Origin of the sequence: Novosphingobium sp., assembly GCF_030696665.1 — a bacterium.
GTDB lineage: Bacteria > Pseudomonadota > Alphaproteobacteria > Sphingomonadales > Sphingomonadaceae > Novosphingobium.
Map to the genome: position 1 here is coordinate 1 of NZ_JAUYRV010000040.1, position 110,488 is coordinate 110,488.

Below are 110,488 nucleotides of genomic sequence, written 5' to 3' on the forward strand. Positions count from 1 at the left end.
CCGATGGCGGCCAGCGAAGCCGCATATCCAGCGCCAACGCCCTTGACGGTAACGTTGCCGCCCGCCGTCAGCGTGTTCGCCTGGACAGCGCCCGCACTGGTGACCGTGATATCGCCTGTGGCATCAACCACCTTGGCCGCAACCGAGCCTGCCATGATCGCCGCGTTGCCATTGGCATCGACGAGGTTAGCCGTGAACAAGCCCCCCGCATCGGCCATGAAGTCTGCCGAAAACGCCTCATCAATCGCCGTGCCGTTGACTGACGTCAGCGAAATGTCAGACGACTGCGTGGTGCCACCGTTCAGCGTAGCATTGGCCAGCGAAATCGCATTGCCCGCATCCAGCGTCAGCAGTTCGCCACCGGCATTGTCGTCGTTCGAAGTGACGATGACCGCCGTAGTGCCTTCGATGATCGAACCGCTCGCGCTGTCGATGGTAACCGCGCCACCCGCCGTCTGCGTCTTGGCACCCACGCGGCCAATCGTGATGTTGCCTGTCGCCAGCGCACTGTAGTCCGTACCCGCATCAACCGAGCCGACGGCAATCGTGCCGCCCGTGGTTAGCGCGTCAAGCGTGGTGCTGGTGCCAGACGTTGCCGAGGCTACGTTGATCGCGCCTGCCTTCACGCTGATCGCGCTTCCGGCATTGATCGCAGATCCAGCGGTCCCACCAATCGCTGCAAGCGATGCAGCATAGCCAGCACCCACACCCTTGACGGTGACGTTGCCGCCCGCCGTCAACCTATTCGCCTGAACAGCGCCTGGGGTGGTGGCCGTGAAGTCTGCCGAAAAGGCCTCATCAATCGCCGTCCCGTTGACCGAAGTCAGCGAAATGTCCGAAGACTGCGTGGTGCCGCCGTTCAGTATAGCATTGGCCAGCGAGATTGCGTCGCCCGCATCCAGCGTCAGGAGTTCGGCACCAGCATTGTCATCATTCGACGTCAGCGTGACGCCCGTGGTGCCTTCAATGATCGAACCGGTCGTGCTGTCGATGGTAACTGCATCGCCCGCTGTCTGCGTCTTGGCGCCAGCGCGGCCAAGCGTGATGTCGCCATCGGCCAACGCGGAATAGCTCGTTCCGGCATCAACCTTGCCCACACTGATCGTGCCGCCAGCAACCGTCGCGTCCAGCAATGCGCTGGTGCCCGAGTTCACCGTGCCAACGTCAATGGCGAGAGCCTCAAGGCTCACGGCGCCCGCTGTTGCCTCGGCAGTGCCTGCGGTAAAGGCTGCCGCATGAGTGCCAGTCACACCCGAAACCGTCAGACTTGTACCAGCCTCAACGGCGCCATCTGCGCTTATTGCGCCATCGGACCGCAGCGAAATTGATGTTGCAGCAGTAGCCTTGTCCAGCGTCATCGCCCCGGCGAAGGCGCTGATGGAACCGGCAGTTGCCGTAAGGATTGGCTTGAGCGAACCCGAGCCAATCCTGCTCGCGGGGTTGCCCAAGGTCGAGATCACGATATTGCGTGACGCATTGATCGCCGCAGCATCAACCGCGCCGGTCGTGATCAGCCGAATGTCCTGATCGGTGCCATTGGTCTTCGCCGTGGCCAGCGCAATATTGGCCGCGTCAATCTGTATGGCGTTGCCAGCGCCGACGGTAGAGTTGTCGGCGGTGATCGTGCCCGTGGACGTAAAGGTTCCAGCCAGCGCCGACCCTGTAAACTTGGTCGCATTGGCCGTGCCCAGCGTCACATCACTGGTGGTTGAAGTAACCGTTACCGCAGCCGATGGGAGCGTACCACCATCAAGCCGCGCATTGCCCAGCGCAACCGCGTTGTTCGCCGTGACCGAAAGTGCATCCGTCCCGACACCGTCGGCATTTGAACGCAGCGTCAGCGACGTTGACCCAGTGCCCCGATTAACCGCGCCGAAGGTTGACGTCACGGTGATGCGCCCGTCGGAAACAATGCTGCTCGCGCCGCTCGCGCCCAGCGCAATATCACCCGCAGCATTGTCGAGATCGGTTTCGACGGTCAGGTTTCCGCCAAGCAGGCCTGATCCAAGCGCGATGTTGGTCTTGCCCTGAAGCGAACCGGTTGTGCCTGCCCGCAGAGCGCCGACATCAATAGCGTCGGCGGTTACAGTGACCGAACCGGTGTTGGCCTGCGCCGTGCCCGCCGTGAACGATGCAGCGTAGGCCGTGGTGATGCCATTAGCGAGAAGCGTGTTGCCCGCCTCCACCTTGCCGGTCACCGCAATTGCGCCATCCGAACGAAGCGTTACGTTCGTGCCTGCTGTTGCCGCTGCAATTGACATCACATCGGCGAAGGCAGTGATGTTGCCCGTGGTCGCGGTCAGATCGGTGTTGACCGTCAGGCTGGAAACCGGCGCACCGGAACTGCCGATTACGACGGTCCGCTCTGCCGAAAGCACATCAGCCAGTACTGCGCCGCCGGTCGTCAGGCGCAAATCCTGATCGGTGCCGATAGCCCGCGCAGTCGTCAGCGTAATGCCACCTGCCGCTGTGATCGAAACCGCGTTGCCAGCCGCAGCCGTACTGTTCCCGCCATTGACCGTGTCATTTGCCGTGAACGTCGTGGCAGCTGTGCCGGTGAATTTTGAAGCGCTGGCCCCACCAATCTCGACGGAGCCGGTATCCGAGTCCACCGTGACGGCTGCCGTGCGCGTTGCGCCGCCAGCAAGAGTCGCGTTGCCAAGGGCGATGGCGTTCGCCGCGTTGATCACCAGCGCGGCGGTGCCAGCATCCATCCGGTTGGAACGGATCGTCACGTCTGTCGCGGTAGAATTGATGGCTGCGCCGGTCGATTCCAGATCGATCGTGCCTCCTGCAAGAATCGTCTCGGTTCCGGCGATGCCCAGCGTCAGGTTACCGGTCGCTGCCACATCGATACCGCCATCGGTCTGTATCGTACCGACTGCAACAGTATCCGTTGCACCTGTGCCCGAGCGCACCAGCACATCACCCGTAGCGGTGATACGCGCTGCTGTGGCGCTGGCGTTGGACCGGACACTAACGCCGCCATTAAGGCCCGTGGCCGAAAGCAGCCCCTGACTGTCGATATTCGCAGCAGCCACCGGATCAAGGGCATTGATCGGATCGGAGGACGTGGTCAGCGTAACACCGCCGTTGTCGGCAGACGCAATCAGCCTGCCGCCGGTATCTACCTGCAACAGTGTGCTCAGCGTGTTCGTCGCGTTCGATGCCGCAACCACGATGTTGCGCCCGTTGACCTCGCCGGTGCCAAGCACCTGCACGCCGCCCATTTCGGTGCCAGCCAGAATGTTGAAGCTGATCGGGCTACCGGTCGTTGGCGTGAAGCTGACATCGCTTGCCGCGACAATCAGCACTTCGCCATTGGCGTCAACGTCCTTACCGATGTTGATTTGCTCACCCAGCAGGACGAGCGAGCCTTCGGTAGCAATCGTCCCCGCGCCGGGAACAAGCTTTATTTCCATTGCGGTCAACGGGTTGCCATCAACGTCATTTTTGAGGCCGAGTGCCTCACCCAGCCCCAAAGTCTTGCGCTGGAGCCTGACTGAAGTGCCGCTGAAAGCATCGCTGCCATCTTCGGCTCCGATGAAATCAAGCGAAGACACCACAAGGCTGCCGCCGCTGAACGCCCCGGTCGGACCGAAAGTAATTCCCGACGGGTTGATCAGCCACACAGAGATGTTGTTGTTGCCGCCGTTTGAGGCGTTGACCGCCCCATTGATATAGGACGGGAAGAAAGTCTGCGTGCCCGATACGTCCATGCCGATCACGCGGTTAACGACCGTAATCGGCGTAGCGTCGGTCACCGCCGCAGCCGTCGAGACGAAGTTCACCGTGTTCCCAGCATCAACCGAGAAGGTATTCCAGTTTATGACCCGGTTGGCTGCCAGCGCATCCACCGTCAGGGTGTTACCAACTGTGCTGACGTTCGCTCCGCCGGCATTTGCCAGTTCCGGCAGCGCTTGCCCGAATGCCGTATGCGCAAGGAAAACAGAGGAAATGCAGGTTGCGATGCCGGTGCCGAGGCGGAGGGCACGACGCTTGCCGTTGATGGCGTTGTTCATCGATTTAACTCCCCGGACTATCACAGGCTGAATGGAACGAACTGGAACGTCAGCGACACAAGCACCCGATCTTCGGGACGCTTTGCGAAGGCGCCGGTCAGCAGCGGTTTATCCAGCGCATGGGTATAAGTGACATCAAGGCGGATCGCCTGCGCCAACGACAGGCGCGCACCACCGCCAAGCGAGGCGATATAGCGCTCCTTCTCGGACGCGTTAGGTCCGATGTTCCACAGCTTTACGCCTTCATAAAAGCCGTAGACCTGCCCCTTCACCTTCTCGTCGAGCTTGAAGTTCAGGCGCGGCTCGATCACGAAACCGACAGCACGATCCCCGGTATTCGCACCCGGATCATAGCCTCGACCGATGGTAAAGTTGCCAATGGCGTAAGTGTCGTAGTTCAGCAGTGCGCGGTTGGCCCACTGGCCATTGACCTTGCCCGACAGCTCGAACACCGGCCCGGCCTTGTAGAATCCTTCGATGCTGCCGCGCACAACAGTAGCCAGCGCGCTGCCATCGGTACGGGAAATCCCGAAGCCGCCTACAGGGACGTTGTCGCGGGATGCCCCGAACACGTCAATGCCGCGGCGCAGTTCGAGCGAACTTGAAACGCCGGCGATCTGCTCGCCTGCCACGCTCAATTTGGCCCTCGAACCATCAACGCGCAGAAAAAGTGTGGAAATACGGTCACGCGAAAGCGGGCTGGAAGGCAGGCCCGGCTGGAAAAAGCGCGAACGTTGCTGCGAATATTCAAACCCGCCGGTCAGCTTCACGCGGTCAGTCACGGTGCGCACCAATGGGTGCGAAAACGCCAGTCCGCCAACGAGCGAAACGGTGCGCTGGTCAAGCGAAAGCAAGTCTGGCCGTGCTTCGGCGATGGTCGCGCGCAGGTCCATCGTGGTCCCCGCGCTGTTCAGAATCATGGAATGGCGCAGCGCCGCGATGCGCTGCTCCTTGAAATCAAACGTGCTCTGGCCGGTCAACGTCGTGATGTCGCCCTGCCCGGTCAGGCCGTAGAATTCGGCATGGACCAGCCCAGTTTCGCGACCGAGGAAATCGGCATTGTAGTTCTGCAGATTGGCCAGCAAAGAGAATGACCGGAACGAGACCGAAAGTTCACCGATGAGATCGCCGGGACGGCCACTCGCCGGGCTTAGCGCCAATTCGACTGACAAACCCGGAATGTCGTTGGCCAGCAAAAGAATGCGCTCGGCTTCCGCTTCGTTCAGCGGGTCAAGGTCCTTAAGCCGCTCGATCCGCCGCTGCAGGAGCGCTTCATACGGCCCGACATCGCCGCGCACGCGCATCTCCACGATTCGCCCGGACACGACCTCAAGCTTGAGCACGCCCGAATCGATCCGCTGCTGCGGCACCTGCACGCTGGCAACATAGCGCGCGGCGCGCAGGCGGGCCTGAACTTCGTCACGCAGATCGCAGACCTGCCGAATCGGCTGTTCGCCGCCTGCCGGGCTGATGCCGCCCAACAGTTGCATGATCTCGCCAGAAAGCGGGACGCCACCGGGCGCGGTAATCTCTACGCTGGTGATCGTTGTGCGAATATCGCTGGTGGCTAGCGGGCATGGCCCCGGCTCTACGCCCTCGGATCGCACTGTCGCAGTGGCTTGGGGCGTCTCGGGCTTGCTGACTGGCAGATCAAGCTGATCTCTGGTCTGCACAGCCTGCTGCGCTTGGGCAGCAGTTGCAGAGATACCAATAGCAGCGACGCCAGCAACCGTGGCGAACAAAGGCTTCTTCAATTCCGTGCCCCCTGGAATACGCTTTCCCGGCGGCAAATGCATACCGCCTTCGAAACTTCCTTGTGCGACCCGAAATTGTTTTTGTTATGGTTGTTACCTGCCTCAGCGCCAATTTGGAGTCAACGTGTGTTAACCTTTTTGGCACCGAGCTGAAGCGTACGCTTTGACGCATCGCTTCGGCTAATCCCTTAGCATCCGCAAACGCCCGATAATGTGACACAGCACACCCGCCTTCTCGCACGGCTTCCGCTGTGACTACAGTAAACGCAGCAACGGCCGGACTTCCGCCCGACCGTTGCAATCTGATCCAGTTTGGTTTTAGCTTCGCATGGTCACGCTGGCAGCAGCTTGCGCTCCACCGCAATCCGCTGAATCGCCTTCTGCAACTTTTCAAACGCCCGCACTTCGATCTGGCGCACGCGTTCACGGCTGACACTGTAAACCTGCGAAAGTTCTTCCAGCGTCTTGGGATCGTCAACGAGACGGCGGTCGGTCAGAATGTGCCGCTCGCGCTCGTTCAGGCTGTCCATCGCCTCGACCAGCAGTTGATGGCGATAACTCGCTTCCTCAGCATCGGCCACGGTCTCGTCCTGCAAAGGACGATCATCGGTCAGCCAGTCCTGCCAAGAACCCTCGCCATCTTCGCGCATGGAGACGTTGAGCGAAGCATCGCCGCCCATCATCATGCGCCGGTTCATGTTGATCACTTCCTGTTCGGGCACGCCCAAGTCAGTCGCGATCTTTTTCACGTCATCGGGATGAAGGTCCGAATCCTCGAACGCCTCAAGGTTCTTCTTCATGCGGCGCAGGTTGAAGAACAGCTTCTTTTGCGCTGCGGTCGTGCCCATTTTCACAAGCGACCAGCTGCGAAGGATAAACTCCTGCATCGAAGCCTTGATCCACCACATGGCGTAAGTGGCCAGACGGAAACCGCGATCCGGCTCAAACTTCTTTACGCCCTGCATCAGGCCGATATTGCCTTCGGAAATCAGCTCACTCACCGGCAGGCCATACCCGCGATAGCCCATCGCGATCTTGGCCACGAGCCGCAGATGGCTCGTCACCAGTTGCGCGGCAGCTTCGGGATCCTGATGTTCCTGAAAGCGCTTGGCGAGCATGTATTCCTGCTCAGCCGTCAGCACGGGGAACTTGCGGATTTCCGATAAATAGCGGTTAAGGCTGGGTTCCCCGCCCAAGGCAGGTACGCTAACCTTCTTGCTTCCCTCACTCACCTGAACACGTCCTTTCCTTGCGTCGGCTCCCAATGATCGGCCCCCTGATGGGCGACCGACGGCGGGACCACACTGTGCGGAGTCGCTTAGAGATATTAGGGCCGACTCCAGAACCTGTCTTCAAACATCCGCTATTACAGCAGAGCCTTAATCTTTGCATCCTGACCTTCAGCGCACAGTTCGACGATGAGTTCCCGCATATCGACGGGCGTCGTGCTGGTGAAGTGGTGCGCCTTGCCGCTGACGGGGTGAATAAACCCCAATTCCGCCGCGTGCAGCGCCTGCCGCTGAAATCCCAGCCGCCCCAGCAGCGGCCGTAGCTTTGAAGGTGTCCGTCCATAAACTGGATCACCCAGTAGTGGATGGCCAATTGACGCAAGGTGAACACGGACCTGGTGGGTTCTCCCCGTCTCAAGCCGACACTCCACCAACGCCGCACCCTCAAGCGCTGCCAACGTCCGGTAATGCGTCACCGCATGCTTGCCGCGCCCATCTTCAACCAGTGCCATCTTCTTGCGATCATGGCTGGACCGCGCAATCGCCCCGCGCACCGTGCCTGCCACTGGCACCGGCAACCCGGCCGTCACGCACTTGTAAGCGCGCACGATCGAATGATCGGCAAACTGCTTGGCCAGCCCCTCATGCGCCACATCGGTCTTGGCCACGATCAGCAGCCCGGACGTGTCCTTGTCGATCCGATGCACGATCCCCGGCCGCGCCACCCCGCCAATGCCCGATAGCTGCCCCCGGCAATGGTGCAGCAGCGCGTTGACCAAAGTCCCGTCCGCATTGCCCGCCGCCGGATGCACCACCATTCCCGCAGGCTTGTCCACCACGATCAACGCCTCATCCTCATAGACGACCACCAGCGGAATATCCTGCGCCACTGCATAAGACGGCGCGGCCTCAGGAATGGAAATTGTAAACGCCACACCCGCAGGCGGTTTGGCCGAAGCATTGGCAGCCCGCACACCGCCAATGGCAACACGCCCCTCACCCAGCAACGCCTTCACCCGCTCACGAGAAAGCCCGCTCGCCTCGGCCACCGCCTTGTCAAGCCGCAACCCGCCGGGCGGGATCACTCCGGAAATTATGTTGTCAGATGCCCCCATTATGCACGGGATATGGGGCGTTCGTGTGTGACAGACAAGACCGGGGAACCACCGGCATCAAAGATGTGGCCGTTTCGCCGTCTCTCGGTAGCGGCCAAAAAAAGTAGTTCGAACCGCTATCTAATCGCATTGGACTTTGCTTGATATCGTCAACGGTCGGCATACCCATCAGCGACAATTGGATTCTACCGTCAACGCACGACAGTCGATAAATCAACGCGCGGTCAGCCAACTCCAGCGTGCTAGCCTTGAATTTCATTGTACGTGTCCGGGATGTATAAGTCTTTACGGCATAACGTAGACCGTCTGCACCAAGGACATCCCAACCGCGCTGATTAATTGCTGTTGCGCGCTCCCCGCCTAAAAATAAGGTCGCGCTATACTCCCCGATAATACTGGTGTTGGCGCGCAGTTCTTGTAGAGATTCTCAATACGCAATGGACTTTTCAAGCAACTTTATATGGAGCGCGAGAAGTTCCCGCATCTCGTCGTTACTCATTCGCAAGTCCTCTGATTTACAAGGAGATCATACCCACTTTGTGAATCTGTCCCAAAAAACCAAACACACCCTTACATGCGCTGCGCCGACTTTCTCAACAAAGCCTCCAAATCGCGCGCTGCATGTAGGACACGGGCAATGCCGATGGGGCGCATCGTCGGCGTATAAACAATCAAGTACGAAAACACCGGCCAGAACCGCACATCTTCGTCGGTCAGGTCATCACGACGATGTCCTGAACCCGGTGTGGACGCCAGAAAACGCAGCGCCTTTGAGAGTTTTCCCATCACATGGCGCGCCATCTGCACCCCGGCTTCTTCCAGGCAATAGTCGCGGATTTGCACGATGTCCCGCTCCGCCTCAGGCGAAAGCACATAGCTGTCGGCAACTATCGGTCGCGGTGCTCGATTGCGGCCAGATCAGCGTCAATCTTTGCCATAAACGCCTCACCGTCACTGCCCTGCCCGGCGCGCAACGATTCCATCCCGGCGGCAATCTTTTCACGCATGGACGCCTTGTGCAGTTCCTGCACCTGATCGCGCTCTTCCATCAACCGCAGCGCCTCGCGCACAACTTCACTGGCCGATGTGTAGCGTCCGTTGCTGACCTTCCGATGGATCAGTGATTCCAGTTCGGGTGTCAGGCTCACATTCATGGCAAAACTCCTGTAGAGCAAAACTCCCTACCAGAAATAACGAAAAATAGTAAAGTTCGCTATTGAAGCGTGCCGAAGCCCACCCCTCAACCTCACTTGATCTTCGCACGCATCCGCTTCGCCCGCTGGGCAGGATCGGGATGCGTTTTGAGCAGTCCAATCCCGCCACCGCCACCCAGTGCCGCCAGTTTGTCCATCGCGGTCGCGCAGGCTGGTTGCGGGTAGCTCTTGGCGGCCATGAAGGTCAGCGCGTAATCATCGGCTGCTGTTTCGGCCGCCTGAGAATGTTGAGCCGTCAGCACATTCCCGATCAGCCCGCCCAGTTCCGAACTGGCAAGTTTGCGCACGCCGCCGCTGGCTGTGCCGGCCACGCTCAACGCCGCGTCCTTTTGCAGCGCCATCTTCATCCGCTTCTTGCCGTGTTCGAGCTTCACATGCCCAATTTCATGGCCGATCACGCAACGCACTTCATCGTCGGTCATCTTGTCCATCAGCCCGGAATAGACCCGTACCGTGCCATCACCCATCGCAAAGGCATTCACATCATTGGCAAGGTAGGCCTTGATATTGAGGTTCAGCCCATCATAGCTCGCCAACCCGGTGGTCAGTTTGGCAAGGCGAACCGCATAGGGGTTCTTGGCCGGGGGAATCGTGTTCTGCCGGTCCATCTCGACCGACATCTGCGAGAAATAGGACACGATCTGCGCGTCCGAGACCGTTGCAGCCTGCGCAACTTTCTTGGCTGAACCGAGCACGTCGCCGAAGCTCTGTGAATGGGCCGGAGCCACCAGAACAAACGCTGCAACCCCAACCATGCCGGTAGCTGCGAGCATCGACGAAAGGCCGGTCAAAAGTCCCAATTTAGTGCGCATAGTCATCCCCTCTCGGCTCACGATGCCCGCACCTCGGCCTCCGGGCAAGCAGGGAAGTTACCATATTGGATTGCAATGGAGAGACGGCGATGCCTTGCCAGCGCCACGCCAAGCAGCCAAACCGGCAGCATGGCCCTGACCATCAGCCAACCCGCCCACGCCATCATGCTCGCTGCGGCACACCGCGCCGCACCGCACGAAGCCTGCGGCCTTCTCCTCGGCTCCGCCTCGCGCATCGAAGTGGCCGTCCCGACGACAAACGTCGCTCCGGATCCCGCGCGCCACTTCGAGATCGACCCTGCAGCCCTCATCGCCGCGCACCGCGCGGCACGCGATGGCTCGGGCGCGCAAGTCATCGGCTATTTCCACTCGCACCCCAACGGCCTTGCCCGGCCCTCTGCCACCGACGAGGCGAGCGCCGCGCGTGATGGGCGGGTTTGGGTGATCGTGGCTGCCACAAACGACGGCGCTGACGCGATTACCTGTTGGCGCGATGGGGCAGATGGGTTTGAACCGCTTTCCTACTGCGTCGTGCAAGGCTAAGGCATAGGTTGACTGATGAGCACCAAGCCGCCCTTCCCCTGCACCAAGGCCGCCCCGGCGGTCACTTTGCATGGGCACAAACGGGGGTCGGCGAAGTTTCTCTGGCCAGATTACTTTCTCCGGACAGTGTAAACTGTGTAAACCCCCTTCAGGAAAAAGGCGCGAAACCTGAACATGCCCGCATCTGCCCTCGATCTTGCCAGCCTGCTCTGCTCGCGCCTCTGCCACGATCTGCTCAGCCCCGTGGGCGCGCTTTCCAACGGTCTGGAACTTCTCGCTGACGAGAAAGACCCAGAAATGCGCAAGCGTTGCATGGAACTGCTCGAACAGAGCGCCAAGGCTTCTGCCGATAAACTCAAGTTCTTTCGCCTCGCCTTCGGTGCGGCAGGCGGCTTTGGCGAAGCTGTGCCGGTGGCCGAAGCACGGGCGCTGGTCGATGCCTTGGCGGGCAACAACGGACGCGTTGCCGTGAATTGGATGTTCGGTGTCGACAGCCTGTCCAAGCCTGCGGTCAAGACTTTGCTCAACCTCGCGCTGATCGGCCTTGATTCGCTGGTGCGTGGCGGCACGCTGGATATCGGTGCCGAAGTGCGTGATGGCGTAGCCGAAATCGTGGTGCGCGCCGCAGGGCAGCGCGTCGCGTTCGACCCAACAATCGGGCAAGCGTTGGAAGGCACGCTGGCGTCTGCCGACCTCTCCAGCCGCACGGCCCCTGCCGCGATGGTCCAACAGCTTGCCGCATCAGTGAACGGCGCAGTGCAAGTTCACGTGACAGCAGAAAGCCTTGTCCTCGGCGCGGTCCTCCCGGTCGCCTGACCGATGCGGCGCTGGCTCGTCCATCGCGAGGTGCCATCGCCCAACTGGAACGAGCGCAAGTGTCCCGTGTCGATGGTGGTGCTGCACTACACCGGCATGGAAAGCGCGCAGGCGGCACTAGAACGGCTGTGCGATCCGGCGGCGGAAGTCTCGGCGCACTATCTCATCGACGAGGACGGGACGGTCACCGGCCTTGTCGATGAAGACAAGCGGGCGTGGCACGCGGGCCGGGGATCATGGCGCGGAATCACCGATGTGAACTCCGCCAGCGTCGGCATCGAACTGGTCAATCCGGGGCACGAATTCGGCTACAGGCCCTTCCCCGATGCCCAGATCGAAGCCCTGCTGCCGCTGCTGGCAGACATCGTGAAGCGCCACAACGTGCCACGCGCCAATGTCGTCGGCCATTCCGACATTGCGCCTGCCCGCAAGGAAGACCCCGGCGAACTGTTCCCGTGGGAACTCATCGCCCGCCACCGCCTATGCCTGCCCACGCCCAAGCTGTCGATCCGGCTGCTGTTTGATAACGAGGCCGCGTTTTACCTTGCGCTCGAACGCTTTGGCTATGACATCTCCGACCAGAAAGCCGCGGTGCGCGCGTTTCAGCGACGCTGGCGGCCGCAGCGGATCGATGGCGAGGTAGACGGACAGATCGGGGCATTGCTTTTCGAACTCCTGTTGGAACGCGATCTGGGTCATGCTAGGTGACCGCTCGCCAGGGGGCCGGGCAGCCGCGTGATCGCAAGATCCCGAGGAAAGTCCGGGCTCCACGAAACAAGGGTGGCGGGTAACGCCCGCCGGGCCTGACGCGCAAGCTGAAGGTCAAGGGAAAGTGCCACAGAGAGCAAACCGCTAATCCCGCAAGGGACAGCAAGGGTGAAAGGGTGCGGTAAGAGCGCACCGCGCGACCGGCAACGGAAGCGGCAAGGCAAACCCCACCTGGAGCAAGATCGAATAGGGACTGCGCGCCTTTCGGGGCAGGCCTGTTTCGGGCCAGCAGTCCGGGTTGATTGCTTGAGCGTTCCGGCAACGGTCCGCCTAGAGGAATGGCTGCCAGTGCCGATACGGTCCACTCGTGGGATACCGTCGGCGCTACAGAACCCGGCTTACAGGCCCCCTGGCGCAACACTTGTTTCCTACATGCCCGCGAGGCGTTAGGAAGGCCGCATGTCTGCCGACCATCACAACCATTCGCACAGTCACGCGCACGGCCACAGCCACGCCCCCGCCAGCTTCGGGCGTGCATTTGCCATCGGGATCGGCCTGAACCTCGCTTTCGTGGTGGTAGAGGCGGTCTATGGCGTAATCTCCGGCTCAATGGCGCTGGTGGCTGACGCGGGACATAATCTTTCGGACGTGCTGGGCCTCGTCATCGCGTGGATCGCCAGCGTGCTGACCAAGCGTCCGCCCTCCGCGCGATTCACCTACGGCTTCAAGTCCAGTTCGATCCTTGCCGCACTGGGCAATGCCGCGTTCCTGCTGGTCGCGCTGGGCGCGATTCTGGTGGAGACGATCCGGCGGCTGTTTGAACCCGAACCGGTGGTCGGCGGAACGGTGATGATCGTCGCCGCCGTGGGCATCGTCATCAACACCGCCACCGCGCTGATGTTCATGCGCGGGCGGGACCACGATATCAACATTCGTGGCGCTTACCTGCACATGGCAGCAGATGCCGGGGTTTCAGCGGGCGTGGTCGTGGCGGGGCTACTGATTATGCTGACCGGCCAGACATGGATCGATCCGGTCACCAGCCTGCTGATCGTTGGCGTGATCGCGTGGGGTACATGGGGTCTGCTCAAGGACTCACTGCGGATGAGCCTGCTTGGCGTCCCTACTGGCATCGACGAGAGCAGCGTGCGGAATTTCCTTGTCGGCCTGAACGGCGTTGAGGCGGTCCACGATCTGCACATCTGGCCGATGAGCACCACAGAGACGGCGCTGACAGCCCACCTCGTCATGCCCGGCGGCCACCCCGGCGACAGTTTTCTGCACCAGCTTGCGCACGAGCTTGAACACGATTTCGGCATCGGCCACGCCACTGTGCAAGTGGAGACCATCGACGGCCACGAATGCGTGTTGTTGCATGATCATTCGGTCTGATGTTCTGACCTGACCTTGCGGGCATAGCCCCAAGGGCCATGTCGCCATCGCCGGCGCACAGGTTCAGTTGTCTCCCCGGAGACGTTCCAACCGGGGTTGAATTACCCCTCTACCCTGGTTCCTCCCTCTGATTTCCGGCTATCTCGTTCCCTTCAGCCGGAGTCGCATTGTGCTAGGCGCGCTGCATTCGTGCAGCGCGCCTTCTTTTTGTTTCCGCTTTGCAATCAACAGCATGCACCAATGGTCATGTGGTTCAGTGGAACATCGACCCCACCTTGTCGTTTGGACGGGCAGACCGGCAGCCCTCTACCTCGCGCCGGACAAACTCATGTTTTCAGCAAGGAGTTACCCATGACCCGCAAGTTCCTGATCGCCGCCCTCGTCGCCACCGCAGCCACTGCCGCACCTGTGTTCGTCTCGCCCGCAATGGCCAACCATCATGAAGGCGTGAAGGTTGGCGGCGCAGAAATGCTCCCAACGCGCACCATCGTTGAAAACGCCGTGAACTCTGCTGATCATACCACTCTGGTCGCCGCCGTGAAGGCCGCCGGGCTGGTTGACACGCTGAACAGCGCCGGTCCGTTCACCGTGTTCGCGCCGACCAACGCCGCCTTTGCCAAGCTGCCCGCCGGCACGGTGGACACGCTGCTGAAGCCTGAAAACAAGGCCACCTTGGCCAAAGTGCTGACCTATCACGTAGTCGCAGGCAAGGTTGCAGCGGCCGACCTCGTCGCCAAGATCAAGGCCGATGGCGGCACCACCAAACTGACCACGGTTGCCGGTGGCACACTCACCGCCTCGCTCATGGGCAGCACGGTGATGCTGACCGACGAAAAGGGCGGCATGGCGCACGTGACGCAGGCCGATGTGATGCAGAAGAACGGCGTGATCCACGTGACGGACGCAGTTTCGCTGCCAAACTAAGAGCCGGACTGAGGGTAGCAAACCCACCCCCAACCCCTCCCGCTTGCGGGAGGGGAGAAGGTAAAAAGAAAAAGGGCGGGTGCCATGCGGCCCCGCCCTTTTTGCTATCCGGCTTCAGCCAACCCTCAGGCCGCTTCTTCCTTGCCCTTGTGGACGCGGACGGGGTCCTTGCGCCCTTCGACGACGTCCTTGTCGACGACAACTTCGGCGATGTCAGTTTCGGTCGGCACGTCGAACATGGTGTCGAGCAGCAGGCCTTCAACAATCGAACGCAGCCCGCGCGCGCCGGTTTTGCGCGCGATGGCCTTCTTGGCGATAGCTTCGAGCGCGTCTTCGGTGAAGGTCAGGGTCACGTCTTCAAGTTCGAAGAGCTTGGCGTACTGCTTTACCAGCGCGTTCTTCGGCTCGCTCAGGATCTTGACCAGCGCTTCGATATCAAGGTCTTCAAGCGTTGCGATCACCGGGAGACGACCGACAAATTCGGGAATGAGGCCGAACTTGAGGAGATCTTCCGGTTCTGCCTTCTGCAGCAGTTCGCCAACCTTGCGCTTGTCGGGATCGGCCACGTGCGCGCCGAAACCGATGGAACGCTTCTGGAGGCGATCCGAAATGATCTTGTCGAGGCCCGCAAACGCGCCACCACAGATGAACAGGATGTTCGTGGTGTCCACCTGCAGGAATTCCTGCTGCGGATGCTTGCGTCCGCCCTGCGGCGGAACCGATGCGGTGGTGCCTTCCATCAGCTTGAGCAGGGCCTGCTGCACGCCTTCGCCCGAAACATCGCGCGTGATCGAAGGATTCTCGGCCTTGCGGCTGATCTTGTCGATCTCGTCGATGTAGACGATGCCGTGCTGCGCCTTTTCGACATTGTAGTCGCTGGCCTGCAGCAGCTTGAGGATGATGTTTTCCACGTCCTCACCCACATAACCGGCTTCGGTCAATGTAGTGGCATCCGCCATCGTGAAAGGCACGTCGAAGGTTTTGGCGAGCGTCTGCGCGAGCAGGGTCTTGCCGCAACCGGTCGGTCCGACAAGCAGGATGTTCGATTTCGAGAGTTCGACTTCGCCACCCTTGCCGCTGTGCTTCAGCCGCTTGTAGTGGTTATGGACCGCCACCGAGAGCACGCGCTTGGCGCGGTCCTGGCCGATCACATAGTCGTTCAAGGTCTCGAAGATGTCACGCGGAGTGGGTACGCCGCCGTCCTTCTTCCCGGCGATACCGGCCTTGGTCTCTTCGCGGATGATGTCGTTGCACAGTTCAACGCATTCATCGCAGATGAACACAGTTGGCCCGGCAATGAGCTTGCGCACTTCGTGCTGCGACTTCCCGCAGAAGCTGCAGTACAGGGTGCTCTTGGTATCCGATCCAGAAAGCTTGGTCATTCGTCCATCCCAGGCGCCCCTCCACGAGAGGCGGGTCCGGCTATCCTACTACCGCAAGGGCATTAATCAACCGGACTCGATAATGTGTATCACGTCCTTACCGGCCAAAGCCTTTCGCAGGGCTTAAGACTTTGGCCGCCGAAGGAATTCGATCAGGTCGGTGCGCCGCCCGAACCTGTTTCTTCACCAGTCGCATCGGTGGCCGGACGCGATTCGAAGACCTTGTCGACGAGCCCGAACTTCAAGGCCTCTTCGGCTTCGAGGAACGTGTCGCGGTCCATTGCCTTCTCGATTTCATCCAGAGTGCGGCCGGTGAACTTGACGTACAGATCATTCATGCGCTTGCGGATGCGCAGGATTTCACGAGCCTGAATCTCGATGTCCGAAGCCATACCCCGCGCCCCGCCCGAAGGCTGATGCACCATGATGCGTGCATTCGGCAGCGCAATGCGCATGCCCGGCTCACCAGCGGCGAGCAGGAACGAACCCATCGACGCAGCCTGCCCGATGCACACCGTGGACACGCGCGGGCGGATGTACTGCATGGTGTCGTAGATCGCGAGACCCGCCGTCACCACGCCACCGGGCGAGTTGATGTACATTGAAATGTCCTTCGACGGGTTTTCCGATTCGAGGAACAGCAACTGGGCGATGATCACCGAAGCCATGTGGTCTTCGACTTCGCCCGTCACAAAGATGATGCGTTCGCGCAGCAGGCGCGAATAAATGTCAAAGCTGCGTTCGCCACGGCTAGATTGCTCGACCACGACCGGGATCAGCGCGCCGGTCACTGGATCGTGGCTAAACTTGCCCTGGGAACCATAAACACTGGCGCCGGAAGCGCCGAACAGGTCGAGCATGGGAATCCTCATCTGGTTAGACCTCGCTATGTCGCGTGCCACGACCAGATGTTCAAGGGCGTTAACCGCGAATCCGGGGATTTGCGTGGAACCGTAGTCACAGAAAGGTGTTGAGGGGCGCTAGAAGCGTTGTCCGAAGAGGGTTTTCGGCCGCCTGTCGCACCTATGTCGATGCGGCTTCGTCTGCGCGGGCGGATTCCCGCAAAGCTTCCAACGCCTCGAACTGCGACTGCAGCGCGCGTTGGTGGGCAGCAGCGTGGATTAACGCAGCGCGCGCCGAACCTGCGCTTCGCCGATTGCCGCGCCAGCGCCCTAGCCGGTTGGCAACATGGCGCAACCAATCACCAATCGCATCGATCAAGCCGCTGCCTCGCACCGGTGCGGGGGCACGGGAACGAGGCAGCGGGATGTTCCCTGCGTCCGGGGAGGCACCGCAGGGGACAGGGGATAAGGGGGGCTGGCTTGGACCAGCCTCAGGCTGAACCGCCAGTGCGCGGTCGAGCAGGTCGATCGTGGTCATGGGTGCGAGCGCGTCCTTTGCGGCGGTTGCCGGGGGTGGGGCTGATCGGACCTGCTTTGCAGCAGCCGTCCGCGGCTTTTTCCGGGAGCCGCCCTTTGGCGCAGTCTTCCGGGTGTTTGCGACCTTTCGGGGCTTTTTCGGTGCAGATGCGGCCTTCGGCTTGGGCGTTTCAGGCCAAGGCACGGTAGAGATCACCGCACCGCGCGGTGGCGGCACGATGAGGTGTGCCGGAAATGCCGGCGGATGGGGCGCGCGCAGCAAGAATGCAGAATCCTTGCCGCGCGATTGCGGGGTCTTTGGCGTCTTTGCCTTGGCGCCTGCGTGCTTGCTTGGTGGACGTGGGCGCGAGGCCACTCTGTTGCGTACCGTATGCATGGCAGTCACCCTCAAGGAGGTTCCTTGCGGCAGGATGATCCCACAATGCGACTCGGGCGCGAATCGGGAAAATGATCGGAAGCCGAGGGATCGGCCGGAACACCAGCAAAATACGCATTCAAACGGCGCGCAGCTACGTAGTTTTGGCCCGAAAACGCCAACGGCCCGGCGTGTCGAAACACGCCGGGCCGTCCGATATCCAGCCCCGTCAGGCCGGATCAATCCGATATGGAGATCAGTCTTCGGCCTTCTTCTTGGCCGGTGCCTTCTTCTTGGGAGCAGGCGCAGCTTCTTCAGCGGCGGCTTCAGCAGCCGGTGCGTCGTCAGTCGCAGCCTTCTTCTTGGCCGGAGCCTTCTTCTTCGGAGCTTCCTCAGCCGCTTCAGCAGCAGGACCAGCGTCTTCAGCCGGAGCTTCGTCCGTAGCGGCAGCAGCAGCTTTCTTCTTCGGCGCGGCCTTCTTTGCGGCGGGCTTGGCTTCGGCGGCAGCGCCTTCCTCAGCTTCGATCGCGGCCTGCAGCTCTTCCTTGGTCACTTCACGCTCGGTGACTTCGGCCTTGTCGAACAGGAAATCGACAACCTTGTCTTCATAAAGCGGCGCGCGCAGCTGGGCGGCGGCGAGTGGTTCCGAACGCACGTATTCGACGAAGCGCTGGCGATCCTGTTCACGGTACTGCTGCGCCGCCTGGCGGATCAGCATTTCCATTTCCTGTGCCGAAACCTGCACGCCGTTGGCTTGGCCGATTTCCGACAGGAGCAGGCCGAGGCGCACGCGGCGCTCGGCGATCTTGCGGTAATCGTCCTTCTCGGCTTCGATTTCCTTCAGCGCGTCTTCCGGATTCTCTTCGTTCTGGGCTTCCTGCTGAAGCTGGGTCCAGATCTGTTCGAATTCGGCTTCGACCATCGAAGGCGGCACGGCAAAGTCATGCCCGGCGGCCAGCTGATCGAGCAGCGCGCGCTTCATCTGGGTGCGGGTCAGACCGGCAGTTTCCTGCTCAAGCTGGCCGCGCAGCAGGCCCTGCAGCTGCTCAAGGCTTTCAAGGCCGAGCATCTTGGCAAATTCGTCATTGGCTTCGAATTCACCAGCAACCTTCACCGCCTTGACGGTGATGTCGAAGGTAGCATCCTTGCCCTTGAGGTTTTCAGCCGGATAATCTGCCGGGAACGTTACGGTGATGACGGTTTCGTCACCGGCCTTCACGCCGACCAGCTGCTCTTCGAAGCCGGGGATGAAGCGGCCCGCGCCGAGTTCCAGCGGGGTGTCTTCAGCAGCGCCGCCTTCAAAGGCAACGCCATCAACCTTGCCGAGGAAGTCGATGATGATCTGGTCGCCGTCCTTGGCCTTCGCGCCCTTCTTGGCGTCGGTGAAGGACTTCTGGCCCTGCCCGATGCGCTCAACCGCTTCGGCCACTTCGGCGTCGGTCACGGGAACGGTAAGCTTTTCCAGCTTCAGCCCATCGAGCGAAGGCGCTTCGATCTGCGGCAGAACTTCAAGCTCAACCGTCAGCTGCGCGTCCTTGCCTTCGTCATAGCCTTCGCCCATCGAAACGGCGGGCTGCATGGCGGGGCGCAGCTTGTTGTCAGCCACCAGCTTGTCCATCGCTTCGCGGATGGAGGTCTGCAGCGCTTCCTGATGAAGCTGCGGGCCGTGCATCTTGCGCACGAGGTTGGCGGGCACCTTGCCGGGGCGGAAACCGGGCATCTTGATCTGCGGCGCGATCTTCTTGACCTCACCTTCAACCCGGGCGGCAATGTCCGCAGCGGGGATGGTGACGGTGTAGGCGCGCTTCAGGCCCTCGTTGGTGGTTTCGACGATCTGCATCCTGATCCAACTTCCATGTCTGTCTCGCGCCCTTTAGCGCGGAAAAAGCTGACTCGGACGCCGGCGCGCGGACTGGTGCGGGCGAAGGGACTCGAACCCCCACATCTTGCGATGGCAGGACCTAAACCTGCTGCGTCTACCAGTTCCGCCACGCCCGCATCCGGCGAAAAGCGAGCGGTGCCCCTATCGTAGTGGCTGGAAAAGGGCAAGCGCCTTGGATTTGGCCCATGAAAGGAACGGTGGAACTGGCTGCGATAGCGGCGAGTTGTGGAAGAAGCACCGCTTTTGAGGAGCCGAACGATGGCCACGACCCCCGATTTTCCGCAGCCCGACCGAATCGAACCACAATCCCCACCCGAAAGCCCACCCGTGACCGAACCGGACGGCGTGCCCCCGGTCATCCAGCCAGACGAGATGCCGGTGCTGGAGCCGGACCGGGTGCAGCCCGGCGCGCCAGATGAGGTGCCAACCGCGCCGGATTGATTCGGATGGACGGGCGAGTTCCTCTCGCACCTGCACTCCGCAAACCTACCCGTCACCCCGGGCTTGACCCGGGGACCTGCTCCCTTTTCCACGCCTCAGAAAAAGCGGGACCCCGGGTCAAGCCCGGGGTGACGGCGGAGTTATGGTGTAGCAGGAGGGGATTGGCACACGCTGAGTTGCGGCATATTCTGAACCCCCACCCCAAGGGAGTTCACCATGTACGATGCGTTCGATACCGTGTTCACCCAACTCCGCGCGATCCTGGTGGAGCAAGCGACCGGCATGGTGGTCACGCAGGACGCCCCCGGCCATCTGGTGATGAAAACGCCGTGGAACGAGCCGGGCAAAAAGGAGCGTGCGTGGTTCGGCATGGTGCAGGTCAAGAAAGCCTATGCCTCATTCCACCTGATGCCGCTCTACGCTCTGCCCTCCCTGCTGGACGGCACATCGCCCGATTTGCGCAAACGAATGCAGGGCAAGAGTTGCTTCAATTTCAAGAAGGCGGACGCTGACCTCTTCGCCGAACTCACCACCCTCACCCGCCGTTGCGCCGAGGCCTATGCCGAGCCGGTGGGGGCGACGGGGTGTTGAGCGTTGGGCCCTGAAGATGGAAAGCGGAAAGGGCCCGTTGCTAGCCCCAACGCACCAATTAGAGATTGAGTAAATTGCTACCGTGAACCGAAGCAGCGCTAGCTGTTAGAAACACACCGAACCGAAAAATCATCACGCAATATATCGTATGATCCAAATGCAACTATTCTTAGATCAGGGTTTTCAACAAATGGGTTATTTGTGACTGCATAAACACCGCGTGGAATTTCGTCAAATATCGCAAATTGTACACGGTTCGTGTTTACAACATATCCACGCTCTTCCGCGATAGCGTCATACCAATAATATCTTGCAAATTTTGCTTTATCTATACCGCAAGCTTTGAGTTCAAGTCTATTATCGGCAATTTTGGCCTCGCTTCCGCGCAGTATAAATGGAGCCACCCCCAACTGCGAAATCGACATTAGCATAAAGGCCGTGGTTTTTAGCATTCATGGCCTCCATGTGCGATATTCAATGCCGTATCGTCTGTAGAGTGCGGGATTGGGTTAGCTGGTAGTTTAATAACTGCACCAAACATCTCCCGGATTCTCATATCTCCGGCCTCAAGAACCCTAACCGACAAATAGGGCAAGAAGCCGAAGCAAGCCCCCACCCTGCCCACCGCGCGCTGGAACCACAGTCCGCTCCTCACCCGCGCATTCCAAGCAGTAAGCCTTGATCCCGCCGTCGGTGGTAAGCCGCGCCAGATCCGCCTCCAGCCTCACCAGCAGACCTTGCTGTCGAGCCGCAAGCGCGCCTGCCAGATCGTGCGAACCCGCCGAGGGGGCCTCGCCGCTTTCCATCTGGCGGAAGAACTGGGCGAAGGGGCTGGGTTCGTCGACCACATAGGCCGCGTGCCATTCCTTGGCCTTGGCCTGTTTGGCCACCCACGCCACGGCCTGATCCAGACCGCCGAATTCATCGACGAGGCCAAGCTGGCGGGCGGTGCCGCCGTCCCAGACGCGGCCTTGGGCGATCTTGTCGATCTCTGCCGATGATTTGCCGCGCGATTTGCTCACCAGACCAAGGAAGCGCGCATAGATGCGCTCCACCTGCCCTTGCAGCACAGCGGAGACTTGCGGGCTGAGGCCGCCAAGGATGTCAGGCTGGCCCGAAAGCGGGGTGGTGCCGATCGAATCGGTGGTGACGCCGATCTGCGGCAGCGCGTTTTCGAAGCTGGGCAGCACGGCGAAGACGCCGATCGAACCGGTGATCGTGCTTGGCTCTGCAAAGATGCGCTGGGCGGGGGTGGAAACCCAGTAGCCCCCGCTGGCCGCAAGGCTGCCCATCGACACGGCAACCGGCAGGCCCTTGGCCTTCACCCGCTCCACCGCGTTGCGGATGCGTTCGGACGCGAGGACCGAGCCGCCGGGCGAATCGACGCGCAGGACGAGCCCTGCGTAATCATCGCTCTGCGTTACGCCATCGATCAGGTTGGCAATGCGGTCCCCTCCGGCACTGCCGGGGCCAGCATCGCCATCGACGATTTCGCCCGCGACAGTGACCACGGCAATGGCCTTGCCCGCCGAGGATGCCGTCTTGTCGGCCAGATAGACGGGGAGTTCGGTGGACTTGAACCCGCCAAGGCCCGCGTCCTCATCCGCGCCGACCAGTTCGGCCACGCGCTTGCCGAAGGACACGCTATCCCCCACGCGGTCAACCAAACCGGATTTCTGCGCGGCCTGTGCAGCATCGCCGCCGCTATCGGCCACCCACTTTTCAGGGTCGGTGAGCATGGGGGCAAGGTCTGCCTTGGGCCGCGCCTTCTTCACCTCGTCCTGCCAGTTCTGCCAGATCGCGCCATAGACGCCCTGCATCGCCTCACGCGCTTCGGGTGACATATCGGCGCGCATGTAGGGTTCGACCGCGCTCTTGTAGGTGCCGACCTTGAACACGTGGACCGTGGCTTTCAACTTGTCGATCAGGCCCTTGTAATAGAGCCGCGACCCGCCGGGGCCGGTGACGACCACGCCGCCCATCGGATCGACCCACACTTCGCTGGCATGGGCGGCAAGCTGCATCGCATCGTCGGTGTAGATCAGCGAGCGGACCAGCACGGGCTTTTTGGCCGCGCGCACTTTGTCCATCGCCGCGCCGACCTGGCTGAGGTGGACCGACGCGCCGCCGCCGAAAGCTTCAAGATCGAGCACGACCGCCTTGATGCGCTTGTCCGTCGCCGCTTCGGTGATGGCGCGGGACAGATCGCGGGCGGTATATTCCGCCACGGGCGTCTGGCCAGACAGGAACGCGGTGGGCGAAATGTCGCTCGCCTCTTCAACCACCACGCCCGACAGCGGCAGATACAGCGCGCCGTCCGTCACTTGTCCGGGAGCCGGGCGGATCGACAGCACAGCATATAGCGCAGCGAAGAACAGCAGGAGAAACAACAGGACGAGACCGTCCTTGATGGCGACGAGGATCTTCCAGACCGATTTTGCAAAGCTCATACGTGCAACTCTATTGTGGACGACCCGGCAAAGCCAGCGGGAAACCGCTTGAGCGCAACGCACCTGCACTCTAGGGAACTGGTTTCAATGCAAAGCTCAACCACACCCCAAGCAGGCCGCTATCCAGCGGGCGGCCTCGCCTTTCCGCACCGTGACCTGACCGGCATCGGCCAGCTTGCGCGCCACGAGATCCTCTATCTGCTCGACGAGGCGGAGCAGTGGGTAGAACTGAACCGGCAGAGCAAGAAGAAGGTCGAACTGCTGGGCGGGCTGACGATCATCAACGCCTTCTTCGAAAACTCCACGCGCACGCTGCTGAGCTTCGAGATTGCGGGCAAGCGGCTGGGCGCGGATGTGGTCAACATGCATGCCGCCACCAGCAGCGTGAAGAAGGGCGAAACGCTGATCGACACGGCGATGACATTGAACGCCATGCGCGCCGATGCCATCGTGATCCGCCATGCCAGCTCGGGCGCGGTGCGGCTGATTGCCGAGAAGGTGGATTGTCCGGTGCTGAACGCGGGCGACGGGCAGCACGAGCATCCGACCCAGGCCTTGCTGGATGCGCTGACGATGCGGCACGCTTTGGAATTGCCGGTGGGGTCGGACCTGAACGGGCTGAAAGTGACGATCTGCGGGGACATCCTGCACAGCCGCGTGGCGCGATCAAACATCCTGAGCCTGACGGCGCTGGGTGCTGATGTGCGGGTCTGTGCGCCGCCTGCGCTGATGCCGGCAGAGGTCGAGGCGATGGGTGTGACGCCATTTTATGATTTCGACGCGGCGCTGAAGGGCGCAAACGTGGTGATGATGCTGCGCCTTCAGCAAGAGCGCATGTCCGGGCAGTTCATCCCCTCCCCGCGCGAATACCGGCACTTGTATGGCCTTACGCCAGAGCGGCTGGCCAAGGCCGAGCCGGATGCCTTCGTGATGCATCCGGGGCCGATGAACCGGGGTATCGAGATTGATTCGACCGTGGCCGACCATCCCACGCGCAGCCTGATTACGCGGCAGGTGGAGATGGGCGTGGCGATCCGCATGGCCTGCCTTGAAGTGCTGACGCGCAGGACGCGCGGCGTTGCGGGCTGGGAAGCAGAAGGAGCGGCAGCATGATCGCGCGGCCTCTCACGATTACTGGCGGCAAGCTGGTGCTGGGTTCGGGCGAGCCTGTCAGCGGCGCACTGCGCTGCGAGGAAGGGCGGATCGTCGCGCTGGGCGATGTCACCCCGCAGGACGGCGACGAGGTGTTCGACGCTGGCGGAAAGCTGGTGGCACCGGGACTGGTCGATCTGGGCGTCTTCGCCATCGACAAGCCCGCGTTCCACTTTGGCGGGATCACCCGCGCCGCGCTGATGCCCGATCAGGGGCCAGTGCTGGACCATCCGGCGCGAGTCCGCTTTGCCGCACAGTCGGGCAAGCCCGACATGTGGGTTCACCCGCTCGCCGCCGCCACGCGCGGGTTGGAGGGTTCAGAACTCGCCGAACTGGCGCTGATGCGCGATGCAGGGGCGAAGGCTGTGGCCACCGGGCGCGGGTGGATCGGCGATTCGGGCGTGATGCTGCGGCTGCTGCGCTATTGCGCGATGCTGGGGCTGGTTGTGGTCACGCACGCCGAGGATGCCGGGATTACTGGCGGCGCGGTTGCGACAGCAGGCGATGTGGCAACACGGCTTGGCCTTCCGAGCGCTCCAGCAGAGGCCGAAGCGCTTGCCGTGGCTCGCGACATTGCGCTGGCCGAGCTATCGGGCGCGCATGTGCATTTCCGGCAGGTGACGACAGCGCGCGCACTTGATCTGGTGCGCGCAGCCAAGGCACGGGGTGTGCGGGTGACGGCGGGGGTAACGCCTGCGCACTTCATCCTGTCGGACCTTGAACTGGTGGGCTTTCGCACGTTCTGCCGCATGTCCCCGCCGCTGCGTCAGGATGCAGACCGCAAAGCGGTGATCGCGGCGATTGCCGATGGCACGATCGACGTTATCGCCTCTGGCCACGATCCGCGCGGACCGGAAGACAAGCGCCTGCCCTTCGCCGATGCCGAACCCGGCATGGCAGGCGCGGAAACGCTCCTGCCCTTGACGCTGACGCTGGTGCGCGATGGCGTGATCGGCATGGGCCGCGCCTTCGAACTGCTGGCGACCAATCCGGCAAAGCTGCTGGGTGTCGAGGCCGGGCGTCTTGAAGTGGGCGCTGAGGCGGACATCGCGGTGGTCGATCCGGTGCGCCCGTGGATCGTCAATTCAGACAAGATGGCAGCGGCAGCGGGCAACACCCCGTTTGACCGGCGGCCAGTGGAAGGCCGGGTGACCGCACTGTTCAAGGGCGGAAACCGGGTCTCTTAACAGGCACGCTCCAATAAAGGCACAGGGCGCGGAACCGGATGGTCCCGCGCCCTGCTTCGCTCTCAACGAAGTTGGTGTATTCAGCGCTTGGCCATGCGCGTTTCAACGGCGCGCTGCTGGCCGGGGGCATTACCGCGCAGCACAAGGCAAGTGCCGCCGCGTGCCTTGACCGAGCCGCACATCGAACTGGCCGATGCCTGACCGCCAAAGCCCGCCGCCTGCACACGCCAGTATTGCTTGCCATTCACGGTGACCTGCGTGGTCACGTTGGAAAAGCCCTTCAGGCCGGGATTGCGCGAGCTGTAGTGACGCCATGCACGGCGCGCGCCTTCAGCTGTGGCGAATGAGCCGAGCTGGACGAGATGGGTGCCACCCTTGGCCGCGACCAACGGTTTTGCCGCAGGAGCAGGTGCAGGTGCAGCCACGCGGCGTGGCGCAGCTTTACGCGGGACGGACTGAACGAACGGCCGCGCTTCAAACTGGGCCGTGTTTGCCGGCGAAGGCTGCGAAGGTGGAAGATCGATCAGCGCAAGTTGCACCGGCTTTGATTGCGACGACGAATCGGCCAGTGCAGGCGCATGTGAACCGTGTTCACTGATCGCCGGAAGTTCATACACGGCAGCTTCGGCAAGCGCTGGGGCTGCGGCAATGGCGGCAGGCTCGGCACGGGTCGCAGCTTCTGCTGCCAGCTGCTGCGTGGCGGGGAAATTCGCCAGTGCAAGCGCGGTGGGCTGGCCCTTGTCGGCACGCACCGGCACATCCAGCAAGCTGGCAACGCGGCCACGGCTGTTGTCCGAATAGCCCATCAGCGCCCACTGCTCCATGCGATCACCAAGCTGGTCAGCCGGCACATCCTGCGCAGCCATCGCGCGGGCTTCACGCCACCGACCGCTCAGCGCATAGGCCAGCGCGAGGTTCTGGCGCACCTTCGGGGTATTGTCGCCACCGCGCAGCGTCTCGCTCAGCACGGCAACCCCCTGTGCGGGCTGCCCTGCCAGTGCCAGCGCCAGACCATAGTCCGATGCAGCAACCGTATCGCGGTAAGAGTTGAGCGTATCAATCGCTTCTGAATTGAGACCAAGCGCGAGATCAGCGAGCGCGAGGCTCAGCGCCGTGCGGCTGCTGTCTTCACCCAGTTCCATCGCATCGTCATAGGCCTGCCGCGCCGATTCAAAGCGTCCAGCCTTGAGGTAGGAATTGCCGAGCAGCACGCGGTAAGCCGGGTTGCGGGGATCGGCCAGAACAGCCTTTTCAGCATTGCCGATGGCTGCTTCGGAATCACCCTTCACCATCGCTGAATGCGCTGATGACGCAAGCTTATCGGGCTTTCCACCAGCCGATCCGCAGCCGGTGAGCAAGCCTGCGGCAAGCGCAGTGGACACTATCAGCCGCGTAGTACGGTCTGGGGCGAAAGCGAAAAGGCGGATGCTCATTCTCAAAGGTTCCTTCGAAAGGCTCAGTTCTGGCCAACCGCGCGGCGGGCGAGAGCTTCGACTTCGGGCAATTCTGCGAGGTAGCGATCAAGTGCCTCGGTCACGACTGCCTGCGCGCTGCGGTCGGCAAGCGTGGAGGCAAGACGCAGGCGCAAGTGACGGTAGGTGTCGAGACGCAGGGTAAAGGCGGCCTTTCGACCTTCCTGCAATGCAGAGCGCACTTCCTTGCCGCCTTTTATGCGGCGGCGGGGCGCTGGTTCCAGTTCGTAAGGCGCCACGGCTTGGGCCAAAGCTTCTTGCTGCTGAACAACAACCGGCTTTTCAGCCTGAGGCGCTTCGGATTCGCCCAGATCGTTCCAGCCCAGATCGTTGAGATCGGCTTCGGCGCGCGTCAGCGCCGGAATGGCCTGACCGTTGCCGACGACAAGCTGCGGCTGATCGTCGTTGTCCAGCACGAACTGCGGGCGCATAGCGGGCTTGGCCGCGCCTTTGCGGGCAAGCAGGCTGGACGAAAGCGATGCTAGTGGTTTGACTGCGCTCATAACCGGCGCCTCCTTCTCACGAGCCGACCCCCTCACGAGCCGACGACGCGGCGACCGAAGCCGCCCATCGGACGCTGCGCGCCCGCCATCGGCATCACGGCGGCCTGCTGCGGCACGGCAAAGACGGTGCGACGGAAGTTCTTTTCGAGTCGTTCCGAAATGTAGGTCCACAGCGATGTCACTTCGGCAGCGGATTTCCCCTTCGGATCGACTTCCATCACCGTACGGCCATCAATCATCGATGCGGCAAAATCTGTGCGGTGGTGCAGCGTGACCGGCGCGACGGTGCCGTGCTGCGAAAGCGCAACGGCAGCCTCAGCCGTGATCCGCGCCTTGGGCGTGGCGGCATTGACCACAAAGATCAGCGGTTTTCCGGCGCGATCACACAGATCGACCGTGGCCCCGACAGCGCGCAGATCGTGCGGGCTGGGCCGGGTAGGCACGACAATCAGTTCGGCGACCGAGATAACCGACTGAATCGCCATCGTAATTGCAGGCGGCGTGTCGATCACCGCAAGCTTGAAGCCCTGCTGCCGCAGAATCGCAAGATCGCTGGCCAGCCGCGCAACGGTGGTCTGGGCAAAGGCCGGAAACTCGGCCTCACGCTCGTTCCACCAGTCCGACAGCGAGCCTTGCGGATCAATGTCGATCAGAACCACCGGACCTGCCCCTGCCCGCTGGGCCTGAACGGCGAGGTGCCCGGACAAGGTGGTCTTGCCTGAACCGCCCTTCTGCGATGCCAATGCCAGTACGCGCAAAGCCAAATCCCCTGAAAATCAAAAACTCTTGGCCAGAGGATTCGCAGATCGGGTTGAAATTTTGGTTAACACGGCGGATTATCGATGATCGCCCTGCACCGCATGACCGCAAGGAAAGATGAAGACGATACCGTGAAGTCACGCTAAGACTTCGCTAACGCCTTGTTGACTATACTTGCCGGAAAGCGATCCGGTGTAGATTGGGCAACAATATCAGGCACAATCTGTCGCGCTTCACGGTTCGACGATGACCGGTGCGGGTTGCAACGTGAACAATACTGTTTTCTTCAGCACGGGCATTTTGAAGATGAGTGATTTGAGGCAATCGGCCGCAACGGTCGCAACAATGGGTCTGGTGCTCGGCGCAATGCTTGCGGCACCCGCAGCACGCGCCGACGTCAAGACCGGCGTGGATGCGTGGTCACGCGGGGAACATGAGACTGCGGTCAAGGAATGGCTCGGCCCTGCGGCCAAGGGCGATGCCGATGCGCAGTTCAACATGGGCCAGGCCTACAAGTTGGGCAAAGGCGTGCCGCAGGATATCAAGCGTGCCGAAGCATGGTATCGCAAGGCCGCGCAGTCGGGCCATATCAAGGCTTCAGACACGCTGGGCCTGCTGCTGTTTCAGGACAACCGCAAGGCCGACGCGCTCCCGTTCCTTCAAGCCTCGGCCGAGCGGGGGGAGCCGCGCGCCATGTATATCCTTGGCATTGCACACTTCAACGGCGATGTTGTGGGCAAGGATTGGGTCCGCGCCTATGCATTGATGAGCCGCGCGGCGTCGAATGGGCTGGAACAAGCCACGCGCGGCCTTGCCACGATGGACGGGATGATCCCGCTTGAACAGCGGCAGATGGGCGTATCGCTGGCCTCGGAACTGGAACAGAAGTCTCAGGCAAAGCGCAACGAGCAGTTTGCCGCCGCCGATCTTGGCGTGAAGTCGATCCCGACAGCGCCGATCCGCGCCAGCGTGCCGGGTGGCGCACTAGAGCGAGCCGATATGCCGCCTTCGGTGGTCACGGCGGGCGCTGCCTATGCCAACCCGGTCACGATGCCGCAGGCCAAACGCTTGCCTGCCCCTGTTGCCGCCAAGCCCCAGGTTGCGGTTCCAAAACCCGTTGCGCCAAAGCCCCAGATCGCGATTGCACCGATCACCCCGACACCAGCCCCGCCCGCAGCCAGAGGAAACTGGCGGGTCCAGTTGGGCGCGTTTGGCGTCAAGACCAACGCCGATGGCCTATGGAACAAGGTCAAGGGGCGTCCGGAAATGGCAAGGCACAGCCGCATCGACCTGCCCTCCGGCAGCGTCACGCGTCTGTTGGCGGGCGGCTTTTCCGGTCAGGCAGAGGCCGAAAAAGCTTGCGCCGCGCTCAAGTCTGGCGGGTTTACCTGTCTGGTGGTAAAGCCCTGATGGCTTGGCCCAACACCCACCCCCGAACCGCCCCATAGCCCGAATAGAAGCGCTGGATTTCCTGCGCGGCGTCGCCGTGCTGGGCATTCTGGCGATCAATGTGACAGGGTTCTGGGGACCATCGCTGGCCACCTTCTCCCCTACGATTCCTCATTCTTCGCCCGGTTCTGAATGGTGGTTTGCGCTGTCCTTCGTCCTGTTCGAAGGCAAGATGCGCGCGCTGTTCACGCTGCTGTTCGGGGCAAGCATGGTGCTGTTTGCCCAGGCCGCAGAGCGGCAGGATGCTGACCCTGACATGGCGCAGGTGCGCCGCCTGCTCTGGCTCATGCTGTTCGGCTACCTGCACTTCGCGCTGCTATGGTGGGGAGACATCCTGTTTGCCTACGCGCTCTGCGGGCTGGGCGCACTGGTGTTCAGGCAGCTTTCACCGTTGCAATTGCTGGGCATCGCGCTCCCGTTCTATGCGCTCTCGCAAGGGGTTGAAGCGCTGCTCGATTTGCCGGGGATACTGACTGAACAAGCGGTGCTGGCAGGCACCGCGCCAGCCGCCGAAGTGGCGCAACAGGCCGCGATGATGGGCCGAATCGCGGATTCCCTGACGCAGGACACCGCCATACTGAACGCTGGGTTCGTCGAGGCAATCAGGCTGAAACTCGGCCAATCGGCACTCCAGCCGCTAACCACCACGCTTTCGACTTTCACCGAAACGCTGCCATTGATGATGACCGGCATGGCGCTGCTGCGGCTGGGCATGTTTTCCGGTTGGAGCCAAAAGCGGCTGGCTCTGATTGCAGCGTTCGGCATTGGTCTTGGTTTGCTACCAACACTGCTGGCGGTGCAATGGCTGATGGCGCACCAATGGCCACCGCGCGCGATGTTCGCCGCAATCGAGCACGGCATGGCGCTGCCGCACCTGCTCATGTCCATCGGCTATGCCGCAGGGCTGGTGATGCTGTTTCCACGGTTGCGGACGACAGCTTTCGGCCTGTGCCTCACTGCGGCGGGGCGCTGCGCCTTCACAAACTACATCGGCACCACGGTGCTGATGGGCGCAATCTTCAGCGGCTGGGGACTTGGGCTGGGACCGGAACTGCCGCGCCAGTGGCTGCCCGCCTTCGTCATGCTGGGCTGGATTGCGATGCTTGTCTGGCCACGCTGGTGGCTCGCCCGCTTTGGCCAAGGCCCGCTGGAAGCGTTATGGCGCAGGCTGGCCCTGCCCCGCCCTAAATCGCCTCACCCTAACCGGCGTTAACCCTGTTCGGTAACCTGCCTGCCCCCCGCCGTCCCGGCGCGGGACGTGGCCGGATCGGGACTCGCAAGGCCCTGCATTAACGCCTATTCCTTAAGGCGAAAGGAGCAGGCAGGATGACGAAGCAAGCAAATCTCTGGAGCAAGAGCTGGGTGCGGATGCCATTGGGCCTGCTCGCCACCGGTGCCGCTTCGCTGCTCGCATTCAACGTCGGGCAGGACATTGCCGGCACGCTGTTTGGCAACAGCACCGCAGAAGCCGCCCCGATGGTCACCGCCGCCGCCGATCCTGCTGTAATGACGCCCGCCGTCGCAGCGCCCAAGCCGGTCGACAGCCCCTTCGTCGTCAAATCGATCCTGCCGATCAACGAGCCGATCAAGTTCGGCAAGTTTTACTGGGACGAAACCCGCGCCCCGGCCACCGGCCCGCTGGTAGTGACAGTAGACCTGACCGCCCGCGTGATCTCGGTCTTCCGCGACGGGCACGAAATTGGTGCCGCTGCCATCCTGAAAGGCTACGGCGAAAAGCCCACGCCGACCGGCGTCTTCCCGATCACCCAGAAAGACGCTGATCACGTCTCGAACATCTATGACGCGCCGATGCCGCACATGCTGCGCCTGACCAACGATGGCGTTTCGATCCACGGCAGCAAAGTGGAAAAAGGCTATGCCACCAACGGCTGCGTCGGCGTGCCGGACGATTTCGCCGCCAAGCTCTTTGCGCAGGCCAAGCTGGGCGACAAGGTCATCATCACCGATGGCCGCAAGATGACCGTTGGCGACCCGATCCTGACCGGCGAACACGCGAGCTGATCAAAACCCTCGTCATTTCCGCGAAGGCGGAAATCCAGTCCTAAACGAGAGCCGTCGCAAACCGACGACATTCCATCTTGCTGGATTCCCGCCTGCGCGGGAATGACGAAATGAGGGCTCAGGCCAGCCCCTTGGCTGTGCTCGTCCGCGATGCATCGCCGACTGAACTGCCGCCATCGACATCCAGAATTGCCCCGGTGACATAACTGGCTGCAGGCGTAGACAGAAACACTGCTGCCTCGCCGATCTCAAACGATGTGCCCCAGCGTTTCATCGGAATGCGCGCATAGTGCGCCTGCCGCGTTGTCTCGTCAGGCGCAAGGCGGGCCATCCCTTCGGTGTCCGCAATCGGCCCGGGAGATATGCCGTTGACGCGCACGTCCGGTCCCCATTCGATGGCCAGCGTGCGAACAAGCTGGTTGATCCCAGCCTTGGCCGCGCAGGCATGCGCCTGCATCGCCATCGCATGTTCCGCCTGTCCCGCCGTGATCGCGATGAGCGATGCGCCGGGGTTCAGCAGTTCATGGCAACCCCGAAAAACGTTGAAGGTGCCGAGCAGGTCAATGTCTACGACGGTCTTGAAGGCATTGGCCGACATGCCCAGCACCGGCGCAAGGAAGTTCCCCGCCGCGCCAGAAATCACAATGTCCAGCGCTCCAATCTCGTCCCGAACCGACTTCATCGCCTCGCACAACGCGCCATAATCACGCACGTCGGCTGCGCGCCAGATAGCGCCGCGGCCTATCTCGTCCGCAGCGGCAGCGGCCTTTTCAGGATTGCGGCCCAGCACCGCCACGCGTGCGCCCAGTTCGGCAAAGCGCTTGGCGATGCCAAGGTTGATGCCGCTGGTACCACCCGCGATAAACGCGGTCTTTCCGGCCAGAACATCATCACGAAAGGGAGATTGGGTCATGGCATGCTCCTCACATCGCTTCTTCCAAAGCCAGTTTAATCAAGCGATTAATCCGGTCAGAAAGCGATAGCAAGAGCGTCAGAGAATATCGTACCCCTCACCCAATCTGGCGCGCAGCTTATCGAGCGCCTGCGCCTTAAGCTGATGAACGCGCGGGATGCTCACGCCCAGCACTTCGGCGATTTCGGCAAGGTTCAGTTCTTCAACGAAGTAGAGCTGAATGATCATCTGCAACCGTTCGGGCAGGTCGGTGATCGCGGCCACCACCGATTCCCGCATCTCGGCATCGGCCAGCAGCGCAAAGCTGTCTGGCCGGTCATCGGCAAAGGCGGCGTTGCTGTCCGAATAGGCATCGTCGATGGCCTCGAAGCGAAGCGGCTCGTCCGCCGCCTTCTGGTCGGCCAGCTCGCGCTCGGTCAGGCCCACCGCAGCGGCAAGTTCGGCATCGCTGGGCGGGCGGCCCAGTTCGTTGGTCAGCACGGATGTCTTCTCCCGCAGCACCCTTCGCCGCTCGGTGGCAGAGCGGGACAGCGGCGTGGACCGGCGAACCAGATCGACCATCGCCCCGCGCACGCGCAGCTTGGCATAGGCGGCAAAGCCGTCCTCGGTCGGCCCGTCATGCCGTTGCGAACATTCAGTCAGCGCGACAAGGCCTGCCTGGATCAGGTCTTCCAGCTCGATCCCGGCGCGGCCCGATCCGTGGACGTGCCACGCCAGCCGCTTCACCATCGGCAGGAAGCGCCGGATGCGGTCTGCCGTTTCGTCTTTTTTATATGCACGTGCGGCTGCAAAACCGCGGTGGTCGTGTTTCATGCGGCAATTCCCTCAAGGGTCGGCTGCTCTTCATGGATGGGTTGCGGGGCCTCGCCGCCGATCACGGTAATCACCTCGATCGGTTGCGAAGGCGGCAGTTCGGCAATGGACAACACCAGGCAATTGGGCGCGCGCAGGCGCAGCAGGCTGGCAAGCGGGCGGCGGGCGCGCGGTTGCACGATCAGCGCAATAGGTGGCGCGCCGGGGCCGCGTTCGGCGATCAGGTCGGACACCCGCTCACCAATCCCGCGCGCCAGATCCGGCTCGATCACGGGCTGCCCGGTGGCCGGATCGTGCATGCCCGAAACGATCATCTGTTCGAGGCCCGCTTCCAGCGTAACCACCGGCAGGCGGTCGTTCGGCCCGCAGGCGCGGCCTACGATCATGTTGCCAAGATCAGCGCGCATGAGATCGATCAGCCGTTCGTGATCGGTGGTCTGCTGCAAGGCCTGGCTGAGCGCGGAGAGGATCGGCAGCGGATGCGCGATGGAGATGCCGTCATCCAGCAGCGCGTGGAACAGGCGGGTGAGCGCACCCAGCGACATCGGCTGCGGATGGATCGTCTCGATCAGCCCCGCCGAACGGTCCTTCACCCCTTCGAGGATCGACTTGACCTCATCGGGTCCGAGCAGTGCCGAGGGCCGATCGCCCAGGACCTGATTGAGGTGCGTGGCAATGACCGTGCTGGCATCGACCGTCAGGAACCCTTCGGCAATCGCCAGATCGCGCTGCGCCGGTTCGATCCAGATGGCGGGGCAGCCAAAGCTGGGATCGCGGGTCGCTTCACCGCGCAGCCCATGATCGGGATTGGCCTCGCCCGCATCGATGGCGAGCACCTTTTCGGGTCGCATATCGCCCACCGCAATCGGCACGCCGCCCAGCAGCACGCGATAGGTATTGGGCGCCACCTCCAGCGAATCGCGCACGCGGAACTGCGGCACGATGAAACCGAAGCCTTGGGAGAGTTGCTTGCGCACCCCGGTGATCCGCGCCACCAGCGGCGATCCGCGCCGCTCGTCCACCAGATGGACAAGGCCATAGCCCATTTCCACCGTGACCAGCGTATGATCGCTGACATCGTCGAGCGTGATGCGGCCCGGATCGATGACGGCCACAGGTTCGATCACCACCGGCACCGGCCGGTCGGCGCGCTTCTTCAGCCCCCACCACAGCCATCCGGCAAGGCCCGCTGCGGGCAGGAAGATCGTCTGCGGCATGGCCGGGATCACCCCGATCGCGCCCATGATGATCGCCACCGGCAGCCAGATTGCCGGGTTGGCAAACTGCCCGCTGATCTGGTCGGTCAGGTTGCGGCTGTCGGATACGCGGGTGACGATGGTGGCCGCTGCAATCGAGAGCAGCAGTGATGGCACCTGCGCCACCAGCGCATCGCCGATGGCCAACGTAATGTAGAATTCAGCCGCCTGCGTGGCGGTCAACCCGTGGGTAATCATGCCAAGGCAAAAGCCGGCGATGATGTTCACGCCCAGGATCAGCAACGCGGCAACCGCATCGCCCTTCACGAACTTGGACGAACCATCCATCGAACCGTAGAAGTCGGCCTCGGTCGCCACTTCGCGGCGGCGCGCCTTGGCTTCGTCGCCCGACAGCAGCCCTGCGGCAAGATCGGCGTCAATCGCCATCTGCTTGCCCGGCAAGGCATCGAGGGTGAAACGCGCGGACACTTCCGAAACGCGGCCAGCGCCCTTGGTGACCACCACCATGTTGATGATCATCAGGATCATGAACACGAACAGGCCGACCACGAAATTGCCGCCGATCAGGAACGCACCAAACGCCTCGATCACATGGCCCGCCGCCGCGCCGCCTTCATGCCCGTTGACCAGCACGATGCGCGTCGATGCCACGTTGAGCGCAAGGCGCAGCAGCGTGGCGAACAGCAGGACCGAAGGGAACGACGAGAAATCGAGCGGCTTTTCCGCATTCATCGCCGCCATCAGGATCGCCACCGACAGCGCGATGTTGAGCACGAAAAACACGTCGAGCAGGATCGACGGGATCGGCACGACCATCAGCACGATCAGCGTGAGAATTCCGCCGGGCAAGGCAAATGCAGCAGGAGAAGCAATGCGCTTGAACATCGCTTAAAGCCCCAGTGCCGAAAGGCGGCCATAGGCCTGTTTGACGTGTGCCGGTGCAGAGCCGCCCTCGTTCAGTGCGAAAGTCCGGCGGAGCGTGTCGGCCATTGAACCACTGCCGGATGGCAAAGGATTGCCGCTCGCTGCCGCCGCACCCTGAAACTCACGTGCGATTGGCCCGCCAGCGAACTGTTGCTGTGCTGCGGCAGAAGTAGGCGTCACGCCCATGCTCGCAGCCCACTGCAAAGCATCCTCGCCGCCTACACTGTCGCTGGCCCGTGCCATGCGGGCGCGGATCACGCCCATCACTTCGCCCACCGAACGTGCGCCATTGGCCCCGTAGAAGGTGGAGCGGTTCGAAGCTGCCGCTGCAGGCAGGATACCCGCAGCGCTCTGCGATGGGTCGCTGGCCAGCGCCGAGAGAAACTTCCCCGCTCCTTCGGCGCCAAAGAAGTGCGCCACATAAAGCTCGGCATGATCGGGTGCACGGCCCAGCACGCCGCTCAGGTATTCGCCGTTCTCGCCCGCCAGCTCGCCCGCCATGACCGATGCGATCTGCGGATCGAAGCGCAGCGCCAGCAATTGCGCGCGCTGGGCGGGATCACGCACCGTGCCGCCCTCGATCATGTCTGCCGCCCAGCCAAGGCCATGCTGTGCGCCATGCTTGTCAAGCGTGCGCAGCCAGGTGCCGCTGGTGAACTGGTACAGCCCGCTGGCGCTGGACGTGCGCGCCTTGGCCGAAGGGTCGAGGCTCGATTCCAGCTTCGCCTGCGCCATCAGATAGGCAAAGTCGGTCCCGGTGGCCTGCGCCGCCCCGGCAATCGCCGAACGCACATTCGCCCCGGCACCGCTGGTTGCGGCCGGGGCGAATGGTGTTCCGGAAATCTCGGCTGAACTCACTTGTCTGTCCTTCCGGTCGCTGGTCTGCGACGCTTCGGAAGGACTTCAGCAAGCCCCGTGCCAAATCGAGAAACGCTACTGCCTACTCTTCCAAGTTCGTCACCCTGAACTTGTTTCAGGGTCCATCTCTCGACAGAATCGGCAGTTTGATCGGCAAAATGGATCCTGAAACAAGTTCAGGATGACGGTCTAAAATTGAAGTAACCGGGCGATGTGATCGCTGTGGCAGCGCCAGATCAGGCGGTCCGCAGGCGATGAACTTGCGCACTGGCCTTATAGAGCTGCGAGTTGCCGGTCAGCGCATCCAGCCGCGACGACACGTTCGCCGCAATCAGGTTGCGCACCTTGCGGTTGGCCTCGTTCAGACGGCGCGCTGAATCCAGCAATCCACGACATTCCTCGTCCACCAGCGCGGTATCGACATCGGCCAGCGTTCCGCACAGGTCTGCCTTGTTCGATGCGCAGCCCATGATCATGTCGAGATCCAGCCCGGCAAGCGCGTGCCGTTCCTGTTGCAGCACGGCAAGCATCTGCCGCAGCGTGTCACGGATCTCAACAGGGCGGGCAGCAGCATGTTTGGTCATTACTGGGCAGTCCTCAGCAGCATCTGGGCAGCAATCATGGCGTCGGCAATCTTGGTCGGGATCACGGGGTAGTTGCCCGCTTCGATCGCCTGCCGGATGACCTTGACGCGCTCGCCATCGACCGGGGCCGATTGTCCTGCATCAAGGGCGCTCGACCGCTCGATCTGGGCGGCAGCACCACTGTCCGCAACGGCGGCAGGAGTGCCATCTACCGTTGCGACCGTTTTTGCATTCCGTGCAGTGTTAACCTGCACCGGCCCAACCGGGCGCATTGCACCGATTTCAATAGGTGACATGGGGTCCGCTCCTAGCGTTTCATGAACAGGAGAACGGACGCGATGAAGGTCTTTTAAGGGATCATGCGGAAAAATTTTGCCGGTTCGTTAAAATGCCCCCGGCAAATCCTTTCAGTCTATCGGCACAACCACAAGTCCGGGGCGCTCAATCCGCGCACGGATCGGCACGGCCTTGGCGCTGGTGCGCACGCGGATCCATCCACCCAAGGGTCCAGCCTCCATCGCCTCGCCGGATTGTGAGACGGCAAAGCCTTCACCCGCAACAGAGATTGTCACCGCTTCGCCGCGCGCAACGGCAGGCGGTGCGGCAGCTTCCTGCCGTCCATTGCCGGATGTGGCAATGAACAGCCGCCAGCCGCCGGGATCGGGGCAGCGCACCATCACATTGTCCTGACGCATTCCATGCCACGATGCGACCAATGGCGAATAGCACGGCGCAAGTCGCAACCGCCGGTCCACCGGCATCACGGCACCACCGGGCTGGCCTGCGCCTGTCCCGGTAAAGGCTGCCACGGCAGCGTCGATGGTGGTCAGATCATGGAAGCCCGGCGGCTGCGCCAGCGCGGGCGTTGCGGCCAGCGCGCAAAGGACAAATGTAGGAGCAGGAATGCGCATCTGGGTTCATCCGGATCGTTGTGTTGCCCTGAACACAGCAATCATCGTGCCAAGGACGCTGGTCCCTGCGCCGCAAGCTCGCTGGCGTAGTAAAGCGAAACGCTCGCCCCCGCCCGCTCGCCCGGTTCGACAAGGATGCGCGCCTGCCCTGCGCGGGCACCGCCAGCCTCGGCCATCTGCAACGCTTGCGCCACGGCGGCATCGCGCCCTCCGTTGGCATAACGGACCACGACGCGCACTTCGAGCCGGGGGTCGCTGCCGACTTGGCCAAGCCAATTGGCCAAGGGCGGTGCACCTGCCCCCGCACTCCACACGGCCACCGGCTCGCTTTCCAGCGCAGCGGCAATGGGAGGCAACGGCGGTGGGGGCGGTGCCGGCTTGTCGGCCTTGCCTGCCATTGCCAGTGCGGAGGCCGTCGCCAGAAACAGGATCAGCGAAAGATCGGCCAGCGCATATTGCCAGCCGGTCCCGGCCCGGATCATCATGCGGGCTGCCTTTCGCGCACGGCCTCGACATGGCGTAATCCGCGCCCCGCGCCGTTCTGCACGGCTTGCGGCATCGCGGGTTCCAACTGGCGCGTCAGCCAGTCGATCACATCCTGCCGCGCCTGTTCTTCGGCCTGCGCCTGCCGCTCGACCATGCGCGCCAGCGGGGCCAGCACAAGATTGGCCAGCAACAACCCGTAAAGCGTAGTCACCACCGCCATCGAAATCGCCCCATTGAGCGCGGCAGGATCAAGCCCATCGCTCGGCAGGCTGCTGAGCGAAACCAGCGTACCCACCATCCCGAACACCGGTCCCAGTTCCGCCGCCTGCGCCAGCGTGCGCACGGCAGTGTTCGATTGGGCCAAGCGGCTGCGGCGATGCGCATGGTGCCGCTCGACCACTGGATCGAGTGAGCGGGTGCGGATCATCGCATCGTTCGCCTCGTCAAATTCACGGTCGCCAATGGCGCGGGGATTGACGCGCAGCACACCGTCACGACGGATAGCCGTAACCTGCCCGGCCAGATCCGCCTTGGCTCGCTCTGCCGAAAAGCGCCGGGCAAACAGGCCCAGCAGCGCCCGCGCCGTCAGTGCCAGCTCCTGCGGGCCAGACCGCAAGACGGTGGCCAGCCCCGTTCCGCCCAGCACAATGGTGGCGGACAGGCCGTCGATCAATGCGTGAAATGCCATGCGCAGCGAAGCTCCTCAAACCCACAGGACGGCAGCGCGCGGCAAAAATTCACCCCTTCGCCTGCAATTTGCCGCCCTCCGGCAAGCCTTTGCCGCTTCCCCGTCCAGCCTCCGCCCAAAGCCCCGCATTCCGGCATTTGGCACGAGCCTTGCTGAAACACCGGCAGCAATCCGTCAGCCAATGAAGGCACCACGTATGAGCGAGACCCTGTTCGGCATCCACGGCACTGCGCTGGAACTGCGTTCGCAGCGCATGGGCCTGCTCACGTCCAACATCGCGAACGCCGCTACGCCCGGATACAAGGCCAAGGACATAGACTTCGCTGCCGCGCTCAAGGCCCGCACTTCGGGTGCGAGTGTTGACAAGGCGATGGAGGGCGCAACCCGCTACCGCGTGCCGGTGATGCCCAGCCTCGATGGCAATACGGTTGAGATGGCGACCGAGCAGACCGCCTTTGCCGAAAACGCCGTCGGCTATTCCGCCACGCTCAGCTTCCTCAAGGGCCGGGTCGAAACGATCACCCGCGCCATCACGGGAGAATAAGCCATGCCCGCCAACAGCCCCCTCACCCTGTTCCAGGTCACCGGTCGCGCCATGTCGGCCCAGCTGGTGCGGATGAACGCCGCAGCCTCGAACCTTGCCAACGCAGGTACGGTCACCAGCACCGAAGCCGAAGCGTACCGCCCCTTGCGCGCGGTCTTTTCCGAACAGCTCGATCAGGCCAACGGCCTGTCCACCGTGCGCGTCAACGGCGTGATCCGATCAGACGCCACGCCGATCCGCCAGCACGATCCCGGCCACCCGCTGGCCGACGAGAACGGCGATGTCTGGACCGCCCCGGTCGATGAAAACGCCGAGATGGTCGAGATGCTCGAAAGCAGCCGCCAGTACCAGAACGTGGTCGAGGCCATGCAGACCGCCAAGCAGCTGATGCTTGAAACGATGAGGATGAAATAATGTCGATCGCTTCTGTCACCTCCACCACTGGCGTCAACGGCGCCACCACATCCTCCAAGGCCGGCCAAGGCTGGGGCGGGATGGGGGCCGAGGATTTCGTCAAACTGCTCACCACGCAGCTGCAGAATCAGGATCCGACCGACCCGGTCGACAACTCCCAGATGCTCGCGCAGCTGGCGCAGTTCTCCTCGCTGTCGAACCTCAACGACATCAAGGATTCGGTCAGCGGCAATGCCGAGCAGTCCGAAACGCTTTCGACCATCGCGACCAAGCTCGACACGCTCAACAGCACCGTCGCGCAGCTGCTCGCGCAGCAGTCTTCTTCCACCACAACCACCGCCTGATCATCCCAGCAGGAGACCCCAATGTCCTTCTACACCTCCCTGAACGGCCTCAAGAACGCCCAGACCGACCTTGGCGTGATCAGCCACAACATCGCCAATGCCGAAACCAACGGCTTCAAGAAGAGCCGCACCGATTTTGCCGACATCGTGGTCGGCAGCGCCTTCTCCAATCCCAAGCTGACCGTCGGCATCGGCGCAGCGGTCGAAAGCGTCTCGCAGAATTTCGCGCTTGGCCCTGTGGAGCAGACCGGTTCCGCACTGGATCTGGCCATCAACGGCGATGGCTTTTTCACCACCAAGAATGTCATCACGCAAGAAACGCTCTACACCCGCAACGGCAGCATGACAGTGGATGGTTCGGGCTTCGTCAGCGATGGATCAAACAACCGCTTGCAGGTGTTCCCGACCGACGCCGCCGGTGCAATCACCTCCACCACCCCCACCGACGCGCTGATCCCGGCCACCAATGGCGTTGATGGTGCAGGCAATCCGATCGAGTTCGCCGGGATCAGTGTCGGCGATGATGGCGCGGTAACCGCTTCTTATGCCGATGGCTCGAACCTCGTCATCGGCAAGATTGCGCTGGCCAGCTTCATCGCACCGCAGGGTTTGAAGCAGATCGGCTCGTCCAACTGGGTCGCCACAGGCATCTCAGGCGCTGCAAATTACGGCCAGCCCAGCACCGGCCAGTATGGATCGCTGCTGTCGGGCGCGCTTGAACGTTCGAACGTGGACATTGCCGAGGAACTTGTCGGCCTGATCACCGCCCAGCGCAATTTCCAGGCGAACGCCAAGGCCATCGATACCGCCACCCAGATTTCGCAAACCGTGATCCAGCTGCGCAGCTGATCCTTGACGTGACCGGAGCCTGACGCATGGACCGCCTGATCTACACCGCCTATTCCGGCATGGTCGGATCGACCGTGCGTCAGCGCGTGATCGCCAGCAACATGGCCAACGCGCAAACCATCGGCTTTCGCGCCGAACTGCTCAACGCCACCCCCATGACGCTCAAAGGCCCCAGCCTCGAAGCGCGTTCGATGACCGAGGGCGAAGTGCGCGGCGCTTCGATGAAGCAGGGCACGCTGATCTCCACCGGCAAGCCGCTCGACGTGGCGCTGACGGGAGACACCATGCTCAGCGTGCAGGCCGAAGACGGCACCGAAGTCTACACCCGGCGCGGCGACCTGACGGTCAGCGCGGGCGGCGTGCTGGAAAACGGCGATGGTCGTCCGGTGATTGGGGAGAACGGCCCGATCACCGTGCCGCTCGGCTCGAAGGTCACGCTTTCGCCGGATGGCGGGGTCAGCGTCGCCAATCCCGAAACGCCCGAAGCTCCGCCCCAGCAGGTCGGCCGCATCAAGATTGCCTCCACCGTCGGCACGAAGATCGACAAGGGCCTCGACGGCCTGTTCCGCGTGGCCGGGCAGGAAGGCGGCGTCCTCCCGCAGGACGAGGAAGCCAAGCTCATGGTCGGCAGCCTCGAACAGTCCAACGTCGATCCCACCCGCATCCTTGTCGAAATGGTCGAGGCGCAGCGCCTGTTCGACATGCGCACCAAAGTCGTCAGCCAGGCGCGAGAGATCGATGAATCCAGCGCCTCGCTGATGCGCATTACCTGATATCCGAAAGGTTTGAACCCCGATGCCCAGTTCCGCTCTCCACGTCGCCCGCACCGGTCTCGAAGCGCAGGACACGCGCATGCGCGTGATCGCCAACAACCTTGCCAACGTCGGCACCACCGGCTTCAAGCGCGATCGCGCCAACTTTGCCACGCTCGCCTATCAGGACGCGCGCGTGGCCGGGCAGCAATCCTCGAACGAAACCGCCTTTGCCACCGGGCTGAACCTCGGCACCGGCGTGGCCGTGCAGGCCACCACCCGCATCGACAGTCAGGGCACACTGCAGGTCACCAGCAATGCGCTCGACCTCGCCCTTGATGGCGATGGCTATTTTCAGGTGACCATGCCCGGCGGACAGCTCGGCTATACCCGCGCGGGCAATTTCTCGCGCTCTGCCGAAGGCGTGCTGGTGACGGCACAGGGCTATCCGCTCAACCCCGCCATCACCATTCCAGAAGGTGCCAGCGCCATCACCATTTCGCAGGACGGCACCGTCTCTGCCACGATCGACGGACAGGCCGAACCTGCGGGCCTTGGCCAGATCACCATTGCCAGCTTCGCCAATCCCGGCGGCCTGCGCTCGATGGGTGACAACTTCCTGCAGGAAACCGCCGCATCCGGCGCAGCGCAGGTCGGCGTGGCCGGAGAGCTTGGCCGCGGCAACATCCGTCAGGGTTACCTCGAAGGCTCCAACGTCAACGTCGTCGAGGAACTGGTCGACATGATCGAGACCCAGCGCGCCTACGAGATCAATTCCAAGATGATCTCGGCTGTCGACGAAATGCTCCAGAACGCCAACCAGACCCTTTGATCCAGATGGAAACCCCGATGGAAACCCCGTTTGACCGCCACTTCACGCTTAACCGCAAGGACGCACCCCGCCGCCGCGCAGGGCCGCCGCGCGGGCTTGTGGTCGGCGCGATTGTCGCCGCAGCGCTGGCATGGTTCGTCGATCCCGCCTCTGCCGCCAAGCCCAAGAAGGGCTTCGAACCCGTCCTTGCCCCACCGGTCGCGGTTCAGCCCGCGCCACCCACCGCCGGGTCGATCTTCAACGCCAGCACCGGCTACATCGGCTTTGTCGAAGGCCGCCGCGCTCATGCTCTGGGCGATACCTTGCGCGTGATGCTGGTCGAATCCATGACCACCGCCAAGACCGCCGGAGCCAAAACGCAGAAGCAGGGCCAGTTCTCGGTCACCCCACCCACGGCCGGGCCGCTGTCATTCCTCAACCCCAACGCCCTTAATGCTTCGGGCGGATCGTCGTTCAATGGACAGGGCAACGCCTCGCAAACCAGTTCGCTGGCCGGCGAGGTCGTGGTGACCATCGCCGAAGTGCGGGCCAACGGTACGGCATTTGTCCGGGGGGAAAAGCGTATGCTGCTGAGCCAGGGTCAGGAATGGGTGCAGTTTTCCGGCATCGTGCGCCTTGGCGACATCGATCAGGAAAACCGCGTGCTTTCCACCCAGATCGCGGATGCGCGCATCGAATACGCCGGAAACGGGTCGGTCGGCCGCGCCAGCCGCGAAGGTTGGTTGAGCAAGTTCTTCAACGCAATTTCGCCCTTTTAAAGAGTGCTGACGATCATGGTCCGGTTCCTAGTCCCCCTGCTGCTCAGCCTCGCGGCCCTCGTGCCTTCCCCGGCATTGGCAGAGCGCGTGCGCGATCTCGGCGAGTTTCAGGGCGTGCGCGCCAACCAGCTCACGGGCTACGGCATCGTTGTCGGCCTTGCGGGCACGGGTGACGACAACCTTGAATACCTGACTCAGGCGATGCGCGGCACCGCAGGCCGCCTTGGCGTGCAACTGCCCGCAGGCATCTCACCCGGGCTGAAGAACGCCGCCGCCGTGCTCGTCACCGCCGAACTCCCCGCCTTTGCCAAGCCCGGCCAACGTATCGACATTACCGTCTCGACCATCGGCAAGGCCAAGTCCTTGCGCGGTGGCGCGCTGGTCATGATGCCGCTCTATGGCGCGGACGGACAGATCTATGCGATGGCACAAGGCAACCTCGCCGTCGGTGGCCTTGGCATCACCGCGCGAGATGGGTCGCAGCTGACCGTCAATGTCCCCACCGTCGGCCGCATTGCCGAAGGGGCGAGCGTCGAACGCGCGGTTGCCACCGGGTTTGACAGCGGCGAAGTGCTGCGCTGGAACCTGTTCGAAGCAGACTTTCTCACCGCCCAACGCGTGCGCGATGCGATCAATGGCCAGTTCCCGCAGTCCGCCACCATCGAGGACGGCGTCACGCTCGCGCTGCGCCTGCCCGCAGGAGCCGATGCCCGCGCAACAACGATGGCCGCGATCGAAATGCTCGACATCACGCCTGCTGAGACCCCGGCCCGCGTGATCATCAACAGCCGCACCGGCACGGTCGTGATCAACAGCGCGGTGCGCCTCTCGCCCGCCGCGATCAGCCACGGCCGCCTTGTCGTGAAGATCGATGAAAAGCCGCAAGTCTCGCAGCCAAACGCCTTCAGCCGGGGCCAGACCGCAATCACGCCCAGCAGCGACATCAACGTCGAGGAAAAGGAAGCCAAGGTCGCCATGTTCAAACCCGGCGCTTCGCTGTCCTCGCTGGTCGATGCGCTGAACAAGCTCGGTACCAGCCCGTCAGACCTCGTGGCCATCCTCGAAGCACTGAAGCAGGCGGGCGCGCTCAAGGCCGAGATGGTGGTGATATGACCGCGATTTCCACCACATCTGCGCCTTCGCTCTCGCTCACGCCCGTCACGGCGACCGACCGCGAGAAGCTAGCGGGCGCTGCCAAGCAGTTCGAGGCAATCTTCCTGCGCCAGATGCTCACCGCTGCCCGCTCTGTCGATTTCGGCGGTGATGACGTGTTCGGCAAGATGGACGAGACGTTCGTGCAGATGCGCGATGAACGCTTTGCGGAAATCGCCTCGCAATCGGGCGCGCTTGGCCTTGCCGCGCAGATCGAACGCCACCTTGCCGCGCTGCTTCCCGCAGATCCCACGGCAGCCACCACGCCAAAGGAGGCGAAGTAAGTCATGGCGTCAGACCTCCTTTCCATCGCGCGCAGTGGCGTTCAGGCGGCCAAGATCGGCCTTGATCTGACCGCGCAGAACATCGCCAACGCCTCGTCTACTGGCTACGTCCGCCGCTCTGCCAACTTCCGCGAAGTGGCGCAGACCGGCGGCGCAAACCGTATTGGTGACTTGTCGCTCTCGGGCGTCCGGCTTGATGGCATCGTGCGCAATGCCGATGCCTTTCGCCAGGCCGAAGTGCGCCGCACCGGATCAGACGTCGCCCGCGCCAGCGCCGAGGTAACGGCGCTCCAGAACATTGAATCCGCCATCGAACAATCGGGCGTGTTCGAAGCGATCATCGATTTTGAATCCTCGCTGCAACAGCTGACACAAGACCCCGTCGATACCTCTCTGCGCGCATCGGTGATCGAAAAGGCTCGCACGATGGTCGGCACCTTCCAGATCGCCGGACAGGAAATGGACGCAGCGGGCGAAGGCATGCGCTTCCTTGCGGGCGATGGCGTGACGCAGGTCAACCGCATCGCGCAGGAACTGGCACGGACCAACACCCGCCTTGCCCGCGCATCCGATGCCAGCAGCGATCAGACCGCCCTGCTCGATCAGCGCGATACGCTGCTCGAACAGCTCAGCACTTATAGCAACATCGCCACCACTTTCGGCACTGACGGGCAAGTCGCGGTCAAGATCGGCGGAGCCAGCGGCAGCGATCTGGTCGTTGGCAACAGTGCCGCCAGTGTCAGCATGGCCACAGCTGCCGATGGCACGATCAGCTTCGATGTCGGTGGCACCCCGCTCACCCTTGCCGGTGGGTCGATGGCCGGACAGCAGCTTGCGCTCACCAAGAACGCCCAGCTCAAGGCCGATCTCGACACGCTGGTCGATAACATGGTGACCGATGTCAACGCCGCGCAAACCGGTGGCGACGATCTGGATGGCAACTCCGGCACAGCGATATTTTCGGGCAACAGCATGGCCACGCTCACGCTGGTGGCAACCGACGGTCGCAAGATCGCCACCGCGCCTGCGGGCAGCGCCCCGCGCAGCCGCGATGCATCGAACCTCACTGCCATCCGCACCGCGCTGGCCGGAGTTGATCCCGCTGGCACGATGGACGCTATCCTGTTCGACGTTTCAGGCACGCTTGCCGGCCGCAATGTCACATTGGGTGCGCTTGAGACCATCGCCGATACCGCCAAGGTCGCTCTTTCGGCGCAATCGGGCGTCGACCTCGATCAGGAAGCGGTCAACCTAGTAAGATTCCAGCAGGCCTTTCAGGCGTCTGGAAAGGTCATGCAGGTAGCATCCGATATCTTTGACACTCTTCTCGCCATCAGATGAACGGCAGGTAATCAGCCATGAGCACGATCTTCGGCACTTCAACCGCTGCGTTCTATGAACGCTCGCTGATGAATCTCAACGCCCTGCGCAGCCAGGCCGAAGAGACGCAGGCCGAAATGTCGAGCGGGCAGCGCCTCCAACGCTCTTCCGACGATCCCGTCGCCGCCTCGCGCCTGCGCCAGCTCGCCCGGGCCGATGTGTTCGACGCAATCGACACCACCGCCACCAATCGCGCCACGACTGACCTTACGCTGACTGACAATGCCATGTCGCAGATGACCAGCTTCGTCACACGGCTTCAGGAACTTGCCACGCAAGCCGCGTCAGCCACGCTCAGTGACAGCCAGCGCGCCGGAATCGGTGAGGAAGTGGCGCAGATCCGCGAAAATCTCGTTTCATTGGCCAACACCCGCGATGGCGCGGGCAATGCCCTGTTCGGGGGCGAAAGTGCAGGCGATGCCTATACGCTCGATGCCGCCGGGAACGCTTCTTACATCGGCACCGGACAGGCGGGCACCATCTCGCTCGGCGGCGGTCAGGCTGTTTCGCGCGGGCTGACCGGCCCGGAATTCCTGCAATTCCAGTCTGGCGGGGCCAGCGTCGATCTGCTCACCATCACCAAGACTCTTGCCGACGCGCTGACCAGCGGCACTGGCGGTGCAGCAGCCGCCAATGGCGCGCTCGCCGCGCTGGGCGATGGCCTCAACGCCATCACCACCGCGCAAACCGTGGTCGGCTCGCGGCTCAACTGGATCGATCTCAACACTGATCGCCGCACCGCGCTGTCCGAACAGCGCACTACGGAAAAGACCGAGGTGGGCGGCGCAGATCTCACAGAATCCATCGCGCGGCTGCAAAACACCATGCTCGTGCTCGAAGCCAGCCAGGCCAGCTTTTCCAAGCTTGCCAACCTTTCACTGTTCAGCGTGCTGCGTTGATCGCAGTTCTGCCAGACCGGGATAGCATTTCATGTTCGTAGCCATCGGTATCGTCATTCTGCTCGCAATGGTGTTTGGCGGCTTTGCCATCACCGGGGGCGATCTTGGTCCCGTGCTGCACGCATTGCCGCACGAAATGCTGATCATCGGCGGCGCGGCTGTGGGTGCAATCGTCACCGGCAACTCGATGCACGAATTGAAGGGCCTCGGCGGCGGCTTTGGCAAGGCGTTCAAAGGGCCAAAGCACAACAAGCAGGATCACGTAGACGCCATCGTGCTGTGCACCAAGCTCATGAAGATCCTGCGCAGCGATGGTCCGGTCGCGCTGGAAAGCCATGTCACAGACCCCAAGAACTCGCCGATCTTCGCCGAATATCCGCGTCTTGTCGCCAACCACGCGCTCACCTCGCTGATCTGTGACACGCTGACGCTGATCGTCGTGTCCTCCGGCACGCTTGAGGTTCACGCGGTGGAAGACGTGATGGACCACGCAATGAAAACGCACTTCCACGAAGAGCACGAAGCGCAACACGCCATTCAGGGCCTTGCCGACGCGCTTCCCGCGTTGGGCATCGTCGCCGCCGTGCTTGGCGTGGTCAAGACGATGGGTTCCATCGACAAGCCACCATCGATCCTGGGCGGCATGATCGGCTCGGCACTGGTCGGCACGTTCCTTGGCATTCTGCTCGCCTATGGCATCGTCGGCCCTATCGCAGGCCGCCTCAAGCAGGTGCTTGAACAGGACGAGATGATCTATCAGGCGGTCAAGCAGGTGATCATCGCATCCTTGCACGGTTGGCCGCAGCCACTGGTCGTTGAAAGCGCCCGCTCTGGCCTCGGCCACGCCTATCGCCCCGGTCTGTCAGAACTCCTTGATGCCCTGCGCGGGCGCTAGGATACCTGAATCATGGCCAAAGCACCCGCAAAAGGCAAAATCGAGCCGCCCAAACCGATCATCGTCAAGAAGATCACCATTGTTGCAGGTGGCCATCACGGCGGCGCGTGGAAGGTTGCATATGCCGACTTTGTGACCGCAATGATGGCGTTCTTCCTGCTGATGTGGCTGCTGGGTGCTACCACCGAAAAGCAGCGCAAGGGCATTGCCGATTACTTCACACCCACCCTTGTGAAAGTACGGCAGGGCAGCGCGGGCGGCTCTGGCGTGCTGGGCGGCTCCTCGCTCACCGATGTGGACGATTACCCACACCGCGCCGGGCAGACCGGCAACAAAACCCTCACCGTCCCGCGCGATGCCACCGGCGGCCCCAAGGAAGGCGGCGGCAAGACCAAGCGCACGCAAGCGATGAAGGAAAAGATCGCGCAAAAGCTCGCCCAATCGGAAAAGCTGCGCAAGCTGGCGCGGCAGGTTCGCATCTCCGAAACCGCCGACGGCGTGCGCCTCGATCTGGTCGATGATGCCGATTTCTCGATGTTCCTGATCGGCACCACGGTGCTGACGCCCGACGCTGCCGAACTGCTGCGCGCCATCGGCCAGGCTATTGCAACGGAACCCATGCAGATCACCGTGCGCGGCCACACGGATTCGCTGCCTTGGAAAAACGGTGTGGCCAACAACTGGTCGCTTTCGGCCGGCCGCGCTGAATCCACCCGTCAGGCGCTGACTCGCCAGGGCATCGCCGAACCTCGCTTCCGCCGCATCGAAGGCGTGGCCGACCGCGAACCGCTGATCCAGAACGATCCGGCAGACCCCCGCAACCGCCGCATGTCGATCCTGCTGACAGGGTGAACGTCCGAAAAAGCCTATTTCTCAAACGCTTCGTCGCACCCTTACGAAATCGTTAACTTCCACGCGCGCATCTGGTTTTGCAAAGCCGGATCGGAGTCGTCGCGTGTACCTGCTTGATAATCTGCTCGAAGCCCGGGATGAAGGCCTCGCCGATCTGGTCGAGGCAGGCAGTGTGCTGTTCGATTGCCCGATGGCGATTGTTTCGGCGCTCGATACAGATTGCCAGCGGTTCCTTGTGCGGCGCGGCATTGCGGCAGAGCAGACCCCGATAGAGCAGTCCTTCTGCCGCATCGCCGTGGCGCAAGACAGCCTGCTGGTCGTGCCCGATACGCACCTCGACGCCCGGTTCCGCGAAAATCCGCTGGTCACCGGCGATCCCAACATCCGCTTCTATGCCGGCGCGCCGCTGCGCCTGCGTCCGCACCCCGATGCCCCGGCCACCGGGATAGGCGCGTTCTGCGTCATTGATTCCAAGCCCCGCGCCTTCACCGCCGCCGACAGCGCGCGGCTCATTTCCTTCGCACGCGGCGTCGAAGCCATGCTGCAATCGCGCCTCTCCAGCATCGCCCTGTCTGAAGACGCCGTGCTGCTCAAGGCCATGTTGGCTGAAAAGGAACGCGCCCAGCGCCAGTTCCGGCAGGCAGAGCGGCTGACCTCCATCGGTTGCTGGCGGCTCGATCTGGGCACTGGCCGGGCGATCTGGTCAGAAGGCATCTACGACATTCACCGTGTTCCGGTTACCGAAACCGAAGCGCTCGACGATGCGCTGTCATACTATCCACCCACCGATCGCCAACGGCTTAAGGCTGCGCTCGATGCGGCGGCCCAGTCGGGCACATGCTTTGATCTTGAGCTGGATTTTGTCGCGGCCAACGGCACGGCAAAGCGCGTGCGCACGATTGGCGAGCCTGAACTGGAGGAAGGCCGCGTCGTGGCCCTGATCGGCGTGTTGCAAGACGTGACCGAACGGCACCGGTCGATCACAGAGCTTTCCAAACGTGCCAATACCGATGAGGTCACGCTGATCGCCAGCAGGCACAAGTTCGTGTCCTACATCGATTCCTGCGTCGACAAGGCAAAGATCTCGCGCGAACGTCTTGCCCTGATGCTGATTGATCTCGACCATTTCAAGCAGGTCAACGATACGCTGGGCCACGCCGCTGGCGATGATCTCCTTCGCGCCGTGGCATTGGTGCTGCGCTCGCCCTGGCTCAACGATTCACTGGCGGCGCGCCTTGGCGGTGATGAATTTGCGCTGGTCCTGACCGATCCGGGCCTTATCGCCCGGCTCCCCGAAATCGCCGCGCAACTGGCAGAGCAATTGCGATTCCCAAGAAAGTCCACAGCCGGAGACTTCACCGTTTCCGCCACAATCGGCTGTTCCGAACTTATTGGCCCAACCGACAACCGCCACGATCTGCTGCAACGCGCAGACCGCGCACTTTACCGCGCCAAAGCACAAGAGCGCGGCTCCTTCTGCATAGATAAACCTTTGGCCGCCTGAACGCAGAAAAACCCGGCGGCCTTGGGAAAGGGCCGCCGGGCAATTTGACCAGCGCCCGGTGGAGACGGGCGCCAATCGTTTCTGTAAGCGTCTGTTCTGTGGCTTAACGCAGCAGCGACAGCACGTTCTGCTGGCTCTGGTTGGCCTGTGCGATCATCGCGGTCGATGCCTGCGAAAGGATCTGTGCCTTTGCCATCTGCGTCGTTTCTGCCGAATAGTCGGTGTCTTCGATGCGGCTGCGGGCGTCCGACAGGTTGGTGATGTTGTCGTTCAGGTTGTTCACCGCCGATTCCAGGCGGTTCTGGCCTGCACCCAGCGTTGCACGGGTCGCGTTCACGTTTGCCAGCGCATCATCGACGTTGTCGATCGTGGTCGAGGCATCGGTAACCGACGAAACGTCAAGCGCCTGTGTGGTCGAAGCCGGGTCGTAGGTCGTGTCCGTGCCGCCAAAGATCTTGGTGCCGTCAAACGCCTTGCTGACGATGGTAACCGTATCGGCGGTGTTCGCACCGGTCTGGATTTCAAACGTGGCATCGTCCGAACCGTCGGCTGCAGGTGCAGCAGGAGTCACGGCGAACACGGCGTTGCCGTTGAACTTGGTGTTGTTCAGCACGTCCGAGATCTGGGCATTGAGGTTGCCGACTTCCGACTGCATCGCATCGCGGTCAGACTGCTGGTACGTGGCAGACTTCGACTGCACAGCCAGTTCACGAACGCGCTGCAGCATGTTGCTGACTTCGTTCAGAGCGCCTTCTGCGGTCTGGGCAAGGCTGATGCCGTCGTTGGCGTTGCGCACGCCCTGGCTCATGCCCTTGATCTGTGCGGTCATGGTGGTGGCGATGGCAAGGCCAGCTGCGTCGTCCTTGGCGCTGTTGATGCGCTTGCCGGTCGAAAGGCGCTCCATTGCGGTGCCGAGCATCTTGTTGGCGCTGTTCGAGGAATTGGTTGCCTTGATGGCGCTGATGTTGGTGTTGATAACGGCCATTGTTCAGTCTCCGGTTGGGTAATGTGTTCCCGAAAGGACTGCCGGGCCAGAAGGATCGACGCGGCTGTCGAGACAAAGACCGGCAAAGTGCAGCCGGTTTTAAGCCACCCCCCGGCAAAAGACTGCCGCCCCTAGGTATTGGCCCTAGGGGTTTCCCGCCCCCTTAAAGTTTCAACCTGTTTGCCGGTTACGCGCGAAAGATGCGTCACGGACTTGATGGTTAACAGGGGTTTCAAAATGATTCGCGATTGCGGAATTCTGCAGTTCACCGAAGCGGCTTCAAAAGCCCACGCAGCGCTGGTGCAGCGCGCGGCATCGGTGCTTTCGAGCTATGGCGCGGAAGGTGAAGCCCTGTTGGCCGATGCTTTCGAAGGCGCAACCATGCCCCCGCGCAAGCAGATCGTGCTGCTGGAACGCGCAACTGTGCCCCAGATCGAACGGCAAAGCGGCAGCCGCATCGCCACCGTGCGCTATGCCGATGGTGCGGGCGAGGCTGCCCTTGCCGCGCTGCTGGCCTGTGCCGCCCGCCCCGGCGCACCGATTGCCGCAGATCCTGAAAGCCTGTCCGTCCTCGCCTTGGCTGAGCGTATCGCCGCCAGCGACATCCCCGTCCTGATCAACGGCCCCACCGGCACCGGCAAGGAAGTGCTCAGCCGCTTCATCCACGAACGCTCGGCCCGCAAGGACAAGCCGTTCATCGCCATCAATTGCGCCGCCATGCCCGAAGCCATGCTCGAAGCTTTGCTGTTCGGCCACCAGAAGGGTTCCTTCACCGGCGCGAACGCCGCCAGCGAAGGTTTCTTCCGCGCGGCCAACGGCGGCACCCTGCTGCTCGATGAAATCGCCGAAATGCCGCTGTCGCTGCAGGCAAAGCTGCTGCGCGCGCTTCAGGAAGGTGAAGTGGTGCCCTTGGGCGCAACCCAGCCGATCAAGGTGGACGTGCGCGTCATCGCCTGCGCCAACCGCGATCTGCCGCTGGAAGTAGAGGAAGGCCGCTTCCGTGCTGACTTGTTCTACCGCCTCAACGTCTTCCCCCTCGCCCTGCGCCCGCTGTGTGTACGGCCCGACGATATTGCCCCGCTCGCTTTCGCAATGGCGCTGCGCCACGCCGCCACCGCACCGTGGATTTCGGACGCGGCACTGTCCATGCTTGCCGCACACAGCTGGCCGGGCAACGTGCGCGAACTGGAAAACGTGGTCCGCCGCGCGCTGGTCCTCGCTGGCAACGCCCCGATGATCGGGCCGGAACACATCGCGTTTGACCGCACGACCCGCCTTGTCAGCGCACCCGTAGCCGCGCCAGAAACGTCAGACGCAAAGCTTTCGAACATCGTGCAGATGTCAGAAGCCCGCGCCATCATCTCCACGCTTGAGGCCTGCAACGGCAGCCGCGTCGCCGCCGCACGCCAGCTCGGCATCTCAGAACGCACCCTGCGCTATCGCCTCGCCAGCTTCCGTGAAGCCGGTATTGCCGTGGGTGGCCGGCGATGAGCGGCATCTCAGGCATCGGAGGACGCGCCTCCGGCATTCAGGACATCATGGCCCTGCGTCAGCAGATCATGGAGCGCTCGCAACTGCTCCAGCAGGTCAAAGCGCCCGACGCCACGCAAGGCGCGCAGGCCACATCCGGCCCCGCAGGCTCCTTCACCGACAGTCTGAAAGGCGCGCTCGATACCGTCAACGCCACCCAGCAGAACGCCAGCGCGATGAGCGCGGCCTATGAAAAGGGCGAAGTGGTCGATGTCGCCAAGGTCATGCTGGCGCGGCAGGAATCGAGCGTCGCGTTCGAAGCCACGCTGCAGGTCCGCAACAAATTGCTGAACGCCTATCAAGACATCATGCGGATGGGAGTGTGATCTAAATGGCCGACCTAGCCGATCCCGCATCCCCTTCGATGCTCAGCACGTTAAGCGATCCCGCTGGCGGCAGCCCCGCCACGCGGGCGAAAGCATTCCTGTCACTCCCACCCGTGCGGCGCATGCTGCCGTGGTTCGCAGGCGTTTCGGCTGCGGGCCTTTCCGCCGTGGTGTGGATGGCCATGTCGCCTGCCCCGCAGCGCATGCTCTACAGCCAGCTGTCCGATGGCGAACGCGCCGAAGTGATCGCCAGTCTGGAAAAGGCTGCCATCCCCTATCAGATCGACAGCGGCACTGGCGCAGTCACCGTTGGCGAGGATGACCTCTATAAAGCGCGCATGGCCGCTGCCTCTGATGGCGCCATCGCTACGCCCGAAACCGGCATGCAGATGCTCGACAAGCTGCCGATGGGCGCCAGCCGTGGCCTTGAAGGCCAGCGCCTGAAAGCCGCGCGCGAGCGGGAACTGGAACTGACGATCATGGAGATCGACGGCGTGGAATCGGTCCGCGTCCATCTGGCCGAGCCGGAGAAGTCGGTCTTCGTGCGTGATAACATCGCCCCCACTGCCTCGGTGATGACCAAGCTGAAAAACGGGCGGCAACTGTCCGACAGCCAGGTCCGCGCCATCGTCAACCTCGTCGCCGGATCGGTGCCGGGGCTTTCGATCGATGCCGTGCGCGTGGTCGATCAGCATGGCCGCCTGCTGTCAGAAGCCGGTGGCGTCGATGGTGACCGGCTCGAACTGCAGCAGCGCATGGAAGAAAAACTGCGCCAGCAGATCGCGCAACTGCTCACCCCGATGCTGGGCGATGGCAATTTCTCGTCCGAAATCCAGGTCGATCTCGACATGGATCAGGTCACCTCGGCGCGCGAGTCTTACGACAAGGAAGGCGTGGTCCGGCAGGAAACGCAAACCGCCTCGCAGCAGGCCAATGCCGCCACGGCGCAAGGCGTGCCCGGAGTCACGGCCAACACGCCGCCGCCCGCCACTGTCGCTCAACCGGGCGCACCGGCAGGCACACCGCCCACCGCCGCCGCCCCAACGCCGCAGAACACAGAGTCCAGCTCGGCAAAGACCTATGAATTGGGCCGCGAAGTTGCCGTATCGAACAAGACACCGGGCAAAGTCCGCCGCCTCTCCGTCGCCGTGGCGCTCAGTGCGGAGATGATGGCCAAGGCCAAGCCTGCCGAAATCGAACAGATCAAGCAACTGATCAGCGCTGCCGTCGGCGCAGACACCGCGCGCGGCGATCAGGTGGCTGTGGCGGTGCGCGCGTTCAAGCCTGTGGTGGTGGAACCTGCGCCCTTCTGGGAAACCCCGTGGTTCGCCACGATCCTGCGCAATGGCGTGGCGCTGCTGTCCGTTCTGCTCGTCCTGCTGCTCGGCGTGCGTCCGCTGATCAAGGCATTCAAGCGCGAACCGGCCAAGGCCGATGATGACGCCAAGGCCAAGAAAAAGAAGCGCAAGAAGGGCGAGGCTGCCGAGGACGACGATGCTGATGAGGATGACGAAGCCTCTGAAGACGCGAACGAAACCCCGCCAGTCACCGCGCAGGAAGTCGCCGCTGCCATCCAGCCTGCGCAAGACCCGGAGACCGGCGTGGTCGATGCCGAAGCGCTCGCCCGGCAAGTCAGCCTGGCCCAGCGCCTCGTGGTTGAAAAGCCCGACAACGCGCTGGTTGCGCTGAAACAGATGCTCAAAGAGCCTGAAGAGGAAGGTGCCGCATGAGCGAGATGAGCGAAATCATCGCCGATGGACCGCAGATCTCCGATCCCGAACGCGCCGCTGTCATGGTGATGCTGCTGGAAGACGATCAGGCGGCCCACATCCTGTCGCAACTGGAACCCGCCGAACTGCGCCTGCTGGGCGAAAAGATGTGCGCGCTGGGCGAAATCGGCCCGGTCGCCATCGCGCAAGCCATCGCGGGTTTTGTTGAAAAGACCGAACGGCTCGGCCTGATCGCGCATGATCGCGTGGGGCAAGTGCGCTCGCTGATGACGCGCGCGGTGGGCGAAGTGAAGGCAGACAGCCTGATGCAGCGCATCGCGCCCGATGATCCTTCGCAAACCCCCACCATCGAACTCGCCCGCTGGCTCACGCCGCAAGTGATCGTGCCGCTGATCCGCGATGAACACCCGCAAGCGATTGCCGTCCTGCTGGTCCAACTCGATCCCGAAGTGGCCGCCGCCGTGCTGCACGGGCTGGCCGACGAGATTCAGGGCCAGGTCGTCCACCGCATCGCCTCGCTCGGCCCGGTCGCGCCCGAAGCCATTGCGATGCTTGAGGAAATCCTCGACCGACGCATCGCCGAATGCCACGGATCGGCTGCGCTCAAGATGGGTGGCCCGCGCGAAGCGGCAGACATCATCAACGCCTCGGCCCGCACGGTCGAAAAGCGCGTCATGCCCGAAATCGCCAAGCAGGACCGCCAGCTGGCCAAGGCCATCGAGAACGAGATGTTCAAGTTCGAACACCTTTATGTGCTCGACGACAAATCGATGGGCGCACTGCTGCGCGAGGTGGACAGCGATGCGCTGATCGCCGCGCTCAAGGGCATTGCCGAGGAACTGCGCGAACCGTTCTTCCGCTCGATGTCCGCACGTGCCGCCGATGGCATCCGCGATGAAATCAACGCGCGTGGCCGCATGAAGATGGCCGAAGTGATCGAAGCCCAAAAAGCCATGATCACCGCCGCCCGCCGCCTCGCCGCCGAGGGCGTGATCGTGTTCGGCGCGGGCGATGATGACTATGTCTGACAGGCTTAGAGCGGTGTCCTTGGCGGACCTCGGACACATGTCCGCAGGCTTTGCCCGGGACCGCCGTTTCTTCCGCGATCTGGTGATTCCTGAAGTGCACCTAGATGCACCTAGCGCGCACCAAGACGCACCAGACGACACCGAAGTGCCTGATCCCGTGGCTGAAGCATGGGCCGAAGGATACGCGCGCGGCATGGGTGAAGCGCAGGAAGCAGCAGCGCAAATCATCGCCGAACAGGAAGCCGCGCGGAGCAAGATCGAGCTGTCATTATCGCGCCTCGACGCCGCGATGCAGTCCGATCTGAAAGACCGCTTGCGCGAAACTGTCATCGCCTTGTGCGAGTCCGCCATCGCCCCCGCCGCGCTTGACCCCGAAGGCCTCACCCGCCGCGTCGAAGTCGCCGCCGCGATGCTCGCACGTGCCGAAGATGCACGCGTAATTCGCCTTCATCCTGAAGACCTTGCGCTGATCGCTGCGCGCCTGCCCGAGGACTGGCACTTCGAACCCGACGCATCGCTGGAACGCGGCGCGGTGCGGGTCGAAGGCGCGATTGGCGGGGTTGAGAACGGGCCGGAGCAGTGGCGCTTGTCCATCGTGGAAGCGCTGCGGCAATGCTGAACTTTATCGAACCGCTGCTGGATGGCATGGCGCTGTGCGAGCCGGATTTCACCCCGCCGCGCTATGGCCTGTTGGCCGCCTGCGATGGCGGAATGCTTGAAGTTTCAGGGCTTTCCGTGCCCATCGGCACGCAATGCCGCATCGCGCACGGGTCTGGCTCGCTCACCGCCGAGACCATCGGGTTCCGCAATGGACGCACCTTGATGATGCTGCTTGGCGATCCCGTGCTGCTGCGCCCCGGCGCAAAGGTCCGTCCCGAAGGCCGCCCCGGCATGGTCCCGGTAGGCGAGGCGTTCTTGGGCCGCGCGGTGGATGGCGAGGGCAAACCCATCGACGGGCGCGGCCCCATCAACAGTCGCCGCGAATGGCCTGCGGGCGGGGTGCGCTCCGCCGCGCTGGATCGCTCACCCGTGCGCGTCAGTTTCGATACCGGTGTGCGCGCGCTCAATGCGCTGACCACCTTCGGCGTAGGCCAGCGCATCGGCATCATGGCGGGGTCCGGCGTGGGCAAATCGGTGCTGCTCGACATGATCGCGCATGGGGCCGAGGCCGAGATCGTGATTGTGGGCCTGATTGGCGAACGCGCGCGCGAAGTGTCTGATTTTGTTGAACGGCACATGCAGGGAGCCAAGCGCGAACGTTCGGTCATCGTCGCCGTGCCTGCCGACCACGCGCCGAACCTGCGCATCCGTGGCGCAATGATGGCCACCGCCTTGGCCGAGTATTTCCGCGCGCAGGGCAAGAACGTGCTGCTCATCATGGACAGCCTGACGCGCGTGGCCCACGCAGGCCGCGAAATCGCGCTGTTGCTGGGCGAACCCGGCGCGGCGCGCGGCTATCCGCCCTCGGCGCTGGCCACGATCACCAAGCTGGTGGAGCGCGCTGGCAATTCGGCGCAGAGCGGGGGTTCGGTGACGGGCCTTTACACCGTGCTGGCCGATGGCGACAACCAGGACGATCCGGTGGTCGATACCGCCCGCTCGATCCTTGATGGGCATATCGTGCTGTCGCGCGATCTGGCACAGCGGGGGCAATATCCCGCCATCGACATCGCCGCATCGCTAAGCCGCGTGATGAACGACATTACCGCGCCCGAACACCAGAAAGCCGCCCGGACTTTCCGTGCGCTGGTGGCGAGTTACGAGGCGAACCGCGATCTGGTGCTGATGGGCGCTTACCGATCCGGCGCGGACCCGCAGCTTGACCGTGCGATTACCATGCATGAAGCGCTGACCGGCTTCATCAGCCAGCCGCAGCGTGAGATCGTGCCGATGGCACCCAGCGTTGCCGCGCTGACGCAATTGATCGGGCCGTGAAGGCCGAACGCGCGCGGCTCGCCCGGCTCAAGCGGCTGGAGCGCATCCGCGACATCGCCCGCCAGACCGCGCTGGCCGAGGCAGGCAAGGCCGAAGGCACACTGGCGCAGTTGCAGGGACTGGTAGAGCGTACCAGCCGCCTGTCCGCCGACTATTCCGCCCGCACCGATGCACGCGATGCCCACGGGCTGCAGCAATTGCGGCACTTCATCGCCGGGCTGGACCGCATCACCACCGGCACCCGCGCCGATGCCGAAACGGCCAAGCGCATTGCCGATGCCAAGGCGCAGGAAGCCGCCGCCGCCGAACGCCGCCGCGCCGCGGTGGAAGAGCGGGCCGAGGCGCAGGAGCGCCTGATCGCACGGAAAATTGCCGCAGGCACAATTCCTGTCACCGGCAAGAAGCCATCTGGCACGGGTCTTGAATAGACAGGGTTAACGCAACCGCCGGAGACCCTTGCAATGCCCGAAATCTCTGCCTTTTCCCTGCAGACAGCCCTGACCCCGGGGCTCGCCGCACCGCTGGAAAACGCAGGCGTTCCGGCAGAACCGGGCAGCGGCGCGCCCTCCCCCAGTTTTGATGCACTGCTAGCGCTACAGGCAGCAACGACACAAACGGCAACCGCTCTTTTGCCGGAAAGCGGCAAGACTTTGCCGGATGCGGCAAACATGGTTGCCGCCCAATCGCAAACGCCCTTGCCCCAAGCGATGCTGATGAAAGCCGCAGCGGCGAGTCCGGTGCCTACCCGCAGTGGTGAGGCCGATGCGCCGGCAGACGCGCTGCCCGAAGTTCCCGACGAAACAGCGACTTCCGCAGCCGAAGTTGCACCCCAGCCCGACATTGCCCTGTTCGCCGCAATCTTTGGCGCGCCTGACAGGCTGGCCCCGGTTGTGCCCGAACCACCAACCGCCGCCCCGGCTGCCACGCCCAGCACCGCACTTGCCACCGCACCGGGCAGCGCCTCACCCCCCTCTGCCCCCACTGCTATCGCCGCTGCCATTGCCAACAGCGCGCAAATCGAGCTGATCCCGGCGACGCCGAAAAACGCGTCGCCGCGCGTCGCTTCCTCGGCTGTGAAAGCATCGACCCCGATAGTAGCGCAAGCATCGGAAGGCGAGGCACCGCCCACAGCACCGCTAACGTCAGCGTCAACGGTGCCGTCTGCAACGCAGACTGAGCGCTCTGTGCCTGCCGCAGCGGAGGCAGACACGCAGACCGCCACGCCCGGCGATTCAGCCCCGCGCAAGGTCGCACCAGCTGCCACCGAAACCATCAAGCCACAGCTTGCAGAAGCCGCCCTTCCGAGCGCCGTCATCACCGATGCGCCGCTCGCCGTCGATGCTCAGCCGGTTGCCACAACCACCCGCAGCGAAGCCAAGGCCGAGCGCATCGACTTTGCCACGCTGGTCGACACGCTCAACCGCGCACGCGAAGACGCATCGCCGCGATCAATCAACGTGGCGGTGACCAACACCGATTTCGGGCGCGTCTCCATGCGCTTTGACAGCACCGATGCTGGCCTGTCCGTGGCGATGAGCGCCGCCGATCCCGGCTTTGCCCGCGCGGTCAACGCCAGCAGCGAAGCCGCTGCGACATCGGCGGACACGCGCGGCCAGAACCCATCGCAAAGCCAGCAATCACAGGCTGATGCGCGCGCGCAGGCGAGCGACGCCAACGCCCAACGTCAGCAGCAGGGCCAGCAGCAGAACGCGCGCACCGATGCCCGCATGGCCGCCAGCGCGCAAACATCCACTCGCCGCGAAGATCCAGCCGACAAGACCGGCGACAGCGGCATCTATGCCTGATTTTGGGCCTGATCCTGACTTCCCCATTCTGAGAGACAGACCATGAGCGACAAAGGCGACAAGGAAGAAAAGCCCAAGAAGAAAAAGGGCGGCGGCATGATGATCAAGGTCGTCGGTGCGATTGCGCTGTTGGGCGCAGGCGCGGGCGGCGTGTTCGGGCTGGTGGCCGCTGGCGTGATCGGCGGCGGCGGTCCGCATGAGGTCATCAAGGTGGACAACAACCCCAAGCTGATCCGCAAGGGCGAGGAAGATCCCTTTGCCCCTGCCGCCAAGGAAGGTGAAGGTGAAGCGGGCGGTGCCGATACCGATGGCGACGGCGGCAGCGAATTCCGCACCATCTACTACAACTTCCCCGACGATTTCACATCGAACCTGCGCGATTCCGACGCGCTGCTGCAGGTCAATATCTCGGCCTCTACCCGCCGCGATTACCGCGTGGTGCTGTGGATGAAGAAGCATGAACTGGCGATCCGTTCTGCCCTGCTGATCGCCATTGCCGACACGCCGGAAGAAGAAGTGGTCAGCCCCGAAGGCAAAGCGCGTTTTCAAAAGCGGATGACCAACACGATCAACAAAGTCCTGACCGAGAACGAGGGCTTTGGCGGGGTCGAGAACGTCTACTTCAAGTCCTTCATCGTCCAGTAAAAACCCCGATTGCCACCTGAGGCCAACCGTACCCATGAAACCAGAACGCGCCTTTGTTGCCGAACGTGCCCTTGCCCAGCACGATCCGGCCTTGCTGCGCCCCGGCCCGGACACGTCTGAACTTGTCCCAGCGCTGGCGCGGATGAGCGAGCGTCTGGCCAAGGCTGTGCGCGGCGCATTGTCGCCACTGCTGGGCGGGGCGGAGCCGCAGATCAATCCGGCCAAGCCAATGAAGACCGATTTCGAGGATTTCTGTTCGGAAATCCCGCGCCTTGCCGCCAACAGCCTGATGCAGATTGGCAGCGGCCCGTTCATGGTCAGCATCGAGGGCGAAAGCGTGCTGCGGCTGGTGGATCGTGCCTTTGGCGGCCCCGGCGATACGCCCGGATCACTGCCCAAGGAGTTCCCGCTTTCGGCCGAACTGATGATCGGGCGGATCGAACAGCTTATCGCCACCTGCCTTGCCGTGGCGCTGGGCGGCAGTTGCGGTGCCATCCGCGCGGTGCGCCGCGATGCCAGCCTGGCGCAGCTTCAGGCGATGCCGGGCAGCACGCCAGTGGCTGCGCTGACGCTCAACGTGCTGGAACAGGGCCGCATGCCCTGGGTCATTTCCATCGCGTTCCCGATGGACACGCTGGGCCAGATGTTTGCGCATGGCGAAGGCAAACGCCCGGCCAAGGCGCCGCGCGGCCCGGCCAAGGCCACCGATGCCCCCTTTGCCGATATGCCGATCGATATGACCGCGGTGCTGGTGGATATGCGCCTGCCGCTGGCCACGATCTCGCGGTTGCAGGTGGGGCAGGTGCTGCCCGTGCCCATCGCGCGCAGCGTGCCGCTGGTGGTGGGCGACAAGACTTATGCCCACGGCTCGATTGGCGCACTCGAAGACCGTGTCGCCATCCAGATTTCCCACCTTTCCTGAATAAAGAGGCAAAGACCCCATGACCTTCCAGCCCCGCGGTTTTGATTTCCTCAAGGATGTCGATGTCCGCCTGACAGTTGAACTCGGCCGCACAGCCATGAAGCTGAAGGACGTGCTTGGCCTGTCCGAAGAATCCGTCGTGATGCTCGACAGGATGACCGACGAACTGCTCGATGTGATGGTCAACGGCAAGCTGATCGCGCGTGGCGAAGTGGTGGCGCAGGGTGACCGCTTTGGCCTGCGCATCGTGGAACTGGCGGGGTCCGATAGCGAGGAACCTGCTGCCGCATCGCCCGAGAAGAAAGCCCCCAGAGCCACCAAGGGGGATGACGCCTGATGTTCTGGTATGTGCTGAAGCTGCTGGTCCTGCTGCCGCTGATCGGCGGACTGATCTGGGCCAGCCTGAAATTCGCCAAGCGCATGGAAGGCCGCTTCATGGGCGGCAATGCGCCGAAATCGGTGCGGATCATCGAAACGCAGATGCTTTCCCCCACGCTGCGGCTGGCGGTGCTGGAATTCCACGGGCGCGAAATTCTCGTCTCGGCGGGGAAGAATGGACTTGTGCGGCTGGCCGAAGCGCCCGCGCGTGAAAAGACTGACGTGCCAAAGGTTGAATCGGAGGAAGTGCAGTGAAGCGCCTTTTTGCCACACTGACGACCGCGTTGGTCCTGCTGCCGCATCACGCGATGGCGGCGGTAGGTCCGGCTCCCACACAGGAACCTGCGGCCCTTTCGGGCGCGCTTGACCGCGCGTTCGGCCAGATGGCAGGCGCACAGAGCGGCGGTTCGCTGTCGCTTTCGTTGCAGCTCCTGCTCATCATGGGGCTGCTGACGATCCTGCCCTCGCTGGTGCTGATGATGACCAGCTTTACCCGTGTGCTGATCGTGCTGTCCATCCTCCGTCAGGCGATGGGCCTGCAGCAATCACCGCCCAATCAGGTGCTGATCGGTCTTTCGCTGTTCCTTTCGCTGTTCATCATGGGGCCGACGCTCGACAAGGTGAACGCCAATGCGATCCAGCCTTATGCCAGCGGCCAGATCGGCGCGGAGCAGGCGCTGGCGGCAGGCGGGCGTGAATTTCACGGCTTCATGATCCGCCAGACGCGCGAGACGGACCTGCGCATGTTTGCCGATATGGCCAAGGCCCCGCGCTTTGCCAGCACGGCGGACGTGCCCTATTCGATCCTGCTGCCGGCCTTCGTTACGAGTGAACTGAAGACCGCTTTCCAGATCGGCTTCATGCTGTTCCTGCCATTTCTGGTGATCGATCTCGTCGTCTCATCCGTGCTGATGAGCCTTGGCATGATGATGATGAGCCCGACGATTGTTTCTTTGCCGTTCAAGCTGTTGCTGTTCGTGCTGGTCGATGGCTGGGCGCTGCTGATGGGCAGCCTTGCGGCGAGTTTCGGATGATGGACGACACCGCCTCCCTCCTCTCGCTGGCAGACCGGATGCTGTGGATCACCGCGCTGGTGGCGGCGCCCGTACTGCTCGCATCGCTTGCGGTCGGCTTGGTCGTCGGCGTCATTCAGGCCGCCACATCGGTGAACGAGCAGACGCTGACGTTCGTGCCCAAGCTGGCGATTACTGCGCTGGTGCTCGTGCTGTTTGGGTCGGCCATGCTTGGCCTGATCGGGGATTTCACCAAGGAAATCTTCGAGCAGATAGCGATGACAGGCAAATAGCGCAGTGCTGCAACTCAACTTCGGTTTTGGCGCGCTTGAGGCCGATTTCTGGCGCTGGATGTTCGTGATGACGCGGATTGGCGCGGCGATGTTTGCTGCGCCCCTGTTTGGTGCAGCAACAGTGCCGCCGCAGGTGCGCGTGATCGTGACCGGAGCGATTGCGCTGCTGATCTGCGCGTGGACGCCAATGGCCGCGCCGCCTGCCTTGCTGTCGGTGAACGGCTTGCTGGCGACTGCCAACGAAGTGGTGATCGGCCTGGCCATCGGGTTTGCGTTGCAGCTCTCGTTCGCCGCGCCGACGCTGGCTGCGGAAATCATCGGCGGCGGCATGGGTATGTCCATCGCCACCACCGCCGATCCCGTCAGCGGCGCAAGTTCGCCCGCAATGGGGCAGTATTTCGCGGTGGTGCTGACGGTGATCTTTCTGGGCACCGGGGCGCATCTCAACTGGATTGCGCTGCTGGTCGATAGCTACGCCACGTTCCCGCCGGGCACGCCGTGGCTCGCACCGGGCCGGATGGAGCTGATCACGCAGTTTGCCGGGCAGATGTTCGTCACCGCGCTGCTGATCGCGCTGCCGGTCACGCTGATCCTGCTGCTGGTGCAGGTGACGACGGGCATCATCAGCCGCTCTGCCCCCAGCCTCAACCTGTTCTCGCTGGGCTTGCCTGCGGGCGTGCTGGCAGGCCTTGCCGCGATGATCGCCGCCGCGCCGATGCTGACCGACGTGATGGTGGAAATCTCCGCCACCGCTGTCGGCCAGGCCGCCGCGTTGATCGCGCAATAGGGGGCGCGCTGCGATGGCCGAGCAGGAGGGCGAGAAGTCCTTTGCCCCTACAGAGAAGCGCAAAAAGGACGCCGCCAAGAACGGCGACGTCTTGCGCTCGAAGGAACTGGCGACGGCGGTGGGCGTGGCTGTGGGTGCGGTGTGGCTGAAGTTTGCCGGGCCGTGGCTGTTCGATGCATTGCAGGACACGCTGCGTGCCTCGTTCACGCTGGATCGCGCGGCGATTGAGGATTTCACGCCGAACAAGCTGCTGATCGGCGCGTTGGTGGCAGTATTGCCGCCGGTGTTCGTGCTGGGCGCTGTCGTGCTGGCTTCATCGGTGTTTGCGCAAATCGGCCTGTCCGATGGCCGCTGGAACATGGGCAACCTTGCGCCGAAGGCATCGCGCATCAACCCGATGTCGGGGCTGAAGCGCATGTTCGGCACGCAAGGGTGGATCGAGCTGGGCAAGGGTCTGGCCAAGCTGGCGCTGATGGGCACGATTGCCTGGTGGTGGGGTTCGGGCGAGGTTTCGAAGCTGATCGGCCTTGGCCACGGCGACATTCACGGACAGCTGGTGCAGGCGTGGGACGCGATCACCTCGCTGGCCTTTGCGCTGGCGGCGGGGCTGGTCATCATCGCGCTGCTGGACTTTCCGATCCTGTGGATCCGCCGCTTCTTCCGCCTGCGCATGACGCTGCAGGAGATCAAGGACGAGCACAAGGAATCCGAAGGCTCGCCCGAAAACAAGGCCGCCGTGCGCAACAAGCAGCGCCAGCTGGCGATGGGCGCGATGCAGGGCGCGATGGCCAAGGCGCAGTTCGTCATCACCAACCCGACGCACTTCTCGGTGGCGCTGACCTATGACCCCGACCTTGCCCCTGCCCCGGTGGTGCTGGCAAAGGGGCGTGGCGAGAAAGCGTTGGCGATGCGCCAGTTGGCCGCGGAACTGGGCGTGCCGACCATCGAGATCCCGCCACTCGCCCGCTCGGTCTATTTCACCACGCGCGAAAACCAGATGATCCGCGAGGATTTGTATGCCGCCATCGCCTCGGTGCTGGCCTTCGTCATGTCCTTGAAGCGGGGCGACAATCCGCAACTGCCGTCGATCGATTTGCCCATCCACATGCAGTTCGATGCCGAAGGCCGTCCTGAAGCGATTGTGCAGCTTAACCGCACCGCCGCCCCGCCGTTCTAGTCCTTATGGAAAGCGCATCAGCCACAGCATCGACATCGGCAACCGCCCAGATCGTCCAGACTCTGGGCGCAGGCAGCGGCATCAACACGGCGCAGCTGGCAGAGCAGCTTGCCGCCGCGCAGTTCGCCACCCGCATTGATCAGCTTGCGGCGAGAAACGAGAAGCTGACCGCACAGATCTCCAGCGCGTCGAACCTCAAGTCGCTGATGAGCACGCTGTCCTCATCCATCGGCTCGCTGATCCGCACCGGCGATCTGGCGGTGAAGCCGTCCATTTCAAACGCCAATGTGGCCACCGTCAGCAAAGGCACCGCCACCGGTAGCGGCAGCTACAGCCTTGAAGTGTCCAGCTTGGCCAATTCGCAGAAGCTGCTGACACCCGCCTACACTTCGGCCACGTCCACGGTCGGATCGGGCACACTGACGCTGCGCTTCGGCACGGTATCAGGCACGTCCTTCAACGCTGACACCACGCAGGACGCGGTCGACATTGCCATCCCCAGTGGTGCGACGCTGACCGATGTGGCTGCCGCCATCAACGCTGCGGGCACCGGGGTTTCGGCCTATGTCGCCAATGGCACGTCCGGTGCGCAAATCGTGCTGCGCGGCAAGGAAGGCGCGACCAGCGGCTTTCAGATCGAGGCGACCGAGACCGTCGGCGAGGAAGGCCTTGCCAATCTGGCCTGGACGCCCGCCACGGTTGGCACCCGCCTGAAATCCACCGCAACCGATGCAGCATTCACGCTCGACGGGGTGGACTACACGTCAAAAAGCAACACCGCCAACGACGTTGCGCCCGGCCTCAACCTGAAGCTGACCGCGACCAACATCGGCAACCCCGCAACGATCAACTTCAGCGATCCCTCCAGCGGTATCACCACCGCCATGACCGATCTGGTCGCTGCGCTGAACGAGGTGGCATCGCAGTTGAACGCCGCGATGAACAAGGACAGCGGCGATCTGAACAATGATCCCGGCGCGCGCGCGCTGCGCACATCGCTGATTACGCTGGCCGGTTCGACGATCATGCCCAATGCCGCCACCGGTGCGCCTGCGACGTTCTCGGACCTTGGTCTGAAGACCGAGCGCGACGGCACGTTCAGCCTCGATACTGCGCGCCTTGCCAAGACGCTGCAGGATTCACCTGATGAGGCGGGCGCGATGTGGACGACCGGACTTTACGGCGTTTATGCCTCCATCGACAAGATCGCGCGCTCCGCCTCGGCGGTCAGCGGCACCTCTCTCGGCAGTTCGATCACGCGCTATACCGCGCTGCAAAAGACGCTGACCGAGAAGACCGAAACGCTGTCCACGAAGCAGGAGGACTTCCGCCAGCGGCTGGTCCAGCGCTTCGCCTCGATGGACACGCGGGTCAGCAATTCGCAATCGACGCTGTCCTTCCTGAAGGCCCAGATCGACGCGTGGAACGGGAGTGACAACTGATGCTGCATCACCGCAATGATCCATCGGAAGCCTACCGCCGCGTCGATTTCGATGCGCGGGTTTCAGGCGCGAATTCGGGCCAGTTGGTCGATCTGTGTCTTGAACAGGTTATCGGATCGATCGGCCGCGCGCTGCACGCGCAGGAACGCAGTGACAATTCGGCCAAGAGCGCCGCGCTCACCCGCGCCATTTCCGCGCTTACCGCACTGCAAATGGGTATCGATATGTCGAACCCTACAGCCAAGGCGCTGGTGCAGCTTTATCAGTCCGCACGCGGGGCGATCCTTGATTGCGTGACACGGTTCAACCCCACCACGCTCAAAGTGATCCGGCAGGACTTCATCGAAATCCGCGAGGCTATGCTGCGCAGCATTGCTGCGTAAGGGCCTTCAAGACGGCAACAATTTGCAGCTACCAAATCGTCATGCTGAACTTGTTTCAGCATCCATCTATCAACAATAGCTACAGTGTGGGTGGATAAATGGACCCTGAAACAAGTTCAGGGTGACGAAGTGACCCGTTCAACGTCACCCGCCTTACACAGAAAAAGCCCGGAGCCGGCATGAGGCTCCGGGCTTCCTTTCTACCCGCGCGAATGGGGACGGTTCGCGCGGGAAGCTGGATGCGGGAAGAATGTCAGCCCGTATGGCAGCAGGCGATCAGGGCCTCGCCAAGATCGCCAAGCCCCAGTTCCTTGTCAGCCGCTTCCATGTCCATTGCAGCGTTTGGCGCTTCGGCCACCATTGCGGTCTTGCGATCCTGCACGAAGGTTTTGCACCCGGCATCGCGCATCAGGCGCAGGCCCTTGGCACCATCGCGGCCCATGCCGGTCAGCACAGCGCCAGCCGCCGGGATCGCACCGCGCGCGATTGATCCGAACAGCAGGTTGGCCGCAGGGCGCACGCCGTCCACCGGATCGCGGTCGATCAGGCGCAGCTTGGCAGGTGTGCCCGGTTCAATCACCGCGTGACGCTCAGGGTCATAGGCGATGTGGATTGTGCCCGGCACAAGCGGCGTGGCATCCTTGGCGGCCTTTACCGCGCATTTCAGCTCGCCATCCATGCGTTTGATGAATGTTTCAACCACCGCCGGCTCGGCATTGAGCGTGATGATTGTGGGCGGGCACTTTTCGGGAAAATCGCCGAGGATCTGCGTCAGCGCATCGATCCCGCCCATCGATGCGGTGATCGCAAGGATGTGGCCGTTCCATTCGAAGTTCGTTTCTGCCACCTTGGCAACCCTGGTGGTGTCACGCGGGGCGCGCCGGTCCTTGACGTTGCTGTTGGCCGCCGCCAGCACGATCTTGCCCAACTGGCCCACGGTCTTGGCAAACTGTTCGGGCGTGGCCTTCAAAGGTTTGGGGAAGCATTCCACCGCGCCCAGCTCATAGGCCTTGAGCGAAGTTTCAGTGCCCGCCTGCGTAAGGCTGGAGAGCATGACCACCGGAATCGGGTTCGATCCCATCAGCTCTTCCAGGAATTCGATCCCGCTCATCCCCGGCATTTCCACGTCGAGCGTGACCACGTTGGGGCGCAGTTCCTTGATCTGCTCTCGGGCGTCGTTGGCACTGGACGCCGCACCGACAACCGTCACGTTCTTTGCCTGATCGAGAATATCGGCAAACAGCGCCCGCATAGCGGCGGAATCATCGACAACGAGTACGCGAGCATCATGCATTTGAAGGAACCTCTTGAACTGGCGTGATTATGCCGTCCACATTCCTTTACGCGCGCAGAGCCGACCAATTCCTGTGCCGCCCCTTACGTATCTCACCCTAAGGTACGCGAAAGGCGGCCTTTGCCCTCATGCCCTATCTCTTCGAACCATGATGCCGTGTCCGATTCCCCCGGACCGGCCAAGTAGAGCCGCCTTAGTCGAGTCGGAGGAAGAGCATCTTCATGTCGTCGGTCACGCCATCGATCACTTTGCCCGCGCGCTGCGATCGCGCCGCAGCCGAAGCGCTGCTGCCTGAAATGATTGCAGCACTCGGCTCCGGCCCGCTGCGGATCGATGCGCGCGAGTGCCAGCACATCGGCCAGGCCATGCTCCAGTTGCTCGTCAGCGCCCGCCAAACCGGTGAAGGCGCGGTGATCGAGCCTTCGCAGACATTGCGCGACGTGGCCCAGCTCACCGGGCTTGGCGAGGAACTCTTTTCAGGGATTCACGCATGACCGCCGAAGAAATCCAGGCCATCTTCTTTGCCGAGTGCGAGGAGTCGCTCGAAGCCGCAGAGCAAGGCCTTGCGGCCTGCCGCGATGGCACGCAGGACAGCGATACCGTCAACGCGGTGTTTCGGGCAGTCCATTCGATCAAGGGCGGCGCGGGCGCGTTCGGCTATATCGCGCTGCAGGGCTTCACCCATACTTTCGAAACACTGCTTTCGGATGTGCGCGATGGCACCGTGCCGATTACCGAACCGCTGATCGACCTGATGCTCGGCGGGCTTGATACACTGAGCGACCACGTTACCGCTGCGCGCGATAGTGGTGAGCCGCCAGAGGATGCCGCGCTGCAGGCGGAAATGACCGCTGCGATGGCGGCCAATGCGGGTGCAGCACCAGCAGCGCCAGTTGCTGCCGCTCCCCCCCCTCCTGCGCCCGCCCCTGAACCTGAAAAGGCCGAAGTGGCTGACAGTTCGGGCGACGATTTCGACTTCGACTTTGATCTCGACGCCCTGCTGGATGACATTTCGGATGACATGGCCCCGGCTGCTGTTGCCCCCGAAGCCCGCTGGCAAGTTCGCGTGCGGCCCCATGCTGCGGCGATGCGCAATGGCAGTGAACCGCTGCTGATGCTGCGCGAAATGAGCGAACTGGGCGGCGTTTGCGAACTGTGTGACATATCCTCGATCCCGCCCCTCGACGGCTTTGATGTCGGTACGGGGTATCTTGGCTGGGCATTCAGCTTCCCCGCCAGCGTGGGCGAAGATGCGGTTCGCGACATCTTCGATTTCGTCGGTGACGACTGCTCTTTGGCCTTTGGTGCCCAAGCAGACATGCCGCAGGTGCAATATCCTGAACCGCCGGTACCAATTGCACCAGTGGCAACCGCACCCATTGCAGTTCCTGTTGCCGCGCCCGTGGCGGCGATGGTGCAGTCTCCTGCCTCCGCCGTTCCGGCGCCCGTCGAAGCGCCGCTTGCCCCGGACCCCGAATTGGCGCGCACGGGTTCGGCACCGCCAGCACCGCCTGCACCCGGCCAGTCAATCCGCATTGAACTGGGCAAGCTCGACAAGCTGATCGACGCTGTGGGCGAACTCGTTATCGCGCAGGCCATGATGGCACAGCGGCTGGCCGATCAGGGCCTCGCTGTGGCCGAAGACATGACAATGATCGAAGGGCTGACCCGCGACATCCAGGAATCGGCCATGGCGATCCGCGCCCAGCCGATCGGCTCGGTGTTCAGCCGCGTGCCACGCATCCTGCGTGAACTTGCATCTTCCACCGGCAAGCACGTGAAGCTCGAAGTGTCGGGCGAGACGACCGAACTGGACAAGACTGTCATCGAGCGTCTGGGCGAGCCGTTGACTCACCTGATCCGCAATGCGGTAGATCACGGCATCGAACAGGCGGACGAACGCATCGCTGCCGGAAAGCCCGCCGAGGGCACGCTGACGCTTTCGGCAGAGCACCGGTCTGGCCGCATCCTCATCCGCATTGGCGATGACGGCAAGGGCATCGACCGCGAACGCGTGTTTGCCAAGGCGGTCGAAAAAGGCCTGATCTCGCCCGATACGGTGATGAGCAAGGAGGAGATCGACCTGCTGATCTTCGCACCGGGCTTTTCTACCGCGCAGACCGTGACGAATGTGTCCGGTCGCGGCGTGGGCATGGATGTAGTCCGCCAGAACGTGAAGGATCTGGGCGGGCGCATCACCATCGATTCCGAACCCGGCAAGGGCACCACATTCACGCTTACCCTGCCGCTGACGCTGGCCATTTCCGATGGTATGGTCGTCAACGTGGGTGACCAGACACTGGTCGTGCCGCTTGCCAATGTGGTGGAAAGCCTGCGCCCCGAACCCAACGAAGTTCAGGGCCTTGGTGCCAGCCGCTGCATGATAAACGTGCGCGGACGGTTCATTCCGGTGATCCCGCTCAGCCAGTCCGTAGGAGCAGCCGGTGCCTGCACCGACCCGCGCGATGGCGTGCTGATCGTGGTCGAAACCGAGGGCGCAGGCCGCGCCGCACTGCTGGTCGATGCGATCTGCGATCAACGCCAGGTCGTCATCAAAAGCCTCGACACGCATTACCGCTCGGTCGAGGGCGTGGCGGGTGCTACCATCCTTGGTGATGGCCGTGTCGCGCTGATTGTCGATGTCGACAGCCTCGTCTCGCGCAGCCTCGCGTCTGCGGGCGGCAATTCTCCGCTGGCAGAAGCCGCATGAGCCTGATGGACGCCCTTGATGCGTCGATGCCCGGGGTCAGCCCCGGCGTGTTCGACGAGGCAGACTTCCGCGCGATTTCGGAAATCACGCACAAGGAAGCCGGCATCGTCCTGTCCAGCGGAAAGGCCATGCTGGTCTATTCACGCCTCGCCCCACTGGTGCGCAACGCCAATTGCGCGACATTCGGTGCCTATGTCATCCGCATTCGTGAAGACGCGACTGAGCGCACCAAGGCGATCTGCGCACTGACGACTAACCACACCTTCTTCTACCGCGAAGCCCACCACTTTGAACACTTCGCCCGCGAAGTGCGCCCAGGCTATGTCCAGCGGCTGCAAAGCGGCGGCAAAGTGCGTCTGTGGTCGGCAGGCTGCTCCAGCGGTGAGGAAACGTGGTCCTTGCTGATGACGTTTCTGGGCGAAGACGCTTCCGCTGGCGCAAACATCGCCAAGCGCGATCTGCGTCTGCTGGCCAGCGACATTGCCACGCACGCCATCGCCAAGGCCCGCGCAGGCACCTACCGCACCGAGGATCTGAAGCCCGTACCCGATGGCTTGCGCCGCCACTGGACGCGCAGCACCGGCGAGGAATCGACCATCGCGCCCGAAGTGCAGCAACTTGCCCGCTTCCGGTCGCTCAACCTGCTGGGTGATTGGCCGATGCAGGGGCAGTTTGACACGATCTTCTGCCGCAACGTGATGATCTATTTCGATAATCCCACCAAGGAACGGCTCGTGCATCGTTTTGCCGAGAAGCTCGCCCCCGGCGGCTGGCTTTACATCGGTCATTCCGAACGCGTGACCGGTCCGGCGCTCGATCTGCTGTCGACCCAGGGTCCAACCATCTACCGCAAGAGGGCCGCATGACCATCCGCGTCGTTATCGTTGAAGATTCTCCCACCATGCGCGCCATCCTGATGAACCGGCTGGGCAAGGAGCCGGACATCGAAGTTGTGGCCGCCGCCGCCAACGCCGCTGAAGGCCGCGAAGTGATCCGCGAGCTGGACCCGGACGTCGTCACGCTCGACATCGAAATGCCCGGCATGAACGGCCTCGATTTCCTCGCCAAGATCATGCAACTGCGCCCGACCCCGGTGATCATCGTCTCCGGCTCCACGCAGAAAGGCAACGACATGAGCGCCCGTGCGCTCGCTCTCGGTGCGGTTGATTGCTACGCCAAGTCAGGCGGCGGCATGGGTCTCGACGATGCCGGAATGCTGGCACAGATGATCCGCGAGGCCGCCAAGGTCCGCTTCTCACCCCGCGCACCCGCCGCAGCACCCTCAACCATCACCCGCATAGCCGCCGAAGTGCGCGGCACGCTGGCCGATCGCCCCGCGCTGATCGCCATTGGCTCGTCCACCGGCGGCGTGGAGGCACTGCAGACGGTGCTTTCCGGCTTTCCTGCCGATTGCCCGCCCACCCTGATCGTGCAGCACATCAACGCCCGCTTCGCGCCTGCCGTCGCACGCACGCTCGACCAGTCGTGCCCGCCCAGGATCATGATTGCCGAACCCGACATGCCGCTTCGGGATGGCCACGTCTATCTCGCGCCCGGCGATGATCGGCACCTCTCCATTGGCGGCAGCAGCACCTTCCACTGCAAGCTGCGCAGCGGCGAACCGGTCTCCGGCCACATGCCCAGCGTCGATGTGCTGTTCGCTTCGGTCGCCGAGATCATCGGTCCCCGTGCAGTCGGCATCCTGCTGACCGGGATGGGCGCTGATGGCGCACAAGGCCTGCTCTCGATGGCCCAGAAAGGCGCGCGTACCATTGCGCAGGACGAGGCGACCTGCACCGTCTTCGGCATGCCCCGCGCTGCAATCAACCTTGGTGCCGCGCGCATCGTCGCGCCTTTGGGTTCCATCGCCCGCCACGCCTTCAGCAAGGCGGCGTAAGATGAGCTTCGAATCCCCCATCCCCCCAAATCCATCGGGCGCACCGCCGCTTGAACGGGTCACCGTCATGCAAGGGCAGGCCCTTGCCAGCGCCAACGCATCAATCGAATACTCCACCGTGCTCGGATCGTGCGTGGCCACGTGCCTGTTCGATCCGCAAAGCAAGGTCGGCGGCATGAACCATTTCCTGCTGTCAGAACCCCCCGCCAATCTGCCCGGCACACAAGTGGACGAACACTACGGCGTCTATCTGATGGAGCTTCTGGTCAACCAGATGCTCAGCCGTGGTGCCCGCAAAAGCAACCTCAAGGCCCACCTTTATGGCGGGGCGAACGTCAATCGCAACATGATGAAGATTGGCACGATGAACGCCGAATTCGCCCGCGAATTCCTCCGCCGCGAAGGCATTGCCCTGATGCGCGAGGATTTGGGTGGCACCAGCGCGCGCCGTGTCGATTTCCGCCCCGCGTCGGGCCAGGTCCGCCTGCGCACGGTAGAAGACCGTTTTGCACCACCCGTCCAACCCACCCTGCGCCCGGCCTTGTCCACTGGCGACGTCGAACTGTTCTGATCGGAAAAGCGAGCCTCTCCCATGACTACAACCACAACCCGGATCCTTACCGTAGACGACAGCCCATCCATGCGGGCGCTGCTCAATCACGCCCTGTCGGGCCACGGCTTCGATGTGTCGCAGGCCGAAGACGGCATGGCTGCGCTCGATTGGCTGGCGATGAACGAGGTCGATGTCGTCATCACCGATATCAACATGCCGCGCCTCGATGGCTTCGGCCTGATCGAACGCCTGCGCGAAGGCAGCCGCCATCGTGACCGCCCGATCCTCGTGCTGACAACCGAAAGCTCGGACGAGAAGAAGGCCCGCGCCCGCGCCGCCGGTGCCACCGGCTGGATCGTCAAACCGTTCGACCCCGAAAAGCTCGTCGCCGCGGTCCGCCGGGTTGCCCACTAAAAACTCCGCCCACTAAGCCAACCAAGGAGCACAGAACCATGCTGCGCGAACTGATCACCTTCGAAGTCGAAGGCCAGGTTTTCGGCCTCGATATCATGGCCATCCGCGAAATCCGCGCATGGTCCCCCACCACGCGCCTGCCGCGCGTGCCCTCCTATGTCGCAGGCGTCGTCAACTTGCGCGGCACCGTGCTGCCGGTGATCGATCTGGGCGCACGCCTCGGCTGGCGCGAGACCGAGGCCACCCCGCGCCACGCCATCATCGTGACGCAGCAGGGCCAGCAGATCTCCGGCTGGATCGTCGATGCGGTGAGCGACATCGTCACGCTCGACAGCGAAACCCTGCAGCCCCCGCCGCCCACTTCGGCAGGCGATACGGTGGTGCCGTTCCTCGAAGGCCTTGCCGCGATTGACGACAAGATGGTCATGGTCCTGAACCTTGCCGCGCTGTCAGACGCCGTCGTGGTGCCCGAAGCCGCCTGAGGCTGAAAAGTCCCGGCGTTGATCCCGTCCCTTCAAAAGCTCGTCATGCTGGACTTGTTTCAGCATCCATCCCTCCCCACGAACCGCAATGCGAGTGGCCAGATGGACCCTGAAACGAGTTCAGGGTGACGAAAACACAAGAGCAAAAGGTCCACCAGATGGCACAAGCAACACACCGCCAGATCGCCGTCGTGCTGGAAGAGCTCGCCGAAGAAGTCGAAGCCCTGGGCGCCGCCCTGTGCATGGACATGGACATCGCCATCAAGCACATGGACAAACTTCAGGCGATAGACCTCATCGCCCAGAAACAGCGCTCATTGGGCAACCTGCTGGTGGCAGAACGCCCGGCTGAGGAAATCGAGCGGATCGCGATTGACGTACTGCGGGATCGGATGCGTTTGTCGGGGCGATAGTCGAAACCCTCAGCGGTGTGTGATCCGCAATTTGCGGAAGTGCGCCACCGTCCCGGTTTCAACCCACAACCCGATACCACCACGCTGATCCGGTCCCAGCTTCAGGTCGCTGACGATCAACACCGGCACCGGTCGCTTGTCCAGAAACAGCACTGCCCTGCTTCCAGACACTTCAATCCGCATCGTCGTCCACCGCCCCGGTGCGATATCTGCCGCAGTTTCGTACCGTTCCGGGCTTTCGCGCCGCAGCCGATCAAAGCGCCATTCCGGCCACGCCACATATTGCACCGAATGGTTTCTGCGTACCTGATCTTCGGCGATGCCGTTGGTGGGACGCAGATAGATGCTTTCGAACCGGCCCTTCCCCACGCGGAACGCCAGCCCCACAAAGGCCCGCGCAAATTCCGGCGCGCCTTCGGCCAGTTCACCTTTCACCTCGACTTCGATCACACCATCGTGAAAATCGATGGGCAGCAATGCCATGAAGTCACGGTCAGCCAACGCTTCGCGTGCGGGATCCTGCCAATACCGTCGCGGCAGTTCGATCCGCCAGCCTTGTGCATCCGTCGTCAGTTCCACGCCTTTGGCAGCAAAATCGCTAATGTTTGGACTACGCCACGGCACAGTCCCTGCGGACAGGCCGACAGCGGACAAAACCAGAAGACACATGCGCCGCCACGTCACCCTCATCTGTCCGATCCCGAAGTCACCGCCGCCTGAACCGCCAGAATTTCTGGCCATACGGCGAAAGCATCGGTCTGCCGGTTGATGAAAACCAGCCCGAAACGCCCGGTTGGCAGATCGACCCACGGATAAGTGCCGAACGCACCGATGCTGGAGCTCCGGGTGCAGCGCCCTTGGACGTCCCACGTTTCGCACCAGTTGCCGAGACCGTAGTGTGCGCTTTCCAGCAAGGCCGCATTCGTTGGCAGCATCTTTGCCGCAGGCGTCTGGTCGCGCATCATTTCGGTCACGGCCTGCTCGGACAGCACGCGGCGGCCCTTGTAGATGCCCTTGGCAGCCAGCATTTCAAGGAAGCGCACATAATCGTCGGCAGTGCTTATAGCCCCACCCTGTAGCACGGGATTGCGGGTTTCGTCAGCTGGCGGGATTGCTTCACCGAACTTCAGATGTGCCCAAACCGTCCCGGTCATGCCAAGCGGGCGTGCGATGCGGGACTGGAACACCTCTTCCCATGCCTGCCCCGTCACCGCTTCGACCACGGCACCGGCTACCTGAAACCCCGGCCCACCATAGTTGAACACCGCGCCGGGCGTCGTGGACAATGGTCGTGCAAGCACCTCGTCAGCAGACTGGCGCAGCGTCATGCGATGGTCCTGTTTCAGGTCATACATCTCGCCAAGGCCGCCCGCGACGCCCGATGTCTGCGCCAAAAGCTGGCGGAGCGTCAGCTTGCGCGCCCTGCCCCGTGCCCCGCGCAACCATGTGGAAACCGGCTTGTCGAGCGAAAGCCTGCCTTCGTCCACCAGCGCCATCACTGTAGCTGCCGCCAGCCACTTTGAAGCGGACGCAATGGGATAGCGCGTGTCGGCTGAGATCTGTCCAACATCGGCCCGCACCGTTTCTTGCCCCGTCCCGCCAAACACCACAGTCACGCCCGGTGTGCCTTTGGCAATCATGGCATCGACCGCAGCCCTTGCCGCAGGTGGCAATGTGCGCGCGCCCGGTGGTTGGTGAGCAGCCAGTGGCTCGGCGCTGGCGAGCGCTGCGTTTAGTGGCAGTGTGCCTAGCAGAAATAGCGAGATCAATGTGCGTTTACGCATGGTGCGATCCTTGGTCCGCCCACCAATCGGGCTTTCCCCGCATGTGCCATCATTCCCATATTGACGGAATAAGCTGTAATGTCCGATCAATACGGACACAATGTCCTCATTCAGCCTCGAATCGCTCTCCGGCCTAACCGCTTTCGTGGTGTCAGTAGAAACCGGCGGCTTTGCGCCTGCTGGTCGCACGCTTGGCCTTTCCGCGTCCGCCGTTGGGAAGGCCGTCGCACGGCTCGAAGCGCGCCTTGGCATGCGCCTTCTGATCCGCACGACCCGCCGCTTGTCCATGACGTATGAAGGCGAAGAGCTTTTTGCGCGCGCCACCCGCATGATTGACGATCTGCGCGAAATCGAAGCCATGCTGGGCGATCAGTCGCGCGCGCCTTCAGGCCGGGTCCGCATCAGCCTGCCCGCCACGCTGGGGCGGATGGTCATACTGCCCCGTCTGGCGCAGTTCACGCAAAGCCACAGCGGCATCGAACTTGATGTTGGGCTGGATGATCGCAAGGTGGATCTGGTAGAAGGCGGGATCGACCTTGCCGTGCGCACCGGTACACTCGACAGCAGCGGCCTGATTGCCCGCAAACTGGCACCGCACAACTTCCTGCTTTGCGCATCCCCCACCTATCTGGCGCACCGTGCCGCACCGCAAACTTTGGGTGATCTTGCCGGGCATACCTGCATTCGCTTCCGCTATCCGTCTACCGGACTGCTGGAACGTTGGATGTTCGACGACACCGAACTTGATCGTGAGCTGGGCAGCGGGCCTACGCTCAACGATGGCGAAGCCGTTGTCGTGGCGGCCATCGCGGGCATGGGACTGGCACAAGTGCCTGATTATTCAGCGCGCGCCGCCTTGTCCGCCGGTCAATTGGTGGCTGTGATGCCGAACTACCGCACAATCAGGGGCGATATCTGGCTCGTCCGCCCATCCCACCGCGCCACCCCGCCACGGGTGCAGGTTCTGGCGCAGTTTCTGGTCGATATGCTGGGCCAACTTTGAAAACCAGTCCCCGCCGGATTGCCACACCCCCTAGACTTCCCCCCCATCCCCGCGCAATGCTCCGGCGCATGTGGCAGCTTCATCAATTCCCCCTGTGTCCCTTCAGCCGCAAGGTTCGGCTTCTGCTCAGCGAGAAGGGTGTGGCCTATGATCTCGTGCGCGAAAATCCGTGGGAGCGGCGAGAGGGGTTTGGGGGCCTCAGCCCCGCCTATCGCACGCCCGCGATCCACAATCCCGAACGCGGCATCTCGCTGGCTGACAGCCGGGCGATCTGCGAGTACTTCGAAGAGACGGTCGACAAGACCCCGATGATCAACGGCACCGCCCCCACCCGGGCCGAAATCCGCCGTCTCGTCGCCCTGTTTGACGAAAACTTCTATGCCGATGTCACCGGCCCCCTGCTGGAAGAGCGCATGAAAAAGCGCCTCGTCTATCGCAGTTCGCCCGACAGCAAGCGCCTGCGCGATGCACTGCGGCTGGCCGACGAACATCTCGACTATATCGACTACCTGATCGACAACCGCCCCTGGCTGGCCGGTGCCACCATGAGCCTTGCCGATCTTGCCGCCGCCGCGCAGATCTCGGTCGCCGATTACCTTGGCGGCATTGACTGGTCGGGCCACGAACAGGCGCGCGGCTGGTACTCGGTCTTCAAAAGCCGCCCCAGCTTCCGCCCCCTTCTGGCCGAACGCATGGACGTGATCCAGCCGCCCGCCCACTACGCCGACGTGAACGCCTGAGCGTCAGTTCCTCCCTGGACCGGGGAGGGGGGACCATCCGCAGGATGGTGGAGGGGCACCCACGCCCCCAAAAAACCGCTGTCCTACAGACCCGCTCACGGCATAGCCTCCCGACCATGCCCCACCCTGCTCCCTCGCCAAAAGCGCAACCCAAACTCCCCTCCCGCAGGCGGGAGGGGCTGGTGGAGGGAATGATCCCAAACCCTGAGCCGACACGCAAAAACGGCGGAAGAACCCTCCCGCCGCTTTTTCTCATGGACTGTGTAAACTGTGTAAACCTGTTCAGGTTCAGGCCGACTTTGCTTTCACACCGAACCGTCCGAACTTGCGGAACTGCGTCATCCACCGATCCAGGAACAGGCCGAGCGGACGCGCGCTCACCCCCAGCGAATCGATGCCCGGCAGCGTGCCCGTGGCAAAGTTCCCGGCCTTCAGCAGCTTCCACTGGTCCGTGCTCATCGGCGCACCCGGCAGCCACCCCGTCATCGCCGCAAACGCGCCCGAAACCGCATCGGGCAGGTCCAGCCACACCGGCGAGCGGCCCGCCGCCTTGGCAATCCGGCGGTTCAACTCGCCCATCGTCACCACTTCCGGCCCGGCCAGTTCATACGTCTTGCCGCCATGCGCCAAGGGATCGGCCAGAGCATTGCCCACTGCCTCGGCCGCATCATCGACAAACACCGGCTGCAGCTTCGCATCCGGCCCGAACACAGGGAGGACTGGCAGCTTTACCAGACCACCGAACATGTTGAGGAAGTTGTCATCCTCACCAAACAGGATCGAGGGCCGCACCACGGTGGCAGACGGAAACGCCGCCAGCACCGCCGCCTCACCCTCAGCCTTGGTCCGCGCATAAGGCACATCCGACGACGCATCGGCCCCCAGTGCGGAGACATGGACGAACGCCTTCGCGCCTACGGCCGTCGCCGCCTCGGCCACGCGGCCCACGCCCTTGCCCTGCAGCGAATCGAGATCGCCCGTGAACGCACCCACCAGATTGACGACCGCATCCACACCCGTCAGCGCCTTGGCCACGGTGTTCGGCTTGGTCACATCAATCGCAACAAACTGCGTCTGCCCCAACCCGCCCAGCGTCTTGAGCCGGAATGCGCGCTCAGGATGGCGGCTGCACACCCGGACCCGCGCCCCGCGCGCCAGCAATTCCTGCGCCAGATGCGTGCCGAAGAACCCGCTGCCGCCGACGAGCGCCACCAGCATCCCGTCCAGATCGCGCGTCTTGTCATTTGCCATGTGCAAAATCCTGCCTGTCCGCCCGCAAACCGGGCAAGTCACGCCCCGCCTTTGGCACAGCCGGGGCAAAGCTTTCAATGCCCAAACGCTGCGTATGCGGGTGCTTTACAAAAAGAGTTGGCACCAACCGGATTTGCCCCGTTGACACCCCGGCGTGCGTGCCTTAGTGGCGCCCTCCTACCCGGCGGACGGCGCTTTTGCCTTCCGCCCCGTGCCCAGATGGCGGAATTGGTAGACGCACCAGCTTCAGGTGCTGGCGCTCGCAAGGGCGTGGAGGTTCGAGTCCTCTTCTGGGCACCATCGCTTCACAAAGCGTTGAAAACGTTGAAGGATCGTCGTCAAGACGGTCCTTTCAGCGTGCCTGCTGCGATTTTCTGTTGCGATCTGGTGCACATGTCGAGCCACGCAGCGAGATATCCGCGACCAAGGGGATCGCGGCATTTGTGCTGCAATTGTGCGATCTGATACTGAAAGAAATGGTGGACCCGTCGGGACTCGAACCCGAGACCTACAGATTAAAAGTCCGTTGCTCTACCAACTGAGCTACGGGTCCACACCGTTTTACGCCGCGACCAACGCGTGGCGTGGCGCGTCACCTAGGGGGCGCGGCGCGGGTGGTCAAGCCTGCGCTTGAGGCGGTATTCAAGATGCGCAAGATTGAGGCCCGTGACGGGATCGCGCCAGTGCCGCGCAATGCGGTTAGCGGGACCGAGGACGAAGGTGCGCTTGCGGAATTCGCGGTGGGGGATCGCCAGTCGCGCGTCGCTCCAGCAGCCACCGGACCACAGCACGATGTCGAGATCGAGCGTGCGCGCACGCCAGCGCTGGCCCTGTCGCTTGCGTCCGAACTGCGTTTCGATTGTCTGCAGCACGTCCAGCAAGGCTGGCGGATCGAGCGGCGTTTCCACCAAGGCCGCGCCGTTCGCATATTCGCGCTGTGATGGCCCGATGGGGCGGCTGCGGATAACGGGACTGACGGCAAGAACCGCAAGGCCTCCGGACGCCATCGCCTCAACCGCGGCGCGCAGAACGGCAGCGGGCGCTCCGTATTGCGGGTGCAACTGGTTGGAGCCGAGCGCAATCAGGAAACGGTGAAGTGTCAGATGTCTTCTGCCAGACGCCCGTACAATTGCGGGCGGCGATCGCGGAAAAAGCCCATCCCTGCGCGGTGCGTGGCGGCGCGTTTCAGGTCGATCATGGCGTGCAGCACGCCGGTTTCAGCAGCGCCGAACTCAGCAAGGAAATCGCCCCATTCGTCGCTGATGAAGCTGTGGCCGTAGAAGCGCTGCCCGTCTTCCATGCCGATGCGGTTGGCGGCGATCACCGGCATGCAGTTTGACACCGCGTGGCCCAGCATCGCACGCCGCCACATGCGGCTGGTGTCGAGGTCTGCGTCGTAAGGCTCTGTGCCGATGGCGGTGGGATAGAACAGCAGTTCCGCGCCCATCAGCGCCATCGCGCGCGCGCATTCGGGATACCACTGGTCCCAACACACGCCCACGCCGATGCGCGTGCCGAACACGTCCCACACCTTGAACCCGGTGTTGCCAGGGCGGAAGTAGTACTTCTCTTCATAGCCGGGGCCATCGGGGATGTGGCTCTTGCGGTAGATGCCCATGATCTCGCCATCGGGGCCGATCATGGCGAGCGTGTTGTAGTAGTGGTGGCCGTCCCGCTCGAAGAAACTGGTAGGGATGGCTATGCCGAGCGCCTTGGCGAGCTTTTGCATCTCGCGCACCGAGGGATCATCTGCCAGCGGATAGGCGAGGTCGAATAGAGCCTCGTCCTCGACCTTGCAGAAATAAGGGCCTGCGAACAGTTCGGGGGGCAGCACAATCTGCGCACCGCCTTGCGCGGCCTCTTCGACCAGCGCGGCAGTGGCGGCGATGTTTTCGGCCTCGCCCCCGGGGAGGGCGAGTTGCAGGGCGGCGACGGAGATGGTGCTCATGGCAGGTGACCTAAGCCCCCTGCCCCGGCAATTCAACCGTCGCCGCGCATTGTCACGTCAGACCAACGATCACGGACGCTTGCGGAACAGGAGCGTCATGCGGTCGCTCTCGCCGATGGCGTTGAGCTTTGCCTTTTCGGCATCATCCTTCGCACCTGAGAGCACCGGCGGTAGTGTCCAAACACCATCCGGCCAGTTTGCGGGGTCTTTGGGATTGGCATTGGCCTCGCTCTTGCCGACGAAGGTGAAGCCGTGGACCTCCATGAACTTGATGATGTCGGCCTCGCGCAGATAACCTTTTGAGCCATCGGTGAAGGCGTAAGGCGCATCGGCCTTGGCGCGGTGCTGCTCAATGCCGATCATCCCATCGGCTTTCAGCAGATCGCGCATCTTCTTGATTTCGCTGTCTGCCACGTTTGCGCGGAGCATGTTGTGCAGTGCACGCATGACGAGAATGCGGTCGAAAGTCCCCTTCTCCCCATCGGGGATCGCGCCGAGCGAGAAGGCGCTGAACTTTTCGGCGGGCTGCTTGGCCCACTCTGCCACTTCGGCGGGGAATTTGGCGACGGCCGCCTTCGCCGCTTCCTGACGCTGGGCATTGGCGGTGCTGGCATCGGCGAAAAGGCCGACAAGTTTGCCCTTGGGGGCAAGGTATATGCCGAGCAGGCGCGAATACCAGCCGCCGCCGGGTGCATATTCGCCGACTTTCATCGCCGGGCCGACATCGAAGAACGCCAGCGTCTGGTCGGGCTTGCGATAGATGTCGCGCGCGGCATCATCCTTACGCAGCGGATCGGCGACGGCGGCGGCGAGCGCAGGATCAATCTTTGCCGCAGCGTGATCGGCGTGCTGGGCGAATGCTGGCGTGGCAAGGCTGCTTCCGGCAACGGCTGCCAGCAGGGCGAAGCTAAATCTGCGCATGGGGGGTGATTCTCCAAAGGGCCGATGACAAGCGGGGTGCGCCTGCCTATCTCAGCGATATAGCAGGAGAATAAGGCACATGAGCGAACAGGCAACAGCCATTCTGGCAGGCGGGTGCTTCTGGTGTACCGAAGCAGTGTTTCGCGACGTGATCGGCGTGACCAACGTGGAGAGCGGATACATCGGCGGCTGGCAAGAGAACCCGACCTACAAGCAGGTGTGCAGCGGGACGACCGGCCATGCCGAGGCGATCCGCGTCACGTTCGATCCCGATGTGGTCGGTCTGGGGCAAATCCTCGACATGTTCTTTGCCACGCACGATCCGACGCAGTTGAACCGGCAGGGCAATGATGTGGGCACGCAGTATCGTTCTGCCGTGTTCCCGCTGGACGATGCGCAACAGGTGGAAATGGAAGCGGCCATCGCACGGGCGCAGCCGGGCTGGCCGCAGCCGATCGTGACCAAGATCGAGCCGGTGTCCACGTGGTATCCGGCGGAAGACTACCATCAGGAATACTGGGACGGCGAAGGGCAGCGCAACCCCTATTGCCTTGCCGTGATCCCGCCCAAGCTGATGAAGTTGCGCAAGAGTTTTGCCGACAAGGTTAAGAGTTAACCGGCCAGCGCGGCCAATGTGATGCGGCGGTAGATGCGTTGGAGGGTTACCAAATCTTCCATCGCCACCGCCTCGTCCTTCTTGTGCATCGTGGCGTTGCACAGGCCGAATTCCACGACCGGGCAAACCGCGCGCAGGAAGCGGGCGTCCGATGTGCCGCCGCTGGTGGACAGTTCGGGATCAATGCCGGTTTCGGCCTTCACCGCATCGGCAATCAGCGTGGAATAGTCGCCGGGCAGCGTGATGAAGCTCTCGCCGGAAATGACGGCGCGCACCTCGCCCTTGTGGCGGCGGGCGATCTCTTCGACCATCGCGACAAGGCCTGCACCGGTGTGACGGTCATTGAAGCGGATGGAAATGCGGGCGCGGGCTTCGGCGGGGATCACGTTGGTGGCCTTGTTGCCCACCTCAAGGTCGGTCACTTCAAGGTTCGAAGGCTGGAACCATGCGGTACCCTCGTCCAGCACCAGCGCATCCAGATCGGCCAGCAGCGCGATCAGGCGCGGGATCGGGTTGTCGGCAAGGTGCGGATAGGCGACGTGGCCCTGCGCGCCGTGGCAGGTGATCCACATGTTGACCGAGCCGCGACGGCCGATTTTCACCATGTCGCCCAGGCGGTTGACCGAGGTCGGCTCCCCCACAAGGCACAAGTCCGGCTCGGCCTTCAATTCGCGGATCAGCTCTATCAATGGCACAGTGCCGTAGCGCGCCGGGCCTTCCTCATCACCGGTGATAATGAAGCTGAGTGTGCCTGCTTCGGCGGGGATTTCAGCCGCTGCGGCGACCATCGAGGCGATGGAGCCTTTCATGTCCACTGCGCCGCGCCCGTAGAGCAGCTCGCCCCGCCTTTCGGCCTTGAACGGGCCGGAGGTCCAGCCTTCGCCCGGGGGGACGACATCGAGGTGCCCGGCAAAGGCGAAGTGGCGAGAACCTTCCGGACCTTTGCGGATGGCGAAGAGGTTTTCGACCGGGCCATCAGGGGCCTCACCGGCAATGAAGCGGTGGATTTCGAAACCGAGAGGGGCGAGCATCGCTTCGAAGCAATCGAACACCGCGCCGGTGGCGGGGGTGACGCTTTCGCAGTCTATCAGTCGCTCGGCGAGAAGGACGGGATCAAGAGCGGACATCAGCGGGCAGGCTCCTCGAACTGTTCGATGGTCCAGCCCTCGCTTTCCGCCGCCTCGATCCAGGCCTGCATCCAGTCGTGAGTCCAGACCGCTTCCATATAGGTCATCGCAAAGCCCGGCACAGGCACCCCGTAGGTCATGAAGCGCGAGACGACCGGGGCATAGATAATATCGGCGGCGCAGAAGGTGCCGAACAGGAACGGACCGCCCTTGCCGAAGCGGGCGCGCGCCTCGGCCCAGAGGGTGAGGATGCGGACGATATCGGCACGGACTTCCGGGATGATCTCCACGCCTTCCACCCGCTTGCGAATGTTCATCGGCAGGGTGCTGCGCAGGGCGAGGTAGCCTGAGTGCATTTCCGCGACCATCGAGCGGGCCATCGCGCGCGCGACGTCATCCTTGGGCCAGAAGCGGTCACGCCCGACCTTGTCGGCAAGGTAATCAATGATCGCAAGGCTGTCCCACACCACCGGCGCATCGGGGCCTTCGCCGTCCCACAGGATCGGCACTTTGCCCGAAGATGGAGCAAGATCATCGGCGCGGCGCAGGTGATCCCACTCCTCACCATAGAGTGGGACGGTGATTTCCTCGAACGCGAGGCCCGATTGCTTGGCAGCCAGCCAGCCGCGCAGGGACCAGCTGGAGTAGTTCTTGTTGCCGATGATCAGCTTCATCGTGTTGGCCCCTTTGCGCTTTCGGGGCGCGTAGCCGTTCAGATTTGCTGTGTCGAGCATGAACAGGTTTACACAGTTTACACGGTCCTGAGGGGAAAGTGTCAGGCGCTGTTCAAGGAGTTCTCGGAGGCGCTTTTCGGTCAACGCAGGCGCGGTTGTGCCGTGACGTGCGAGGACGTTGCGGGCGGTGTGGCGGGTGAGCGGGATGGGATCGCGGTGGGGCATGGCACGCAGGAGCGTGGGCTTGGGCGCGGTTTGTAGGACAGCGGGGATTGCGCCGGAATGGCGGGGTGTTGGGTTTCTGTCCCGCTATCGCGGGATGCCCACCCCCGGCCCCTCCCGCCTGCGGGAGGGGGGAAATCACTTTAAATCACGCTTCGCTTTGGCATTCTCGTCACCCTGAACTTGTTTCAGGGTCCATCTCTCCACGCCAACGGCGGCTTGAGTGGCAGAATGGATCCTGAAACAAGTTCAGGATGACGAAGTGGACGTTGGCTGGCTGTTGAGGGCAGTGATTAGCCCAGCGCGTCCTGCAAAACCGCAGCGCGCAATTCCTCGATGCCCATTTTCTTTTCGGACGAAGTGACGAGGATTTCGGGGTAGGCGGCGGTGCGTTTGCGGGCAGCCGCAATGGTCTCGATGGTGACCTGCTCCAGCTCGCTGGCCTTGATCTTGTCGGCCTTGGTCAGGACGAGGCGATAGCCGACACCTGCTTCATCGAGCATCTGCATCATGTCTTCATCGACCGGCTTCACGCCGTGACGGCTGTCGATCAGCAGCAGGGTGCGCTTCAAGACCACGCGGCCGCGCAGGAAATCGCGCACCAGACGGCGCCAGATTTCAGTGACCTTGGGCGGGGCCTTGGCAAAGCCGTAGCCGGGCATATCAACCAGACGCAAGCGGGTGGGATCACCCACTTCGAAGTAGTTCAATTCCTGCGTGCGGCCCGGCGTGACCGAGGTGCGCGCAATGGATTTGCGGCCCGTCAGCGCATTGAGCAGCGACGATTTTCCGACGTTCGACCGGCCCGCAAAGGCGATTTCCGGCACATCGGGATCGGGCAGGAATTTGAGCGCCGGGGCAGACTTGATGAATTCGACACGGCCCGCAAACAGCAGGCGTGCCTGTTCGATCATCTCGGCCTGCAGTTCGGCCGCCTGTGCTTCTTCAGGTGTCATCGCGCTTTCGGTTTCTGGCCGGTGGTGGCCTTCTTTTCGCGCGTGGCAACGCGGTCAATGTCCTGCTGGTCCTTGTCCGTCTGCGCCTTCAGCTGCGGGTGTTTGCTGTAAAGGTACTTCTGCTGGGCAATGGTCAGCACGTTCGAGGTGATCCAGTAGAGCAGCAGGCCGGCCGCGAACGGAGCCATCACGAACATCATGATCCACGGCATGAACGCGAAGATCTGCTGCTGCGCAGGGTCCATCGCCGCAGGTTGCAGCTTGAACTGTGCCCACATGGTGATGCCAAGCAGGATCGCCAGCACGCCGATGGCAAGGAAGCCCGGAGGATCGAACGGGAGCAGGCCGAACAGGTTGAGAATGTGCGCAGGATCAGGCGCAGAAAGATCCTTGATCCACAGCACGAAGGGCTGGTGGCGCATTTCAATCGCCAGCGTCAGCACCTTGTAAAGCGCGAAGAACACCGGGATCTGGAGGAAGATGGGCAGACAGCCGGCGAGAGGATTGACCTTCTCCGTCTTGTACAACTCCATGATTTTCTGCTGCTGGGTCTGCTTGTCGTCCTTGTAGCGTTCCTGCAGCGCCTTCATCTTGGGCTGCAAGGCGCGCATGGCCGCCATCGAGGCAAACTGACGCTGGGCGATGGGGAACATCACGCCGCGCACGACGAGCGTGAGCAGGATGATCGCCACGCCGAAGTTCTTGACCAGCTTGAACAGCGAATCGAGCAGCCAGAAGATCGGCTTTTCGAACCAGCGGAACCAGCCCCAGTCGATCGACAGGCTGAAGTTGGTGACGCCCGCCGCTTCGTACTTTTCAAGGACCGTGTTTTCCTTGGCGCCTGCAAACAGGCGCACGTTCTGCGACTGCTGCTTGCCCGGCGCGACCGAGACGTTGGGGAAGATCAGGTCTGCACGGAACAGGCCCGGTGCGGTCGAACGCAGCGCGCTTTCGGCCTTCGATCCGGCATCGGGGATCAAGGCTGACAGCCAATAGATGTCTGTAAAGCCGATCCAGTTGGTCGCGCCCTTGAGCGGCAAGGCTTGGCCCGGTGCTTCGGTGACGGTCGCATAATTGTTGTCGAACGTGACCGAACCATCGAGCGCCGCAATCGGGCCGGAGTGGAGCTGCCACGTATCGAGGCTGGCCGTCTTGTCGGTGCGGCTGATCAGCGCGAAAGGCTTGACCACGACCGGCGTTGCGCCCGCGTTCGCCACAGTCTGTGTGGCAGTGACCATGTAATCCGCATCGATCGCATAGCGGATCGAGAAGGTCTGCCCGGTGGTGTTGGACCAGCGCAGGGTGACCGGCGTTTGCGGCGTCAGCTTTGCACCGTCTGCCGTCCACACTGTGTTCGCATCAGGGGCGGCAATGCCTTCGCCGACCCAGCCCATTTGCGCATAGTGCTGCGCAGGCGTTCCGGCGGGCGAGAACAGGCGCACAGGCGCGCTGCCCTTTTCCACCGTCTCGGTGTGGCGAGACAGCGTCACGTCATCGACCAGCGCACCCTTGAGGTTGATCGAGCCTTTCAGGCCCGGCGCATCGATGGGGACGCGATTGCCTGCGGCGAGTTCGGCGCGCAGATCCTTCTTTTCCAGCGCGATGTCTGCCGGGTTCAGCAGGCCGCCTTCACGGGTGGGCTTGCCGGGTTCAGCAGGAGCGGTGGCTGCCTGTTTGGGCGCGACCGCCGCTTCCGGATAGAACCAGCGCATCGCGCCTTCCCAGCCGAGCAGCAGCAAGCCGGTGAGGACCACTGCCAGAATGACGTTGCGCTGATTCTGCACCGGTTTTTACGTCCTGTAAGTCTATGCCGCGCCATTCAAAAGTGAACGGCCCGGACTGAATTCGAAAGCGTCAGGGGACAGGGTCGTAGCCGTGCCCACCCCACGGGTGGCAGCGCAATAGCCGCTTCGTCGCCAGCCAGCCACCCTTAATCGCGCCATGCTTTTCCAGCGCTTCTATCGCGTATTGCGAGCAGGAAGGGCTGTAGCGGCAGGTGGGTGGCAGCACCCGCGAAGGGCCAAGTTGCCAGCCGCGCGCGATGAGGATGAAAAGGCGCTTCACTTCGCCGGACCTTTGCCGCGCCCGTGGTGGGCGCGGGGTCCGCCGCGTTTGCGGGGAGGATCGCCTTTGCCTTCGGCAGCGCGGGACAGCGCCACGGCCAGTTCATCGCGCAGTGCCGCGAAATCGCGCTCCACCCCGCCTTCGCGGCCGATCATCACGTGATCGGCACCAACGATGCCTGCTTGCGGCAAAGCCTCACGCAGAAGCGCGCGAAAACGGCGCTTCATGCGGTTGCGGACAACCGCATTGCCGATCTTCTTGGTGACGGTCACGCCGAAGCGCATGTCCGCCTCATCGGCGGGGGCTGATTCGCGGTTCACCAACAGCACGAATCCGGGCCTTGCGACCCGGATCCCGCGATTGGCAGCAACAAAGTCTGCCCGTTTCCGGATGGTGGCGATCCGGGTCATCCCCGTGCCAACCTGCGCCGGAATTATGCTGTCAGCGATCAGGCCGAAAGCTTCTTGCGGCCACGCGCACGGCGGGCACGCAGGATGTTGCGGCCACCAACAGTGGCGGTGCGGGTGCGGAAGCCGTGACGGCGGGCACGCACAAGATTGCTGGGCTGGAAAGTGCGCTTCATCGGTTTTCTCTTCTTTTCGAATCTGTGGACAGGCAATTGCCGCTGGAAGCAGCACGCCGGAATCAGGGGGTGGCCGATAGGCGAAGGCCGCGGTTGCGTCAACCCTGCAGGCCAGCGCACAGCGCGTTGCATTGCCCGCTGCTGCGTTAACGTTTAGGCACGCTTGATGCAGAAGGAAAACGATTCCGAAAACGCCGCCGTGCGATTGCGGTGGTGGCAGCGAGCGCCCCGCATCCCGACTTTGGCTCTGTTTGCGGTTGTGGCGCTGGCCCTGCTTGGCACTTTCTCGCTGATTCTCGCCACGGTTGAAGCCGAACGCACGCAGCGTCAGCAGGCGGCGCGGACGAGCGCGATCCTCGAATCGCTCGACCAGATCGTGCGCGCTGCGATGAGCGGGGAGACCGGGCAGCGCGGCTATTTCATCACCAGCGACACGCGCTATCTTGCGCCCTATCGCGAGGGGCAGCAGCGCTATGCCGCAGAGATGGCGCAGTTGCGGCGGCAGATGGGCAATGACCTTCCATCGGATCAAGCCGAACTCATGGCTGAAATCGCGCGATTGGGCGATGCCAAGTGGGCGGAGATGGCGGGCGTGATCGAACTGGTTGATCAGCGGCGCATCCCCGATGCCCACGCGCGCGTGCTGTCTGACGAAGGGCAGTTGGCGATGAACGGCTTGCGCCGCGCCGTGGCGAAGCTTGAGGATATCGAGCGTGTTCGCCTGTCGCAGGCCGTGCAGCAGGCGTCACAGGCCGAAGGGCGCATCCTGCCATCGCTGGCGGCGCTGTTCGTGGTGATCGTCTGCGCGCTGGCGCTGGGCCTGTGGCAGGCCATCCGCACTGCCGAGGCAGAGGCGCTCGCCGCCAATGCTTCGGTGATTGCCGAAGCGCGGGATCGGGCTGACATTCTGGCGAAGGAACTCAATCACCGGGTGAAAAACCTGTTCGCGGTGATTCTGGCCATCGTGAAGATGAGCGCGCGGGGAGACAAGGCTGCCGCGCCAGCAGTGGACCGTATCGCCAAGCGCATCCACGCGCTGGTGACCGCGCATGAAGTGACGCAAGGGACGGGCAAGGACCAGACCGTCGATTTTGCCGACCTGATCGGCAAGGCTATCGCGCCCTATCGCTCCTCATCGGAAAAGTGCGAACTGGACGGCGGCGAACTGGTGCTGCCGGGCAAGCATGCGGTGCCGCTGGGGCTGGTGCTGCACGAACTGGTGACCAACGCCGTGAAATACGGCGCGTGGGCGCAGCCCGGCGGGCTGGTGCGCGTGGGCTGGAGCCGCGACGGCAACCGGGCGCGCGTGCTGTGGGAGGAGATTGCCGCCGAGGGCGCCACTGTGCTGACCGAGCCGGGCGGCGAAGGTTTCGGCTCGGCGCTGATCCGCTCGTCCGAGCGCCAGCTGGGCGGCACCATCGTCCGCCGCTTTGCCGAGCGCGGGATCGTGGTGGAAATGGACTTCGCGCTGGAGGGCGGAGAAGGCTGACCCCTCCCAGCCCTATTGCTCAACCGTGCTTGGATTCGCGCGTGGGCTGAACCATGCCCGGTGTGATGAAGCCCAGCGGACCGGGGTTCATCGCGCGTTTTTTGAGCTCGCCCTTCATGCGGGCGTATTCGTCTTCCATCTGTTCGGTCACCGTGGCGCGTGAGGCTTCGAGCGCAGCGGTGAAGTCCTCGCCCGTGACCAGATCGACATTGCCGCCGCCACGCTTGATGGCATTGAGGCCTGCGCGGCGCACCACGTCTTCCAGATCGGCACCGGTAAAACGCTCGGTCTCCCGCGCAATTCTGCCGAGGTCCACATCGCCTGCCATCGGCATGTTGCGGGTGTGAATGCCAAGGATATGCATGCGGCCTTCCATGCTGGGCGTGCCGACATAGACCAGTTCATCGAAGCGGCCCGGGCGCAACAGCGCCGGATCGACGAGGTTGGGCCGGTTGGTCGCGCCGATCAGGATGACCGATTGCAGTTCTTCCAGCCCGTCCATTTCGGCAAGGATGGTGTTGACCACGCGGGCGGTGACCCCGGGTTCGCCCTGCCCGCTGCCGCGCGCCGGAACTAGGCTGTCGATCTCGTCAATGAACACCACGCAGGGCGCGACCTGGCGGGCGCGGGCGAAGAGCTTGGCGATCTGCTGTTCGCTTTCGCCGTACCATTTGCTGAGCAAGTCTGACGATTTGATCGCGATGAAGTTGGCCTCGGCCTCCTTCGCCACGGCCTTGGCCAGCAGGGTCTTGCCGGTGCCGGGCGGACCATAGAGCAGGAAGCCCTTGGCCGGACGGATACCGAGACGGTGGAACGCCTCGGGGTTCTTCAGCGGCAGTTCCACGCCTTCACGCAGCTTGTCCTGCGCTTCATCCAGACCGCCGATGTCGGCCCAGCCGATGGTCGGGGCCTGCACCATGACTTCGCGCATCGCCGATGGCTGGACGCGCTTGAGGGCCTGCACGAAATCATCGCGATCGACGCGCAAGCTGTCGAGCACGTCCTGCGGGATCGTCTGCTGTTCGAAATCGAGGCGCGGCATGATGCGGCGCACGGCTTCGATGGCAGCTTCACGTGTCAGTGCGGCAAGGTCTGCGCCGACGAAGCCATGTGTGGTGCGGGCCAATTCCTGAAGGTCGACGTCCTCGGCCAGCGGCATGCCACGGGTGTGGATGCCGATGATCTCGCGGCGGCCAGACTCATCCGGCACGCCCACCACGATCTCGCGGTCGAACCGGCCGGGGCGGCGCAGCGCTTCGTCGATGGCATCGGGGCGATTGGTTGCCGCGATGACCACAAGGTTGGAGCGCGCCTGCAGGCCGTCCATCAGCGTCAGCAGTTGCGCGACGAGGCGCTTCTCGGCCTCACCGTGGACTTCGCTGCGCTTGGGCGCGATGGAATCAATCTCGTCGATGAAGATGATCGAAGGGGCCGCCTTGGTCGCTTCCTCGAACACTTCGCGCAGGCGTTTCTCGCTCTCACCATAGGCAGAACCCATGATTTCCGGGCCATTGATGGTGAAAAACGACGCATCGCTCTCGTTCGCCACCGCGCGGGCGAGGCGGGTCTTGCCGGTGCCCGGCGGGCCATGCAGCAGCACGCCCTTGGGCGGATCGACGCCAAGACGGGTGAACAGTTCAGGGTAGCGCAGCGGCAGTTCCACCATCTCGCGCAATTGGCGGATGGTATCGCCCATGCCGCCGACGTCATCATAGTTCACGTCGGCACGGCTGCTGCGCGGCTCTTCATATTCGGGCCGCAGTTCCACCTCGGTGTTCTCATCGATGTGGACCACGCCTTTGGGCACAGTCGACACGACAGTGAGGCGGATCTGCGTGAGCGCGAAGGCCGGGGCGTTGAGCATCTGGCGCAGCTGCGGCGGCATGTCGGTGCGGTTGACCTGCTGCTGCCCGGCGGTGGCGACGAGATCGCCGGTTACCAGCGGCCGGCCCGCGAAGTTGCGCTTCAATGCCAAAGCAGGCCCCTGCAGACGCAAGTCCTTCTGCGCCGGGGCAAAGACTACGCGCTGTGCAGGGCGCGAATCGATCTTGCGCACTTCTACATGGTCGCCCGATCCGACATCGGCATTGGCGCGCTGTAATCCGTCGAGCCGGATCAGTTCGAGGCCCTCGTCCTCTGGATAGGGCTGGATCACGCGGGCAGCGGTCGAGCGCTTCCCGACAATTTCGATCACATCGCCCTCGGTCACGCCAAGCTGGGACATGACATGACGGCTGACCCGGGCAATCCCGTGCCCGCTTTCTTCCTGCCGTGCGCCCGCCACTTGCAGGCGCATGCTGCGTGCTTCGGTCCGGTTCTCGGTTGCCGCATCTGCCATGAGTTGTGAAATCCCCTTTAGCTGCCAACGACACCCGATGTGGGTAGGCACATGCGGGATTTCAAACGGCGGGCAAGCAGGAAGGTTGCGTGCAAATCTTACGGGTGCGGCTGGACGACCCGGATCACAGACAAAAAAAGACCCGGCAGTTGCCCGCCGGGTCGGAAAGTTTTGGGAGAGGATGCCTGAAAGGCAGGATCTGTATGCAGCGCACACAGGATTTGTGCAATTGCGAAATGCTCTGAAATGATTGTAATTTTTGCAACTGACGCTCTAAACCGCTGATTTGGCTATGTTTGCAGGTTGTATCAAACGAAACAATACACCTCTGCCCCGTTAGCAATGGATTGCAGAGATAGGTTGCGAATCCGAATGATGCGCCGCAGCAGGCCAAATTGTAGGCAATTAGCGCGCGCAGCCGCGCTGGATGTCTGGCCCGATCCGGCGAATCACGGCCAGAGGATAGACGGTGTCAGACATGCCGTCCGAGCAGGTCTGCCGCGAGACTTCCAGTTCCAGCGGCTTGCCATCGATCGTGGCCGAATAGGTCACAATCTGGCCTGAACGGCGCAAGGTGGCCGGGACAGTCAACCCATCGGGCATATCAGGCGTGGAATAGGTCAGCGTGCCATCCTGAACCTGCACCGACCAGAACGGTTCGGTGCCAAGGGCACGGAACCGCAGCGGCAGATCATCGCTGGTCGCCTGTGTTGCCATAGGGGCGGGTGGCTCGACCGGCGTCGGTGTTGCAGCGGGCCGATCGACCGAAACCGATGGCGCGGCTTGAGGCTCGGACGGCTCTGAACAGGCCGAAACCAGCGCGAGCGGGGCAAGGACGAGAGCGAAGGAAGGCGGCAGCGGGCATTTCATCCCCGCCGTCTTCCCCACGCCTGGCCGCAGGCCAAGCCTTAATGCGCCAGCAGCAGCGGAATCTGCGACCGGTCGAGCATATCGCGTGAGACACCGCCAAGCAGCAGTTCGCGCAAGCGACTGTGCCCGAACAGGCCCATGACGATCAGGCCTGCGCCAAGTTCGCGCGCGCATTCCTCGATGGTGAAGGCGATGGAGCCATTGCGTTCGCGCTCATGCGATTCGGCGTGAATGTCATGGCGCGAGAGGTAACGGGCGGCATCGGCGGCAGGGAAAGAACTGTCCTTCTCCCGCACGGTCATCAGATGGACTTCGCCAGCCATCTGCAACAGGGGCAGCGCAGCGCGCAGGGCATTCGCGCCTTCGTGGCCACCGTCCCAGGCAATCAGCGCCGGTTTGTCGAACGCCAGCATGGGCATTCCGCGCGGCACGCCCAGCACTGGCGCGCGCAGGCCCAGCGCCATTTCCTCAATTGTGGGGTCGGACAGGCTCCCTATCACGATATCCGCAAAACGTGCTGCTGCGGCGGCGGCAGTAATGCGTTCCTGATCCAGCACTTCAATATCGAACGGGACGTCCTGCGTGGCGAAACGCGCATCAAGTTCAGCCGCCAACTTGTCGTTCGCCGCACGCGCTTCCTTCAAGGCATAGGCCGAGACGGCAACACCGCCGAACGGCTCCCAAGCGGCCATCTGGGCAAAGGGCGTAGCGATCTGGAACGTGACGTGGCCGTCGCAGGTGCGGGCGAACGCAAGTGCGGTTTCGATCCGGTCATCAAGTTGCTCGGTAATGTCGAGCGGGCAAAGAATGGAGCGCATGGGGATCCTCCTGTCTTTCAATGACCCCACCCTTGCCACGGATGGTGGACCCCACCATGATCCACGTCAAATCACGAAAGATTTCCGGCCGAAAATCCACCAGTTGCCGAAATTCATCGGACGATTAAGAGTGGCCGGGGATATTCGGGAGGATACATGGGCGTTTCGGCGGTGATTTTCGATTTTGGCGGCGTGATCACGTCATCGCCGTTCGACGCGTTCAACCGGTTGGAGGCAGAGCGCGGCTTGCCAAAGGACACCGTGCGGCGAATCAACGCGCTTAACCCTGATTCCAACGCCTGGGCCTTGTTCGAACGTGCCGAGATTGATGCAGCCGCGTTTGACCGGATGTTTGCCGAGGAAGCCAGCACGCTGGGCCACGCGCTTGACGGTGCATCAGTGCTGGCGGTGCTGGCAGGGACCGTGCGCCCGGCGATGGTTGCGGCGCTGGATCGGTTGAAGTCAGAAGGCTATCGCCTTGGCTGCATCACCAACAACGTGCCCACCGGCCACGGCGCAGGCATGGCCCGCAGCGGCGACGCGCATGACGAGATGGAGCGGATTTTCGCGCGGTTCGAACACGTGATTGAAAGCAGCAAGGCCGGTGTGCGCAAGCCCGATCCGCGCATCTATCTGATGATGTGCGAGAAACTTGGGCTGACGCCGGACGCATGCATTTATCTCGACGATCTGGGGGTCAACTGCAAACCGGCGGCTCAGCTGGGGATGCATGCGATCAAGGTGACGAGCGGAGAGCAGGCGCTCGCCGATCTTGGTGCAGCACTCGGCATCGCGTTCTGACGCGAGTCCTTGCACCACAACGTCGGCGCGACAACAGAAACACACTTTGAGGCATACGTCATTCGACCCGTATACGGGGCCGAACACCCGATGATATTACTGTCTATGCAATTGGTATTACTAGCAAAGCTGGTAAGTAATACGGGACAGCGCAGATGGCAGGAACGCAGGTAGGCAAGCGGATCATCGGGGCGGATTCGCCGGTGACGATCGGTTGGGAAAACCTGCCCAAAGTTGAAGGCGGGCCGTTCAAGCGGTTCTTCTTCACGTGGTTCCAGCCGGTCACGTTCTTCGCATTGCTGGCCTTCTGGTACTATGCCCCGAACGATATTGCCAAGGCTTCAACCGCCATCGGCATCGGCATCGGTTTCAAGCTGCTGCTGCTGGGCCTCGAATGGGTCAACCCGCGCCACAAGAGCTGGCAGCTGACGTGGAAGGAGCTGGTCACCGACCTGTTCTATGTCGGGCTGGGCTATACGGTGCTGCGCATTGTGGATGGCTTCATCGGCGATGGCGCGATCATCGGCATGGTTCAGGAACAGTGGGCTATGGACAAGTTCAGCTGGTTCACCGGCCTGCCGCTGCTGCTTCAGGCGTTCCTGATCTCGTTCATGTTCGATTTCGGCCAGTACTGGATGCATCGCGGGATGCACAACTGGTATCCGCTGTGGCTGACCCACGCGCCGCACCACTACATCACGCAGCTGAACATCAACAAGGGCGCGGTCGGCAACCCGATCGAGCTGTTCCTGATCGGCCTTGGCATTGGCGGCTTCTTCGATTTCCTGCCGCGCGCCTTCCTGCTGGCCGGAACCTTCGGCCTGACGGTAAGCATCTACCAGCACATCAACGCGCGCTTCAACACGCCGAACTGGTGGCGCTTCCTGTTCAACACCACCGAACACCACAGCGTCCACCACTCGCGCGATTACGAAGCGAGCCGCAGCAACTATTCGGGCACCTGGATCATCATTGACCGCATGTTCGGCACTTGCGTCGACGGTGAGGCTGAGCTGCTGGGCCTTGAAGGTGGCCGCCGCATGTCGATCCGCGAAACGATGCACTATCCGTTCACCGAAGCGTGGAAGTCGATCAAGTCAAAGTTCGGGCGCGGTAGCTTTGATGCCCCCGAAAGCGCGGTGCCGGCAGAATGAGCGGGATCGCAGCGCAGAGCATCTGGCAACAGCCCGCCCCGCAACCGGTGACCCGCATGAACCTGCGCTATATCGACTGGATCTGGCATGTGCGCGACAGCGTGCCACTGCCAGATGGCCAGACCACGGACGACGCGCTGGACCGGATTGAGCCAATGCTCGACCAGATGGACACCACGCACCAGCGCGGCGAGGATACCCTGACGTTCCACCGCAAGGCGCCGACGCCGCAAGACCCGCTCTCGGTTTTTGAGGATGGCATTTTGCAGGTTGAGGAAACAACGCAAGGCCGGACGTTGCGCTATCATCTGGTCAGCAAGGCGCTGCTGTTCTGCTTCCTGTTGCCACTGCTGTTCGTCGGCTTCGGGCAACTCACGCTTTATGTCGGCGCGTACCAGAAGGCCGCAGCCGAGGCCAAGGAGAAGGCGGGCGGCGACAAGAAGAAAAAGGACGAGGCTAAGGTTCTCCAACTGAACCCCATCGACAAGATGCTGGGCGCGCCTGCCCCAGAAAAGCCGAAGAAGGGCGAGGAAGGTGGCCGCAAGCCATCGGCCACGGCGGCCTACGTTTTCGCCGGGATCTTCGCGTTTCTCTACGTTGTCGGACGCTTCCTTGAACCGTGGCTGGTCCGGCGGCGGTTTCGCGCGCGCCTTACAGCAGGCTGACGCTCAGCTTTCCAGCCGGTAGTGGAACAGGCGTGCGGGGCCGTCTTCGGGCAAGAGGTAGAGGTCGCGCCCCTCAATCGCCATGCCTTCTCCGGTCAGCGGCCCGCCTCGTCCGAAGGGCCGCACCGGGCCGATTGCCCCTGCTTTGATCGAACGCACCAGCTTTTTCGAACGCCAGTCGATCCAATCGACCGTGCCGCTGAGCCAATCGAGGTTTCCGCCAGCAACCAGATGGTCCCCGACGAATTTCATGTCCTGATACCGCGTCTGCGAAGGGTTGGGCACCACCCGCACCTTATCGCCCGTAACGGCATCGAATTCATACAGTTGCCGACTGTCCCAGTTACCCGCAACGATCCTGCGGCCTGATACGGCGACGCAGCCAAGGTGATCGTCCACGGCAATCCGTCGGCGCACCTGAAGCGTCTGGCTGTCGATCCCCACCAGCACGGCCGAACTGTTGGGACGCATTTCTGCAACCGGCACCCAGATCAGGCCATCCGCGATAGAGACGCCGCCCGGATGATAGCGCGCGCCATCGGTCAGCTCGATCTGGCGCAGAGCCTTGCCGGTGACGCGATCAAATTCGTGCAACCACGCCTTGTGGTTCGCATTGTCAACCGAAGTCGCCCAGACGCGGGTCGGCTCAAGCGCAAGGCCCTGCACATGGAAGAGGCTTCCGCCAAGCTGCCGTGCTTCCAGCAATGTTGCCTGTTCGATCAGGCTGCTGAACGGAACGGCGGCCGCCGCCGAAAGGCCTGAAATTACCAGAAACGCCGCGCCAAAGACAATCCGCGTCCGCTTTCCAAACATGCTGACGGCCCCGTTTTGCAAGGCCCCCTTTGGCCCCCCCAGCAATTGGCAGGGGGGCGTTGCAGATCAGAGTCGGTGTTTCAGCCATGTTGCACCGCAGCGTGATTTTCTGCGATTGCGAAGTACTACGTAGTATCAGACGGTCGCGAACCAGATCACGTGCTTGGCACCCTTGCCGTTTGCACGCGCGCGCACTTCCACTTCGTCCACGTTGAAGCCCGCCAGTTTAAGCCGCTGCGTGAAGTTGGGATCGCGCGCGGCGGACCAGATGGCCAGCACGCCGCCGGGGCGCAGCGCGTCCCTGGCCATGCGCAGGCCGCGCATCTTGTAGAGCCGCCCGTTGCCTTCGCGCACCAGCCCATCCGGGCCGTTGTCAACGTCGAGCAGGATTGCGTCATAGCCCGTCCCGCCGACCGAGAACGCATTGGCCGAGATCACATCGGCCACATCGGTCATCACCAGCCGCACGCGCGGATCATCAAGGCATCCAGCCTCAAGCTCTTTCATCGGCCCGCGCGCCCACTGGATGATTTCGGGCACGAGCTCAGCCACAGTCACGTGTGCATCGGCACCCAGTTTTTCCAGCGCGGCGCGCAAGGTAAAGCCCATGCCATAGCCGCCGATCAGCACGGCCTGCCGTTCGGTCTTGGCAATCCGCGCAATGCTCTGTGTGGCAAGGGCAATTTCCGAGCCGTTCTGGCGCGTGCTCATCAGTTCATTGTGGCCCACCACGATCATGAAATCGCGGTCATGGCGGTAGAGGCGCAGATCCTCGCCATCGGGCACAATCGCGGTGCCAAGAAGTTCGCGTGCGATCATGGGTGTGGCTCCGCCTGAAACATATCCCGCGCGCCGTAGGGGGTCGCGGGGGATTGCGCAACATGCCCTCCCCCAACCCCTCCCGCTTGCGGGAGGGGAGCTTATTTCTGGCGGCGGATGAAATCGCGCAAGTCCGCCGACAGCTTCCTGCGGTCAGCATCGCGCACGTACATCATGTGCCCGGCGTCGTAGTAGTGGAACTCCACCCGGTCCTGCGGCCAGCCGGGGCGGTTCATCGCATATTCGGCGAAGTAAAACGGCGTGGCGAAATCGTACCAGCCCTGCCCCACCCAGACCTTGGTCTTGCTGTTCTCACGCAATGTGCGCGCAAGGCCGGGGGCGACGTTGACATAAGTGTCGCGGCCCACCCCGATGCGCCAGTCCCACGGACCGACCGGACCGATGGAAACATAGCTGCGGTCGGTCTTGTATCCCAGATCGCCGCGCAGATAGGTGTTCACCGCCGCCGGATAGCTGGCGTCGATGCCATAGAAGCTGGGATCGTTGTCCGGCTCTTCGCCCGCGTTGTCATAGTCCTTGCCGGTATAGCGCGCGTCCAACCGGCCGATGGACAGGCCCCGATCGCGTAGCAGTTCCTTGTAGAACCGCCCCGGCGTGACGCGCAGATTGGCACGTTCAAGGTAGTCTTCGGACAAGCCCGTCAGTTGCGCCAACCGCGCGCGGACGCTCGCGCGCTCTTCGGCGGGCAGGCTGTTGCCCTTCAGCAGGGCAGCGACATAAGGCCCGCTGGCAAAAGCGCGGGCCTCTGCCACCACCGCCTCGACCGTGGCAGGCCGTGGGTTCAGCTTGTTGTGATACCACGCTGCAGCCGCATAGCTGGGCAGGTTGCCCATGTGCTGCAACTCGTTGCCTTCATCCTCCGCCTCCAGCCCGAAATCGAGCACGGCGGAAATCAGGATCACGCCGTTCAGCGCAACATCGTTGTACGCGCGGTTCAATTCGGCGGCGACGGCGGCAGAGCGGGTGGTGCCATAGGATTCCCCGCCCAGAAACTTCGGCGCATTCCAGCGATTATGCTCGTTCAGCCACAGCCGGATGAACTGGGCAATGGATTCAGCGTCCGCCTTCACGCCCCAGAATGTCTTGGGATCGGTGCCGCCCAGCGCATGGCTCCACCCTGTGCCAACCGGATCGATGAACACGAGGTCGGCCACATCGAGCAACGATTCCGGGTTGTCGGTAATGTCATAGGGCGGCGCGCCATCGTCCAGCGCATCGGGCAGGTTCACCCGCTTGGGTCCGAACGCCCCCATATGCAGCCACAAACTTCCCGATCCGGGACCGCCGTTGAACAGGAAGAACACCGGGCGGTTCGGCTCAGCACCGTCTTTCAGATAGGTGGTCGAGAAGATCGCGGCGGTGGGTTTGCCGTCTTTGTCCTTGAGATACGTCTCGCCCGCGATGGCGGTATAGGCCACGCGTGTGCCGCCGAATGTGCCGCTGCGCTTGGCCGTGACGCGATTGGGTTCGGGAATGGCAGTGTCAGCAGCCTTCTCGGCCGGCTTGTCAGCCGCCTGAAGCGAAGCAGGTGCCAGCAGCAAAGCGGCTATGGTTGCAAGCGATACGAAGCGCGACATCGGAAACTCCCTTTCCAAAGGCGATAACCGCGCCTTGGGCCGCACGCAATCGGCACTTTTTGCGGCCCACACCACGCGCCCCCGCCAAGCCCACTTGCCCTTACGGCTTGGCGGATCACCGCACGGAGAGGCAATCGGACACGTTTTGACCGGGCATCAGGAACACCTCGGAGCAAATCGCGGTTGCACCGCTTAACTGATCGCTTAAAGTCTGCGCGAAAGAGGCAGCCTGAGTCTGCCCGAACGAGAGGACGAGGCCGTGCAGGCAATTGGGCAGTTCCATCCAAAGTATCATGCGGCGACCCATCCGGATCGCCCCGCCGTGATCATGGGCGGCAGCGGCGAGGTGGTGACTTATGCCGAGCTTGAGGCGAAATCGAACCAGTTTGCCCAGTTGCTGCGGTCACGCGGGTTGCAGATCGGCGATACCATCGCGCTGTGTCTGGAAAACCGCGCAGACTTCTTTGCATTGGCCTGGGGCGCACAGCGCGCCGGGCTGGTTTATGTCGCGGTATCCAGCCGCCTCGCCGCGCCGGAAATCGCCTATATCGCGGGCGACAGCGGCAGCCGGTTGCTGATCGGATCGGCCTATACCGCACAGTTGCTGGACGAAGTGACAAAGCTCGCGCCCGATGTTGCGCAACTGCGCTTTGACACCGATGGCCCGCTTTCGCTGGATGCGGCACTGGCAACGATGCCGGAAACACCCATCGCCGATGAACGCGCCGGGTGCGACATGCTCTATTCCTCGGGCACCACTGGCAAGCCCAAGGGCGTGCGCATCCCCCTGCCCGAAGACCCTGAGATTGGCGCGGTCAATTCGCTGATCGGCATTGCAAGCCAGGCCTTCGGGATCACCGGCGATGCCGTCTATCTCTCGCCCGCACCTTTGTATCACGCCGCGCCCTTGCGCTGGTCGATGACCATTCACCGGCTTGGTGGGACAGTGGTGGCGATGGAAAAGTTCGATCCCGAACACGCGCTGCAACTGATCGAGCGCTACAGGGTGACCGACAGCCAGTGGGTGCCCACCCATTTCGTGCGCATGCTGAAACTTCCAGACGATGTGCGCACGCATTACGACACCTCTTCGCTGAAGTGCGCAATCCATGCCGCCGCGCCCTGCCCCGTACCGGTGAAGCAGGCGATGATCGCCAACTGGGGACCGGTGCTGCGCGAATATTACGCCGGGACTGAAGGAAATGGCTTTACCTTCATCACCAGCGATGAATGGCTGAAACGCCCCGGCTCGGTCGGGCGCGCGATCCTTGGCACCATCCGCATCTGCGATGACGAAGGCAATGAAGTGCCACCGCGCACCGAGGGGCAAGTGTTCTTCGAAGGCGGCAGTCCCTTCACCTACCACAACGATCCCGACAAGACCCGCGATGCCACCAACCGCCACGGCTGGACCAGTCTTGGCGATGTGGGCTGGGTGGACGAGGACGGCTATCTGTTCCTGACAGACCGCAAGAGCTTCATGATCATTTCGGGCGGCGTGAACATCTATCCGCAGGAGATCGAGAACCTGCTCGTCACGCATCCCAAGGTGGCAGACGTTGCCGTGATCGGCGCGCCCGATCCAGACATGGGTGAAAAGGTCGTCGCCGTGGTCCAACCGCGAGACATGGCAGAGGCAGGCCCCGCGCTGGCGGAGGAACTGGCCGAATGGCTGGGGCCGCAGCTTTCACGCGTGAAGATGCCGCGCCAGATCGATTTCCGCGCCGAACTGCCGCGTGAACCCACTGGCAAGCTGTTCAAGCGGCTGCTGCGCGATGAATACAAGCAGGCCTACGAGGCTGCACAGACGGCAACGGTCTGAACCAACAGGAACAGGGACAGGATTATGGCAAGTGTTCCAGTGCTTTCGGCTGATACAGGCCGGGCCGTGATCGATCCGAAAAGCTACGGCGCGTGGGAGCCGCTGCTAGACCGGTTCGATGAACTGCGCGCGGCCAACCCCGTGGCGCGCGTGGTCGATCCCGACGATGTGCATGAACCGTTCTGGCTGGTTTCCGGCTTTGACGAGGTGATGAAGGCGAGCAAGGACAACGCCACGTTCCTCAACAACCCGAAGTCCGCCGTCTTCACCGTGCGCGTGGGCGATGCGCTGGCCCGCTCGATCACCGGGGGCAGCCCGCATCTGGTGGAATCGCTGGTGGCGATGGATGCGCCCAAGCATCCCAAACTGCGCCGCCTGACGCAGGACTGGTTCATGCCCAAGAACCTGTCAAAGCTGGATGGCGAAATCCGCAAGATCGCCAATGAGGCCGTCGACCGGATGCTGGGCGCTGGAGAAGAGGGCGACTTTATGGCGCTGGTGGCCGCGCCCTATCCGCTCCACGTGGTCATGCAGATCCTTGGCGTGCCCCCGGAAGATGAAGCCAAGATGCTGTTCCTGACCCAGCAGATGTTCGGCGGGCAGGACGAGGACATGAACAAGTCCGGCCTGAAAAACCTTCCGCCTGAACAGATCAGCGCCATCGTGGCAGGAGCCGTGGCCGAATTCGAACGCTACTTCGCCGGACTTGCGGCGCAGCGGCGCAAGAACCCGACCGAAGACGTGGCCACCGTCATCGCCAATGCCGTGGTCGATGGCGAACCGATGAGCGACCGCGATACGGCGGGCTACTACATCATCGTCGCCAGTGCCGGGCACGATACCACGTCGGCCTCGTCCGCAGGGGCCGCGCTGGCCCTCGCCCGCGATCCAGACCTGTTCGCCCGCGCCAAGGCCGACCGCAGCCTGCTGCCGGGCATCGTGGAAGAGGCGATCCGCTGGACCACCCCGGTCCAGCACTTCATGCGCACGGCCGCCACGGATACCGAGCTTGGGGGACAACAGATCTCTGCCGGTGACTGGCTGATGCTGAACTATGTGGCGGCAAACCACGATCCGGCGCAGTTCCCCAACCCCCGCGCCTTTGACCCGACACGCCCCGCCAACCGTCACGCCGCCTTCGGTGCCGGATCGCACCAGTGCCTCGGCCTGCATCTGGCGCGGCTGGAAATGCGGGTGCTGTTAGATGTGCTGCTGGACCGGGTGGACAGCCTTGAACTGGCGGGAGAACCGGCGCGGGTGAACTCCACCTTTGTCGGCGGGTTCAAGAAGCTGCCGATGCGGTGGAAGGCTGCCTGACCAACACCACAACACCGCCTTCAAAGACAGCGCTCCCCCGCGAAGGCGGGGGCCTCAGGCCGCCTGACACAACCCCTGTGTAAACCTCCTGAGGCCCCCGCCTTCGCGGGGGAGCGCTTGGTTTGGGGCGGTGTGTCAGGGGTGCGGTGGCGCAATCACCCTTCCATCGCTTCCAGTTCCTTGCCCTTGGTCTCCTTGACCGAGGTCCACACGAACACCAGCGAGATCGCCGCAAACAGCGTGTAGGCCGCATACGTCACCGGCAGTCCGATGTTCCCTGCCATCCACGGGAAGCTGGAGCTCACCGCAAAGTTCGCCAGCCACTGCGCCGCGCCTGCCACCGCCAGCGCCGATCCACGCATCTGGTTGGGGAACATTTCGCCCAGCATGACCCACATCACCGGACCCCAGCTCATGTTGAAGAACACCACATAGATGTTGGCGGCATAAAGCGCGATGGTGCCCACGCCATCGGGCAGGACCAGCGCACCATTCGCTCCGGTGGAGGCCTGCGCAAAGCACCATGCCAGCACGCCCAGCGTCACCGTCATCCCCGCAGAGCCGATCAGCAGCAGCGGCTTGCGCCCCAGCTTGTCGACCAGACCGATGGAAACGAGGCAGGCCGCAATCGACACGACGCCTGACAGAATGTTGATCTTCAGCGCGTCAGCTTCGGAAAAGCCGACCGCCTGCCACAGCACCGCACCGTAATAGAACACCACGTTGATGCCGACGAGTTGCTGGAACACGGCCAGCCCGATGCCCACCCACACGATCGGCCGCCAGCCGCCGCCGGGCTTGCGGATATCGGCAAGGCTCGGCTGGTGATCTGCGGCCAGCGAGGCGCGGATTTCGGCAAGCTTGGTGTCGGCCGTTTCTGCACCAAACAGCTTGGCCAGCACTGCGCGTGCCTCATCATGGCGGCCCTTGGCGACAAGGAAGCGCGGGCTTTCGGGGATCAGCAGCAGGGTGACGAGAAACAGCACAGCGGGCAGCGCCTGCACCCAGAACATCCACCGCCACGCCGGATACCCGCCCCAGAACACACCTAGCGACGATCCAGCAGCACCTGCCAGCCAGTAGTTGGCCAGAAACGCGCCCGTGAGGCCCGAAATGATCATCACCTGCTGCGCGCTGGAAAGCCGCCCGCGAATGTGCGCAGGCGTCACCTCAGAGATATAGGCCGGTGACAGCACGCTCGCCGCGCCCACCGCCGCGCCGGCAAAGAACCGCGCAATCGCCAGCACCAGCGCAGAAGGTGCCGCGCCAGACGCCAGCGCCGAAAGCACGAACAGCGCGGCTGCCATCATCATCACCGCACGGCGGCCCCAGATATCGGCAAAGCGCCCCGCCAGAAACGCACCCAGCGCGCAGCCCGGCAGCAGCGAGCTGACTGTCAGGCCCAGCTCTGCATCGCCCAGCCCGAAGGCGTGCTTCAGCCCGTCCTGCGTGCCGTTGATAGCGCCTGAATCGTATCCGAACATGAAGCCGCCAATCGTGGCGACTGCAACGATCAGGCCGATGAAGCCGATGTTGACCCGATCCTGAGGCGCTTGCGACATGCTCTCTCCCAACGGCTTTTCTCATCAGCGCCTTGCGGGCACTCCCGGTGCAGCCCCGATTGATACCGCTAACGGCACAGACCGCAAGCCCCGTTAGCGCAAGCCTCAGCCCTCGCCGTTATCCCGCGCGTTCAGCTTGGCCCACAGGCCTTCGGTCCCCGCCTCGATGGCGTTGTTCACATATTGGGAGGCGACTAGCCAGCCCTTGAACGGGCGCAGCGTGGCAAGGCAGCCCAGCCCCAGGATCGGCACAGACGTGAGAACATGCACCCACCACGGCGGGGAATAGACCACTTCCATCCACACAACGAAGAACGTCAGCGGAAAGGCGGTGATGCACAGCGCGAAGAACGCCGGTCCATCATCGGCATTGGCAAACTGGTAATCCAGCCCGCATCCCGGGCAGGTCTTCTGCAGCTTGAGCCAGCCGTTGAACATCGAAGCCTTGGCACAGCGCGGACATGTGCCCTTGAGGCCGGACCGGAAGATCCAGTCAAACTTCGGATTCTGCGTGAAAAAGGCCATGCCGATGCGTCCCGATTAGCTACCGGATCGCCATATGCCCCTGCCCCGCCAAGGCAAGTCCTAACGAACAGATGGAACGAAAGCGGCCGTCATGCGATTGTCATTCGGTGCCAAACCCCCTCAACAGCTTCCGCGAACGGTTCCTCGATGTGCTCGCATCGATCTATCTCTATAACGAGCATCGCGGATACACCTCGCTGGACCGGGTGCTGGACGCCGTGCGCCAGCGCTGCCCCGACAATCCCGCCTTCATCGCCGCCATCGCCAAGCACCGCGCCGACGAGCGCAAGCACTACGTGATGTTCAAGCGCTGGTTCGAACTGCGCGGGCACATGCCGCTAGCGGTTGACAGCACCTGCGGCCACATAGATCGCTTTATCTTCAAGGTCTTCGGCTGCAGCATCGACGATCTGGACACACAAGGCGTGATCGCCAGCCCCGATGCCTTTGAAAAGCTGTGCCGCGTCATCATGCTCACCGAACAGCGCGGCATGCGGCAGGTGGAGATCCTGCTCGGCAACCGCCACGTGCGTTCGGACAAAGCGATGAAGCGCATCTTCGAAGTGGTGGAAAAGGACGAGCCGGACCACTGGATGCCCTACGCCGCTTGGCTCGACACACAGGGCCGCGCCAAGGCAAAGTGGCGCGAACGCTGGGCCGATTACTGGATTCACAAGTCGCTGATGCTGGTAAAGCTGCCCAGCCTGTTCCTGCGGCGCTCTACCCCGCGCATGGTCGAATGGCCGGATGCGTTGACGGGTTAGACAGAGCGTTGCACCCGCGCTAACTTGCCGCCGGGGAGACAAGGATGGACGGGGCAATCACAGACCGCAGGCCCAGCCTGCTATCGCGCATGGTGCGCAAAGTGCTGGTGTGGTTCTATCGCAAGCGCGGGTGGACAGCGCACGGCACGCCGCCCGCCGATGGCCGCTGCGTGATCGTGGCCGCGCCGCACACGTCGAACTGGGATTTCGTCAACTTCATCGGGCTGACCGAAGACTTGGGCCTGAAGCCGCACTTCATGGCCAAGGACAGCCTGTTCCGCTGGCCGCTGGGCGGCTTCATGCGCGATATGGGCGGCGTTTCGATAGACCGGAAGGCGCGGCGCAACGTGGTCGATGCGATGGTGGCAGAATTCGCCCGGCGCGACCGCTTCATGCTCACCATCGCGCCCGAGGGAACGCGCAGCCAGGTAGGCCAGTGGCGCAGCGGGTTCTATCACATCGCGCTGAAGGCGGGCGTGCCCATCGTGATCGGCATGATGGACTATGGCAACAAGACCGGCGGCCTTGGCCCGGCCATCTGGCCATCTGGCGATTATGCGGCAGACATGCGCAAGTTGTTCGAATTCTACAGCAAAGTCACACCCCGCCATCCGGGGCGCGGGTTGAAAAGCCTGCCGGAGATTGCATGATGCCAGACCTGCACTTCCTCACCCACGGCCCCACACTCTGGGGCGCGCTCGGCCTCAACGCCGCCGTGCTGGTGCTGGGAATGCTGGCGCTGTGGCGCGTGGCGGTGAAGATCGGCGATGTCAGCTTCATCGATGCGGTGTGGGGCGGCGGAATGGGCATGCTGGCGCTGATATCGTGGCTGCACGTGCCGGGAGGCCCCGGCGCAAGGGCCAGCCTGATCGCCGCGATGGCCGCAATCTGGGCCGCGCGCTTGGCGTGGCACCTCTACACCCGCTGGCGCGGGCATGGCGAAGACCCGCGCTATGCCAAAATGCTGGGCAAGGCCAAAGCGAAGGGCGAGTTCGCCGCTGCCGCACTGAAGTTCGTCTTCGCCCCGCAAGCGCTGCTGCTGTTCATCACCTGCCTGCCCGCACAACTGGGCGTGCTGGCCAGCCCCGCCCCTGCACCGCTCGGGCCTCTGGCCCTGGCCGGAGCCGCGCTGTGGCTGGTCGGCATCGTGTTCGAGGCCGTGGGCGATGCGCAACTGAACGCCTTCCGCGCGGATCCCGCCAACAAGGGCAAAGTCCTCCAGACCGGCCTGTGGCGCTACACCCGCCACCCCAATTACTTCGGCGACGCCTGCGTCTGGTGGGGCATCTGGCTCGCCGCCGCCGACGCCGGCCTTTGGGTCGCGCTGGCCAGCGTGATCGGCCCGGTGTTCCTGACGTTCACACTGACCAAATGGTCGGGCAAACCGCTGCTGGAAAAGGGTATGGAAGAGCGGCGGCCGGGGTATAAGGCATACGTGGAGCGGACTTCGGGGTTTGTGCCTTGGTGGCCGAAGGGGGGGTAGGGCTGCCAAAATCTATCGTTCAGGAAACGACGCCTTTGTCGTCGAGGATCTTGGCGTGGGCAATTTTGGTCGGGCAGGCGCGACCGTGTTGTTTGCCGGGCTTGGCGTGGCATCGGTACCGGCGGTGCTATGGCTGCGGCGGCATTGGTTTCAGGGATGAGGGTTTAGGCGGTGGTGTTCGGGAAATGGCGGCGTGACCGCACGCAGGACAGTTCAGGATCGGAAGGTATCGGCAGGAGTGGCGGCGTGTGGATGAGCAATTTGCTGAGCAACCCGCATATTGGGAATAAGCAAGGGCTACGTTCGAAATTTTTCGGTCACCCGTGGCAGCCTGCCAGGTTCGAGATACCGCTTTCGCCGGCTGAAGTTCGTGCGGCGATGCAGCGCTATGCGCAAGGGCACGCACTTGAACGTAATGAATTGCCAGAAGCTGCTGCCGTATGGGATGAAAAGAGCTTCAAGAAGGTAAAAGACATTTTTACATGTGGCGGTGGGGTTTACGTCGTCAAAGGTAAGCTTGCGGAAGTCTTGTCACGTTTCGATCTTGGCGACGGCGGATTGATTCCGTTTTCGATTTTCAAAGCTGATCTGGAGACACCTTATCCCGGTGAATTTTTCTTGCTCAATTTTGGTTGCATCAAGAACAGTCTGCTCCCGGAGCAATGTGAGGATGCGCAGAAGTTCTTTGTTGATAAGATTAGTGGATTGCAAGTCTGGAAGGTCAATCAGCTGCGCCCTGAGGGGGAGGTTGTAGTATCCTCGCGGGCGTTAGTTGGCCCGGATTTGTGGTTCGAGGAGGCTGTCCATTACAGGATATTCGTGAGTGATGCGCTTGCTCAAGCGTTGATTGAGATCGGCATGGGAGAAGTGTTTAAGTTGAAGCGGTGCCAGATCGCCTGAACCACATCAGTTAACCCGCGAGCCAACAAGGAAAAGTTGACCCCCGGATCAAGTCAGGGGTCACAATGTATGGATAGCTGGAATCCGCTCAGAATCAGCCATGCCCAGTCGAAAGCGACGCGCCGGAAGCCGCCAGCGGCACTCCGAATGCGGGGTAGGATAACGGCGAACCAAGCTTACCCTTTCCCGTCACCCTGAACTTGTTTCAGGGTCCATTTCTCGCAACAAGCGGCAGCTTAATCGGCAAAATGGATCCTGAAACTAGTTCAGGATGACGAGTGTGTGCGTGAGCGATTTACCCCTTCACCCCTTCACCACAACCCGCGCCTCCTGCGGCACGCCGCGCACCGGCACCGCCCTGATCCAGCCTTCCAGCGCGTCGATGTCGGTCGGCCCGGTCACCGTGTCGGGCTTGCCCACGAAGCCCGAGAAGCCATCGCCGCCCAGCCCCAGAAAGCCGTTCACCGTCACGCGATAGGTCGCCGCCTTATCCAGCGGCTTGCCGTCCAGCGTGATCGAAACGATGCGGTCGCCCGAAGGCCGCGCCGGGTCATAAGTGAAGACGAAGCCGGTGGAGGGGGCGAGCGCCTGTTTGGGGCCAGTGTCGTCCAGACCCTCTTCCAGCACGGCCTTGATCTGCGCGCCGGTCATGCTTTGCGTCACCACGTTGTTGCCGAAGGGCTGGCACAAGTAGATGTCGCCGAAGGTCAGCGTGCCGTCTGCTGCGGGGACCAGCGCGGCGCGGATGCCGAAGGGGTTCATGAAGGCGATCTGCGCGCCCTTGTCGCGCGTGGCCCCAAGTTGCGCGTCGGCGATCAGGTTGCGCAAGGCATCGCCTTCAGGGCCATCGGCCTTGGGCGCTGCGCGGTCCAGCTTGCCGATGGGGCGCTGGGTATAGGCCTTCGATGCCTCTACGTACTTCGCCACATATTCCGCCACATCGGCGCGCGGCTGAAACTGCGGGAACAGCGGCGTGTTGGCCAGCGGCCCGCGTGACGAGGTGTAGGGCACCGACTGCACGATCACGTTCTCGGCCTTCTTCGAAACCACGCGCCCCGCCACTGGATCGATCTTCAGCGTGATATCGGTGACCAATTCGCCATAGACGCCCGCGCTGGTCAGCAGGAACGGCTTGGCCGGATTGAGCGCGGCATAATCGCAGACATAGGCCCAGTGCGTGTGGCCCGAAACGACCACGTCCACGCGGGTGTCCAGCCGGTCGAGGATCGGGCGGATGTCTCCGGCAAAGTTCTCGCACCCTTGCGGGTTCGGCTCGCCCTTGGTCCGCCCGCCTTCGTGGATCAACACGACGATGGCGTCCGCGCCCTGCTCTTTCAACAAGGGCACAGCGGCGTTGATCGTGTCGGCCTCGTCCTCGAAGGTCAGGCCCTGAATGCCGGTGGGATTGACCAGATTGGGCGTGCCTTTCAGCGTCAGCCCGATCACGCCCACCGTGACAGCATTGCGGCCAGAGCCGAAGGTCTTGAGGCCGGTCGCCGGAAACAGCGTCGATCCATCGACGCGCTTGGTGCTGGCGGCGAGGTACTTGAACGTCGCGCCGGTGAACTTCTCCAGCGCGCAGGGTTCCTTGGGCGTGAACTTCTCGCACCCGCCGGTCTGCTTGCGCAGCAACTCCTGCTGGCCGTTGTCGAATTCGTGATTGCCCACCGCGTTGAAGTCCACCCCGATGCGGTTCATCACGCCGATGGCCGGTTCATCGAGATAGAGCGAGGACGCCAGTTGCGAGGCGGAGATCATGTCTCCGGCCGAAACCGTCATCGAGCGCGGATGCTTGGCCCGGACCGAATCGATGGCCGATGCCAGCCACGCCGCGCCGCCCGCCGGAACCGCGATCAACCCGCCCTTGCCATCGGCCACGTTGACCGATTGGCGCGGCGGTTCAAGGCTGCCGTGGAAATCATTGAGGCCAACGATGCCCACTTCAACCGGCTCTACCGGGGCATTGCTCGCCATTGGCGCGGCGCAGGCGGCCAGAAGTCCGGGCAGCAGGAGAGCAAGGACGGAACGAAGCGGCGTGGGCATGAACGGAACGGCCTTTGTATCGGGTGCAACCGGTTGCCCTCGGCCTAGCCGATCACGGTTATGCTTTGAAGGCACCACGGCCCTCTTTCTTCGTATGCGCAGACATTGCCTGCGCTTGCCGCCATCACTACAATGGCAAAAGACCCCAGACGCAGGACGCAACGCACGCAATGGCATTATCCGGCAACGAAAAAGACGCCACCCGCGCGCGGCTGGTCGATCTTGCGCAAGCGATGGTCGAGGAGCGCGGCGGCTCGGGCCTGAACCTGT

Annotated in this window: 114 protein-coding genes, 3 tRNA genes and 1 other RNA gene (1 of these 118 cut by a window edge); 68 read left to right on the plus strand and 50 right to left on the minus strand. The window is 62.9% G+C overall.

Going from position 1 to position 110,488, the window contains the following annotated elements; all coding sequences use genetic code 11:
* From Q8R81_RS10800 to Q8R81_RS10830, 7 genes are all read right to left on the minus strand, one after another.
* The coding region (locus Q8R81_RS10800; protein WP_305617682.1) for a filamentous hemagglutinin N-terminal domain-containing protein at nucleotides 1-4,022 on the minus strand (4,022 nt) is incomplete at its 3' end.
* 20 nt (nucleotides 4,023-4,042) lie between these two features.
* Entirely contained in the window at nucleotides 4,043-5,776 is a 1,734-nt protein-coding gene (locus tag Q8R81_RS10805; RefSeq protein ID WP_305617684.1) for a ShlB/FhaC/HecB family hemolysin secretion/activation protein, read from the minus strand.
* A 332-nt stretch (nucleotides 5,777-6,108) separates the two neighbouring features.
* On the minus strand, nucleotides 6,109-7,008 hold the full coding sequence (gene rpoH, locus Q8R81_RS10810) for an RNA polymerase sigma factor RpoH (RefSeq protein ID WP_305617686.1): 900 nt from the start codon (nucleotides 7,006-7,008) through the stop codon (nucleotides 6,109-6,111).
* 134 nt (nucleotides 7,009-7,142) lie between these two features.
* Nucleotides 7,143-8,120: an RluA family pseudouridine synthase gene (locus Q8R81_RS10815; protein WP_305617688.1), complete on the minus strand. Its 978-nt coding sequence runs from the start codon at nucleotides 8,118-8,120 to the stop codon at nucleotides 7,143-7,145.
* A gap of 570 nt (nucleotides 8,121-8,690) precedes the next feature.
* Complete coding sequence (locus tag Q8R81_RS10820; protein WP_305617690.1) at nucleotides 8,691-8,993, minus strand: type II toxin-antitoxin system RelE/ParE family toxin; 303 nt, start codon at nucleotides 8,991-8,993, stop codon at nucleotides 8,691-8,693.
* A 14-nt stretch (nucleotides 8,994-9,007) separates the two neighbouring features.
* Nucleotides 9,008-9,274, minus strand: a complete 267-nt coding sequence (locus tag Q8R81_RS10825) for a type II toxin-antitoxin system ParD family antitoxin (RefSeq protein ID WP_305617692.1) — start codon at nucleotides 9,272-9,274, stop codon at nucleotides 9,008-9,010.
* A gap of 92 nt (nucleotides 9,275-9,366) precedes the next feature.
* On the minus strand, nucleotides 9,367-10,146 hold the full coding sequence (locus tag Q8R81_RS10830) for a M48 family metalloprotease (RefSeq protein WP_305617695.1): 780 nt from the start codon (nucleotides 10,144-10,146) through the stop codon (nucleotides 9,367-9,369).
* A gap of 129 nt (nucleotides 10,147-10,275) precedes the next feature.
* On the opposite strand from Q8R81_RS10830, the gene Q8R81_RS10835 reads away from it, so the two are divergent.
* The 6 genes from Q8R81_RS10835 to Q8R81_RS10860 all read left to right on the plus strand — a co-directional run bounded on the left by Q8R81_RS10835 (nucleotide 10,276) and on the right by Q8R81_RS10860 (nucleotide 14,529).
* A complete protein-coding gene (locus Q8R81_RS10835) occupies nucleotides 10,276-10,689 on the plus strand; it encodes a M67 family metallopeptidase (RefSeq protein WP_305617698.1) in 414 nt (137 codons plus the stop codon).
* Between the two features lie 174 nt (nucleotides 10,690-10,863).
* Entirely contained in the window at nucleotides 10,864-11,505 is a 642-nt protein-coding gene (locus Q8R81_RS10840) for a histidine phosphotransferase family protein (RefSeq protein ID WP_305617700.1), read from the plus strand.
* 3 nt (nucleotides 11,506-11,508) lie between these two features.
* Nucleotides 11,509-12,213: an N-acetylmuramoyl-L-alanine amidase gene (locus tag Q8R81_RS10845; protein ID WP_305617702.1), complete on the plus strand. Its 705-nt coding sequence runs from the start codon at nucleotides 11,509-11,511 to the stop codon at nucleotides 12,211-12,213.
* A gap of 7 nt (nucleotides 12,214-12,220) precedes the next feature.
* Nucleotides 12,221-12,630, plus strand: an RNA gene (rnpB, locus tag Q8R81_RS10850) — RNase P RNA component class A.
* A 42-nt stretch (nucleotides 12,631-12,672) separates the two neighbouring features.
* A complete protein-coding gene (locus Q8R81_RS10855; RefSeq protein ID WP_305617704.1) occupies nucleotides 12,673-13,605 on the plus strand; it encodes a cation diffusion facilitator family transporter in 933 nt (310 codons plus the stop codon).
* A gap of 351 nt (nucleotides 13,606-13,956) precedes the next feature.
* A complete protein-coding gene (locus Q8R81_RS10860; protein WP_305617706.1) occupies nucleotides 13,957-14,529 on the plus strand; it encodes a fasciclin domain-containing protein in 573 nt (190 codons plus the stop codon).
* Between the two features lie 125 nt (nucleotides 14,530-14,654).
* Here Q8R81_RS10860 and clpX read toward each other — a convergent pair whose 3' ends face one another.
* The 4 genes from clpX to Q8R81_RS10880 all read right to left on the minus strand — a co-directional run bounded on the left by clpX (nucleotide 14,655) and on the right by Q8R81_RS10880 (nucleotide 19,643).
* Nucleotides 14,655-15,911 carry an ATP-dependent Clp protease ATP-binding subunit ClpX gene (gene clpX, locus Q8R81_RS10865; protein ID WP_292626685.1) on the minus strand — a complete coding sequence of 419 codons (1,257 nt, stop codon included), beginning with the start codon at nucleotides 15,909-15,911 and terminating at the stop codon, nucleotides 14,655-14,657.
* A 152-nt stretch (nucleotides 15,912-16,063) separates the two neighbouring features.
* Nucleotides 16,064-16,771, minus strand: coding sequence for an ATP-dependent Clp endopeptidase proteolytic subunit ClpP (clpP, locus tag Q8R81_RS10870; RefSeq protein ID WP_305617938.1), 708 nt, complete (start codon nucleotides 16,769-16,771; stop codon nucleotides 16,064-16,066).
* A 1,130-nt stretch (nucleotides 16,772-17,901) separates the two neighbouring features.
* The gene (gene tig / locus Q8R81_RS10875) at nucleotides 17,902-19,485 is read right to left on the minus strand and encodes a trigger factor (protein ID WP_305617709.1); all 1,584 of its coding nucleotides are present in this window, start codon (nucleotides 19,483-19,485) and stop codon (nucleotides 17,902-17,904) included.
* Nucleotides 19,486-19,558: 73 nt separating this feature from the next.
* Nucleotides 19,559-19,643 (minus strand) — tRNA-Leu (locus Q8R81_RS10880).
* Between the two features lie 142 nt (nucleotides 19,644-19,785).
* Here Q8R81_RS10880 and Q8R81_RS10885 point away from each other — a divergent pair.
* Nucleotides 19,786-19,968 (plus strand): hypothetical protein, encoded by a 183-nt coding sequence (locus Q8R81_RS10885; RefSeq protein ID WP_305617711.1) that lies wholly within the window; start codon nucleotides 19,786-19,788, stop codon nucleotides 19,966-19,968.
* A gap of 216 nt (nucleotides 19,969-20,184) precedes the next feature.
* Nucleotides 20,185-20,559: a hypothetical protein gene (locus Q8R81_RS10890; protein ID WP_305617713.1), complete on the plus strand. Its 375-nt coding sequence runs from the start codon at nucleotides 20,185-20,187 to the stop codon at nucleotides 20,557-20,559.
* A 98-nt stretch (nucleotides 20,560-20,657) separates the two neighbouring features.
* On the opposite strand, the gene Q8R81_RS10895 is transcribed toward Q8R81_RS10890, so the two are convergent.
* Together Q8R81_RS10895 and sppA are read right to left on the minus strand one after the other, a co-directional pair.
* A complete protein-coding gene (locus Q8R81_RS10895) occupies nucleotides 20,658-21,011 on the minus strand; it encodes a hypothetical protein (RefSeq protein ID WP_305617715.1) in 354 nt (117 codons plus the stop codon).
* Nucleotides 21,012-21,134: 123 nt separating this feature from the next.
* Nucleotides 21,135-23,009 carry a signal peptide peptidase SppA gene (gene sppA, locus Q8R81_RS10900; RefSeq protein ID WP_305617717.1) on the minus strand — a complete coding sequence of 625 codons (1,875 nt, stop codon included), beginning with the start codon at nucleotides 23,007-23,009 and terminating at the stop codon, nucleotides 21,135-21,137.
* A gap of 87 nt (nucleotides 23,010-23,096) precedes the next feature.
* On the opposite strand from sppA, the gene Q8R81_RS10905 reads away from it, so the two are divergent.
* A complete protein-coding gene (locus Q8R81_RS10905) occupies nucleotides 23,097-24,122 on the plus strand; it encodes an aspartate carbamoyltransferase catalytic subunit (protein WP_305617719.1) in 1,026 nt (341 codons plus the stop codon).
* On the plus strand, nucleotides 24,119-25,348 hold the full coding sequence (locus Q8R81_RS10910; RefSeq protein ID WP_305617721.1) for a dihydroorotase family protein: 1,230 nt from the start codon (nucleotides 24,119-24,121) through the stop codon (nucleotides 25,346-25,348). The genes Q8R81_RS10905 and Q8R81_RS10910 overlap by 4 nt, the downstream gene beginning before the upstream one ends.
* A gap of 80 nt (nucleotides 25,349-25,428) precedes the next feature.
* On the opposite strand, the gene Q8R81_RS10915 is transcribed toward Q8R81_RS10910, so the two are convergent.
* The 3 genes from Q8R81_RS10915 to Q8R81_RS10925 are packed head-to-tail and all read right to left on the minus strand — an operon-like array spanning nucleotide 25,429 to nucleotide 28,081.
* Nucleotides 25,429-26,781 (minus strand): tetratricopeptide repeat protein, encoded by a 1,353-nt coding sequence (locus Q8R81_RS10915; RefSeq protein WP_305617723.1) that lies wholly within the window; start codon nucleotides 26,779-26,781, stop codon nucleotides 25,429-25,431.
* A gap of 23 nt (nucleotides 26,782-26,804) precedes the next feature.
* Nucleotides 26,805-27,323: a hypothetical protein gene (locus Q8R81_RS10920; RefSeq protein ID WP_305617725.1), complete on the minus strand. Its 519-nt coding sequence runs from the start codon at nucleotides 27,321-27,323 to the stop codon at nucleotides 26,805-26,807.
* Between the two features lie 32 nt (nucleotides 27,324-27,355).
* Nucleotides 27,356-28,081, minus strand: coding sequence for a ParA family protein (locus Q8R81_RS10925; protein WP_305617940.1), 726 nt, complete (start codon nucleotides 28,079-28,081; stop codon nucleotides 27,356-27,358).
* 346 nt (nucleotides 28,082-28,427) lie between these two features.
* On the opposite strand from Q8R81_RS10925, the gene Q8R81_RS10930 reads away from it, so the two are divergent.
* The 3 genes from Q8R81_RS10930 to Q8R81_RS10940 all read left to right on the plus strand — a co-directional run bounded on the left by Q8R81_RS10930 (nucleotide 28,428) and on the right by Q8R81_RS10940 (nucleotide 31,553).
* Nucleotides 28,428-29,492: an SPOR domain-containing protein gene (locus Q8R81_RS10930; protein WP_305617727.1), complete on the plus strand. Its 1,065-nt coding sequence runs from the start codon at nucleotides 28,428-28,430 to the stop codon at nucleotides 29,490-29,492.
* Nucleotides 29,493-29,496: 4 nt separating this feature from the next.
* Nucleotides 29,497-30,744, plus strand: a complete 1,248-nt coding sequence (locus Q8R81_RS10935; protein WP_305617729.1) for a DUF418 domain-containing protein — start codon at nucleotides 29,497-29,499, stop codon at nucleotides 30,742-30,744.
* A gap of 113 nt (nucleotides 30,745-30,857) precedes the next feature.
* A complete protein-coding gene (locus Q8R81_RS10940; protein WP_305617731.1) occupies nucleotides 30,858-31,553 on the plus strand; it encodes a L,D-transpeptidase family protein in 696 nt (231 codons plus the stop codon).
* Nucleotides 31,554-31,671: 118 nt separating this feature from the next.
* Here the strand turns inward: Q8R81_RS10940 and Q8R81_RS10945 are convergent, their stop codons facing one another.
* From Q8R81_RS10945 to Q8R81_RS10985, 9 genes are all read right to left on the minus strand, one after another.
* Nucleotides 31,672-32,466 carry an SDR family oxidoreductase gene (locus Q8R81_RS10945; protein WP_305617733.1) on the minus strand — a complete coding sequence of 265 codons (795 nt, stop codon included), beginning with the start codon at nucleotides 32,464-32,466 and terminating at the stop codon, nucleotides 31,672-31,674.
* 78 nt (nucleotides 32,467-32,544) lie between these two features.
* Complete coding sequence (locus tag Q8R81_RS10950) at nucleotides 32,545-33,279, minus strand: sigma-70 family RNA polymerase sigma factor (RefSeq protein WP_305617735.1); 735 nt, start codon at nucleotides 33,277-33,279, stop codon at nucleotides 32,545-32,547.
* Nucleotides 33,276-35,381: a flagellar biosynthesis protein FlhA gene (locus tag Q8R81_RS10955; RefSeq protein WP_305617737.1), complete on the minus strand. Its 2,106-nt coding sequence runs from the start codon at nucleotides 35,379-35,381 to the stop codon at nucleotides 33,276-33,278. The genes Q8R81_RS10950 and Q8R81_RS10955 overlap by 4 nt, the downstream gene beginning before the upstream one ends.
* 3 nt (nucleotides 35,382-35,384) lie before the next feature.
* Entirely contained in the window at nucleotides 35,385-36,278 is an 894-nt protein-coding gene (locus Q8R81_RS10960) for a lytic transglycosylase domain-containing protein (protein ID WP_305617739.1), read from the minus strand.
* A gap of 236 nt (nucleotides 36,279-36,514) precedes the next feature.
* A complete protein-coding gene (locus tag Q8R81_RS10965; RefSeq protein WP_305617741.1) occupies nucleotides 36,515-36,862 on the minus strand; it encodes a flagellar protein FlgN in 348 nt (115 codons plus the stop codon).
* Complete coding sequence (gene flgM / locus Q8R81_RS10970; RefSeq protein ID WP_305617742.1) at nucleotides 36,862-37,158, minus strand: flagellar biosynthesis anti-sigma factor FlgM; 297 nt, start codon at nucleotides 37,156-37,158, stop codon at nucleotides 36,862-36,864. Before flgM ends, Q8R81_RS10965 begins: the two co-directional genes overlap by 1 nt.
* A gap of 111 nt (nucleotides 37,159-37,269) precedes the next feature.
* Nucleotides 37,270-37,773 (minus strand): flagella basal body P-ring formation protein FlgA, encoded by a 504-nt coding sequence (locus Q8R81_RS10975; RefSeq protein WP_305617744.1) that lies wholly within the window; start codon nucleotides 37,771-37,773, stop codon nucleotides 37,270-37,272.
* Nucleotides 37,774-37,814: 41 nt separating this feature from the next.
* Nucleotides 37,815-38,255, minus strand: a complete 441-nt coding sequence (locus tag Q8R81_RS10980) for a hypothetical protein (RefSeq protein ID WP_305617746.1) — start codon at nucleotides 38,253-38,255, stop codon at nucleotides 37,815-37,817.
* Nucleotides 38,255-38,947, minus strand: a complete 693-nt coding sequence (locus Q8R81_RS10985; protein ID WP_305617748.1) for a MotA/TolQ/ExbB proton channel family protein — start codon at nucleotides 38,945-38,947, stop codon at nucleotides 38,255-38,257. The genes Q8R81_RS10980 and Q8R81_RS10985 overlap by 1 nt, the downstream gene beginning before the upstream one ends.
* A gap of 196 nt (nucleotides 38,948-39,143) precedes the next feature.
* Here Q8R81_RS10985 and flgB point away from each other — a divergent pair, with 196 nt between their 5' ends.
* From flgB to Q8R81_RS11055, 14 genes are all read left to right on the plus strand, one after another.
* On the plus strand, nucleotides 39,144-39,491 hold the full coding sequence (gene flgB, locus Q8R81_RS10990) for a flagellar basal body rod protein FlgB (protein ID WP_305617750.1): 348 nt from the start codon (nucleotides 39,144-39,146) through the stop codon (nucleotides 39,489-39,491).
* Nucleotides 39,492-39,494: 3 nt separating this feature from the next.
* A complete protein-coding gene (gene flgC / locus Q8R81_RS10995) occupies nucleotides 39,495-39,905 on the plus strand; it encodes a flagellar basal body rod protein FlgC (protein WP_305617753.1) in 411 nt (136 codons plus the stop codon).
* Nucleotides 39,905-40,249 (plus strand): flagellar hook assembly protein FlgD, encoded by a 345-nt coding sequence (locus Q8R81_RS11000; RefSeq protein ID WP_305617755.1) that lies wholly within the window; start codon nucleotides 39,905-39,907, stop codon nucleotides 40,247-40,249. The genes flgC and Q8R81_RS11000 overlap by 1 nt, the downstream gene beginning before the upstream one ends.
* A 21-nt stretch (nucleotides 40,250-40,270) precedes the next feature.
* A complete protein-coding gene (locus Q8R81_RS11005; RefSeq protein WP_305617757.1) occupies nucleotides 40,271-41,098 on the plus strand; it encodes a flagellar hook-basal body complex protein in 828 nt (275 codons plus the stop codon).
* Between the two features lie 26 nt (nucleotides 41,099-41,124).
* Complete coding sequence (locus tag Q8R81_RS11010; protein WP_305617759.1) at nucleotides 41,125-41,871, plus strand: flagellar basal body rod protein FlgF; 747 nt, start codon at nucleotides 41,125-41,127, stop codon at nucleotides 41,869-41,871.
* A gap of 22 nt (nucleotides 41,872-41,893) precedes the next feature.
* Complete coding sequence (gene flgG / locus Q8R81_RS11015) at nucleotides 41,894-42,682, plus strand: flagellar basal-body rod protein FlgG (protein WP_305617761.1); 789 nt, start codon at nucleotides 41,894-41,896, stop codon at nucleotides 42,680-42,682.
* A 17-nt stretch (nucleotides 42,683-42,699) separates the two neighbouring features.
* Entirely contained in the window at nucleotides 42,700-43,440 is a 741-nt protein-coding gene (locus Q8R81_RS11020; RefSeq protein WP_305617763.1) for a flagellar basal body L-ring protein FlgH, read from the plus strand.
* 15 nt (nucleotides 43,441-43,455) lie between these two features.
* A complete protein-coding gene (locus Q8R81_RS11025) occupies nucleotides 43,456-44,553 on the plus strand; it encodes a flagellar basal body P-ring protein FlgI (RefSeq protein ID WP_305617765.1) in 1,098 nt (365 codons plus the stop codon).
* On the plus strand, nucleotides 44,550-44,876 hold the full coding sequence (locus Q8R81_RS11030; RefSeq protein ID WP_305617767.1) for a flagellar biosynthesis protein FlgJ: 327 nt from the start codon (nucleotides 44,550-44,552) through the stop codon (nucleotides 44,874-44,876). Before Q8R81_RS11025 ends, Q8R81_RS11030 begins: the two co-directional genes overlap by 4 nt.
* A 3-nt stretch (nucleotides 44,877-44,879) precedes the next feature.
* A complete protein-coding gene (gene flgK / locus Q8R81_RS11035) occupies nucleotides 44,880-46,217 on the plus strand; it encodes a flagellar hook-associated protein FlgK (RefSeq protein ID WP_305617769.1) in 1,338 nt (445 codons plus the stop codon).
* 17 nt (nucleotides 46,218-46,234) lie between these two features.
* On the plus strand, nucleotides 46,235-47,155 hold the full coding sequence (locus Q8R81_RS11040; protein ID WP_305617771.1) for a flagellar biosynthesis protein FlgL: 921 nt from the start codon (nucleotides 46,235-46,237) through the stop codon (nucleotides 47,153-47,155).
* Between the two features lie 31 nt (nucleotides 47,156-47,186).
* Nucleotides 47,187-48,050 carry a flagellar motor stator protein MotA gene (gene motA, locus Q8R81_RS11045; protein WP_305617773.1) on the plus strand — a complete coding sequence of 288 codons (864 nt, stop codon included), beginning with the start codon at nucleotides 47,187-47,189 and terminating at the stop codon, nucleotides 48,048-48,050.
* Nucleotides 48,051-48,062: 12 nt separating this feature from the next.
* Nucleotides 48,063-48,902: a flagellar motor protein MotB gene (locus Q8R81_RS11050; protein WP_305617775.1), complete on the plus strand. Its 840-nt coding sequence runs from the start codon at nucleotides 48,063-48,065 to the stop codon at nucleotides 48,900-48,902.
* A gap of 103 nt (nucleotides 48,903-49,005) precedes the next feature.
* A complete protein-coding gene (locus Q8R81_RS11055) occupies nucleotides 49,006-50,406 on the plus strand; it encodes a diguanylate cyclase domain-containing protein (protein WP_305617777.1) in 1,401 nt (466 codons plus the stop codon).
* A 103-nt stretch (nucleotides 50,407-50,509) separates the two neighbouring features.
* Here Q8R81_RS11055 and Q8R81_RS11060 read toward each other — a convergent pair whose 3' ends face one another.
* Nucleotides 50,510-51,391 carry a flagellin gene (locus Q8R81_RS11060; RefSeq protein WP_305617779.1) on the minus strand — a complete coding sequence of 294 codons (882 nt, stop codon included), beginning with the start codon at nucleotides 51,389-51,391 and terminating at the stop codon, nucleotides 50,510-50,512.
* A gap of 237 nt (nucleotides 51,392-51,628) precedes the next feature.
* Between Q8R81_RS11060 and Q8R81_RS11065 the strand changes: the two genes are divergently transcribed.
* From Q8R81_RS11065 to fliS, 18 genes are read left to right on the plus strand one after another with little or no spacing between them, the layout of a single operon-like run.
* A complete protein-coding gene (locus tag Q8R81_RS11065; protein WP_305617781.1) occupies nucleotides 51,629-52,882 on the plus strand; it encodes a sigma-54-dependent Fis family transcriptional regulator in 1,254 nt (417 codons plus the stop codon).
* Nucleotides 52,879-53,247, plus strand: a complete 369-nt coding sequence (fliE, locus tag Q8R81_RS11070) for a flagellar hook-basal body complex protein FliE (RefSeq protein WP_305617783.1) — start codon at nucleotides 52,879-52,881, stop codon at nucleotides 53,245-53,247. Before Q8R81_RS11065 ends, fliE begins: the two co-directional genes overlap by 4 nt.
* A 5-nt stretch (nucleotides 53,248-53,252) precedes the next feature.
* Nucleotides 53,253-54,977 (plus strand): flagellar basal-body MS-ring/collar protein FliF, encoded by a 1,725-nt coding sequence (gene fliF, locus Q8R81_RS11075; protein WP_305617785.1) that lies wholly within the window; start codon nucleotides 53,253-53,255, stop codon nucleotides 54,975-54,977.
* Complete coding sequence (gene fliG / locus Q8R81_RS11080) at nucleotides 54,974-56,005, plus strand: flagellar motor switch protein FliG (protein WP_371135356.1); 1,032 nt, start codon at nucleotides 54,974-54,976, stop codon at nucleotides 56,003-56,005. Before fliF ends, fliG begins: the two co-directional genes overlap by 4 nt.
* Nucleotides 55,998-56,624 (plus strand): FliH/SctL family protein, encoded by a 627-nt coding sequence (locus Q8R81_RS11085; protein WP_305617787.1) that lies wholly within the window; start codon nucleotides 55,998-56,000, stop codon nucleotides 56,622-56,624. Before fliG ends, Q8R81_RS11085 begins: the two co-directional genes overlap by 8 nt.
* Nucleotides 56,618-57,940, plus strand: a complete 1,323-nt coding sequence (locus Q8R81_RS11090; protein ID WP_305617789.1) for a FliI/YscN family ATPase — start codon at nucleotides 56,618-56,620, stop codon at nucleotides 57,938-57,940. Before Q8R81_RS11085 ends, Q8R81_RS11090 begins: the two co-directional genes overlap by 7 nt.
* Nucleotides 57,937-58,368: a hypothetical protein gene (locus tag Q8R81_RS11095; protein WP_292626299.1), complete on the plus strand. Its 432-nt coding sequence runs from the start codon at nucleotides 57,937-57,939 to the stop codon at nucleotides 58,366-58,368. Before Q8R81_RS11090 ends, Q8R81_RS11095 begins: the two co-directional genes overlap by 4 nt.
* Before the next feature lie 33 nt (nucleotides 58,369-58,401).
* The gene (locus tag Q8R81_RS11100; protein ID WP_305617791.1) at nucleotides 58,402-59,745 is read left to right on the plus strand and encodes a hypothetical protein; all 1,344 of its coding nucleotides are present in this window, start codon (nucleotides 58,402-58,404) and stop codon (nucleotides 59,743-59,745) included.
* Between the two features lie 42 nt (nucleotides 59,746-59,787).
* On the plus strand, nucleotides 59,788-60,390 hold the full coding sequence (gene fliL, locus Q8R81_RS11105; RefSeq protein ID WP_305617793.1) for a flagellar basal body-associated protein FliL: 603 nt from the start codon (nucleotides 59,788-59,790) through the stop codon (nucleotides 60,388-60,390).
* A 34-nt stretch (nucleotides 60,391-60,424) separates the two neighbouring features.
* Nucleotides 60,425-61,312: a FliM/FliN family flagellar motor switch protein gene (locus Q8R81_RS11110; protein ID WP_292626292.1), complete on the plus strand. Its 888-nt coding sequence runs from the start codon at nucleotides 60,425-60,427 to the stop codon at nucleotides 61,310-61,312.
* 19 nt (nucleotides 61,313-61,331) lie between these two features.
* A complete protein-coding gene (gene fliN / locus Q8R81_RS11115; RefSeq protein WP_305617795.1) occupies nucleotides 61,332-61,649 on the plus strand; it encodes a flagellar motor switch protein FliN in 318 nt (105 codons plus the stop codon).
* On the plus strand, nucleotides 61,649-61,945 hold the full coding sequence (locus Q8R81_RS11120) for a flagellar biosynthetic protein FliO (RefSeq protein ID WP_305617797.1): 297 nt from the start codon (nucleotides 61,649-61,651) through the stop codon (nucleotides 61,943-61,945). Before fliN ends, Q8R81_RS11120 begins: the two co-directional genes overlap by 1 nt.
* 53 nt (nucleotides 61,946-61,998) lie before the next feature.
* Complete coding sequence (fliP, locus tag Q8R81_RS11125; protein WP_305617944.1) at nucleotides 61,999-62,724, plus strand: flagellar type III secretion system pore protein FliP; 726 nt, start codon at nucleotides 61,999-62,001, stop codon at nucleotides 62,722-62,724.
* Nucleotides 62,724-62,996, plus strand: coding sequence for a flagellar biosynthesis protein FliQ (gene fliQ, locus Q8R81_RS11130; protein ID WP_305617798.1), 273 nt, complete (start codon nucleotides 62,724-62,726; stop codon nucleotides 62,994-62,996). Before fliP ends, fliQ begins: the two co-directional genes overlap by 1 nt.
* Nucleotides 62,997-63,000: 4 nt before the next feature.
* On the plus strand, nucleotides 63,001-63,783 hold the full coding sequence (fliR, locus tag Q8R81_RS11135; protein ID WP_305617800.1) for a flagellar biosynthetic protein FliR: 783 nt from the start codon (nucleotides 63,001-63,003) through the stop codon (nucleotides 63,781-63,783).
* A gap of 13 nt (nucleotides 63,784-63,796) precedes the next feature.
* Entirely contained in the window at nucleotides 63,797-64,960 is a 1,164-nt protein-coding gene (locus Q8R81_RS11140; protein ID WP_305617802.1) for a flagellar biosynthesis protein FlhB, read from the plus strand.
* A 5-nt stretch (nucleotides 64,961-64,965) separates the two neighbouring features.
* Nucleotides 64,966-66,402: a flagellar filament capping protein FliD gene (gene fliD, locus Q8R81_RS11145; protein WP_305617804.1), complete on the plus strand. Its 1,437-nt coding sequence runs from the start codon at nucleotides 64,966-64,968 to the stop codon at nucleotides 66,400-66,402.
* Nucleotides 66,402-66,785, plus strand: coding sequence for a flagellar export chaperone FliS (gene fliS, locus Q8R81_RS11150; protein WP_305617806.1), 384 nt, complete (start codon nucleotides 66,402-66,404; stop codon nucleotides 66,783-66,785). Before fliD ends, fliS begins: the two co-directional genes overlap by 1 nt.
* A gap of 253 nt (nucleotides 66,786-67,038) precedes the next feature.
* Here the strand turns inward: fliS and Q8R81_RS11155 are convergent, their stop codons facing one another.
* On the minus strand, nucleotides 67,039-68,079 hold the full coding sequence (locus tag Q8R81_RS11155; RefSeq protein WP_305617808.1) for a chemotaxis protein CheB: 1,041 nt from the start codon (nucleotides 68,077-68,079) through the stop codon (nucleotides 67,039-67,041).
* Nucleotides 68,080-68,300: 221 nt separating this feature from the next.
* Here Q8R81_RS11155 and Q8R81_RS11160 point away from each other — a divergent pair, with 221 nt between their 5' ends.
* From Q8R81_RS11160 to Q8R81_RS11195, 8 genes are all read left to right on the plus strand, one after another.
* Nucleotides 68,301-68,573 (plus strand): STAS domain-containing protein, encoded by a 273-nt coding sequence (locus tag Q8R81_RS11160; RefSeq protein WP_305617810.1) that lies wholly within the window; start codon nucleotides 68,301-68,303, stop codon nucleotides 68,571-68,573.
* A complete protein-coding gene (locus Q8R81_RS11165; RefSeq protein WP_305617812.1) occupies nucleotides 68,570-70,789 on the plus strand; it encodes a chemotaxis protein CheA in 2,220 nt (739 codons plus the stop codon). Before Q8R81_RS11160 ends, Q8R81_RS11165 begins: the two co-directional genes overlap by 4 nt.
* Nucleotides 70,790-70,794: 5 nt before the next feature.
* A complete protein-coding gene (locus Q8R81_RS11170; RefSeq protein ID WP_305617815.1) occupies nucleotides 70,795-71,655 on the plus strand; it encodes a protein-glutamate O-methyltransferase CheR in 861 nt (286 codons plus the stop codon).
* Nucleotides 71,652-72,686 (plus strand): chemotaxis response regulator protein-glutamate methylesterase, encoded by a 1,035-nt coding sequence (locus Q8R81_RS11175; RefSeq protein ID WP_305617818.1) that lies wholly within the window; start codon nucleotides 71,652-71,654, stop codon nucleotides 72,684-72,686. The genes Q8R81_RS11170 and Q8R81_RS11175 overlap by 4 nt, the downstream gene beginning before the upstream one ends.
* 1 nt (nucleotide 72,687) lies before the next feature.
* Nucleotides 72,688-73,257, plus strand: coding sequence for a chemotaxis protein CheD (locus Q8R81_RS11180; protein WP_305617820.1), 570 nt, complete (start codon nucleotides 72,688-72,690; stop codon nucleotides 73,255-73,257).
* A 21-nt stretch (nucleotides 73,258-73,278) separates the two neighbouring features.
* Nucleotides 73,279-73,653: a response regulator gene (locus Q8R81_RS11185; protein WP_305617822.1), complete on the plus strand. Its 375-nt coding sequence runs from the start codon at nucleotides 73,279-73,281 to the stop codon at nucleotides 73,651-73,653.
* Between the two features lie 38 nt (nucleotides 73,654-73,691).
* Complete coding sequence (locus Q8R81_RS11190) at nucleotides 73,692-74,135, plus strand: chemotaxis protein CheW (RefSeq protein WP_305617823.1); 444 nt, start codon at nucleotides 73,692-73,694, stop codon at nucleotides 74,133-74,135.
* Between the two features lie 158 nt (nucleotides 74,136-74,293).
* A complete protein-coding gene (locus tag Q8R81_RS11195; RefSeq protein ID WP_305617825.1) occupies nucleotides 74,294-74,548 on the plus strand; it encodes a hypothetical protein in 255 nt (84 codons plus the stop codon).
* A gap of 9 nt (nucleotides 74,549-74,557) precedes the next feature.
* On the opposite strand, the gene Q8R81_RS11200 is transcribed toward Q8R81_RS11195, so the two are convergent.
* Both Q8R81_RS11200 and Q8R81_RS11205 read right to left on the minus strand, forming a co-directional pair.
* Complete coding sequence (locus Q8R81_RS11200; protein ID WP_305617827.1) at nucleotides 74,558-75,127, minus strand: family 16 glycoside hydrolase; 570 nt, start codon at nucleotides 75,125-75,127, stop codon at nucleotides 74,558-74,560.
* A gap of 107 nt (nucleotides 75,128-75,234) precedes the next feature.
* A complete protein-coding gene (locus Q8R81_RS11205) occupies nucleotides 75,235-76,332 on the minus strand; it encodes a serine hydrolase (RefSeq protein ID WP_305617829.1) in 1,098 nt (365 codons plus the stop codon).
* Nucleotides 76,333-76,432: 100 nt separating this feature from the next.
* Here Q8R81_RS11205 and Q8R81_RS11210 point away from each other — a divergent pair, with 100 nt between their 5' ends.
* Together Q8R81_RS11210 and Q8R81_RS11215 are read left to right on the plus strand one after the other, a co-directional pair.
* A complete protein-coding gene (locus tag Q8R81_RS11210; RefSeq protein WP_305617830.1) occupies nucleotides 76,433-77,335 on the plus strand; it encodes a LysR family transcriptional regulator in 903 nt (300 codons plus the stop codon).
* Nucleotides 77,336-77,403: 68 nt separating this feature from the next.
* Nucleotides 77,404-78,075, plus strand: a complete 672-nt coding sequence (locus Q8R81_RS11215; protein ID WP_305617945.1) for a glutathione S-transferase family protein — start codon at nucleotides 77,404-77,406, stop codon at nucleotides 78,073-78,075.
* 288 nt (nucleotides 78,076-78,363) lie between these two features.
* Here Q8R81_RS11215 and Q8R81_RS11220 read toward each other — a convergent pair whose 3' ends face one another.
* On the minus strand, nucleotides 78,364-79,326 hold the full coding sequence (locus Q8R81_RS11220; protein WP_305617832.1) for a complex I NDUFA9 subunit family protein: 963 nt from the start codon (nucleotides 79,324-79,326) through the stop codon (nucleotides 78,364-78,366).
* A gap of 213 nt (nucleotides 79,327-79,539) precedes the next feature.
* Here Q8R81_RS11220 and Q8R81_RS11225 point away from each other — a divergent pair.
* Nucleotides 79,540-79,626 (plus strand) — tRNA-Leu (locus Q8R81_RS11225).
* 177 nt (nucleotides 79,627-79,803) lie between these two features.
* On the opposite strand, the gene Q8R81_RS11230 is transcribed toward Q8R81_RS11225, so the two are convergent.
* The 4 genes from Q8R81_RS11230 to Q8R81_RS11245 all read right to left on the minus strand — a co-directional run bounded on the left by Q8R81_RS11230 (nucleotide 79,804) and on the right by Q8R81_RS11245 (nucleotide 82,195).
* Nucleotides 79,804-79,879: transfer RNA gene (locus tag Q8R81_RS11230), tRNA-Lys, on the minus strand.
* Nucleotides 79,880-79,922: 43 nt separating this feature from the next.
* Nucleotides 79,923-80,456: a 2-amino-4-hydroxy-6-hydroxymethyldihydropteridine diphosphokinase gene (folK, locus tag Q8R81_RS11235; RefSeq protein ID WP_371135358.1), complete on the minus strand. Its 534-nt coding sequence runs from the start codon at nucleotides 80,454-80,456 to the stop codon at nucleotides 79,923-79,925.
* Nucleotides 80,426-81,274 (minus strand): N-carbamoylputrescine amidase, encoded by an 849-nt coding sequence (gene aguB / locus Q8R81_RS11240; RefSeq protein WP_305617834.1) that lies wholly within the window; start codon nucleotides 81,272-81,274, stop codon nucleotides 80,426-80,428. Before aguB ends, folK begins: the two co-directional genes overlap by 31 nt.
* 69 nt (nucleotides 81,275-81,343) lie before the next feature.
* A complete protein-coding gene (locus Q8R81_RS11245; protein WP_305617836.1) occupies nucleotides 81,344-82,195 on the minus strand; it encodes a class I SAM-dependent methyltransferase in 852 nt (283 codons plus the stop codon).
* Between the two features lie 79 nt (nucleotides 82,196-82,274).
* On the opposite strand from Q8R81_RS11245, the gene msrA reads away from it, so the two are divergent.
* Nucleotides 82,275-82,811 (plus strand): peptide-methionine (S)-S-oxide reductase MsrA, encoded by a 537-nt coding sequence (gene msrA / locus Q8R81_RS11250; RefSeq protein WP_305617838.1) that lies wholly within the window; start codon nucleotides 82,275-82,277, stop codon nucleotides 82,809-82,811.
* On the opposite strand, the gene dapE is transcribed toward msrA, so the two are convergent.
* The 7 genes from dapE to rpmH all read right to left on the minus strand — a co-directional run bounded on the left by dapE (nucleotide 82,808) and on the right by rpmH (nucleotide 88,437).
* On the minus strand, nucleotides 82,808-83,938 hold the full coding sequence (gene dapE / locus Q8R81_RS11255; protein WP_305617840.1) for a succinyl-diaminopimelate desuccinylase: 1,131 nt from the start codon (nucleotides 83,936-83,938) through the stop codon (nucleotides 82,808-82,810). The genes msrA and dapE overlap by 4 nt on opposite strands.
* Complete coding sequence (locus tag Q8R81_RS11260; RefSeq protein WP_305617948.1) at nucleotides 83,938-84,612, minus strand: glutathione S-transferase family protein; 675 nt, start codon at nucleotides 84,610-84,612, stop codon at nucleotides 83,938-83,940. Before Q8R81_RS11260 ends, dapE begins: the two co-directional genes overlap by 1 nt.
* A 515-nt stretch (nucleotides 84,613-85,127) precedes the next feature.
* Entirely contained in the window at nucleotides 85,128-85,790 is a 663-nt protein-coding gene (gene yihA / locus Q8R81_RS11265; protein WP_305617842.1) for a ribosome biogenesis GTP-binding protein YihA/YsxC, read from the minus strand.
* On the minus strand, nucleotides 85,787-87,574 hold the full coding sequence (yidC, locus tag Q8R81_RS11270) for a membrane protein insertase YidC (RefSeq protein ID WP_305617844.1): 1,788 nt from the start codon (nucleotides 87,572-87,574) through the stop codon (nucleotides 85,787-85,789). Before yidC ends, yihA begins: the two co-directional genes overlap by 4 nt.
* A gap of 70 nt (nucleotides 87,575-87,644) precedes the next feature.
* Nucleotides 87,645-87,854, minus strand: a complete 210-nt coding sequence (gene yidD / locus Q8R81_RS11275; RefSeq protein ID WP_305617846.1) for a membrane protein insertion efficiency factor YidD — start codon at nucleotides 87,852-87,854, stop codon at nucleotides 87,645-87,647.
* Nucleotides 87,851-88,264, minus strand: a complete 414-nt coding sequence (gene rnpA, locus Q8R81_RS11280; protein WP_305617848.1) for a ribonuclease P protein component — start codon at nucleotides 88,262-88,264, stop codon at nucleotides 87,851-87,853. The genes yidD and rnpA overlap by 4 nt, the downstream gene beginning before the upstream one ends.
* Before the next feature lie 38 nt (nucleotides 88,265-88,302).
* Complete coding sequence (gene rpmH, locus Q8R81_RS11285; protein WP_305617850.1) at nucleotides 88,303-88,437, minus strand: 50S ribosomal protein L34; 135 nt, start codon at nucleotides 88,435-88,437, stop codon at nucleotides 88,303-88,305.
* A 166-nt stretch (nucleotides 88,438-88,603) separates the two neighbouring features.
* Here rpmH and Q8R81_RS11290 point away from each other — a divergent pair, with 166 nt between their 5' ends.
* Nucleotides 88,604-89,926 (plus strand): sensor histidine kinase, encoded by a 1,323-nt coding sequence (locus Q8R81_RS11290; RefSeq protein WP_305617852.1) that lies wholly within the window; start codon nucleotides 88,604-88,606, stop codon nucleotides 89,924-89,926.
* Nucleotides 89,927-89,945: 19 nt separating this feature from the next.
* Here Q8R81_RS11290 and Q8R81_RS11295 read toward each other — a convergent pair whose 3' ends face one another.
* The 3 genes from Q8R81_RS11295 to Q8R81_RS11305 all read right to left on the minus strand — a co-directional run bounded on the left by Q8R81_RS11295 (nucleotide 89,946) and on the right by Q8R81_RS11305 (nucleotide 93,952).
* Nucleotides 89,946-92,264 (minus strand): CDC48 family AAA ATPase, encoded by a 2,319-nt coding sequence (locus Q8R81_RS11295; RefSeq protein ID WP_305617855.1) that lies wholly within the window; start codon nucleotides 92,262-92,264, stop codon nucleotides 89,946-89,948.
* Between the two features lie 405 nt (nucleotides 92,265-92,669).
* Complete coding sequence (locus Q8R81_RS11300) at nucleotides 92,670-93,134, minus strand: COG3650 family protein (RefSeq protein WP_305617857.1); 465 nt, start codon at nucleotides 93,132-93,134, stop codon at nucleotides 92,670-92,672.
* A gap of 38 nt (nucleotides 93,135-93,172) precedes the next feature.
* Nucleotides 93,173-93,952 carry a universal stress protein gene (locus Q8R81_RS11305; protein ID WP_305617859.1) on the minus strand — a complete coding sequence of 260 codons (780 nt, stop codon included), beginning with the start codon at nucleotides 93,950-93,952 and terminating at the stop codon, nucleotides 93,173-93,175.
* Nucleotides 93,953-94,108: 156 nt separating this feature from the next.
* On the opposite strand from Q8R81_RS11305, the gene Q8R81_RS11310 reads away from it, so the two are divergent.
* From Q8R81_RS11310 to Q8R81_RS11320, 3 genes are all read left to right on the plus strand, one after another.
* A complete protein-coding gene (locus Q8R81_RS11310) occupies nucleotides 94,109-94,753 on the plus strand; it encodes an HAD-IA family hydrolase (protein ID WP_305617861.1) in 645 nt (214 codons plus the stop codon).
* Between the two features lie 155 nt (nucleotides 94,754-94,908).
* Nucleotides 94,909-95,907, plus strand: coding sequence for a sterol desaturase family protein (locus Q8R81_RS11315; protein ID WP_305617863.1), 999 nt, complete (start codon nucleotides 94,909-94,911; stop codon nucleotides 95,905-95,907).
* Nucleotides 95,904-96,572, plus strand: a complete 669-nt coding sequence (locus Q8R81_RS11320) for a hypothetical protein (protein WP_305617864.1) — start codon at nucleotides 95,904-95,906, stop codon at nucleotides 96,570-96,572. The genes Q8R81_RS11315 and Q8R81_RS11320 overlap by 4 nt, the downstream gene beginning before the upstream one ends.
* A gap of 3 nt (nucleotides 96,573-96,575) precedes the next feature.
* Here Q8R81_RS11320 and Q8R81_RS11325 read toward each other — a convergent pair whose 3' ends face one another.
* From Q8R81_RS11325 to Q8R81_RS11335, 3 genes are all read right to left on the minus strand, one after another.
* Entirely contained in the window at nucleotides 96,576-97,385 is an 810-nt protein-coding gene (locus Q8R81_RS11325) for a DUF6454 family protein (RefSeq protein WP_305617866.1), read from the minus strand.
* Nucleotides 97,386-97,520: 135 nt separating this feature from the next.
* Nucleotides 97,521-98,204: a spermidine synthase gene (locus Q8R81_RS11330; protein ID WP_305617868.1), complete on the minus strand. Its 684-nt coding sequence runs from the start codon at nucleotides 98,202-98,204 to the stop codon at nucleotides 97,521-97,523.
* 101 nt (nucleotides 98,205-98,305) lie between these two features.
* Nucleotides 98,306-99,802, minus strand: coding sequence for a S10 family peptidase (locus Q8R81_RS11335; protein ID WP_305617869.1), 1,497 nt, complete (start codon nucleotides 99,800-99,802; stop codon nucleotides 98,306-98,308).
* Between the two features lie 259 nt (nucleotides 99,803-100,061).
* Here Q8R81_RS11335 and Q8R81_RS11340 point away from each other — a divergent pair, with 259 nt between their 5' ends.
* Together Q8R81_RS11340 and Q8R81_RS11345 are read left to right on the plus strand one after the other, a co-directional pair.
* Nucleotides 100,062-101,624, plus strand: a complete 1,563-nt coding sequence (locus Q8R81_RS11340; protein ID WP_305617870.1) for an acyl-CoA synthetase — start codon at nucleotides 100,062-100,064, stop codon at nucleotides 101,622-101,624.
* Nucleotides 101,625-101,648: 24 nt separating this feature from the next.
* Nucleotides 101,649-102,941: a cytochrome P450 gene (locus Q8R81_RS11345; protein WP_305617872.1), complete on the plus strand. Its 1,293-nt coding sequence runs from the start codon at nucleotides 101,649-101,651 to the stop codon at nucleotides 102,939-102,941.
* A gap of 155 nt (nucleotides 102,942-103,096) precedes the next feature.
* Here the strand turns inward: Q8R81_RS11345 and Q8R81_RS11350 are convergent, their stop codons facing one another.
* Together Q8R81_RS11350 and Q8R81_RS11355 are read right to left on the minus strand one after the other, a co-directional pair.
* Nucleotides 103,097-104,503, minus strand: a complete 1,407-nt coding sequence (locus tag Q8R81_RS11350; protein WP_305617874.1) for a sugar porter family MFS transporter — start codon at nucleotides 104,501-104,503, stop codon at nucleotides 103,097-103,099.
* Nucleotides 104,504-104,608: 105 nt separating this feature from the next.
* Nucleotides 104,609-105,028 (minus strand): DUF983 domain-containing protein, encoded by a 420-nt coding sequence (locus Q8R81_RS11355; protein ID WP_305617876.1) that lies wholly within the window; start codon nucleotides 105,026-105,028, stop codon nucleotides 104,609-104,611.
* Between the two features lie 107 nt (nucleotides 105,029-105,135).
* Between Q8R81_RS11355 and Q8R81_RS11360 the strand changes: the two genes are divergently transcribed.
* The 4 genes from Q8R81_RS11360 to Q8R81_RS11375 all read left to right on the plus strand — a co-directional run bounded on the left by Q8R81_RS11360 (nucleotide 105,136) and on the right by Q8R81_RS11375 (nucleotide 108,175).
* Nucleotides 105,136-105,792, plus strand: coding sequence for a ferritin-like domain-containing protein (locus Q8R81_RS11360; protein ID WP_305617878.1), 657 nt, complete (start codon nucleotides 105,136-105,138; stop codon nucleotides 105,790-105,792).
* Nucleotides 105,793-105,836: 44 nt separating this feature from the next.
* Entirely contained in the window at nucleotides 105,837-106,442 is a 606-nt protein-coding gene (locus tag Q8R81_RS11365; protein WP_305617880.1) for a lysophospholipid acyltransferase family protein, read from the plus strand.
* Nucleotides 106,439-107,275, plus strand: coding sequence for a DUF1295 domain-containing protein (locus tag Q8R81_RS11370; RefSeq protein ID WP_305617882.1), 837 nt, complete (start codon nucleotides 106,439-106,441; stop codon nucleotides 107,273-107,275). The genes Q8R81_RS11365 and Q8R81_RS11370 overlap by 4 nt, the downstream gene beginning before the upstream one ends.
* 252 nt (nucleotides 107,276-107,527) lie before the next feature.
* Nucleotides 107,528-108,175: a hypothetical protein gene (locus Q8R81_RS11375; protein ID WP_305617884.1), complete on the plus strand. Its 648-nt coding sequence runs from the start codon at nucleotides 107,528-107,530 to the stop codon at nucleotides 108,173-108,175.
* Between the two features lie 303 nt (nucleotides 108,176-108,478).
* On the opposite strand, the gene Q8R81_RS11380 is transcribed toward Q8R81_RS11375, so the two are convergent.
* Entirely contained in the window at nucleotides 108,479-110,218 is a 1,740-nt protein-coding gene (locus Q8R81_RS11380; RefSeq protein ID WP_305617886.1) for a bifunctional UDP-sugar hydrolase/5'-nucleotidase, read from the minus strand.
* Between the two features lie 170 nt (nucleotides 110,219-110,388).
* On the opposite strand from Q8R81_RS11380, the gene Q8R81_RS11385 reads away from it, so the two are divergent.
* Nucleotides 110,389-110,488, plus strand: partial view of a TetR family transcriptional regulator gene (locus tag Q8R81_RS11385; RefSeq protein ID WP_305617888.1) — the 5' portion only. Its footprint extends 536 nt past the window's final position; the window shows 100 of its 636 coding nt (coding positions 1-100); the start codon lies at nucleotides 110,389-110,391; its stop codon lies beyond the right edge, outside the window.

What these genes read in the sequence shown, in the direction of transcription:
- Q8R81_RS10825 (WP_305617692.1), bottom strand. Translation starts at nt 9,274, where the DNA reads ATGAATGTGAGCCTGACACCCGAACTGGAATCACTGATCCATCGGAAG.
- fliD (WP_305617804.1), top strand. Translation starts at nt 64,966, where the DNA reads ATGGAAAGCGCATCAGCCACAGCATCGACATCGGCAACCGCCCAGATC.
- flgC (WP_305617753.1), top strand. Translation starts at nt 39,495, where the DNA reads ATGCCCGCCAACAGCCCCCTCACCCTGTTCCAGGTCACCGGTCGCGCC.
- Q8R81_RS11180 (WP_305617820.1), top strand. Translation starts at nt 72,688, where the DNA reads ATGAGCTTCGAATCCCCCATCCCCCCAAATCCATCGGGCGCACCGCCG.
- motA (WP_305617773.1), top strand. Translation starts at nt 47,187, where the DNA reads ATGTTCGTAGCCATCGGTATCGTCATTCTGCTCGCAATGGTGTTTGGC.
- Q8R81_RS10980 (WP_305617746.1), bottom strand. Translation starts at nt 38,255, where the DNA reads ATGATCCGGGCCGGGACCGGCTGGCAATATGCGCTGGCCGATCTTTCG.
- Q8R81_RS10830 (WP_305617695.1), bottom strand. Translation starts at nt 10,146, where the DNA reads ATGCGCACTAAATTGGGACTTTTGACCGGCCTTTCGTCGATGCTCGCA.
- msrA (WP_305617838.1), top strand. Translation starts at nt 82,275, where the DNA reads ATGAGCGAACAGGCAACAGCCATTCTGGCAGGCGGGTGCTTCTGGTGT.
- Q8R81_RS11000 (WP_305617755.1), top strand. Translation starts at nt 39,905, where the DNA reads ATGTCGATCGCTTCTGTCACCTCCACCACTGGCGTCAACGGCGCCACC.
- Q8R81_RS10815 (WP_305617688.1), bottom strand. Translation starts at nt 8,120, where the DNA reads ATGGGGGCATCTGACAACATAATTTCCGGAGTGATCCCGCCCGGCGGG.
- Q8R81_RS11295 (WP_305617855.1), bottom strand. Translation starts at nt 92,264, where the DNA reads ATGGCAGATGCGGCAACCGAGAACCGGACCGAAGCACGCAGCATGCGC.
- flgB (WP_305617750.1), top strand. Translation starts at nt 39,144, where the DNA reads ATGAGCGAGACCCTGTTCGGCATCCACGGCACTGCGCTGGAACTGCGT.
- Q8R81_RS11375 (WP_305617884.1), top strand. Translation starts at nt 107,528, where the DNA reads ATGAGCAATTTGCTGAGCAACCCGCATATTGGGAATAAGCAAGGGCTA.
- Q8R81_RS10915 (WP_305617723.1), bottom strand. Translation starts at nt 26,781, where the DNA reads ATGAGCATCCGCCTTTTCGCTTTCGCCCCAGACCGTACTACGCGGCTG.
- Q8R81_RS11190 (WP_305617823.1), top strand. Translation starts at nt 73,692, where the DNA reads ATGCTGCGCGAACTGATCACCTTCGAAGTCGAAGGCCAGGTTTTCGGC.
- Q8R81_RS11290 (WP_305617852.1), top strand. Translation starts at nt 88,604, where the DNA reads ATGCAGAAGGAAAACGATTCCGAAAACGCCGCCGTGCGATTGCGGTGG.
- Q8R81_RS11260 (WP_305617948.1), bottom strand. Translation starts at nt 84,612, where the DNA reads ATGAAGCTGATCATCGGCAACAAGAACTACTCCAGCTGGTCCCTGCGC.
- Q8R81_RS10905 (WP_305617719.1), top strand. Translation starts at nt 23,097, where the DNA reads ATGCAAAGCTCAACCACACCCCAAGCAGGCCGCTATCCAGCGGGCGGC.
- Q8R81_RS10945 (WP_305617733.1), bottom strand. Translation starts at nt 32,466, where the DNA reads ATGACCCAATCTCCCTTTCGTGATGATGTTCTGGCCGGAAAGACCGCG.
- Q8R81_RS11365 (WP_305617880.1), top strand. Translation starts at nt 105,837, where the DNA reads ATGGACGGGGCAATCACAGACCGCAGGCCCAGCCTGCTATCGCGCATG.
- fliL (WP_305617793.1), top strand. Translation starts at nt 59,788, where the DNA reads ATGAGCGACAAAGGCGACAAGGAAGAAAAGCCCAAGAAGAAAAAGGGC.
- Q8R81_RS11300 (WP_305617857.1), bottom strand. Translation starts at nt 93,134, where the DNA reads ATGAAATGCCCGCTGCCGCCTTCCTTCGCTCTCGTCCTTGCCCCGCTC.
- Q8R81_RS10950 (WP_305617735.1), bottom strand. Translation starts at nt 33,279, where the DNA reads ATGAAACACGACCACCGCGGTTTTGCAGCCGCACGTGCATATAAAAAA.
- aguB (WP_305617834.1), bottom strand. Translation starts at nt 81,274, where the DNA reads ATGAGCACCATCTCCGTCGCCGCCCTGCAACTCGCCCTCCCCGGGGGC.
- Q8R81_RS10940 (WP_305617731.1), top strand. Translation starts at nt 30,858, where the DNA reads ATGACGAAGCAAGCAAATCTCTGGAGCAAGAGCTGGGTGCGGATGCCA.
- Q8R81_RS11245 (WP_305617836.1), bottom strand. Translation starts at nt 82,195, where the DNA reads ATGCGCAGATTTAGCTTCGCCCTGCTGGCAGCCGTTGCCGGAAGCAGC.
- clpP (WP_305617938.1), bottom strand. Translation starts at nt 16,771, where the DNA reads ATGCTCGACCTGTTCGGCGCTTCCGGCGCCAGTGTTTATGGTTCCCAG.
- fliQ (WP_305617798.1), top strand. Translation starts at nt 62,724, where the DNA reads ATGGACGACACCGCCTCCCTCCTCTCGCTGGCAGACCGGATGCTGTGG.
- Q8R81_RS11315 (WP_305617863.1), top strand. Translation starts at nt 94,909, where the DNA reads ATGGCAGGAACGCAGGTAGGCAAGCGGATCATCGGGGCGGATTCGCCG.
- Q8R81_RS10890 (WP_305617713.1), top strand. Translation starts at nt 20,185, where the DNA reads ATGTACGATGCGTTCGATACCGTGTTCACCCAACTCCGCGCGATCCTG.
- Q8R81_RS11220 (WP_305617832.1), bottom strand. Translation starts at nt 79,326, where the DNA reads ATGGCAAATGACAAGACGCGCGATCTGGACGGGATGCTGGTGGCGCTC.
- dapE (WP_305617840.1), bottom strand. Translation starts at nt 83,938, where the DNA reads ATGTCCGCTCTTGATCCCGTCCTTCTCGCCGAGCGACTGATAGACTGC.
- Q8R81_RS11310 (WP_305617861.1), top strand. Translation starts at nt 94,109, where the DNA reads ATGGGCGTTTCGGCGGTGATTTTCGATTTTGGCGGCGTGATCACGTCA.
- Q8R81_RS11345 (WP_305617872.1), top strand. Translation starts at nt 101,649, where the DNA reads ATGGCAAGTGTTCCAGTGCTTTCGGCTGATACAGGCCGGGCCGTGATC.
- Q8R81_RS10965 (WP_305617741.1), bottom strand. Translation starts at nt 36,862, where the DNA reads ATGACCAAACATGCTGCTGCCCGCCCTGTTGAGATCCGTGACACGCTG.
- Q8R81_RS11335 (WP_305617869.1), bottom strand. Translation starts at nt 99,802, where the DNA reads ATGTCGCGCTTCGTATCGCTTGCAACCATAGCCGCTTTGCTGCTGGCA.
- fliG (WP_371135356.1), top strand. Translation starts at nt 54,974, where the DNA reads ATGAGCGAGATGAGCGAAATCATCGCCGATGGACCGCAGATCTCCGAT.
- fliF (WP_305617785.1), top strand. Translation starts at nt 53,253, where the DNA reads ATGGCCGACCTAGCCGATCCCGCATCCCCTTCGATGCTCAGCACGTTA.
- sppA (WP_305617717.1), bottom strand. Translation starts at nt 23,009, where the DNA reads ATGAGCTTTGCAAAATCGGTCTGGAAGATCCTCGTCGCCATCAAGGAC.
- Q8R81_RS11165 (WP_305617812.1), top strand. Translation starts at nt 68,570, where the DNA reads ATGACCGCCGAAGAAATCCAGGCCATCTTCTTTGCCGAGTGCGAGGAG.
- Q8R81_RS10885 (WP_305617711.1), top strand. Translation starts at nt 19,786, where the DNA reads ATGGCCACGACCCCCGATTTTCCGCAGCCCGACCGAATCGAACCACAA.
- Q8R81_RS11205 (WP_305617829.1), bottom strand. Translation starts at nt 76,332, where the DNA reads ATGCGTAAACGCACATTGATCTCGCTATTTCTGCTAGGCACACTGCCA.
- Q8R81_RS10860 (WP_305617706.1), top strand. Translation starts at nt 13,957, where the DNA reads ATGACCCGCAAGTTCCTGATCGCCGCCCTCGTCGCCACCGCAGCCACT.
- Q8R81_RS10975 (WP_305617744.1), bottom strand. Translation starts at nt 37,773, where the DNA reads ATGCGCATTCCTGCTCCTACATTTGTCCTTTGCGCGCTGGCCGCAACG.
- Q8R81_RS11305 (WP_305617859.1), bottom strand. Translation starts at nt 93,952, where the DNA reads ATGCGCTCCATTCTTTGCCCGCTCGACATTACCGAGCAACTTGATGAC.
- Q8R81_RS11050 (WP_305617775.1), top strand. Translation starts at nt 48,063, where the DNA reads ATGGCCAAAGCACCCGCAAAAGGCAAAATCGAGCCGCCCAAACCGATC.
- Q8R81_RS11325 (WP_305617866.1), bottom strand. Translation starts at nt 97,385, where the DNA reads ATGTTTGGAAAGCGGACGCGGATTGTCTTTGGCGCGGCGTTTCTGGTA.
- Q8R81_RS11210 (WP_305617830.1), top strand. Translation starts at nt 76,433, where the DNA reads ATGTCCTCATTCAGCCTCGAATCGCTCTCCGGCCTAACCGCTTTCGTG.
- Q8R81_RS11030 (WP_305617767.1), top strand. Translation starts at nt 44,550, where the DNA reads ATGACCGCGATTTCCACCACATCTGCGCCTTCGCTCTCGCTCACGCCC.
- fliS (WP_305617806.1), top strand. Translation starts at nt 66,402, where the DNA reads ATGCTGCATCACCGCAATGATCCATCGGAAGCCTACCGCCGCGTCGAT.
- Q8R81_RS11005 (WP_305617757.1), top strand. Translation starts at nt 40,271, where the DNA reads ATGTCCTTCTACACCTCCCTGAACGGCCTCAAGAACGCCCAGACCGAC.
- Q8R81_RS10845 (WP_305617702.1), top strand. Translation starts at nt 11,509, where the DNA reads ATGCGGCGCTGGCTCGTCCATCGCGAGGTGCCATCGCCCAACTGGAAC.
- Q8R81_RS11380 (WP_305617886.1), bottom strand. Translation starts at nt 110,218, where the DNA reads ATGCCCACGCCGCTTCGTTCCGTCCTTGCTCTCCTGCTGCCCGGACTT.
- Q8R81_RS11155 (WP_305617808.1), bottom strand. Translation starts at nt 68,079, where the DNA reads ATGCATGATGCTCGCGTACTCGTTGTCGATGATTCCGCCGCTATGCGG.
- Q8R81_RS11100 (WP_305617791.1), top strand. Translation starts at nt 58,402, where the DNA reads ATGCCCGAAATCTCTGCCTTTTCCCTGCAGACAGCCCTGACCCCGGGG.
- Q8R81_RS11140 (WP_305617802.1), top strand. Translation starts at nt 63,797, where the DNA reads ATGGCCGAGCAGGAGGGCGAGAAGTCCTTTGCCCCTACAGAGAAGCGC.
- Q8R81_RS11085 (WP_305617787.1), top strand. Translation starts at nt 55,998, where the DNA reads ATGTCTGACAGGCTTAGAGCGGTGTCCTTGGCGGACCTCGGACACATG.
- fliE (WP_305617783.1), top strand. Translation starts at nt 52,879, where the DNA reads ATGAGCGGCATCTCAGGCATCGGAGGACGCGCCTCCGGCATTCAGGAC.
- Q8R81_RS10855 (WP_305617704.1), top strand. Translation starts at nt 12,673, where the DNA reads ATGTCTGCCGACCATCACAACCATTCGCACAGTCACGCGCACGGCCAC.
- tig (WP_305617709.1), bottom strand. Translation starts at nt 19,485, where the DNA reads ATGCAGATCGTCGAAACCACCAACGAGGGCCTGAAGCGCGCCTACACC.
- Q8R81_RS11025 (WP_305617765.1), top strand. Translation starts at nt 43,456, where the DNA reads ATGGTCCGGTTCCTAGTCCCCCTGCTGCTCAGCCTCGCGGCCCTCGTG.
- Q8R81_RS11110 (WP_292626292.1), top strand. Translation starts at nt 60,425, where the DNA reads ATGAAACCAGAACGCGCCTTTGTTGCCGAACGTGCCCTTGCCCAGCAC.
- Q8R81_RS10930 (WP_305617727.1), top strand. Translation starts at nt 28,428, where the DNA reads ATGGGTCTGGTGCTCGGCGCAATGCTTGCGGCACCCGCAGCACGCGCC.
- Q8R81_RS11065 (WP_305617781.1), top strand. Translation starts at nt 51,629, where the DNA reads ATGATTCGCGATTGCGGAATTCTGCAGTTCACCGAAGCGGCTTCAAAA.
- flgK (WP_305617769.1), top strand. Translation starts at nt 44,880, where the DNA reads ATGGCGTCAGACCTCCTTTCCATCGCGCGCAGTGGCGTTCAGGCGGCC.
- Q8R81_RS11120 (WP_305617797.1), top strand. Translation starts at nt 61,649, where the DNA reads ATGTTCTGGTATGTGCTGAAGCTGCTGGTCCTGCTGCCGCTGATCGGC.
- Q8R81_RS11330 (WP_305617868.1), bottom strand. Translation starts at nt 98,204, where the DNA reads ATGATCGCACGCGAACTTCTTGGCACCGCGATTGTGCCCGATGGCGAG.
- Q8R81_RS11040 (WP_305617771.1), top strand. Translation starts at nt 46,235, where the DNA reads ATGAGCACGATCTTCGGCACTTCAACCGCTGCGTTCTATGAACGCTCG.
- Q8R81_RS11170 (WP_305617815.1), top strand. Translation starts at nt 70,795, where the DNA reads ATGGACGCCCTTGATGCGTCGATGCCCGGGGTCAGCCCCGGCGTGTTC.
- Q8R81_RS11175 (WP_305617818.1), top strand. Translation starts at nt 71,652, where the DNA reads ATGACCATCCGCGTCGTTATCGTTGAAGATTCTCCCACCATGCGCGCC.
- Q8R81_RS10985 (WP_305617748.1), bottom strand. Translation starts at nt 38,947, where the DNA reads ATGGCATTTCACGCATTGATCGACGGCCTGTCCGCCACCATTGTGCTG.
- Q8R81_RS11090 (WP_305617789.1), top strand. Translation starts at nt 56,618, where the DNA reads ATGCTGAACTTTATCGAACCGCTGCTGGATGGCATGGCGCTGTGCGAG.
- Q8R81_RS11185 (WP_305617822.1), top strand. Translation starts at nt 73,279, where the DNA reads ATGACTACAACCACAACCCGGATCCTTACCGTAGACGACAGCCCATCC.
- yihA (WP_305617842.1), bottom strand. Translation starts at nt 85,790, where the DNA reads ATGACACCTGAAGAAGCACAGGCGGCCGAACTGCAGGCCGAGATGATC.
- Q8R81_RS11370 (WP_305617882.1), top strand. Translation starts at nt 106,439, where the DNA reads ATGATGCCAGACCTGCACTTCCTCACCCACGGCCCCACACTCTGGGGC.
- flgG (WP_305617761.1), top strand. Translation starts at nt 41,894, where the DNA reads ATGCCCAGTTCCGCTCTCCACGTCGCCCGCACCGGTCTCGAAGCGCAG.
- rpmH (WP_305617850.1), bottom strand. Translation starts at nt 88,437, where the DNA reads ATGAAGCGCACTTTCCAGCCCAGCAATCTTGTGCGTGCCCGCCGTCAC.
- clpX (WP_292626685.1), bottom strand. Translation starts at nt 15,911, where the DNA reads ATGACCAAGCTTTCTGGATCGGATACCAAGAGCACCCTGTACTGCAGC.
- Q8R81_RS10955 (WP_305617737.1), bottom strand. Translation starts at nt 35,381, where the DNA reads ATGTTCAAGCGCATTGCTTCTCCTGCTGCATTTGCCTTGCCCGGCGGA.
- Q8R81_RS11215 (WP_305617945.1), top strand. Translation starts at nt 77,404, where the DNA reads ATGTGGCAGCTTCATCAATTCCCCCTGTGTCCCTTCAGCCGCAAGGTT.
- rnpA (WP_305617848.1), bottom strand. Translation starts at nt 88,264, where the DNA reads ATGACCCGGATCGCCACCATCCGGAAACGGGCAGACTTTGTTGCTGCC.
- Q8R81_RS11195 (WP_305617825.1), top strand. Translation starts at nt 74,294, where the DNA reads ATGGCACAAGCAACACACCGCCAGATCGCCGTCGTGCTGGAAGAGCTC.
- Q8R81_RS11355 (WP_305617876.1), bottom strand. Translation starts at nt 105,028, where the DNA reads ATGGCCTTTTTCACGCAGAATCCGAAGTTTGACTGGATCTTCCGGTCC.
- Q8R81_RS10835 (WP_305617698.1), top strand. Translation starts at nt 10,276, where the DNA reads ATGGCCCTGACCATCAGCCAACCCGCCCACGCCATCATGCTCGCTGCG.
- Q8R81_RS11350 (WP_305617874.1), bottom strand. Translation starts at nt 104,503, where the DNA reads ATGTCGCAAGCGCCTCAGGATCGGGTCAACATCGGCTTCATCGGCCTG.
- flgM (WP_305617742.1), bottom strand. Translation starts at nt 37,158, where the DNA reads ATGTCACCTATTGAAATCGGTGCAATGCGCCCGGTTGGGCCGGTGCAG.
- Q8R81_RS10840 (WP_305617700.1), top strand. Translation starts at nt 10,864, where the DNA reads ATGCCCGCATCTGCCCTCGATCTTGCCAGCCTGCTCTGCTCGCGCCTC.
- Q8R81_RS11160 (WP_305617810.1), top strand. Translation starts at nt 68,301, where the DNA reads ATGTCGTCGGTCACGCCATCGATCACTTTGCCCGCGCGCTGCGATCGC.
- Q8R81_RS11010 (WP_305617759.1), top strand. Translation starts at nt 41,125, where the DNA reads ATGGACCGCCTGATCTACACCGCCTATTCCGGCATGGTCGGATCGACC.
- fliN (WP_305617795.1), top strand. Translation starts at nt 61,332, where the DNA reads ATGACCTTCCAGCCCCGCGGTTTTGATTTCCTCAAGGATGTCGATGTC.
- Q8R81_RS11320 (WP_305617864.1), top strand. Translation starts at nt 95,904, where the DNA reads ATGAGCGGGATCGCAGCGCAGAGCATCTGGCAACAGCCCGCCCCGCAA.
- Q8R81_RS11060 (WP_305617779.1), bottom strand. Translation starts at nt 51,391, where the DNA reads ATGGCCGTTATCAACACCAACATCAGCGCCATCAAGGCAACCAATTCC.
- fliP (WP_305617944.1), top strand. Translation starts at nt 61,999, where the DNA reads ATGGCGGCGGTAGGTCCGGCTCCCACACAGGAACCTGCGGCCCTTTCG.
- Q8R81_RS10910 (WP_305617721.1), top strand. Translation starts at nt 24,119, where the DNA reads ATGATCGCGCGGCCTCTCACGATTACTGGCGGCAAGCTGGTGCTGGGT.
- Q8R81_RS10920 (WP_305617725.1), bottom strand. Translation starts at nt 27,323, where the DNA reads ATGAGCGCAGTCAAACCACTAGCATCGCTTTCGTCCAGCCTGCTTGCC.
- Q8R81_RS11020 (WP_305617763.1), top strand. Translation starts at nt 42,700, where the DNA reads ATGGAAACCCCGTTTGACCGCCACTTCACGCTTAACCGCAAGGACGCA.
- Q8R81_RS10895 (WP_305617715.1), bottom strand. Translation starts at nt 21,011, where the DNA reads ATGCTAAAAACCACGGCCTTTATGCTAATGTCGATTTCGCAGTTGGGG.